Origin of the sequence: Knoellia sp. 3-2P3, from assembly GCF_029223115.1 — a bacterium.
In the GTDB taxonomy this organism is placed as follows: Bacteria; Actinomycetota; Actinomycetes; order Actinomycetales; family Dermatophilaceae; genus Pedococcus_A.
The window spans coordinates 56,505-169,132 of record NZ_JARGZE010000004.1; the positions used below are offsets into that span (position 1 = coordinate 56,505).

At 70.8% G+C, this 112,628-nt stretch carries 115 protein-coding genes, 3 tRNA genes and 1 pseudogene (2 of these 119 cut by a window edge); 90 read left to right on the forward strand and 29 right to left on the reverse strand.

From position 1 onward, the window contains the following. The 3 genes in view from P0Y31_RS12745 to P0Y31_RS12755 are tightly spaced (at most 14 nt apart) and all read left to right on the forward strand, a layout consistent with a single transcriptional unit that may run on beyond the window. Positions 1-2,981, forward strand: partial view of a carboxyl transferase domain-containing protein gene (locus tag P0Y31_RS12745; protein ID WP_275869961.1) — the 3' portion only. Its footprint begins 2,527 nt before the window's first position; 2,981 of the gene's 5,508 nt are visible here — the last part of the coding sequence; its start codon lies beyond the left edge, outside the window; its stop codon occupies positions 2,979-2,981. A 14-nt stretch (positions 2,982-2,995) separates the two neighbouring features. After that, on the forward strand, positions 2,996-3,283 hold the full coding sequence (locus P0Y31_RS12750; RefSeq protein ID WP_275869963.1) for a hypothetical protein: 288 nt from the start codon (positions 2,996-2,998) through the stop codon (positions 3,281-3,283). Between the two features lie 6 nt (positions 3,284-3,289). Then, the gene (locus P0Y31_RS12755; protein WP_275869966.1) at positions 3,290-4,234 is read left to right on the forward strand and encodes a LysR family transcriptional regulator; all 945 of its coding nucleotides are present in this window, start codon (positions 3,290-3,292) and stop codon (positions 4,232-4,234) included. On the opposite strand, the gene pcaD is transcribed toward P0Y31_RS12755, so the two are convergent. Genes pcaD through P0Y31_RS12780 form a run of 5 tightly spaced genes read right to left on the reverse strand, consistent with a single transcriptional unit; the run spans position 4,197 to position 8,554 of the window. After that, positions 4,197-4,985: a 3-oxoadipate enol-lactonase gene (gene pcaD, locus P0Y31_RS12760; RefSeq protein WP_275869968.1), complete on the reverse strand. Its 789-nt coding sequence runs from the start codon at positions 4,983-4,985 to the stop codon at positions 4,197-4,199. The two genes, P0Y31_RS12755 and pcaD, sit on opposite strands and share 38 nt — an antisense overlap. Continuing rightward, positions 4,982-6,214: an acetyl-CoA C-acetyltransferase gene (locus tag P0Y31_RS12765; protein WP_275869970.1), complete on the reverse strand. Its 1,233-nt coding sequence runs from the start codon at positions 6,212-6,214 to the stop codon at positions 4,982-4,984. Before P0Y31_RS12765 ends, pcaD begins: the two co-directional genes overlap by 4 nt. Further along, positions 6,211-6,501, reverse strand: a complete 291-nt coding sequence (catC, locus tag P0Y31_RS12770; RefSeq protein WP_275869973.1) for a muconolactone Delta-isomerase — start codon at positions 6,499-6,501, stop codon at positions 6,211-6,213. The genes P0Y31_RS12765 and catC overlap by 4 nt, the downstream gene beginning before the upstream one ends. 43 nt (positions 6,502-6,544) lie before the next feature. Continuing rightward, positions 6,545-7,402 (reverse strand): catechol 1,2-dioxygenase, encoded by an 858-nt coding sequence (gene catA / locus P0Y31_RS12775; protein WP_275869975.1) that lies wholly within the window; start codon positions 7,400-7,402, stop codon positions 6,545-6,547. A gap of 48 nt (positions 7,403-7,450) precedes the next feature. Then, a complete protein-coding gene (locus P0Y31_RS12780) occupies positions 7,451-8,554 on the reverse strand; it encodes an enolase C-terminal domain-like protein (RefSeq protein WP_275869978.1) in 1,104 nt (367 codons plus the stop codon). A 213-nt stretch (positions 8,555-8,767) separates the two neighbouring features. On the opposite strand from P0Y31_RS12780, the gene P0Y31_RS12785 reads away from it, so the two are divergent. The 9 genes from P0Y31_RS12785 (at position 8,768) to P0Y31_RS12825 (ending at position 18,261) form a co-directional block, all read left to right on the forward strand. After that, entirely contained in the window at positions 8,768-9,661 is an 894-nt protein-coding gene (locus P0Y31_RS12785) for a MoxR family ATPase (protein ID WP_275869981.1), read from the forward strand. A gap of 4 nt (positions 9,662-9,665) precedes the next feature. Further along, positions 9,666-10,775, forward strand: a complete 1,110-nt coding sequence (locus tag P0Y31_RS12790) for a VWA domain-containing protein (RefSeq protein ID WP_275869984.1) — start codon at positions 9,666-9,668, stop codon at positions 10,773-10,775. Continuing rightward, on the forward strand, positions 10,768-12,009 hold the full coding sequence (locus tag P0Y31_RS12795; RefSeq protein ID WP_275869986.1) for an XdhC/CoxI family protein: 1,242 nt from the start codon (positions 10,768-10,770) through the stop codon (positions 12,007-12,009). Before P0Y31_RS12790 ends, P0Y31_RS12795 begins: the two co-directional genes overlap by 8 nt. Before the next feature lie 3 nt (positions 12,010-12,012). Further along, a complete protein-coding gene (locus P0Y31_RS12800; protein ID WP_275869989.1) occupies positions 12,013-12,492 on the forward strand; it encodes a (2Fe-2S)-binding protein in 480 nt (159 codons plus the stop codon). Beyond that, positions 12,489-14,981 carry a xanthine dehydrogenase family protein molybdopterin-binding subunit gene (locus tag P0Y31_RS12805; RefSeq protein WP_275869992.1) on the forward strand — a complete coding sequence of 831 codons (2,493 nt, stop codon included), beginning with the start codon at positions 12,489-12,491 and terminating at the stop codon, positions 14,979-14,981. The genes P0Y31_RS12800 and P0Y31_RS12805 overlap by 4 nt, the downstream gene beginning before the upstream one ends. Further along, entirely contained in the window at positions 14,978-15,832 is an 855-nt protein-coding gene (locus P0Y31_RS12810; protein WP_275869994.1) for a xanthine dehydrogenase family protein subunit M, read from the forward strand. Before P0Y31_RS12805 ends, P0Y31_RS12810 begins: the two co-directional genes overlap by 4 nt. Before the next feature lie 4 nt (positions 15,833-15,836). Next, positions 15,837-16,529, forward strand: coding sequence for an SRPBCC family protein (locus P0Y31_RS12815; RefSeq protein ID WP_275869996.1), 693 nt, complete (start codon positions 15,837-15,839; stop codon positions 16,527-16,529). A 104-nt stretch (positions 16,530-16,633) separates the two neighbouring features. Continuing rightward, entirely contained in the window at positions 16,634-17,074 is a 441-nt protein-coding gene (gene aroQ / locus P0Y31_RS12820) for a type II 3-dehydroquinate dehydratase (protein WP_275870000.1), read from the forward strand. Next, positions 17,074-18,261: an acyl-CoA dehydrogenase family protein gene (locus tag P0Y31_RS12825; RefSeq protein ID WP_275870003.1), complete on the forward strand. Its 1,188-nt coding sequence runs from the start codon at positions 17,074-17,076 to the stop codon at positions 18,259-18,261. The genes aroQ and P0Y31_RS12825 overlap by 1 nt, the downstream gene beginning before the upstream one ends. On the opposite strand, the gene P0Y31_RS12830 is transcribed toward P0Y31_RS12825, so the two are convergent. After that, entirely contained in the window at positions 18,228-20,885 is a 2,658-nt protein-coding gene (locus P0Y31_RS12830; RefSeq protein WP_275870005.1) for an AMP-binding protein, read from the reverse strand. The two genes, P0Y31_RS12825 and P0Y31_RS12830, sit on opposite strands and share 34 nt — an antisense overlap. Positions 20,886-21,028: 143 nt before the next feature. Between P0Y31_RS12830 and P0Y31_RS12835 the strand changes: the two genes are divergently transcribed. The 6 genes from P0Y31_RS12835 to P0Y31_RS12860 all read left to right on the forward strand — a co-directional run bounded on the left by P0Y31_RS12835 (position 21,029) and on the right by P0Y31_RS12860 (position 23,541). Further along, a tRNA-Thr gene (locus P0Y31_RS12835) sits at positions 21,029-21,101 on the forward strand. 33 nt (positions 21,102-21,134) lie between these two features. After that, positions 21,135-21,208 (forward strand) — tRNA-Met (locus P0Y31_RS12840). 128 nt (positions 21,209-21,336) lie between these two features. Continuing rightward, the gene (gene rpmG, locus P0Y31_RS12845) at positions 21,337-21,507 is read left to right on the forward strand and encodes a 50S ribosomal protein L33 (protein ID WP_091763211.1); all 171 of its coding nucleotides are present in this window, start codon (positions 21,337-21,339) and stop codon (positions 21,505-21,507) included. 89 nt (positions 21,508-21,596) lie between these two features. Further along, positions 21,597-22,043: a MaoC family dehydratase N-terminal domain-containing protein gene (locus tag P0Y31_RS12850; protein ID WP_275870008.1), complete on the forward strand. Its 447-nt coding sequence runs from the start codon at positions 21,597-21,599 to the stop codon at positions 22,041-22,043. A gap of 2 nt (positions 22,044-22,045) precedes the next feature. Continuing rightward, on the forward strand, positions 22,046-22,468 hold the full coding sequence (locus P0Y31_RS12855) for a MaoC family dehydratase (protein WP_275870010.1): 423 nt from the start codon (positions 22,046-22,048) through the stop codon (positions 22,466-22,468). Continuing rightward, complete coding sequence (locus tag P0Y31_RS12860) at positions 22,468-23,541, forward strand: UDP-N-acetylmuramate dehydrogenase (RefSeq protein ID WP_275870013.1); 1,074 nt, start codon at positions 22,468-22,470, stop codon at positions 23,539-23,541. Before P0Y31_RS12855 ends, P0Y31_RS12860 begins: the two co-directional genes overlap by 1 nt. 38 nt (positions 23,542-23,579) lie before the next feature. Here the strand turns inward: P0Y31_RS12860 and P0Y31_RS12865 are convergent, their stop codons facing one another. The 4 genes from P0Y31_RS12865 to P0Y31_RS12880 all read right to left on the reverse strand — a co-directional run bounded on the left by P0Y31_RS12865 (position 23,580) and on the right by P0Y31_RS12880 (position 27,244). After that, complete coding sequence (locus tag P0Y31_RS12865) at positions 23,580-24,140, reverse strand: dihydrofolate reductase family protein (protein WP_275870015.1); 561 nt, start codon at positions 24,138-24,140, stop codon at positions 23,580-23,582. Positions 24,141-24,211: 71 nt separating this feature from the next. After that, positions 24,212-25,258, reverse strand: coding sequence for an adenosine deaminase (locus P0Y31_RS12870; RefSeq protein WP_275870018.1), 1,047 nt, complete (start codon positions 25,256-25,258; stop codon positions 24,212-24,214). Positions 25,259-25,352: 94 nt separating this feature from the next. After that, entirely contained in the window at positions 25,353-25,856 is a 504-nt protein-coding gene (locus tag P0Y31_RS12875) for a DUF5709 domain-containing protein (RefSeq protein WP_275870021.1), read from the reverse strand. A gap of 83 nt (positions 25,857-25,939) precedes the next feature. Then, positions 25,940-27,244 carry an aminotransferase class I/II-fold pyridoxal phosphate-dependent enzyme gene (locus tag P0Y31_RS12880; protein ID WP_275870023.1) on the reverse strand — a complete coding sequence of 435 codons (1,305 nt, stop codon included), beginning with the start codon at positions 27,242-27,244 and terminating at the stop codon, positions 25,940-25,942. Between the two features lie 215 nt (positions 27,245-27,459). Between P0Y31_RS12880 and P0Y31_RS12885 the strand changes: the two genes are divergently transcribed. From P0Y31_RS12885 to rplL, 7 genes are all read left to right on the forward strand, one after another. Continuing rightward, a tRNA-Trp gene (locus P0Y31_RS12885) sits at positions 27,460-27,532 on the forward strand. 42 nt (positions 27,533-27,574) lie between these two features. Then, positions 27,575-27,844, forward strand: coding sequence for a preprotein translocase subunit SecE (gene secE, locus P0Y31_RS12890; RefSeq protein ID WP_275870025.1), 270 nt, complete (start codon positions 27,575-27,577; stop codon positions 27,842-27,844). A gap of 74 nt (positions 27,845-27,918) precedes the next feature. Then, positions 27,919-28,734, forward strand: a complete 816-nt coding sequence (locus P0Y31_RS12895; RefSeq protein ID WP_275870027.1) for a transcription termination/antitermination protein NusG — start codon at positions 27,919-27,921, stop codon at positions 28,732-28,734. A gap of 65 nt (positions 28,735-28,799) precedes the next feature. Beyond that, positions 28,800-29,231 carry a 50S ribosomal protein L11 gene (gene rplK / locus P0Y31_RS12900; RefSeq protein WP_275870029.1) on the forward strand — a complete coding sequence of 144 codons (432 nt, stop codon included), beginning with the start codon at positions 28,800-28,802 and terminating at the stop codon, positions 29,229-29,231. A gap of 175 nt (positions 29,232-29,406) precedes the next feature. After that, the gene (rplA, locus tag P0Y31_RS12905) at positions 29,407-30,126 is read left to right on the forward strand and encodes a 50S ribosomal protein L1 (protein WP_275870031.1); all 720 of its coding nucleotides are present in this window, start codon (positions 29,407-29,409) and stop codon (positions 30,124-30,126) included. Between the two features lie 304 nt (positions 30,127-30,430). Continuing rightward, positions 30,431-31,054, forward strand: coding sequence for a 50S ribosomal protein L10 (rplJ, locus tag P0Y31_RS12910; RefSeq protein WP_275870033.1), 624 nt, complete (start codon positions 30,431-30,433; stop codon positions 31,052-31,054). An 87-nt stretch (positions 31,055-31,141) separates the two neighbouring features. After that, positions 31,142-31,531: a 50S ribosomal protein L7/L12 gene (rplL, locus tag P0Y31_RS12915; protein ID WP_275804946.1), complete on the forward strand. Its 390-nt coding sequence runs from the start codon at positions 31,142-31,144 to the stop codon at positions 31,529-31,531. A gap of 99 nt (positions 31,532-31,630) precedes the next feature. Here rplL and P0Y31_RS12920 read toward each other — a convergent pair whose 3' ends face one another. After that, the gene (locus tag P0Y31_RS12920) at positions 31,631-32,170 is read right to left on the reverse strand and encodes an N-acetyltransferase (RefSeq protein WP_275870035.1); all 540 of its coding nucleotides are present in this window, start codon (positions 32,168-32,170) and stop codon (positions 31,631-31,633) included. A 106-nt stretch (positions 32,171-32,276) separates the two neighbouring features. Between P0Y31_RS12920 and P0Y31_RS12925 the strand changes: the two genes are divergently transcribed. The 17 genes from P0Y31_RS12925 to tuf all read left to right on the forward strand — a co-directional run bounded on the left by P0Y31_RS12925 (position 32,277) and on the right by tuf (position 55,854). Continuing rightward, complete coding sequence (locus P0Y31_RS12925; RefSeq protein ID WP_275870037.1) at positions 32,277-33,278, forward strand: ABC transporter ATP-binding protein; 1,002 nt, start codon at positions 32,277-32,279, stop codon at positions 33,276-33,278. Then, the gene (locus P0Y31_RS12930; protein WP_275804940.1) at positions 33,275-34,045 is read left to right on the forward strand and encodes an ABC transporter permease; all 771 of its coding nucleotides are present in this window, start codon (positions 33,275-33,277) and stop codon (positions 34,043-34,045) included. The genes P0Y31_RS12925 and P0Y31_RS12930 overlap by 4 nt, the downstream gene beginning before the upstream one ends. A 31-nt stretch (positions 34,046-34,076) precedes the next feature. Beyond that, entirely contained in the window at positions 34,077-34,904 is an 828-nt protein-coding gene (locus P0Y31_RS12935) for an ABC transporter permease (protein ID WP_275870039.1), read from the forward strand. Positions 34,905-34,906: 2 nt separating this feature from the next. Continuing rightward, positions 34,907-36,253, forward strand: a complete 1,347-nt coding sequence (locus P0Y31_RS12940) for an MCE family protein (protein ID WP_275870041.1) — start codon at positions 34,907-34,909, stop codon at positions 36,251-36,253. After that, positions 36,250-37,269, forward strand: coding sequence for an MlaD family protein (locus P0Y31_RS12945; RefSeq protein WP_275870043.1), 1,020 nt, complete (start codon positions 36,250-36,252; stop codon positions 37,267-37,269). The genes P0Y31_RS12940 and P0Y31_RS12945 overlap by 4 nt, the downstream gene beginning before the upstream one ends. Beyond that, positions 37,266-38,240, forward strand: a complete 975-nt coding sequence (locus P0Y31_RS12950; RefSeq protein ID WP_275804933.1) for an MCE family protein — start codon at positions 37,266-37,268, stop codon at positions 38,238-38,240. The genes P0Y31_RS12945 and P0Y31_RS12950 overlap by 4 nt, the downstream gene beginning before the upstream one ends. 1 nt (position 38,241) lies before the next feature. Further along, entirely contained in the window at positions 38,242-39,354 is a 1,113-nt protein-coding gene (locus P0Y31_RS12955; protein ID WP_275870045.1) for an MCE family protein, read from the forward strand. Then, the gene (locus tag P0Y31_RS12960; RefSeq protein ID WP_275870047.1) at positions 39,354-40,604 is read left to right on the forward strand and encodes an MCE family protein; all 1,251 of its coding nucleotides are present in this window, start codon (positions 39,354-39,356) and stop codon (positions 40,602-40,604) included. Before P0Y31_RS12955 ends, P0Y31_RS12960 begins: the two co-directional genes overlap by 1 nt. Further along, the gene (locus tag P0Y31_RS12965) at positions 40,601-41,881 is read left to right on the forward strand and encodes an MlaD family protein (protein ID WP_275870049.1); all 1,281 of its coding nucleotides are present in this window, start codon (positions 40,601-40,603) and stop codon (positions 41,879-41,881) included. Before P0Y31_RS12960 ends, P0Y31_RS12965 begins: the two co-directional genes overlap by 4 nt. After that, the gene (locus P0Y31_RS12970; RefSeq protein ID WP_275870051.1) at positions 41,878-42,513 is read left to right on the forward strand and encodes a hypothetical protein; all 636 of its coding nucleotides are present in this window, start codon (positions 41,878-41,880) and stop codon (positions 42,511-42,513) included. Before P0Y31_RS12965 ends, P0Y31_RS12970 begins: the two co-directional genes overlap by 4 nt. After that, on the forward strand, positions 42,497-43,201 hold the full coding sequence (locus tag P0Y31_RS12975; protein WP_275870053.1) for a hypothetical protein: 705 nt from the start codon (positions 42,497-42,499) through the stop codon (positions 43,199-43,201). Before P0Y31_RS12970 ends, P0Y31_RS12975 begins: the two co-directional genes overlap by 17 nt. Positions 43,202-43,571: 370 nt before the next feature. Further along, positions 43,572-47,045: a DNA-directed RNA polymerase subunit beta gene (gene rpoB / locus P0Y31_RS12980; RefSeq protein WP_275870055.1), complete on the forward strand. Its 3,474-nt coding sequence runs from the start codon at positions 43,572-43,574 to the stop codon at positions 47,043-47,045. Positions 47,046-47,179: 134 nt separating this feature from the next. Then, positions 47,180-51,058, forward strand: coding sequence for a DNA-directed RNA polymerase subunit beta' (locus P0Y31_RS12985; RefSeq protein WP_275870057.1), 3,879 nt, complete (start codon positions 47,180-47,182; stop codon positions 51,056-51,058). A gap of 393 nt (positions 51,059-51,451) precedes the next feature. After that, entirely contained in the window at positions 51,452-51,826 is a 375-nt protein-coding gene (rpsL, locus tag P0Y31_RS12990; protein WP_056883290.1) for a 30S ribosomal protein S12, read from the forward strand. Beyond that, on the forward strand, positions 51,826-52,296 hold the full coding sequence (rpsG, locus tag P0Y31_RS12995) for a 30S ribosomal protein S7 (RefSeq protein ID WP_275804916.1): 471 nt from the start codon (positions 51,826-51,828) through the stop codon (positions 52,294-52,296). The genes rpsL and rpsG overlap by 1 nt, the downstream gene beginning before the upstream one ends. A 133-nt stretch (positions 52,297-52,429) precedes the next feature. Next, the gene (fusA, locus tag P0Y31_RS13000) at positions 52,430-54,547 is read left to right on the forward strand and encodes an elongation factor G (protein WP_275804915.1); all 2,118 of its coding nucleotides are present in this window, start codon (positions 52,430-52,432) and stop codon (positions 54,545-54,547) included. Positions 54,548-54,657: 110 nt separating this feature from the next. Next, positions 54,658-55,854 carry an elongation factor Tu gene (tuf, locus tag P0Y31_RS13005; protein WP_275804913.1) on the forward strand — a complete coding sequence of 399 codons (1,197 nt, stop codon included), beginning with the start codon at positions 54,658-54,660 and terminating at the stop codon, positions 55,852-55,854. Between the two features lie 81 nt (positions 55,855-55,935). Here tuf and P0Y31_RS13010 read toward each other — a convergent pair whose 3' ends face one another. After that, positions 55,936-57,135 (reverse strand): alpha-hydroxy-acid oxidizing protein, encoded by a 1,200-nt coding sequence (locus P0Y31_RS13010; RefSeq protein WP_345803638.1) that lies wholly within the window; start codon positions 57,133-57,135, stop codon positions 55,936-55,938. Between the two features lie 240 nt (positions 57,136-57,375). On the opposite strand from P0Y31_RS13010, the gene P0Y31_RS13015 reads away from it, so the two are divergent. The 25 genes and pseudogenes from P0Y31_RS13015 to map all read left to right on the forward strand — a co-directional run bounded on the left by P0Y31_RS13015 (position 57,376) and on the right by map (position 71,470). Continuing rightward, complete coding sequence (locus tag P0Y31_RS13015) at positions 57,376-58,482, forward strand: YihY/virulence factor BrkB family protein (RefSeq protein ID WP_275870062.1); 1,107 nt, start codon at positions 57,376-57,378, stop codon at positions 58,480-58,482. 396 nt (positions 58,483-58,878) lie between these two features. Next, positions 58,879-59,187 carry a 30S ribosomal protein S10 gene (rpsJ, locus tag P0Y31_RS13020; protein WP_009775966.1) on the forward strand — a complete coding sequence of 103 codons (309 nt, stop codon included), beginning with the start codon at positions 58,879-58,881 and terminating at the stop codon, positions 59,185-59,187. A 10-nt stretch (positions 59,188-59,197) separates the two neighbouring features. Next, a complete protein-coding gene (gene rplC, locus P0Y31_RS13025; RefSeq protein WP_275870065.1) occupies positions 59,198-59,854 on the forward strand; it encodes a 50S ribosomal protein L3 in 657 nt (218 codons plus the stop codon). Positions 59,855-59,859: 5 nt separating this feature from the next. Beyond that, the gene (gene rplD, locus P0Y31_RS13030) at positions 59,860-60,477 is read left to right on the forward strand and encodes a 50S ribosomal protein L4 (RefSeq protein WP_275804898.1); all 618 of its coding nucleotides are present in this window, start codon (positions 59,860-59,862) and stop codon (positions 60,475-60,477) included. After that, positions 60,474-60,770 carry a 50S ribosomal protein L23 gene (gene rplW, locus P0Y31_RS13035; RefSeq protein ID WP_275804896.1) on the forward strand — a complete coding sequence of 99 codons (297 nt, stop codon included), beginning with the start codon at positions 60,474-60,476 and terminating at the stop codon, positions 60,768-60,770. Before rplD ends, rplW begins: the two co-directional genes overlap by 4 nt. 32 nt (positions 60,771-60,802) lie before the next feature. Next, positions 60,803-61,639 carry a 50S ribosomal protein L2 gene (gene rplB / locus P0Y31_RS13040; protein WP_275804894.1) on the forward strand — a complete coding sequence of 279 codons (837 nt, stop codon included), beginning with the start codon at positions 60,803-60,805 and terminating at the stop codon, positions 61,637-61,639. An 18-nt stretch (positions 61,640-61,657) separates the two neighbouring features. Then, a complete protein-coding gene (gene rpsS, locus P0Y31_RS13045) occupies positions 61,658-61,939 on the forward strand; it encodes a 30S ribosomal protein S19 (protein ID WP_091756369.1) in 282 nt (93 codons plus the stop codon). 32 nt (positions 61,940-61,971) lie between these two features. Next, positions 61,972-62,343 carry a 50S ribosomal protein L22 gene (rplV, locus tag P0Y31_RS13050; RefSeq protein ID WP_275807287.1) on the forward strand — a complete coding sequence of 124 codons (372 nt, stop codon included), beginning with the start codon at positions 61,972-61,974 and terminating at the stop codon, positions 62,341-62,343. Next, on the forward strand, positions 62,343-63,164 hold the full coding sequence (gene rpsC, locus P0Y31_RS13055) for a 30S ribosomal protein S3 (RefSeq protein WP_275804891.1): 822 nt from the start codon (positions 62,343-62,345) through the stop codon (positions 63,162-63,164). Before rplV ends, rpsC begins: the two co-directional genes overlap by 1 nt. Before the next feature lies 1 nt (position 63,165). Continuing rightward, complete coding sequence (rplP, locus tag P0Y31_RS13060) at positions 63,166-63,585, forward strand: 50S ribosomal protein L16 (RefSeq protein ID WP_275804889.1); 420 nt, start codon at positions 63,166-63,168, stop codon at positions 63,583-63,585. Beyond that, positions 63,585-63,791 (forward strand): annotated as a pseudogene (rpmC, locus tag P0Y31_RS13065) (50S ribosomal protein L29); the annotation flags it as partial. The gene rplP and the pseudogene rpmC, both read left to right, overlap by 1 nt. A gap of 23 nt (positions 63,792-63,814) precedes the next feature. After that, positions 63,815-64,108, forward strand: coding sequence for a 30S ribosomal protein S17 (gene rpsQ, locus P0Y31_RS13070; protein WP_275804885.1), 294 nt, complete (start codon positions 63,815-63,817; stop codon positions 64,106-64,108). Positions 64,109-64,247: 139 nt separating this feature from the next. Further along, complete coding sequence (rplN, locus tag P0Y31_RS13075; protein ID WP_275804883.1) at positions 64,248-64,616, forward strand: 50S ribosomal protein L14; 369 nt, start codon at positions 64,248-64,250, stop codon at positions 64,614-64,616. 2 nt (positions 64,617-64,618) lie between these two features. Next, on the forward strand, positions 64,619-64,969 hold the full coding sequence (gene rplX, locus P0Y31_RS13080; protein WP_275804881.1) for a 50S ribosomal protein L24: 351 nt from the start codon (positions 64,619-64,621) through the stop codon (positions 64,967-64,969). Positions 64,970-64,977: 8 nt separating this feature from the next. Further along, complete coding sequence (gene rplE, locus P0Y31_RS13085; RefSeq protein WP_275804880.1) at positions 64,978-65,553, forward strand: 50S ribosomal protein L5; 576 nt, start codon at positions 64,978-64,980, stop codon at positions 65,551-65,553. Between the two features lies 1 nt (position 65,554). Next, positions 65,555-65,740: a type Z 30S ribosomal protein S14 gene (locus tag P0Y31_RS13090; RefSeq protein ID WP_091756353.1), complete on the forward strand. Its 186-nt coding sequence runs from the start codon at positions 65,555-65,557 to the stop codon at positions 65,738-65,740. Between the two features lie 81 nt (positions 65,741-65,821). Then, positions 65,822-66,220 (forward strand): 30S ribosomal protein S8, encoded by a 399-nt coding sequence (gene rpsH / locus P0Y31_RS13095; RefSeq protein WP_091756351.1) that lies wholly within the window; start codon positions 65,822-65,824, stop codon positions 66,218-66,220. 12 nt (positions 66,221-66,232) lie between these two features. Then, the gene (rplF, locus tag P0Y31_RS13100) at positions 66,233-66,769 is read left to right on the forward strand and encodes a 50S ribosomal protein L6 (RefSeq protein WP_275804877.1); all 537 of its coding nucleotides are present in this window, start codon (positions 66,233-66,235) and stop codon (positions 66,767-66,769) included. Positions 66,770-66,772: 3 nt separating this feature from the next. Further along, positions 66,773-67,147: a 50S ribosomal protein L18 gene (gene rplR, locus P0Y31_RS13105; protein WP_275804876.1), complete on the forward strand. Its 375-nt coding sequence runs from the start codon at positions 66,773-66,775 to the stop codon at positions 67,145-67,147. A gap of 40 nt (positions 67,148-67,187) precedes the next feature. Continuing rightward, positions 67,188-67,847 (forward strand): 30S ribosomal protein S5, encoded by a 660-nt coding sequence (rpsE, locus tag P0Y31_RS13110; protein WP_275804874.1) that lies wholly within the window; start codon positions 67,188-67,190, stop codon positions 67,845-67,847. Next, the gene (rpmD, locus tag P0Y31_RS13115; protein ID WP_141789341.1) at positions 67,847-68,029 is read left to right on the forward strand and encodes a 50S ribosomal protein L30; all 183 of its coding nucleotides are present in this window, start codon (positions 67,847-67,849) and stop codon (positions 68,027-68,029) included. The genes rpsE and rpmD overlap by 1 nt, the downstream gene beginning before the upstream one ends. A gap of 2 nt (positions 68,030-68,031) precedes the next feature. Then, the gene (gene rplO / locus P0Y31_RS13120) at positions 68,032-68,517 is read left to right on the forward strand and encodes a 50S ribosomal protein L15 (protein WP_275870068.1); all 486 of its coding nucleotides are present in this window, start codon (positions 68,032-68,034) and stop codon (positions 68,515-68,517) included. A 222-nt stretch (positions 68,518-68,739) separates the two neighbouring features. Further along, positions 68,740-70,053 (forward strand): preprotein translocase subunit SecY, encoded by a 1,314-nt coding sequence (gene secY / locus P0Y31_RS13125; protein WP_275870070.1) that lies wholly within the window; start codon positions 68,740-68,742, stop codon positions 70,051-70,053. Continuing rightward, positions 70,053-70,628 (forward strand): adenylate kinase, encoded by a 576-nt coding sequence (locus P0Y31_RS13130; RefSeq protein WP_275870072.1) that lies wholly within the window; start codon positions 70,053-70,055, stop codon positions 70,626-70,628. Before secY ends, P0Y31_RS13130 begins: the two co-directional genes overlap by 1 nt. After that, positions 70,628-71,470 (forward strand): type I methionyl aminopeptidase, encoded by an 843-nt coding sequence (map, locus tag P0Y31_RS13135; protein WP_275870074.1) that lies wholly within the window; start codon positions 70,628-70,630, stop codon positions 71,468-71,470. The genes P0Y31_RS13130 and map overlap by 1 nt, the downstream gene beginning before the upstream one ends. Positions 71,471-71,488: 18 nt before the next feature. Here the strand turns inward: map and P0Y31_RS13140 are convergent, their stop codons facing one another. Then, positions 71,489-72,880 carry an FAD-binding oxidoreductase gene (locus P0Y31_RS13140; RefSeq protein WP_275870076.1) on the reverse strand — a complete coding sequence of 464 codons (1,392 nt, stop codon included), beginning with the start codon at positions 72,878-72,880 and terminating at the stop codon, positions 71,489-71,491. A 211-nt stretch (positions 72,881-73,091) separates the two neighbouring features. On the opposite strand from P0Y31_RS13140, the gene infA reads away from it, so the two are divergent. The 8 genes from infA (at position 73,092) to truA (ending at position 78,077) form a co-directional block, all read left to right on the forward strand. Continuing rightward, positions 73,092-73,313, forward strand: a complete 222-nt coding sequence (infA, locus tag P0Y31_RS13145; protein ID WP_006946284.1) for a translation initiation factor IF-1 — start codon at positions 73,092-73,094, stop codon at positions 73,311-73,313. Between the two features lie 62 nt (positions 73,314-73,375). Then, positions 73,376-73,489 (forward strand): 50S ribosomal protein L36, encoded by a 114-nt coding sequence (gene rpmJ / locus P0Y31_RS13150; protein ID WP_010148647.1) that lies wholly within the window; start codon positions 73,376-73,378, stop codon positions 73,487-73,489. 226 nt (positions 73,490-73,715) lie between these two features. Continuing rightward, entirely contained in the window at positions 73,716-74,093 is a 378-nt protein-coding gene (rpsM, locus tag P0Y31_RS13155) for a 30S ribosomal protein S13 (protein WP_091756331.1), read from the forward strand. Further along, positions 74,093-74,500, forward strand: a complete 408-nt coding sequence (gene rpsK / locus P0Y31_RS13160; protein WP_091756329.1) for a 30S ribosomal protein S11 — start codon at positions 74,093-74,095, stop codon at positions 74,498-74,500. Before rpsM ends, rpsK begins: the two co-directional genes overlap by 1 nt. 26 nt (positions 74,501-74,526) lie before the next feature. Beyond that, positions 74,527-75,135 carry a 30S ribosomal protein S4 gene (rpsD, locus tag P0Y31_RS13165; RefSeq protein WP_275804837.1) on the forward strand — a complete coding sequence of 203 codons (609 nt, stop codon included), beginning with the start codon at positions 74,527-74,529 and terminating at the stop codon, positions 75,133-75,135. Positions 75,136-75,288: 153 nt separating this feature from the next. Beyond that, positions 75,289-76,323 (forward strand): DNA-directed RNA polymerase subunit alpha, encoded by a 1,035-nt coding sequence (locus P0Y31_RS13170; RefSeq protein ID WP_275804836.1) that lies wholly within the window; start codon positions 75,289-75,291, stop codon positions 76,321-76,323. A gap of 38 nt (positions 76,324-76,361) precedes the next feature. Beyond that, positions 76,362-77,051 (forward strand): 50S ribosomal protein L17, encoded by a 690-nt coding sequence (gene rplQ / locus P0Y31_RS13175; protein WP_275870078.1) that lies wholly within the window; start codon positions 76,362-76,364, stop codon positions 77,049-77,051. Positions 77,052-77,240: 189 nt separating this feature from the next. Beyond that, positions 77,241-78,077 (forward strand): tRNA pseudouridine(38-40) synthase TruA, encoded by an 837-nt coding sequence (truA, locus tag P0Y31_RS13180; protein ID WP_275870519.1) that lies wholly within the window; start codon positions 77,241-77,243, stop codon positions 78,075-78,077. A gap of 19 nt (positions 78,078-78,096) precedes the next feature. Here truA and P0Y31_RS13185 read toward each other — a convergent pair whose 3' ends face one another. Further along, complete coding sequence (locus P0Y31_RS13185; RefSeq protein WP_275870080.1) at positions 78,097-78,972, reverse strand: hypothetical protein; 876 nt, start codon at positions 78,970-78,972, stop codon at positions 78,097-78,099. A gap of 169 nt (positions 78,973-79,141) precedes the next feature. On the opposite strand from P0Y31_RS13185, the gene P0Y31_RS13190 reads away from it, so the two are divergent. After that, positions 79,142-80,824 carry an ATP-binding cassette domain-containing protein gene (locus P0Y31_RS13190; protein WP_275870082.1) on the forward strand — a complete coding sequence of 561 codons (1,683 nt, stop codon included), beginning with the start codon at positions 79,142-79,144 and terminating at the stop codon, positions 80,822-80,824. Between the two features lie 154 nt (positions 80,825-80,978). Next, complete coding sequence (gene pulA, locus P0Y31_RS13195; RefSeq protein ID WP_275870084.1) at positions 80,979-86,759, forward strand: pullulanase-type alpha-1,6-glucosidase; 5,781 nt, start codon at positions 80,979-80,981, stop codon at positions 86,757-86,759. A 106-nt stretch (positions 86,760-86,865) separates the two neighbouring features. Here pulA and P0Y31_RS13200 read toward each other — a convergent pair whose 3' ends face one another. The 4 genes from P0Y31_RS13200 to P0Y31_RS13215 form a co-directional block, all read right to left on the reverse strand. Then, a complete protein-coding gene (locus P0Y31_RS13200) occupies positions 86,866-87,528 on the reverse strand; it encodes an LmeA family phospholipid-binding protein (protein ID WP_275870086.1) in 663 nt (220 codons plus the stop codon). 5 nt (positions 87,529-87,533) lie between these two features. Beyond that, positions 87,534-88,022, reverse strand: coding sequence for a cupin domain-containing protein (locus tag P0Y31_RS13205; RefSeq protein ID WP_275870088.1), 489 nt, complete (start codon positions 88,020-88,022; stop codon positions 87,534-87,536). An 82-nt stretch (positions 88,023-88,104) separates the two neighbouring features. Continuing rightward, positions 88,105-89,397 carry an MFS transporter gene (locus P0Y31_RS13210; protein ID WP_275870090.1) on the reverse strand — a complete coding sequence of 431 codons (1,293 nt, stop codon included), beginning with the start codon at positions 89,395-89,397 and terminating at the stop codon, positions 88,105-88,107. Beyond that, entirely contained in the window at positions 89,394-89,966 is a 573-nt protein-coding gene (locus P0Y31_RS13215) for a helix-turn-helix domain-containing protein (RefSeq protein ID WP_275870521.1), read from the reverse strand. Before P0Y31_RS13215 ends, P0Y31_RS13210 begins: the two co-directional genes overlap by 4 nt. A 294-nt stretch (positions 89,967-90,260) precedes the next feature. Between P0Y31_RS13215 and rplM the strand changes: the two genes are divergently transcribed. From rplM to glmM, 3 genes are all read left to right on the forward strand, one after another. Then, the gene (gene rplM / locus P0Y31_RS13220) at positions 90,261-90,704 is read left to right on the forward strand and encodes a 50S ribosomal protein L13 (RefSeq protein WP_275870092.1); all 444 of its coding nucleotides are present in this window, start codon (positions 90,261-90,263) and stop codon (positions 90,702-90,704) included. A 9-nt stretch (positions 90,705-90,713) separates the two neighbouring features. Beyond that, positions 90,714-91,217, forward strand: a complete 504-nt coding sequence (rpsI, locus tag P0Y31_RS13225) for a 30S ribosomal protein S9 (protein WP_275870094.1) — start codon at positions 90,714-90,716, stop codon at positions 91,215-91,217. Between the two features lie 140 nt (positions 91,218-91,357). Next, entirely contained in the window at positions 91,358-92,707 is a 1,350-nt protein-coding gene (gene glmM, locus P0Y31_RS13230; RefSeq protein WP_275870096.1) for a phosphoglucosamine mutase, read from the forward strand. An 87-nt stretch (positions 92,708-92,794) separates the two neighbouring features. Here glmM and P0Y31_RS13235 read toward each other — a convergent pair whose 3' ends face one another. The 6 genes from P0Y31_RS13235 to glpX all read right to left on the reverse strand — a co-directional run bounded on the left by P0Y31_RS13235 (position 92,795) and on the right by glpX (position 99,270). Further along, a complete protein-coding gene (locus P0Y31_RS13235) occupies positions 92,795-93,562 on the reverse strand; it encodes a LuxR C-terminal-related transcriptional regulator (protein ID WP_275870098.1) in 768 nt (255 codons plus the stop codon). Positions 93,563-93,571: 9 nt separating this feature from the next. Continuing rightward, the gene (locus P0Y31_RS13240) at positions 93,572-94,939 is read right to left on the reverse strand and encodes a GH1 family beta-glucosidase (protein WP_275870100.1); all 1,368 of its coding nucleotides are present in this window, start codon (positions 94,937-94,939) and stop codon (positions 93,572-93,574) included. A gap of 41 nt (positions 94,940-94,980) precedes the next feature. Then, positions 94,981-95,481, reverse strand: coding sequence for a carbonic anhydrase (locus P0Y31_RS13245; protein ID WP_275870102.1), 501 nt, complete (start codon positions 95,479-95,481; stop codon positions 94,981-94,983). An 11-nt stretch (positions 95,482-95,492) separates the two neighbouring features. Next, positions 95,493-97,190: a fumarate hydratase gene (locus P0Y31_RS13250; RefSeq protein ID WP_275870103.1), complete on the reverse strand. Its 1,698-nt coding sequence runs from the start codon at positions 97,188-97,190 to the stop codon at positions 95,493-95,495. Between the two features lie 90 nt (positions 97,191-97,280). Beyond that, positions 97,281-98,195, reverse strand: coding sequence for a carbohydrate kinase (locus P0Y31_RS13255; RefSeq protein WP_275870104.1), 915 nt, complete (start codon positions 98,193-98,195; stop codon positions 97,281-97,283). Positions 98,196-98,223: 28 nt separating this feature from the next. Continuing rightward, the gene (gene glpX, locus P0Y31_RS13260; RefSeq protein WP_275870105.1) at positions 98,224-99,270 is read right to left on the reverse strand and encodes a class II fructose-bisphosphatase; all 1,047 of its coding nucleotides are present in this window, start codon (positions 99,268-99,270) and stop codon (positions 98,224-98,226) included. Positions 99,271-99,365: 95 nt separating this feature from the next. Between glpX and P0Y31_RS13265 the strand changes: the two genes are divergently transcribed. Further along, on the forward strand, positions 99,366-99,926 hold the full coding sequence (locus tag P0Y31_RS13265) for a DUF4245 domain-containing protein (protein WP_275870106.1): 561 nt from the start codon (positions 99,366-99,368) through the stop codon (positions 99,924-99,926). On the opposite strand, the gene P0Y31_RS13270 is transcribed toward P0Y31_RS13265, so the two are convergent. Genes P0Y31_RS13270 through P0Y31_RS13280 form a run of 3 tightly spaced genes read right to left on the reverse strand, consistent with a single transcriptional unit; the run spans position 99,927 to position 101,853 of the window. Beyond that, a complete protein-coding gene (locus P0Y31_RS13270; protein WP_275870107.1) occupies positions 99,927-100,166 on the reverse strand; it encodes an exodeoxyribonuclease VII small subunit in 240 nt (79 codons plus the stop codon). Between the two features lie 10 nt (positions 100,167-100,176). Further along, positions 100,177-101,415, reverse strand: coding sequence for an exodeoxyribonuclease VII large subunit (gene xseA, locus P0Y31_RS13275; protein WP_275870108.1), 1,239 nt, complete (start codon positions 101,413-101,415; stop codon positions 100,177-100,179). Positions 101,416-101,463: 48 nt separating this feature from the next. Further along, entirely contained in the window at positions 101,464-101,853 is a 390-nt protein-coding gene (locus tag P0Y31_RS13280) for a VOC family protein (protein ID WP_275870109.1), read from the reverse strand. Between the two features lie 150 nt (positions 101,854-102,003). On the opposite strand from P0Y31_RS13280, the gene P0Y31_RS13285 reads away from it, so the two are divergent. The 3 genes from P0Y31_RS13285 (at position 102,004) to P0Y31_RS13295 (ending at position 104,452) form a co-directional block, all read left to right on the forward strand. After that, positions 102,004-103,017 (forward strand): 4-hydroxy-3-methylbut-2-enyl diphosphate reductase, encoded by a 1,014-nt coding sequence (locus P0Y31_RS13285; protein ID WP_275870111.1) that lies wholly within the window; start codon positions 102,004-102,006, stop codon positions 103,015-103,017. Between the two features lie 77 nt (positions 103,018-103,094). Further along, positions 103,095-103,793, forward strand: coding sequence for a guanitoxin biosynthesis heme-dependent pre-guanitoxin N-hydroxylase GntA (gene gntA, locus P0Y31_RS13290; protein ID WP_275870113.1), 699 nt, complete (start codon positions 103,095-103,097; stop codon positions 103,791-103,793). Continuing rightward, complete coding sequence (locus tag P0Y31_RS13295; protein WP_275870114.1) at positions 103,790-104,452, forward strand: urea carboxylase-associated family protein; 663 nt, start codon at positions 103,790-103,792, stop codon at positions 104,450-104,452. Before gntA ends, P0Y31_RS13295 begins: the two co-directional genes overlap by 4 nt. A gap of 3 nt (positions 104,453-104,455) precedes the next feature. Here the strand turns inward: P0Y31_RS13295 and P0Y31_RS13300 are convergent, their stop codons facing one another. After that, a complete protein-coding gene (locus P0Y31_RS13300) occupies positions 104,456-104,992 on the reverse strand; it encodes a hypothetical protein (protein ID WP_275870115.1) in 537 nt (178 codons plus the stop codon). A gap of 75 nt (positions 104,993-105,067) precedes the next feature. Between P0Y31_RS13300 and P0Y31_RS13305 the strand changes: the two genes are divergently transcribed. Continuing rightward, positions 105,068-105,655, forward strand: coding sequence for a TetR/AcrR family transcriptional regulator (locus tag P0Y31_RS13305; protein WP_275870117.1), 588 nt, complete (start codon positions 105,068-105,070; stop codon positions 105,653-105,655). A gap of 44 nt (positions 105,656-105,699) precedes the next feature. Here P0Y31_RS13305 and P0Y31_RS13310 read toward each other — a convergent pair whose 3' ends face one another. Beyond that, complete coding sequence (locus P0Y31_RS13310) at positions 105,700-106,896, reverse strand: DNA recombination protein RmuC (protein WP_275870120.1); 1,197 nt, start codon at positions 106,894-106,896, stop codon at positions 105,700-105,702. 49 nt (positions 106,897-106,945) lie between these two features. Here P0Y31_RS13310 and P0Y31_RS13315 point away from each other — a divergent pair, with 49 nt between their 5' ends. From P0Y31_RS13315 to ychF, 5 genes are all read left to right on the forward strand, one after another. Continuing rightward, positions 106,946-107,968 carry an NUDIX hydrolase gene (locus P0Y31_RS13315; protein WP_275870122.1) on the forward strand — a complete coding sequence of 341 codons (1,023 nt, stop codon included), beginning with the start codon at positions 106,946-106,948 and terminating at the stop codon, positions 107,966-107,968. A 175-nt stretch (positions 107,969-108,143) separates the two neighbouring features. Next, complete coding sequence (locus P0Y31_RS13320; RefSeq protein WP_275870124.1) at positions 108,144-108,818, forward strand: peptidoglycan-binding protein; 675 nt, start codon at positions 108,144-108,146, stop codon at positions 108,816-108,818. A 6-nt stretch (positions 108,819-108,824) separates the two neighbouring features. Beyond that, positions 108,825-111,242 carry a hypothetical protein gene (locus tag P0Y31_RS13325; RefSeq protein WP_275870126.1) on the forward strand — a complete coding sequence of 806 codons (2,418 nt, stop codon included), beginning with the start codon at positions 108,825-108,827 and terminating at the stop codon, positions 111,240-111,242. An 82-nt stretch (positions 111,243-111,324) separates the two neighbouring features. Continuing rightward, a complete protein-coding gene (locus P0Y31_RS13330) occupies positions 111,325-112,203 on the forward strand; it encodes a thioesterase family protein (protein WP_275870128.1) in 879 nt (292 codons plus the stop codon). A 12-nt stretch (positions 112,204-112,215) separates the two neighbouring features. Continuing rightward, a protein-coding gene (gene ychF / locus P0Y31_RS13335; RefSeq protein ID WP_275870130.1) for a redox-regulated ATPase YchF crosses the window boundary here: on the forward strand, positions 112,216-112,628 show its beginning. It continues 673 nt past the right edge of the window; the window shows 413 of its 1,086 coding nt (coding positions 1-413); the start codon lies at positions 112,216-112,218; the stop codon falls past the right edge of the window.

Genomic DNA, 112,628 nt, shown 5'->3' on the forward strand with positions numbered 1-112,628 from the left:
CCGAGCCCCGACCGCAGGCGCCGCTCGACCACGCCGCCCGCGAGGTGCTCGACCGCCTCGTCGTCGCGACCCAGCTGCGCTTCCCCGTGGTCGGCGACCTCGCCCGCAGCGTGCGCTTCCGGTGGTTCGACCAGCCGCTGGTCGACGAGGAGCGCGCCAGTGTGCTCGCCGGGGTGCGCGACGAGGTGGCGGCCCTGGCTGCCGACCCGGACGTCCCGGACCGGGCTGCCCGCATCGACCGTCTGGCGGCCATCCCCGAGCAGATCGTGCGCTTCCTCGCCGAGCGGCTCGAGGGTGGTGTGCCGCAGCGGGAGCCGCTGCTCGAGGTGCTCATCAAGCGGCACTACCGCGAGCACGACCTTCACGGGTTGAGCGCGGCCAGCGAGGAGGAGGGGCGCCCCTTCGCGGTCGCCGACTACACCCTCGACGGCCGGGACACCCATGTGGTCACCACCGTCGGGCGCGTCGCCGAGCTGGCCGAGGGCACCTCGCTCGTGCGCGACGTCACCGGCGAGGTCGCTGCGCGCCCGATCGGCTACCAGGCCGTCGTCGATCTCTACCTGGCCTGGCCCGAGGAGCCGGAGTCCCCCGAGGAGGCCTCCGCGCAGCTCTCCGCCATGCTCGAGAAGCTCGACTTCACCGGGCAGCTGCGCCGGGTCGTGGTGGCGGTCTGCCCCGGGGGCGGTCGGGAGGTCGGCTACTTCACGTTCCGGCCCACGTCCGACGGGCTCGTCGAGGACACCCTCGTGCGCGGCGTCCACCCGATGGTGGGCCGCCGGCTCAACCTGTGGCGCCTGCGCGACTTCGAGGTCACCCGGCTCGAGGCTCCCGAGGACGTCCTGCTCTACCACTGCGTGGCCGCGGGCAACGACTCCGACCAGCGCCTGGTGGCGATGTCGCAGGTGCGCCAGCTCGCCGTCGTGCGTGACGAGGACGGCACGGTCACCGCGCTCCCGCACGCCGAGCGTGCCATCGCCAACTGCCTCGAGGCGGTCCGCCGCGCCCGCAGCGCGCGGGGCGCCTCGGGCCCGCGGCTCGACATGAACCACATCTGGGTGGAGATCTGGCCGGTCATCGACGCCGACATCGACCAGCTCACCGCCCTGCAGTCGAAGATCGCCCCGCTCACCCTCGGCGCCGGCATCGAGGAGGTGCTGGTCACCGCCCGCGTGGCGGGGGCCGACGGCGCGGTGCACCCGATCGCGGCCCGGTTCTCCTACCAGCCGGGCTCGGGCGTCGTCACCTCCATCGAGGAGCCGCCGACCGAGCGCCTGAAGCCACTCGACGAGTACGCGCAGAAGGTCGTCCGGGCCCGGCGCCGCGGCCTGGTCTACCCCTACGAGCTCGTCTCGCTGGTGGCCGGACAGGGCGGCACCGCAACGGAGTACGACCTCGACGACACCGGCGCGCTCGTCCCGGTGGAGCGGCCCTACGGCCTCAACAAGGCCGGCATCATCGCCGGCGTCGTCACCACCCCGACCCGTCTGCACCCCGAGGGCGTCACGCGCGTGCTGCTCTGCGGCGACCCGCTCAAGGCCCTCGGCGCCGTCTCCGAGGCCGAGTGCTCTCGGGTCATCGCGGCCATCGACCTCGCCGAGCAGATGGGGGTGCCGATCGAGTGGTTCGCCCTGTCCGCCGGCGCCCGCATCTCCATGGACTCGGGCACGGAGAACATGGACTGGGTGGCCCGGGCGCTCAAGCGGATCATCGAGTTCACCCAGGCCGGCGGTGAGATCAACATCGTCGTCGCCGGCATCAACGTCGGCGCCCAGCCCTACTGGAACGCCGAGGCGACGATGCTGATGCACACCAAGGGCATCCTCGTCATGACTCCCGACTCGGCGATGGTCCTCACCGGCAAGCAGTCCCTCGACTTCTCCGGTGGCGTCTCGGCCGAGGACAACTTCGGCATCGGTGGCTACGACCGCGTGATGGGTCCCAACGGCCAGGCGCAGTACTGGGCGCCCGACCTTGCCGGCGCCCGCGACGTCCTCATGGCGCACTACGACCACACCTACGCCCACCCCGGGGAGGGCGGTCCGAGGCGGGCGGAGACGACCGACCCGGTCGACCGCGACGTCACCGTCTTCCCGCACGAGATGCCCGACAGCGGCTTCACGACCGTCGGCGACATCTTCTCGTCGGCGACAAACCCCGACCGCAAGAAGGCCTTCGACATCCGCACCCTCATGCGCGCTGTCTCCGACCAGGACCACCCGACGCTGGAGCGCTGGGCGGGGATGGCGGACGCCGAGACCGCGGTCGTCCAGGACGCCCACATCGGCGGGTATGCCGTGTGCCTGCTCGGCATCGAGTCCAGGTCCGTGCCGCGCCGCGGCTTCCCTCCCACCGACGGACCGGACACCTACACCGCCGGGACGCTGTTCCCCCGCTCGTCCAAGAAGGCGGCGCGGGCGATCAACGCCGCAAGCGGCAACCGGCCGCTGGTCGTCCTGGCGAACCTGTCGGGCTTCGACGGCTCACCCGACTCGATGCGGAACCTCCAGCTCGAGTACGGCGCCGAGATCGGCCGGGCCATCGTGAACTTCGAGGGGCCGATCGTCTTCGTGGTGGTCTCGCGCTACCACGGTGGCGCGTTCGTGGTCTTCTCTAAGGCGCTGAACCCGAACATGACCGTGCTCGCGGTCGAGGGGTCCTTCGCGTCCGTGATCGGTGGCGCCCCCGCGGCGGCCGTGGTGTTCTCCCGCGACGTCGACGCCCGCACTGCCGCGGACCCCCGGGTCACCGCCCTCGAGGCCGAGCTGGCCGAGGCCACCGGTGCCCGGCGGGCGCAGGTGGTCACCGAGCTCGCCGAGGTGCGCACCGCGGTGCGGGCCGAGATGCTCGGCCGCGTGGCGGCGGAGTTCGACAGCGTGCACAGCATCCACCGTGCCGTCTCCGTGGGCTCGGTCGACGCGGTCATCAGCGCGGAGGAGCTGCGTCCGCGCATCATTGATGCCATCGAGTCACGCATGCCGTGAAGGAGGATGGAGTCATGACGCAGGAGCCCTTCGAACCGGGTCACGACGAGCGGGAGCACCACCGCGCGATCATGCAGGCCGTCATCAACGAGCTGGCCGGGCGGAGCAAGGGCCGGCCGGTGCCCGAGGTGGTGGCCGACCTCGAGCGCTCGCTGGCCGCTCGCGGGCTGCCGCAGCAGCCGCACAACTGGGTCATGGCCGTGGCCCAGGAGGCTGCTGCCGGCCACACCTACATCGAGAGTGCCGAGGCCGTCAGGGACGCCGAGGCACTGCTGCGCCGCCACGACGACGCCAGCCGCTAGAACCCCATGGAGCTGCGGCACATCAGGTACTTCATCGCCGTCGCCGAGGAGTGCCACTTCGGGCGTGCCGCCGAGCGGCTGCACATCGCGCAGCCGCCCCTGTCGCAGCAGATCAAGCAGCTCGAGGCCGAGCTCGGGGTGCAGCTGCTCCACCGCTCCACCCGGCGGGTGGAGCTGACGCAGGCGGGGGAGCGCTACCTCGAGCGGGCCCGGGCCATCGTCGCGGCGGTGGACGACGCGGGGCGGGAGGCCACGCGGGTCGCGGCCGGCGAGGTGGGGAGGGTCTCCCTGGGCTTCGTGGGCTCGACCACCTACGAGCTGATGCCGAGCCTGGCCCGGGTGCTCCGAAAGGACTTCCCCCTGGTCGAGCTCGACCTGCACGGCGAGATGCTCACGCCGGACCAGGTGGCCGCCCTGCACACCGGTGCCCTGGACCTCGCCTTCCTGCGACCGCCGGTGCGGGACCCGGACCTGCGCCTGAAGGTGCTGCGCCGCGAGCCTCTGGTGGCCGTGCTCCCCGAGTCCCACCCACTCGCCGGACTCGACGCCGTGCCCCTGGAGGGCCTGGGCGCCGAGCCCTTCATCACGTACCCGTCGCAGCACCGCTCGGTCACCTACGACGCGGTCTTCGACGCCTGCCTGGCGGCGGGCTTCGAGCCCGACGTCCGCCAGGAGGTGGCGGAGACGTCGACGCTGGTCTCGTTCGTGGCGGCAGGGCTCGGTGTCGCCCTGGTGCCCGCCTCGGTGCAGCACCTGCGGATCACCGGCGCGGTCTACCGGCCTCTCGAGGGGGAGCCGGCGACCATCGAGCTGGCCGTGGCGAAGCGGGCCCGTGACGACTCTCCCCACATCGCGCGCATCCTGGCGCGGGCCGAGCGGCTCCTCGGTGAGGGGACCGCTGCGGGTGACGGGCTCAGTGACGTGACAGGTGGTCCAGCAGCGCCCGCGTGACGGCCTCGGGCTGCTCCAGCGCGGCCACATGGGCTGCCTGTGGCAACACGAGCAGGGAGCCGTCCTTGACGCCGGAGGCGATGCGCTCGAGGTGCTCGGGGGGTGTGGCGGGGTCCTCGGCGCCGGCGACGGCCAGCGTGGGGGCGCTGATGTCGGCGAGGTCGGCTGTGAGGTCCATCGACGCGATCGCCTCGCAGCAGCCCGCGTAGCCCTCGGCCGGGACGGAGGACACCATGGCCCTGGCAGCGGCGACCTCGTCGGGGTGGGCGGCCGCGTAGCCCTCGGTGTACCAGCGGGCGACGACCGCGTCCGCCACGGCACCGGTCCCCTCCGCCCGCACCGTCGCGGCGCGGTCGAGCCAGCCCTGGGCCGGACCGAGCAGCGCGGAGGTGCACAGCACGGCGAGCCGGTTGACGCGCTCGGGGTGGCGGGCGGCCAGGCGCAGCGCGGTCATGCCGCCGAGCGAGAGGCCCACGAGGTGGGCCCGGCCCACACCGAGCCGGTCGAGCAGGGCGAGCAGGTCGTCGGCGAGGTCGTCGATCGAGTAGGGCCCCGGCGGGACCGGGGAACCTCCGTGGCCGCGGGTGTCGTAGCGGACCACGCGGAAGTGCTCGGCCAGCGCCGGCGCTTGGCCGTCCCACATGGCCAGCGTCGAGCCGAGCGAGTTCGACAGCACCACCACGGGGGCGTCCGCGCGCAGGCCAGGCGCAGCCTCGACCACGTGGTGGACCTCCACGGGGCTGCCGCTCACCGGGCCGCCTCGAAGACGGCTGCCAGGCCCTGGCCGCCACCGATGCACATGGTCTCCAGCCCGTAGCGGCTGCCGCGTCGCTGCATCTCGTGCGCCATCGTGGCGAGGATCCGGGCGCCGGTGGCGCCGACGGGGTGGCCAAGAGAGATGCCGGAACCGTTGACGTTCAAGCGCTTCCAGTCGTCCTCGCCGAGCTGCCACTCGCGCAGGACGGCGAGCACCTGCGCGGCGAAGGCCTCGTTGAGCTCGATGAGGTCCATGTCGGCGAGGGTGAGCCCCGCGCGCTCGAGGGCAGCGGCGCTCGCGGGCACCGGCCCGATGCCCATCACCTCTGGGCCGACACCGGCGACGGCCCACGAGCGCAGGGCCAGCAGCGGCCGCAGCCCACGGCGCTCCGCCTCCGCGCGGGTCGTCACCACGCAGAGCGCGGCGGCGTCGTTCTGGCCGCTGGAGTTGCCCGCGGTCACGGTGGCCTCGGGGTCGGTCCTGCTCATGACCGGCCGCAGCCCGGCCAGGACCTCCAGGGTGGTGTCGGGTCGCGGGTGCTCGTCGCGGTCGACGACCACCGGGTCCTTGCCCCGGCGGCCGGGCACCGTCACCGGCACGACCTCGTCCTTGAACAGCCCGCCCTCTACGGCGGCCGCGGTGTTCTGCTGCGAGCGAAGGGCGTACTCGTCCTGCTCCTGCCGGCTGATGCCGTACTCGCGGCGCAGGTTCTCGGCCGTCTCGATCATGCCGCCGGGCACCGGGTGCAGGGCGCCACCGGCGGTGACGCGGGCACGGGCGAGGCGGTCGGCGAGCTCCACGCCGTCGCCGCGCACGCCCTGGCGCAGCAGGGCGTAGTGCTCCACCTGGCTCATCGACTCGGTGCCGCCGGCCACGACGAGACGGGAGGCTCCGCTGCCCACCTGCATCGCGGCATACAGCACGGCCTGCAGGCCGGACCCGCACCGGCGGTCGACCTGCAGGCCGGGCACGCCCGTGCCGAGCCCGGCGTCCAGGGCGACGACACGGCCGATCGCCGGTGCCTCGCCGCTGGGGTTGCAGTTGCCGAGGATGACGTCGTCGATGTCGCCCTCGCCGAGGCCGGTGCGCTCGACCAGCGCCTTCAGCGCGATGGTGCCGAGCTCGGCGGCGCTGAAGCCCTCGAAGACCCCGTTGAACGCGCCGACAGGGGTGCGCAGCGGCTCGCAGATGACGACGTCGGTCGCCGTTGCCGCGCCGGTCATGCCGCCGCCGTCGCGATGTCGGAGGGGTGCTGGGCCAGTGGCGTCACGTCGATCTCCATGTGAGGGAACAGGGGCAGGTTCCAGAGGATCTCGTGGAGCCGCTCGTTGTCGCGCACGTCGAAGATGCTGAGGTTGGAGTACTGCCCCACGCACCGCCAGATGTGCACCCACTCGCCGGCTCGCTGGAGGTCCTGCGAGTAGGCCTTCTCGCGGGCCAACGTGTCGGCCCGCACCTCGGGGTCGAAGTCGGCAGGCAGGGTCACATCCATCCTCACGGCGAACAGCATGGGGTCAGTCTCCTACGGGGTCCGGCGGCCTTCGACCCGGGCCTCAGGCCGGGTCGAGGACGAAGTCGTAGGTGACCGCGTTGCCCGCGGCGTCGGTGCGCGGCCGGGGGTCGAGGATCAGCTCGGGCTTGACGGCGGAGGCGATGTCGTCGGCCACGTGCTCGTCGCCCTTGAAGTACAGCTGGGTCGTGATGAGCTGGTGGCCGGGCGCCGACACCTTGAGGTGCAGGTGCGCGGGCCGCCAGGCGTGCCACCCGGCTGCGGCGATGAGGCGGCCGCAGGAGCCGTCGGTGGGGATCTGGTAGGGCGCGGGCTGCACCGTCGTGATCGCGAAGCGGCCCTCCTCGTCGGCGACGACCGTGCCGCGCAGGTTCCACTCGGGCAGGCCGGGGGCGTACTGGCTGTAGAACCCGAGGTCGTCGGCGTGCCAGATCTCGATGTGGGCGCCGGGGAGCGGCGTGCCGGCGGTGCTCCGCACCTGCCCCTGGAACAGCAGCGGTGTGCCTGGCTCGTCGTCGCGCATCGGCAGGGTGGCCTCGGCGGGGAGCTGGGGGGAGTCGGGCACGTAGTAGGGACCCTCGATGCTGCCCTTGCTGCCCTGGCGGTGGTCGTTGGCGACCTCCTCGACGACGTGCTCGACCCACACGTCGAGGAACAGCGGCCACTCGCCGTCCTGCCCGACCGAGATGAGCCACGCTTTGAGGGCGTCGTACTCCTCGTAGGTCACCCGGTGGCGGCGGATGACGTCGTGGACGGCGGTGAGCACCTCGGTGGCGAGGGTGCTGACGCGCTCCTGGCTGGAGCCGGCGGCGGCGGCGCGCGCCTTCTCCTGGAAGCGTTCGGTGGCCCTGGCGCCGGACTCGGCGGCCTTGGCGTCCTGCTCGGTCAGGTGTGTGGTCATGGTGGGGCTCCTTGGTGGGTTCGGGCGTCGTTGCCCTGGTGTGGTCTGTCAGCGGTCCTGCCGGTAGTGGGCGAGCTTGTCCTCGTCGATGTCGAGGCCCAGGCCGTCGCCCGGTCGGACGGCGAGCGTGCCGTCGGTGATGCGCAGCGGGTCGGCGAGCAGGTCGTCGCTCATGTCGAGGAAGTTGGACAGCTCCCCTGCGCGCTGGGAGGTGTGCTGGTGGGCCGCGCCGAACGCGACCGTGCACGCGGTGCCGATCTGCCCGTCGATCTGGTTGCCCATCACGACCTCGACGCCGAGGCCCTCGCACAGGTGCAGCACCCGCTGCGACCCGGTGAAGCCGGTGCGGGCCGTCTTGATGCTGATGGCGGTGGCGGAGCCGTCGAGCAGCTCGCGGGTCACCTCGCCGGGTCGCGAGGCGCTCTCGTCGGCGACGAACGGGATGTCGGTCTGGCGGACCAGCCACCGGCGGCCGAGGACGTCGTCCGCGGGGCACAGCTCCTCGGCGAGGGTCAGGTCGAGGTCACGCATGGCCCGCAGCGCCCGGGCCGACTCCGAGGCCGTCCACCCTCGGTTGCCGTCGACGTAGAGCTCGACGGTGTCGCCGAACGCCTCCCGCAGGGCGCGGACCACGTCGACGTCGAGGGTGAAGGGATGACGCCCCACCTTCACCTTGAAGGTCGTGACGCCGTAGGTCTCGCGGATGCGTTGGGCCTCCTCGACCATGGCACCGGGGGCGTCGAAGCCGAGCATGTGGCTGACCCGCATGCGGTCGGTCCAGCCTCCGAGCAGGTCGGTGACCGAGGCTCCGAGGCTGCGGCCGATGACGTCCCACAGGGCCATGTCCATCGCGGCCTTGGCCGTGGGGTTGCCCACCGTGCGGTCGAGGCGCTCGTGGATCGCCGCGCGGTCGAGCGCCGAGCGGCCGACGACCTCCGGGGTGAACAGGCGCTCGATCACGGCGATGATCGACTGCTGGGTCTCGCCGTAGGTGAACGGACGGGGCGGCGCCTCCGCGGTGCCGACGATGCCCTCGTCGGTGTGGACGCGCACGAGGACGTGCTCGGCCGTGGTGATCTCGCCGCTGGCGAAGCGCAGGGTCTTGGCGTAGGGGATCGCGAAGGGGATCGCCTCGATGCGGGTGACCTTCACGATGCCTCCGTTGGCTCCTGACGCTCCTGGCGCTCCTGGCGCGGGGCTCTGACCCCCGCCCGTCCATCGTGGGCCCGCGGATTGGGATCGCGCCAATACCTGTTCTTGAGCCATTGAGACGCCGGGGGTATCGGCTGCGGGAGCGCCTGCCATCGGCACCCGACTTCGGTCAAGGACTTCACCCCGCCCGCGGTTGTCGGCAATGCTGGGCCCATGGAGCCCAGGGAAGCGTTCTCGTCAGCCGCCGAGCTGGCGAGGCAGCTGGGCGGGACGGGCTACCTCGTCGACGACGCGCTCGCCACGGTGACCTGGCTGTCGCTGCGGCTCGGACGTCCGCTGCTGCTCGAGGGCGAACCGGGCACCGGCAAGACGGCCCTGGCCGAGGCCATCGCCCAGGCCCTCGAGCTGCCCCTGATCCGGCTCCAGTGCTACGAGGGGATCGACGCCACCCAGGCCCTCTACGACTGGGACTTCCCGCGCCAGATCCTGCACCTGCGCGCGCTGCAGGCGGTGGCGCCCGAGAGCCATACGGACGTGGCTGCGGTCGAGGACGAGCTGTTCGCCGACCGGTTCCTGCTGTCGCGGCCGGTCCTGCGCGCGCTGCGCGAGGCACCCGCGGTGCTGCTCGTCGACGAGGTGGACCGCGCCGACGACGAGTTCGAGGCCTTCCTGCTCGAGGTGCTCTCCACCTGGCAGGTCACCATCCCCGAGCTGGGCACCATCACCGCGGCGACCGCGCCCGTGGTCGTCCTGACCTCGAACCGCACCCGCGAGCTCCACGACGCCCTGAAGCGCCGCTGCCTCTACCACTGGATCGACCACCCCAGCCTGCAGCGCGAGCTGGCCATCGTGCGCAGCCGCGCGCCGGAGGTGAGCGACCACCTGGCCGAGCAGGTGGTCGGCGTCGTCCAGCGGCTGCGCGCGGAGGAGGACCTGCTCAAGCCACCGGGCGTGGCCGAGACCCTCGACTGGGCCCGGGCGCTGCACGAGATGGGCACCACGGACCTCGACCTCGAGACGACGGCCCAGACGGTGGGGGTGGCCGTGAAGTACCACGAGGACGCCGAGCGGGTGCGGGTCGCCCTCGAGCGGATCATCGGGCGGTAGGGCGATGGCCGAGGTGCACGCGCCCGACGAGCTGCTGCTCGGCTTCGCCCGTGCGCTGCGCGCCGCCGGGGTGCCCGTGACGGCCGACCGGGAGCGCACCTACCTCGAGGCAGTCGCCGAGGTCGGCCTGCAGGACCGCGCGGCCACCTACTGGGCGGGCCGCGCCTGCCTCTGCGGCAGCCCGGACGACCTCGAGCGCTACGACCAGGTGTATGCCGCGTGGTTCGGCGGGCGCCCCGGCGCCACCGGGACGGCGCCGCCGCGGGCGCGCCGCACGGTCACCGTGGCCGGCCTCGGCGAGTCGACGCGGTCCGGGGGTGCGCCGTCGGAGGACGAGGACGTGGTCCGGGCGCTGGCCAGCGCCACGGAGGTGCTGCGGCACCGGGACGTCGCGACGCTCAGCCCCCGGCAGCGCGCCGAGCTGCACGCCCTCTTCGCCCGGCTGCACCCGCGCTCGCCACGGCGCCGCGCGCACCGGCACGAACCGTGGCGTCGGGGCACGGTGGACGCCCGCCGGACGCTGCGGACCCAGCTGCGCCGCATGGGCGAGCCCGGCTCGGTGCGCTGGCGGCGTCGTGGGCACCGCGCCCGGCGGGTGGTGCTGCTGATCGACGTGTCCGGCTCGATGAGCCCCTACGCCGACGCCCTGCTGCGGCTGGCCCACACCTACGCCGCGGCCGGGCTGGAGGTGGAGGTGTTCACCATGGGCACCCGGCTCACCCACGTCACCCGCAGCCTGCGCCACCGCGACCCCGAGCGGGCCATCGTGGCGGCGGGGGCGGTGGTCCCGGACTGGTCCGGCGGCACCCGGCTGGCCGACGGGCTGCGCGCCTTCCTCGACCGGTGGGGCCGCAGGGGCATGGCGCGCGGGGCGGTGGTGGTGGTGTTCAGCGACGGCTGGGAGCGCGGCGACCCGGGAGCCCTCGCCGAGCAGATGCGCAGGCTGCAGGCGCTGGCCCACCGCGTGGTGTGGGTGAACCCGCACCGGGGAAAGACCGGCTACCAGCCGCTCCAGCAGGGCATGGCGGCCGCCCTGCCCTACGTCGACGACTTCGTGGCGGGCCACTCGATGGCCACGTTCGAGGAGCTCCTGGAGGTGGTGGCTCGTGCGTGACGTGCTGACCGAGCTGATGCACTGGTGGCGCGCAGGGGAGCGCGTGGGTGTGGGCACGGTGGTCGCGACGTTCCGGTCCGCTCCCCGGCCCGCCGGCGCGGCCATGCTCGTGGGACCCGGCGGCGAGGCGGTCGGCTCCGTCTCGGGCGGCTGCGTAGAGGGGGCGGTCTACGAGTCCGCCCAGGAGGTCCTCCAGGGCCGGTCGCCGGCTGCGCTGCGCCGCTACGGCGTCAGCGACGACGACGCGTATGCCGTGGGGCTGACCTGCGGGGGGATCCTCGACGTCTTCGTCGAGGAGGTCAGCCAGGAGACCTTCCCCGAGCTCGGCGAGGTGGCCGACGACATCGAGGCCGGGCGCCCGGTCGCCGTCGCCACGGTCGTGGACCACCCGGACCCCGGGCACATCGGCCGCCGGCTGGTCGTGCACCCGGAAGGGTCCCCGGTCGAGCGGGCCGGCACCCTCGGGAGCAGCCGGGCCGACGACGCCGTGGCCGACGACGCCAGGGGGCTGCTGGCCTCGGGGCGCACCGAGACGCTGACCTACGGACCCGACGGGGAGCGGCGCGGCGAGGGGATGCGGGTCTTCGTCTCCTCCTTCGCCCCCGCACCGCGGATGCTGGTCTTCGGGGCCATCGACTTCGCTGCGGCGGTCGCCCACGTGGGCAAGTTCCTCGGCTACCAGGTCACGGTCTGCGACGCCCGTCCCGTGTTCGCCACCGCGAGCCGCTTCCCCTCCGCCGACGAGGTCGTCGTCACCTGGCCGCACCGCTACCTCGCCGACGAGGTCGAGGCCGGCCGCGTCGACGAGCGCACCGTCCTGTGCGTCCTGACCCACGACCCCAAGTTCGACGTGCCCCTCCTCGAGGTGGCCCTGCGACTCCCGGCGGTGGCCTACATCGGCGCCATGGGCTCGCGGCGCACCCACCACGACCGGCTGGAGCGGCTGAGGGTGGCAGGGCTCACCGAGGACGAGCTCGCACGGCTGTCGAGCCCCATCGGCCTCGACCTCGGCGCCCGCACACCGGAGGAGACGGCCATCAGCATCGCCGCAGAGATCATCGCCCTCCAATGGGGCGGCCGCGGTGACCGGCTGGCCACCCTCGACGGGCCGATCCACCACCACGAGCACCCCCTGCCCACCGAGCCGCCGGAGCCGGCGGCGGCGGGCTCCACCACGTCCGGCACCACCGTGTCCGGCACGACCTCGCCCAGCACCACCTCAAAAAAGGAGTGATCGATGACCCGCATCAACGTCCGCGTGGACGGCGTCAGCTATTCCGACGAGGTGGAGCCGCGCACGCTGCTGGTCCACTACCTGCGCGAGCAGCTCGGCAAGACGGGCACCGTCGTCGGCTGCGACACGAGCAACTGTGGCGCGTGCACCGTCCACCTCGACGGCCGCAGCGTGAAGTCCTGCAACGTCCTCGCCGTGCAGGCGGACGGGCACGAGGTGACCACGATCGAGGGTCTGGCCACGGACGGCCGGCTGCACCCGATGCAGCAGGCGTTCCACGAGTGCCACGCGCTCCAGTGCGGCTACTGCACGCCCGGGATGATCATGCAGGCCATCGACGTGCTGAACGAGAACCCGCACCCCTCCGAGCAGGAGATCCGCGAGGGGCTCGAGGGCAACCTGTGCCGCTGCACCGGCTACCACAACATCGTCAAGGCCGTGCAGCAGGTGGCCGGCGCCGGCAGCGAGGGAGGGGCGTCATGACCACGACCGAGGAGCACGTGGAGTCGCCCGTGCGTGAGATCGGCCGGGCCCGCAGGCGCAAGGAGGACCAGCGCCTCATCACCGGCCGCACGAAGTGGACCGACAACATCCAGCTCCCGGGGATGCAGCACCTGGCGATGGTGCGCAGCCCCTTCGCCCACGCGCGGATCACCGGCATCGACGCCTCCGCCGCGCGCTCTGCCCCCGGTGTGCTCGCGGTGCTGACCGGCGAGGACGTCAAGGACCTGCAGGGCAGCATGGCCTGCGCCTGGCCGATCACCGAGGACCAGAAGGCCCCGGCCCACCCCGCGATCGCGGTGGACCGGGTCGCGTTCGCCGGCGAGATCGTCGCCGTCGTCGTCGCCAGGTCGGCGGCGCTCGCGCGCGACGCGGCCGAGCTCGTCGACGTCGACTACGAGGAGCTGCCGGCGGTGCTCGACCTCAAGAGGGCCGTCAGGGACGAGACGCTCGCCCACCCGGACCTCGGCACCAACACGAGCGCCGTCTGGACCTACGACTCTGCTGAGGCGGGCACGGGTGGCCGCGTGGACGACGCCATCGCCGCGGCCCGCTCGGACGGCATCGTCATCGAGCGCGAGTACCGACAGCAGCGGCTCATCCCGGCGTTCATGGAGCCGCGCTCGGTCGTCTGCGACCCCACCGGGGAGCAGCTCACCATCTGGTCGGCCACCCAGGTCCCGCACTTCGTGCGGATCTTCACCGCCCTGGTGCTCGGCATCCCCGAGAGCAAGATCCGGGTCATCGCGCCCGACGTCGGGGGCGGCTTCGGGGGCAAGCTCCAGCACACCCCCGAGGAGGTCGTCACCGTCCTGGCCGCCCGGCACACCGGCAAGCCCTGCAAGTACACCGAGACGCGCAGCGAGTCGCTCGTGTCCGCCCACCACGGCCGCGACCAGTGGCAGAAGCTGACGCTGGCGGCGACCCGCGAGGGCAAGGTCACCGGCCTGAAGGTCGAGCTGCTCGCCGACATGGGTGCCTACCTCGGCCTGGTCACCTCCGGGATCCCCATCCTCGGGGCGTTCATGTTCAACGCGATCTACAAGTTCCCCGCCTACCACTTCACGTGCACCAACCTCTTCACCAACAAGACGTGGACCGACGCCTACCGCGGGGCCGGGCGGCCGGAGGCGACCTTCGCCATCGAGCGGCTCATGGACGAGCTGGCGGCCGAGGTCGGCGTCGACCCCCTCGAGATCCGCGAGATGAACTGGATCAGGCACGAGGAGTTCCCGTTCACGACGGTGGCCGGCATGACCTACGACTCCGGGAACTACGAGGCGGCGACCGCGCGCGCCAAGGAGCTGTTCGACTACGACGCCCTGCGGCGTGAGCAGCAGGAGCGCCGTGACCGCAACGACCCGGTCCAGCTCGGCATCGGCACCAGCACCTTCACCGAGATGTGCGGCCTCGCGCCCTCGCGGGTCCTCGGCGCTCTGCGCTACGCGGCCGGAGGCTGGGAGCACGCCTCCATCCGGATGCTGCCTACCGGCAAGGTCGAGGTCGTCACGGGCACCTCCCCGCACGGGCAGGGCCACGAGACGGTCTGGAGCCAGATCGTCGCCGACCGCCTCGGGGTCCCCTTCGACGACATCGAGGTGCTGCACGGCGACACCCAGGTCGCCAACCGGGGGCTCGACACCTACGGCTCCCGGTCGCTCGTCGTCGGGGGTCAAGCCCTGGTCCTGGCGGCCGACAAGGTCATCGAGAAGGCCAAGCCCGTGGCCGCGCACCTGCTCGAGGCGGCGGTCGAGGACATCGAGTTCGCGAACGGGACCTTCGCCGTGAGGGGCACCGACAAGGGAAAGACGATGGCCGAGGTCGTGTGGGAGGCCTTCACCTGCCACGACCTCCCGGAGGGCGTGGAGCCCACGATCGATGCCGACGCGACCTACGACCCCGTGGACTTCTCGTTCCCGCACGGCACCCACCTCTGCGCGGCGGAGGTGGACACCGAGACCGGCCAGGTGACGATGCGCCGCTACGTCAGCGTGGACGACGTGGGCAACATCATGAACCCCCTGATCGTCGAGGGGCAGGTGCACGGCGGCCTGGTCCAGGGCATCGCGCAGGCGCTGTGGGAGGAGGCGGTCTACGACGAGCAGGGCACCCTCGTGTCGGGCTCGTTCGTCGACTACACCCTTCCGACCTCGGCTGACACCATCAGCTTCGTCACCGACAACACCACCTCGCCGTCGAGCACGAACGACCTCGGCGCCAAGGGCGTGGGGGAGGCGGGCTGCATCGCCTCCACACCGGCCGTGGTCAACGCGATCGTCGACGCGCTGCGACCGATGGGGGTCAACGACGTCCGTATGCCGTGCACGCCGGAGCGCGTGTGGAAGGCGATCCAGGCGGCGGGCGCCTCGGCGGGCGGCACCGGCGTCGCCGGTGGGCCCCAGCCGCACTTCGACGAGGGCGCCCCCAACCAGGACCTGCCCCAGGCCGAGCAGAAGGGAGCGGGCCAGTGATCCCCGCCGCATTCGACTACACCGCACCCACCACGCTGCAGGAGGCGCTGCGCGCGATCGCCGAGGCAGGCGACGACGGCAAGGTCCTCGCCGGCGGCCAGAGCCTGCTGCCCATCCTGCGGATGCGACTCAACGCGCCGCAGACGGTCATCGACCTCGGCCGCATCGAGGAACTGCGCGGGATCACCGAGGAAGGCGGCCACCTGGTCATCGGCGCCATGACCACGTATGCCGATGTGCTCGCCAGTGACGCCGTCCGCGAGCACGCGTCGCTGCTCGCGAGGGCCATCAAGGAGGTCGCCGACCCGCAGATCCGCCACCGCGGCACCGTGGGCGGCGCGCTCGTCCACGCGGACCCGGCCGGCGACGTCGGCGCGCCGGCCCTCGCCCTCGACACCGAGTTCGTCATCGCCGGCCCCGACGGCGAGCGGATGGTGGCGGCCGACGGCTTCTTCCGCGACCTCTTCGAGACGGCGGTCGGCGAGGGTGAGGTGCTAGCGCGGATCAGGGTGCCCAAGCACACCGGCTGGGGTGCCCACTACGAGAAGTTCGTCCGCGTCGCCCACCAGTGGTCGATCGTGGCGGTGGGCGCGACGGTGCGGGTGGAGGGCGGCGCCATCGCGCAGGCCAAGGTCGGGCTCACCAACATGGGGTCCACCCCGCTGCGCGCCACCGCGGTGGAGCGGGCCCTGGTCGGGAAGCCGGCCACCGAGGACGCCGTCCGCGAGGCCTGCGCCGCGGCCGCCGAGGGCACCGACCCGCCCTCGGACCTCAACGGCAGCGCCGACTACCGGCGGCACCTCGCGACGGTGCTGACCCGCCGGGCGGTGCTCGCGGCGGCGGGGGCGTGACCCCGTGGAGCTGACCCACAGCTTCACGGTGCCCGGCTCGGTCGACGACGCGTGGCAGACCTTCATGGACCTCGAGGTGGTCGGCAGCTGCTTCCCCGGTGCAACGGTGACCGAGGTGACCGACGCGGGCTTCTCGGGCACCGTCAAGGTCAAGCTCGGCCCGATCGCCATGCTGTATGCCGGGTCCGGCTCCTTCGTCGAGCGTGACGACGTCGCACGCCGTGCCGTGATCGAGGCCAAGGGCAAGGACAAGCGGGGCAACGGCACGGCCGGTGCCACCGTCACCATCTCGCTCGTCCCCGACGGCGAGACCGCCACGCGGGCCGACGTGAGGACCGACCTGAGCGTCACCGGCAAGCCGGCACAGTTCGGCCGCGGCGTCATGCAGGACGTCTCCGACAAGCTCCTGCAGCAGTTCATCGACTGCATCGAGGGCCGGCTCGCCCCGGCGGTCGAGGCTGTGGCCGCGCCGGAGGAGCAGCCGCAGGCGGCCCAGCCGACGGCGCCGGTGCCGGTGTCGCCGGCACCGGGGCCGACGGGGGTGCCACGGACGGGCGGGCCCGTGACCGGCGAAGACGCCATCAGCCTCGGCGGCACCGTCGGCCCGGCGCTGCTGAGGGCCTACGGCCCCCAGCTGGCGGTGGGCGCGCTGGTCTTCCTCGTGGTCGTCTGGCTCATGCGGCGGCGACGGCGGTGACGCCCGCCGGTGCCGTGGGCGCCCGCAGGCGGTGCCCTACTGTGAGCCCAGCAGGCCAGGCGCAGGCGCGCCCACGGCATACCGGCTGACCTGGAGGTGCAGCAGTGGCGGAGCAGACCGTCGTCGTCCTCAACGGCCCGAACCTCAACCTGCTCGGGGAGCGGGAGCCGGAGGTCTACGGCCACGAGACGCTCGCCGACGTCGAGAAGCGCTGCCGGGCCGCGGCGGCGGACGCCGGGCTGTCCGTCGACTTCCGGCAGAGCAACCACGAGGGCGTCCTCGTCGACGCCCTCCACGAGGTGCGCACGAGTGCCGCGGGGATCGTCCTCAACGCCGGCGCGCTGACCCACACCTCGGTCGCGCTGCGCGACGCGGTCGCCGCCGTGGCCGTGCCCGTCATCGAGGTCCACATCTCCAACGTCCATGCGCGCGAGGCGTTCCGGCACCACTCCTACCTCTCCGCCGTCGTGGACGGCGTGATCGTGGGGTGTGGCACGCAGGGCTACGAGCTGGCCATCGCCCGCATCGCCGAGCTGGTGCGGTGATGGCCCGTCCGCCGCTGGACCCCATGGACCTCGCCGGCGTCGACGACCTGCTCTCCGACGACGAGCGGGCCGTCCGGGACTCGGTGCGCCGGCTGTGTGCCGAGCGCGTCGACCCCTACGTCGCCGGCTGGTTCGAGCGCGGCGAGGTCGACGACATCCGTGGCCTGGCAAGGGAGTTCGGCTCCCTCGGCCTGCTCGGGATGCACCTCACCGGCTACGGCTGCGCGGGCATGACGGCGACCGAGTACGGGCTGGCGTGCCTCGAGCTGGAGGCCTCCGACTCGGGTGTGCGCTCGCTCGTCTCCGTGCAGGGCTCACTCGCGATGTACGCCATCTGGCGCTGGGGCAGCGAGGAGCAGAAGCAGCAGTGGCTGCCCCGGATGGCCACCGGCGAGGCGATCGGCTGCTTCGGCCTCACCGAGCCCGACCACGGCTCCGACCCGGGCTCGATGCGCTCCCGCGCCCGCCGCGACGGCGACGACTGGGTGCTCGACGGCCGGAAGATGTGGATCACCAACGGCTCCGTCGCCGACGTCGCCGTGGTCTGGGCGCAGGCGGGGGAGGAGCACGGCGGCATCCGCGGTTTCGTGGTCCCCACCGACACCTCCGGCTTCTCCGCCCCGCTCATCAAGCACAAGCTGTCGCTGCGGGCGTCGGTCACCAGCGAGCTGGTGCTCGACGGGGTGCGGCTGCCCGCCGACGCCGTCCTGCCCGAGGTGCGCGGCCTCAAGGGTCCGCTGTCCTGCCTCAACGAGGCCCGCTACGGCATCGCCTGGGGCGCGCTCGGCGCCGCCCGGTCCTCGCTGGACACCGCGCGCCGCTACTCCATGGAGCGCGTGCAGTTCGGCCGCCCGATCGCCGCCTTCCAGCTGACCCAGCAGAAGCTGGCCGACATGGCGGTGGAGTACACCAAGGGCCTGCTGCTCGCCCTGCACCTGGGCAGGCGCAAGGACGCCGGCACCCTGCGGCCCGAACAGGTGAGCCTGGGCAAGCTCAACAACATCCGTGAGGCCCTCGAGATCTGCCGGACGGCCCGGACGATCCTGGGCGCCAACGGGATCTCGCTGGAGTACCCGGTGATCCGCCACATGAACAACCTCGAGTCGGTGCTCACCTACGAGGGCACCGTCGAGATGCACACCCTCGTCATCGGTCAGGCGCTGACGGGCGAGTCGGCCTTCCGCTGACGCAGCGGGGAGCCGCCCGGCCGCAGCCCGGCCGCCAGCGCCCGGACTGCTGACCACAGGGGCGCGGCGACCTGGCCGACCCGCAGGACGGCCTTCCAGTAGGCGACGCCGAATGTGACGCAGGCGGCCATGGCCAGCGGTGAGCTGTAGGCCATCAGGGGTGGGTAGATCATGAAGTGCGTCAGGTAGATGTAGAGCGAGGCGCTCGCGACCGTGCCGGCGGCCGCCCCCGCCCAGCGCGGCAGCCGGATCCCCTTCACCCAGAGCAGCAGCAGCCCGCCGACGATGATGGTCGCCTCGCGGCCCGGCATGGCGTCCCAGAAGCCGGGCACCGTCGCCACCAGCAGTGCGGAGACGGCGAGGCGCTGCCACGTCGACGAGGCCTTCTGCGCGGCCCAGCCGAGCGCGAAGAGCCAGACCAGCACGTATGCCGTGGCGCCGCGGTAGGGGCCGGCGTCCGGCACCACGACGGCGTAGCGGCTCAGCAGCCCGAGGCCGACCAGCCCCAGCGCGATCCCGAAGGGCCAGCGACGCTCGGCGCGGTCGAGGGCCGGGACGGCGAGCAGGCCCGCGAGCGCGACGAGGAAGTAGAGCAGCACCTCGATGAACCAGAAGTGCCACTGGTCAGACCACTGCGCGTGGTCGCCGAGCACCTGGTTGAGCATCAGGGGGTTGTGCCAGGAGTAGCCGTCGGCGACCAGGACGAGGCCGCCGATCCAGACCGCGCTCGGCACGAGCACCCGGGTGGCGCTGCGGAGGATGCCCCGCACCCGGGCGGACCGCTCCCGGGGGGTCAGCTGGAAGCGGGCGAAGTTCCAACCGGCGGCGAGCAGCAGGGTGTGCGCCCCGCCGGGCACGTCCGCGAGGTGGGTGTGGTTGGCCAGGATGAGCAGCACCGCGACCGCGCGCAGCACGATGCCGGTCTCGACCTCGCGCCATCCGCGCCAGGGCCGCCACCGGAGGCGGTCCGAGGCAGGCGGGTCCACCCGCGCCGCCGCGACCGCGGCGAGCTCGGCCACCGGCCGCAGGTGCCAGTCGCCGGGGAGCGACCCGAGGAGGTGCTCCAGGCGGAGGGAGACCTCGACGTAGGACAGCGAGTCGCCCCCGAGCTCGACGAACGAGCTCTCCGCGGTGGCGTCGGGTCGGCCGAGCAGCTCGGCGTAGAGGGTCACCAGCTGGCCGGGCAGGCTGTCCGCAGCGGCGGTGTCCGGCGCGACGGCGGGACCGGTGGCGGGCCGGGCGAGCGCGGCGATGGCGCGGTAGTCGGGCTTGCCGCTGGGCAGCAGCGGCAGCTCGTGCCCCGCGACCACCTGCACCGACCGGGCGGGCAGCCGACAGCTGCGCGCGAGCTCGGCGCCCAGGGCTGCCTCGTCGCAGCGAGCGACCGTGGCCACCACCACGGTGCCGCCCGCGTCGGCGCACCGTGCGGGCACGCCGCGCTGCTCGAGCAGCCGCTCGAGGTGATCGAGGTCGACCCGCAGGCCGACGATCTTGGCGAACCGGCTCGTGCGGCCGACGACCTCGTAGAGCCCGCCGGGGAGGCGCCTGGCCAGGTCGCCGGTGCGCAGCTCGTCGAGCTCGGGCCCGGCGGAGAGGTCCGCCGGCGTGCGGGCGTAGCCCATCATCACGTTGGGTCCGGTGTAGACCAGCTCTCCGACGTCACCGTCCGCCACGTCGTCGAGCGGCTCCACCCGGAAGGAGCCGCCCGGGATGGCCCGGCCGATCGACTCGGGCCGCTCCAGGGCGAGGTCCGGCGGGAGCACCGCCATCCGGGCGGTGGCCTCGGTCTGGCCGTACATGACGAAGAGGTCCCAGCCGCGCTCGCGGCCGAGCGCGGCATACTCCCTCACCTTCTGTGGCCCGAGGCGGCCGCCGGCCTGGAGCACGGCGCGCAGGCGCGGCAGCTCCATCGAGGAGAAGCCGACCCGCTCGAGCAGCTCGAAGGTGTGGGGCACCCCGGCGAGCGTGGTGGCGCCCTCGTCGCGGAACAGCCGCCAGAAGCAGGGGTCGACCACCGACAGGTCGGTCACGAGCAGGCTGGCCCCTCGGGCCAGGTGGCTGTTGAGCACCGACAGCCCGAAGGAGTAGTGCAGCGGGAGGGTCGTCGCGGCCCGGTCGTCGGCGCGGATTCCGAGGACCTCGGCGATCGACTCGGCGTTGGACTGCAGGTTGTCGTGCGAGAGGCGCACGAGCTTGGGCGAGCCGGTCGAGCCGGAGGTGCTCAGCAGCAGCGCCAGGTCGGGGTGCAGGTCATGGGCCGAGCCCGACCGCCGGTGCGCGAGCGACCACGAGCCGCCGGCGTCGGTGGCCACGACGTCGGGGTCGTAGGCGTCGAGCAGTGCCGGCAGCTGCTCCGGCCGGTCGCCGGCCAGCAGCACCACGTGCCCGGCGCAGATCCCGGCGAGGTAGGTCGTCACCGTGTCGACGGTGTTGCCGCCCGCCACGAGGATGAGGCGGCGCCCCTCGCCGAGCCGGTCGGCCATTTGGGCCACCCGGCGCGACAGCTCTGCGTAGGTGATCCGCGAGCCGTCCCCGGCGACCAGGGCCGGCCGGTCGCCGTGACGCGCGAGGCCCGCGGCGAAACCGGCGGGCAGCGTGGCGGGACGGGTGGGGGAGAGTGTCACGCGGGCGAGTGTAGGTGAGGTAAGCCTTACCAAACAAAATGCCGCACGGAAGCCCCTCGACGGCCCGATTTCAGTTGTGGCCCGCTACCCGTGTAGTCTTCCCGACGCACTCACGCGCTTGCCCTCGGGCGGGTTGCGAGAAGGCCCCCTTAGCTCAGTCGGCAGAGCGTTTCCATGGTAAGGAAAAGGTCGTCGGTTCGATTCCGACAGGGGGCTCTGGGATTGGCGCTGACCGGCGCCGCGCCCCGAGGCGGGGTAGCTCAGATGGTTAGAGCGCACGACTCATAATCGTGAGGTCGCGGGATCGATGCCCGCCCCCGCTACTGCCGTGATGTCAGGGCCGTGATTTCAACAAACGGCCTCTGGTCGCGTATTCTGTTGCGTCGCCGCGTCCTGGCGTGACCGGCCCGACAGACCCACCGTCAAGTGAAGTTCGAGAGCAGGTTGCCCCGTGGCTAGCAAGAGCGCAGACGTCCGCCCCAAGATCACTCTGGCGTGCACGGAGTGCAAGGAGCGCAACTACATCACCAAGAAGAACCGTCGGAACAACCCCGACCGCCTGGAGATGAAGAAGTTCTGCCCCCGCGACGGCCGTCACACGGTGCACCGCGAGACCCGCTGAGCGCACTCCCCAGCTTCGACAGCCGCCCCGGACCCCTGGTCCCGGGCGGCTTTGTCGTGTGCCCGGCCGGTCCCCATAGAGTGGGCGCCATGTCCGTCAACGCTGACTTCGCGGGGCGCACCTACCCGCCCAGTGGCCCGTATGCCGTGGACGCGGCGAGCATCGCGGCGTTCGCCGCCGCGATCGGGTCCGCCGACCCCGTGCACACCTCCGCCGACGCGGCCCGCGCCGCGGGCTACCGCGACGTCATCGCGCCGCCCACCTTCGCGGTGACCCTGGCCCAGCAGTGCGACCGGCAGCTGGTCGAGGACCCGGAGGCCGGCATCGACTTCTCCCGGGTCGTGCACGGCGAGCAGAGGTTCGTCCACCACCGGCCGATCACGGCCGGCGACGAGGTGGTCGGCACCCTCACGGTCGACAGCGTGCGGGCGGCGGGCGGCCACTCCATGGTCACGACCCGCACCGAGCTCGCGACCGGGGACGGCGAGGCGCTGTGCACGTCGACCTCGACCATCGTCGTCAGGGGAGGGGAGTGAGCATGGCCGTGCGCACGTTCAGCGAGACCACGGTGGGCGAGACCTTCGGCCCGGTGGCCATCCCGGTCACCCGTGAGGCCCTGGTGGCCTACGCCGCGGCCTCCGGCGACCAGAACCCGATCCACCAGGACGAGGCCTTCGCGAGGTCCGTGGGCCTGCCGGACGTGATCGCCCACGGCATGTGGACGATGGGCGCCTCGGGGGCGGTCGTCGAGCAGTGGGCCGGTGACGGCGGCCGGGTCGTCGAGTTCGGCACGCGCTTCACGAAGCCGGTGGTCGTTCCCGCCGACGGCGCCGAGGTCGAGGTCAACGCGGTGGTGAAGTCGCTCGACGAGCAGACCCGACGGGCGACGGTCGAGGTGACCACCACCTGCCGGGGCGAGAAGGTCCTCGGTCGCTGCATCGCCGTCGTGCAGCTCGACTGATGCGCGAGGAGCACGAGGTCCCGCTGTCGGGGCTGACCACGATGCGGGTGGGTGGGCCGGCCGCGCGGCTGGTGACGGTCGAGACCACCGACGAGCTCGTCGACGCCGTGCGCGAGGTCGACGACGCCGACGAGCCGCTGCTCGTGGTCGGCGGCGGCTCCAACCTCGTGGTCTCCGACGAGGGCTTCCCCGGCACCGTGGTGCGGATCGCCACCTCCGGGGTCACGGTGGAGTCCGCAGACCTGTGCGGCGGGGTGATGGTGCGCGTCGCCGCCGGCGAGGGCTGGGACCAGCTCGTGTCCCGCGCCGTCTCCGAGGGCTGGTCGGGGATCGAGGCGCTGTCCGGCATACCGGGCTGCACCGGTGCGACCCCGGTGCAGAACGTCGGCGCCTACGGGCAGGAGGTGGCCCAGACGATCGCCTCCGTGCGGGTCTGGGACCGGCACGAGCAGCGGGTCCGGACCTTCAGCAACCTCGACTGCGCCTTCACCTACCGGCACTCGATCTTCAAGTCGCACACCCGCTACGTCGTCCTCGACGTCCTCTTCCAGCTCATCCCCGGAGAGCTGTCCCAGCCGGTCGGGTACGCCGACCTCGCCCGCCAGCTCGGGGTCGAGACCGGTGACCGCGTCCCGCTGGCGGACGCCCGCGAGGCGGTGCTGGAGCAGCGACGGGCCCGCGGCATGGTGCTCGACCCGGCCGACCACGACACCTGGTCGTGCGGGTCGTTCTTCACCAACCCGATCCTGCGCGTGGAGGAGTTCGACGCCCTCGAGGCCCGGGCCGCCGAGCGGCTGGGCTCGCAGGGGCCGCCCCCGCCGCGCTTCGCCGACCCGGATGGCAACGTCAAGACCAGCGCCGCCTGGCTCATCGACAAGGCAGGGTTCGGCAAGGGCTACGGCCTGCCCGGGCCGGCCGCGCTGTCGACCAAGCACACGCTGGCGATCACCAACCGCGGTGGCGCCAAGGCGGACGACGTCGCCGCGCTCGCTCGGGAGATCCGCGACGGCGTGCGGGATGCCTTCGGGGTGACCCTGGTCAACGAGCCGGTCTTCGTGGGACACGCAATATGAGGCCCAGGGTGGGACACAGCTTCCAGCGGGGCAGTCCCTCAGGCGGGGGTCTTCGGGGCGTAGCGCAGGTGCAGCACCCCGGTCGGCAGCGTGTCGCAGGACAGCAGCCGCAGCGGCACCGTGCCCGTGCCCTCGAAGAGCCGCTGGCCCTCGGCGACGGCGATGGGGTGCACCAGCAGGGCGAGCTCGTCGAGTAGGCCCTGCGCCATCAGCCAGCGCACGGTGGTCGCCGAACCGGAGAGGGTGATGTCGCCGTCCACCTGCTCCTTGAGACCCCGCACCTGCTCGGCGACGCTGGCGTCGTCAGGCCCGGTGACGAGGGTCGTGTTCTGCCACGTGGGGTCGAAGGCCCGGTGGGAGACGACGTACTTCGGCAGGCTGTTGATGAAGGACGAGAACGGGACCTCCTCTCCCTGCTGGGGCCAGTACTCCGACCACTCGTCGTAGAGGCGTCGGCCGAGCAGGAAGGCGCCGGTGGTCTCCATCCCCTTCTCGATGACCTTGCCCATCGCGTCGTCGAAGTAGGGGAAGTGCCACTGGTCGGGCCGCTCGACGACGCCGTCGAGGGAGATGAAGAAGTTGGAGACGATCCGGCCCATGCTGCGCTCCTCGCCAGGTGTGGTTCGTGTGTCACCAACCTAGACCGGCGGCCCCGCGGGGAGTCACCGGTTCACGAGGGAGCGGTCGCGCCGGGGGAGTCGCCCAGCCAGGCGTCGACGTCGGCGAGGGCGGCCTTGGTGACGGCCTCGGGCGCCCGGCTGGCCTGGAGCGACCCCCGGGCGAGCGCGGCCAGCTCGGCGTCGTCGAAGCCGAGCGCCTCCCGCGCCGTCTCGTACTGCGCGGCGAGACGCGAGCCGAAGAGCAGGGGGTCGTCGGCGCCGAGGGCCACCGGCACCCCGGCCTCGACGATCGTGCGCAGCGGCACCTCCTCGGGTGAGGGGTAGACCCCGAGGGCGACGTTGCTGCCCGGACACACCTCGAGGGCGACGCCGCTCTCGGCGACCAGCTCGAGCACCCGCGGGTCCTCGACGCTGCGCACGCCGTGCCCGAGCCGGTCCGGCCACAGCGACTCGAGCGTGGCCTCGACGGCGGCCGGCCCGAGCAGCTCCCCGGCGTGCGGGACCAGCGCCAGCCCCGCCCGTCGGGCGATCCGGAAGGCGTGGGCGAACTCCTCGGTGACGCCGCGCCGCTCGTCGTTGCTCAGCCCGAAGCCCACGACCGCGCCCGGGCCCTCGCCGGCGTGCTGCGCGGCCAGCCGCGCCAGGACCCGCGCGTCGAGGGGGTGCCGGATCCGGCTGGCCGCCACCACGACGGCGACCTCGGCGCCGCCCCGGGCGGAGGCGGCTCGGGCCTCGTCGAGCACGATCTCCAGCGCCGGGGTGATGCCCCCGACGAAGGGGGCGTAGGAGGTCGGGTCGACCTGGATCTCCAGCCAGCGGGATCCCTCGGCGGTGTCGTCCTCGGCTGCCTCGCGCACGATGCGCCGCATGTCGGCCTCGTCGCGGACGCACGCGCGCGCGGCGTCGTAGAGCCGCTGGAAGCGGAACCACCCGCGCTCGTCGCGGGCGCTCAGGTGCGGTGGCCACAAGCCGAGCAGGGACTCGGGGAGTCGGATGCCGTGCTTGTCGGCGAGCTCGCGCAGGGTCTGCACCCGCATCGAGCCCGTGAAGTGCAGGTGCAGGTGCGCCTTGGGGAGCGCGGTCACCGGACGCGGCATGCCCGCAGTCTGTCACCCGGCACGCCGACGGGGCCCGAACCGTGCTCGAGAATCTGGTGAGTCGGCGCAGGCCCCGTCGGGGTGAGAGGGGTGGTTACTCCTCGATGATGTGCATGGCGGCCTCCTCGGCCGAGGCGGCCGCCCCGTTCACGCCGACGTCGCGACCGACCATCTCGTGGTCGACGTCCTCGTGCGACCCCTCGTCCGGGGCGACGAGGCGTCCGGCCCGCTGGTCGCCCACCTCGGCGTCGCCGATGAAGTCGTCCTCGGCCGCGATGGAGTCGGGGTCGTCACCGCCGACCCGGTCGTCCTCGTCGTCGAGCCCGCTCTCGTTGTCGGGCGCGCCGTAGGCGGAGTTGGGGTCGGGCTCCTCCTGCCGGATGCGCTGCTCCAGGCTCTCGCCCTGGTGCTGCTCCTCGGCGGTGGTGCCGAAGGCCTCGACGCCGCGGGGCCGCTCCGGCGGGGAGTAGCCGCGGTCGAGCTCGTCGGCCACGTCAGCCTGCTCGAGGGTGTCGGAGGGCTGGAGCTGCCCCTCGTCGTCCACGCTGTAGCTGGCGATGTCGTCTTCGATGCTCTCGCGTCCTGGCTGATCGCTCATGGGGCCAGTCTGTGACGGGTCACAGGAAGGCGCAAAGGGACCAAGGGCTCTGCCCCGGGCCTTCCGCGCAGCCGCTCAGCCGCTCAGCCGCGCTGCCCCTGCGCCTCGGCCGCCGCCAGCAGCACGCAGGTCGCCACGGCCTCCATCGCCGTGGTGACCTCCTCGAGCACGGGGAAGGTCGGGGCCAGGCGGATGTTGCGGTCGTCGGGGTCGTCGCCGTGGGGGAAGGACGCACCGGCCGGGGTCAGCGCGATGCCGGCCTCCTTCGCGAGCTCCACGACGCGCGAGGCGGTGCCGTCCAGCACGTCGAGGCTGACGAAGTAGCCGCCCTTGGGCCGGGTCCAGCTCGCAATGCCGAGGCCGCCGAGCCGCTCGCTGAGCACCCGCTCCACCTCGGCGAACTTCGGCGCGATGATCTCGCGGTGCCGGGCCATGTGGTCGCGCACGCCCTGGGCCGAGCCGAAGAACTGGGCGTGACGCAGGTGGTTGACCTTGTCCGGGCCGATGGAACGCTTCGCGAGGTGGCCGAGGTGCCAGGCGATGTTCTCCGGTGAGGCGGCCAGGAAGGCGACGCCTGCGCCGGCATACGTGATCTTGGAGGTCGACGCGAACACGACCGGGCGGTGCGGGTGGCCGGCGGCCGACGCCAGGCTGAGCACGTCGGCGCTCTTGGCCTCGTCGGCGGTCAGGTGGTGGAAGGCGTAGGCGTTGTCCCAGAAGATCTTGAAGTCGGGGGCCGCCGTCTCCATCGAGGCCAGGCGGGCGGCCACCTCCTGGGTGGTCACCGAACCGGCCGGGTTGGCGTAGGTCGGCACGATCCACATGCCCTTGATGCTGGGGTCGTCGGCCACCAGCCGCGCCACGGCCTCCGCGTCGGGCCCGTCGTGGCGCATCGGCACGGTGACCATGTCGATGCCGTGGTGCTCGAGCATCGCGAAGTGGCGGTCGTAGCCCGGCACGGGGCAGACGAAGGTGACCTTCTCCTCCTGCGACCACGGCCTCGGCGAGTCGACCGCACCGTGCAGGAGCAGGTCGACGAGGCAGTCGTGCATCAGCGTCAGGCTGGAGTTGCCCGCGGCCACGAGCTGCGCCGGGTCGACCCGCAGCAGCTCGCCGAAGATGTCGCGCAGCTCGGCCAGCCCCTGCAGGCCGCCGTAGTTGCGCACGTCGGTGCCGCTGGCGTCCACGTGGCCGTGCGGGAGGGCGAGCAGCTCCTCGGCGAGGTCGAGCTGGGCCGGTGCCGGCTTGCCGCGGGTGAGGTCGAGCTTCAGGCCCCGCTCCTGCAGCGCGGCATACGCCGTGCGCTGCTCCTGGGCGAAGGCCTCGAGCTGGTCGGGGGAGAGCTCGGCGACGGGCGTGCGGCTGGCGGGTGCGGTCTGCTCGGTCACGCAGGCCATGCTCGCAGAGACGCCGGTATGCCGTGCGGTGCTGTCCGCAGCGCGGTCACCGCTCGCCGTGTCGGGCGAGTTCGCATCCGGGGGCGCCCGTCACGTATGCTTCTGCATCGGTTGACTCCGACCATGCTTCCGCCGTGCCCGCGAAGGGCGTGGGGAGGGAAGTCGGAACAGCCTCCCGGAACCGGTCACCCCTTGGCGGGTTCCGTAGGGCAGTGGCTCAATTGGTAGAGCACCGGTCTCCAAAACCGGCGGTTGGGGGTTCGAGTCCCTCCTGCCCTGCGACAACGACGAGCAGTACCCAGGCCAGCGAGAAGAGGAATCGTGACGGACGTGAGCGCGGAGACCCGCGACTCTGGTCGCGCCAGTCGCAGGAGCGACAAGCGCGGCAACCCGGTCTCCCGGTTCTTCCGCTCCCTGAGCCTGTTCGTCAGCCAGATCCTGGACGAGCTGCGCAAGGTCGTCCGGCCGACGCGCTCGGAGCTGGTGAACTACACGATCGTCGTGATCGTGTTCGTGGTGTTCATGATGGCCCTGGTGTCCGCGCTGGACTTCGCCTTCACCAAGCTCGTCCTGTGGGTCTTCGGCGGCTAGCCCTCGAGGGCTCCGCCGCCGCCCTCACGGGGCAGCAACCCCGGCGACACATTTCAAGGAAGTAGGTCATCAGCGTGTCCGACCAGTGGACCACCGAGAGCGACGACGTCGCCACCGGCACTGAGCAGCCCGTCGAGGACGTCGCGACCCCCGACACCGAGACCGACGCGCCCGTGGGCACCGAGGCCGACGAGACCACCGAGGCGGCTGCCGCGGCCGACGAGGCCCCCGTGGACGTCGATGAGGCCCTCGTGGGCGTCGACGAGGCCCCCGTGGACCCGGTCAAGGAGTTCAAGGACAAGCTCGCCAGCCAGTTCGGCGACTGGTACGTCATCCACTCCTACGCGGGCTACGAGAACCGCGTGAAGGCCAACCTCGAGAACCGCATCGCCTCCCTCAACATGGAGGACTACATCTTCCAGGCCGAGGTGCCGATGGAAGAGGTCACCGAGATCAAGAACGGCCAGAAGAAGCTGGTCCGCCGCGTGCGGATGCCCGGCTACGTCCTCGTCCGCATGGACCTGACCGACGAGTCGTGGGGCGCGGTGCGCCACACCCCGGGCGTGACCGGCTTCGTCGGCAACGCTCACCAGCCGGTGCCGCTGAGCCTCGACGAGGTCTTCACCATGCTCGCCCCGGCCGACCTCGGCACCCCGGTCGCGGCCGGCGCGGCCGGCGGTGGGGCCGGTGCCCCGGGCAAGCCCCGCGAGGCTGCGGTCGTCGACTTCGAGGTCGGCGAGTCCGTCACCGTCATGGAGGGCCCGTTCGAGACCCTCCCGGCGACGATCTCCGAGATCAACCCCGACACCCAGAAGCTCAAGGTTCTGGTCTCCATCTTCGGCCGGGAGACCCCGGTCGAGCTCTCGTTCAACCAGGTCGCCAAGATCTGACGAACGAGGCACTGCAACCGGGTCATCGCCCGTAGGCGTGGGCCCACAACCAGCGAAGGACAGCAATGCCCCCCAAGAAGAAGGTCTCCGGCTTCATCAAGCTGCAGATCCAGGCCGGTGCGGCCACCCCGGCCCCGCCCGTCGGCCCGGCCCTCGGTCAGCACGGCGTCAACATCATGGAGTTCGTCAAGGCGTACAACGCTGCGACGGAGTCCCAGCGCGGCAACGTCATCCCGGTGGAGATCACGGTCTACGAGGACCGCTCCTTCACCTTCATCACCAAGACGCCGCCGGCCGCCGAGCTGATCAAGAAGGCCGCAGGCGTGCAGAAGGGCTCCGGCGAGCCGCACAAGACCAAGGTCGCGAAGCTCAGCAAGGACCAGGTCCGCGAGATCGCCGAGCAGAAGATGCCCGACCTGAACGCCAACGACATCGACGGCGCCATGAAGATCATCGCCGGCACCGCCCGCCAGATGGGCATCGAGACCGAGGTCTGAGCACCTCTCTCACGCAGCAACTTCTGCTAGCAGAGGTTGCTGCCGCGAGGACAGGGTGCAACCTGTTCCCAGGGCAGCAACCTCTGCTGAGCAGCGTCGGGGACCTCCCCGACACCGTGGCAGGACCAGCGCTGGTCCGTTCACCACAACTCCACCACCACTCACAGGAGCAGCAATGAAGCGCAGCAAGGCATACCGCGCCGCAGCCGAGAAGATCGACCCGGCCAAGGTCTACGCCCCCCTCGCGGCGGTGCGTCTGGCCAAGGAGACCTCCTCCACCAAGTACGACGCGACCGTCGAGGTCGCCATGCGCCTCGGCGTCGACCCGCGCAAGGCCGACCAGATGGTCCGCGGCACCGTCAACCTGCCGCACGGCACCGGCAAGACCGCCCGCGTCCTGGTGTTCGCCAACGGCGACAAGGCTGAGGCCGCCCGCGAGGCCGGCGCCGACTACGTCGGCTCCGACGACATGATCGAGAAGGTCTCCGGCGGCTGGCTCGACTTCGACGCCGTCGTCGCGACCCCCGACATGATGGGCAAGGTCGGCCGCCTCGGAAAGGTGCTCGGTCCCCGCGGCCTCATGCCGAACCCGAAGACCGGCACGGTCACCATGGACACCGCCAAGGCCGTCTCCGACATCAAGGGCGGCAAGATCGAGTTCCGCGTCGACAAGCACGCGAACCTCCACTTCATCATCGGCAAGACCTCCTTCGACGAGAGGTCGCTCGTGGAGAACTACGCGGCCGCCCTCGAGGAGGTCCTGCGTCTGAAGCCCTCGGCGTCCAAGGGCCGCTACATCGAGAAGGCCACGATGACCACCACGATGGGCCCCGGCATCCCGCTGGACTCCTCCCGCACCCGCAACCTGCTGGTCGAGGACGAGGCCACCGCCTGATCTCGGCCTGTCACCAGAGCCCGCCGCCCCGCCCGGGGTGGCGGGCTCTGGCGTCTTCCGGGGCGATTTGGTCCTGCGCGCCTCGGCCCGTACCCTTGACCCTGACCAGAGACCGCTCGGTTGTCGCGTGCCCACCAGGGTGCGAGACCGAAGGTCCCGCTCGAAGCGGGCAGCCAGCGCAGGCCACGTTCAACCGGATGCACCGGCTCCGCCGGATCGTATGCCGTGTGCCCCGTGCCCTGCGCCGGGGCTTTCTTCGTGTGGGCCCTCGCCGTGTGGTCGTTCATTACGGAAGGGAGGCCACATGGCAAAGGCTGACAAGGCTGCAGCCATCGCCGAGCTCACGGACAAGTTCCGGACCTCGGGCGCGGCCGTGCTGACCGAGTACCGCGGGCTTTCGGTGAAGCAGCTCACCGACCTGCGCAACTCGCTTCGCGGCAACGCGACCTTCGCCGTCGTGAAGAACACGCTGACCGAGCTCGCGGCGAAGGAGGCCGGAGTCACGGCCTTCGACGGCCAGCTCCAGGGCCCGTCCGCCATCGCCTTCGTCGAGGGCGACCCGGTCGAGGCTGCAAAGGGCCTGCGTGACTTCGCCAAGGCGAACCCCCTCCTCGTGATCAAGGGTGGCGTCCTCGACGGCAAGACCCTGACCGCCGAGGAGATCACGAAGCTCGCGGACCTCGAGTCCCGCGAGGTCCTCCTGGCCAAGCTGGCCGGTGCCCTGCAGGCGTCGCTCAGCCAGGCCGTCTACCTCTTCGCGGCTCCGCTGTCGCAGACGGCCCGTGTGGTCGACGCGCTGCGCGCCAAGGTCGAGGCAGAGGGTCCGGTTGCCGCCGCTCCCGCCGCCGAGGCTGCCGAGGAGACCACGGACGAGGCCCCCGCGGCCGAGGCCACCGCTGACGTCGCCGAGGGTGGCGACGAGAGCTGACGTCCGGGGGCGACCCCAGACCGACCGCTCGACCAACGAAAACCGCCACTCACGGCATACGAAGTAAGAACAGAAAGGACGCCCACCATGGCGAAGCTCTCCACCGACGAGCTCCTTGAGGCCTTCAAGGAGATGACCCTCATCGAGCTCTCCGAGTTCGTGAAGCAGTTCGAGGACACCTTCAACGTCACCGCTGCGGCTCCCGTTGCCGTCGCGGCTGCTGGCGCCCCCGCCGGTGGCGGCGAGGCCGCTGCCGCCGAGGAGCAGGACGAGTTCGATGTCATCCTGACCGCCGCCGGCGACAAGAAGATCCAGGTCATCAAGGAGGTCCGCGCGCTGACCTCCCTCGGCCTGAAGGAGGCCAAGGACCTCGTGGACGGCGCCCCCAAGCCCGTTCTCGAGAAGGTCGACAAGGCTGCCGCGGAGAAGGCCAAGGAGGCCCTCGAGGGCGCCGGGGCCACCGTCGAGCTCAAGTGATCTGAGCCCGCGACTGCGGGCGCCGAACACCACGAAGGGCGGGTCCGACCTCACGGTCGGGCCCGCCTTTCGCATGCCCGGGCGGCGCGGCCGCCGTGGTCAGAACCGGCTGAACGGCGCGGCATACGCAAAGGTCCCGGTGAGCCCCGGGTCGTGTGCCGTGAGCGTGCGGGCCTGGAACAGGTCGCCCCACGCGGGTTCGGGTGAGCGGACCCCGATGTCGGCGGCCGGACGGAAGCCGAAGCGCCGGTAGTAGCCCGGGTCGCCGAGCAGGGCCACGAGCGGCTCGTCGAGGGCGTCGGCGGCGGCGAGCACGGCGTGCACCAGCGCCGAGCCGACCCCCCGCCCCTGCTGGTGGGGGTCGACGCTGAGCGGGCCCAGGCCCAGGGCGGGGGCGCCCGCGACCGTGCCGCGAGTGCACACCACGTGCCCGACGACCGCGCCGTCCTCGTCCTCGGCCACGAGGGAGAGCTGCGGGATCCACCCCTCGTCGTCGCGGAGCCACGTCACGAGCGTGGCCTCGCCGGGCGCCCCGTCGGGCTCCACCGGGGGAGCGGAGTGCTCCGCGGTGGCGAAGGCCGCCGCCGTCACGGCGCGGATGGCCGGGATGTCCTGGGGTCTCTCACGCCGGATGATCACCGGCCCATCCTGCCGTGCGGCCGTAACCCCGGTGGGCGCTGGTCGTTGAGCAGCGCGAGACCGGGGCCCTCGCGGGCAACAAGGCACCATCACGACGAGGTGAGCAGTGGGCGTTGAGATCAGGGTCGAAGGCCTGACCAAGAGGTTCGGGTCACAGACCATCTGGAACGACGTGACCCTCACGCTCCCCGCCGGGGAGATCTCGGTGATGCTCGGCCCCTCGGGCACGGGCAAGTCGGTGTTCCTCAAGACGCTGGTCGGCCTGCTGAAGCCGGACGCCGGCTCGATCTGGATCGAGGGCCAGGACCTCACCCGCCTGCGCGAGCACGACCTCTACGAGGTGCGCAAGCTCTTCGGCGTGCTCTTCCAGGACGGGGCGCTCTTCGGCTCGATGAACCTCTACGACAACATCGCCTTCCCGCTGCGCGAGCACACTCGGAAGAACGAGACCGAGGTCCGGCGGATCGTCACCGAGAAGATCGAGCTGGTCGGCCTGCAGGGCGCCGAGGGCAAGCTGCCCGGCGAGATCTCCGGCGGCATGCGCAAGCGCGCCGGCCTGGCGCGTGCGCTCGTGCTCGACCCGGAGATCATCCTCTTCGACGAGCCGGACTCCGGCCTCGACCCGGTGCGCACGGCCTACCTGAACCAGCTCATCGTCGACCTCAACGCGCAGATCGAGGCGACCTTCCTCATCGTCACCCACGACATCAACACCGCCCGCACGGTGCCCGACAACATCGGCCTGCTCTACCACCGCCACCTGGCGATGTTCGGCCCGCGCGAGATGCTGCTCAGCTCGGAGGAGCCGGTGGTGCGGCAGTTCCTCAACGCCCAGCGGGTCGGACCGATCGGCATGTCCGAGGAGAAGGACGCCGACGAGCTCGCCGCGGAGTCGGGCCAGGAGCTCCCCCCGCTGCCGCCCATCGCCCTCCAGCTCGAGCCCAGCGACGGCTCGGTGCGGCGCACCGCCCGCCCCGCGGGGCAGTGGTGTCGCGAGAACGGTGTCACGCCGCCGCCCGGGTCCTTCCAGTCCGGCAACGCGGGCGTGCCCGGCGTGCACCCCTCGTCCGTGGAGTCCCACGCCGAGCGCGAGGGAGTGCTGTCGTGAGCAACCTCGCGGTGGGTGCCCTTCGCCAGAGTGGCTCGCTGTTCGCACTCGTGCTCGATGTCTTCCGGGCCCTGCCGAAGCGGCCGTTCCAGACCAAGGAGTTCATCCAGCAGTGCTGGTTCATCGCCTCGGTCACGATCGTGCCGACCGCGCTCGTCTCGATCCCGTTCGGCGCGGTCATCGCCCTCCAGCTCGGCACCCTCACCCGTCAGCTCGGCGCCCAGTCGTTCACGGGGGCGGCCAGCGTGCTGGCCGTCATCCGTGAGGCCTCACCGATCGTCACCGCCCTGCTCATCGCCGGCGCTGGTGGCTCGGCCATCTGCGCCGACCTCGGCTCGCGCAAGATCCGCGAGGAGATCGACGCGATGGAGGTGCTCGGCATCAGCCCGATCCAGCGCCTCGTCGTGCCACGCGTACTGGCCGCCATGCTCGTCTCGCTGCTCCTCAACGGGCTGGTGTCCGTCGTCGGCGTCGCAGGCGGCTACTTCTTCAACGTCATCATCCAGGGCGGTACACCGGGCGCCTACATCGCCTCGTTCACGGCCCTGGCCCAGCTCGCCGACCTGTGGACCAGCGAGATCAAGGCGGTGATCTTCGGCTTCATCGCCGCGGTCGTCGCCTCCTACAAGGGCCTGACGGCCGGCGGCGGCCCCAAGGGCGTCGGCGACGCGGTGAACCAGAGCGTGGTCATCACGTTCATGTTCCTGTTCGTCGTCAACTTCGTCGTCAGCGCCATCTACTTCCAAGTCGTCCCGCAGAAGATCTGAGGCGGGCGACGACGATGAACAGAGAACCGCGATGAGCAGAGCAACGGACCTCGCCCACCGCCCGGTGGAGGCCCTCGACAGCCTCGGCGAACAGATGCGCTTCTACGTGCGCTCGCTCGCCTGGAGCGGACGCACCCTCCGCCGCTACAAGAAGGAGGTCGTCCGGCTGCTGGCGGAGGTCTCCCTCGGCTCCGGGGCCCTGACCGTCATCGGCGGCACCGTCGGCGTCATCGCCTTCCTCGCCTTCTTCACCGGCAGCCAGGTCGGTTTGCAGGGCTACTCCTCGCTCAACCAGCTCGGCACCGGCGCCTTCACCGGCTTCATCTCCGCCTACCTCAACACCCGCGAGATCGCCCCGCTCGTGGCGGGCCTGGCCCTCGCGGCGACCGTCGGGTGCGGCTTCACCGCCCAGCTCGGGGCCATGCGGATCTCCGAGGAGGTCGACGCGCTCGAGGTCATGGGCATCCCGTCGCTGCCGTTCCTGGTGACCACCCGGATGATCGCCGGCTTCATCGCGGTGATCCCGCTCTACGTCCTGGGCCTGCTGTCCTCCTACGGCGCGACCCGGTTCATCGTCACCGAGTACTTCGGGCAGTCCAAGGGCACCTACGACCACTACTTCCACCTGTTCCTGCCGCCGATCGACGTCCTCTACTCCTTCCTCAAGGTCATGGTCTTCGCGGTCGTGATCATCTTGATCCACTGCTACTACGGCTACACCGCCTCGGGCGGGCCGGCCGGTGTGGGCGTGGCCGTGGGCAAGGCGGTGCGCACGTCGATCGTGGCCATCAACATCGTCGACTTCTTCTTCTCCCTGGCCGTCTGGGGTGCGTCGACCACGGTGAGGATCGCGGGTTAGCCATGACGCAGACCAATGCCACCAATGTCGGACCCGCCCGGGGCTTCATCTCCAGGCTGGGCGACCGTGCCTACGGCGTCGCCTTCCTCGTGGTCGTCGCCTCGCTCATCGGGCTGTCCGTCGCCTCGTTCCAGAAGGTCTTCACCGACGTGGTGATGGTGTCCCTGGAGACCGACCGGATCGGGTCGCAGCTGCAGGAGTCCAGCGACGTCAAGCTGCGCGGCCTGATCGTCGGGGAGGTGCGCCGCATCGAGACCACCGGAGACGGCGCCCGGCTGGCCCTGGCGCTGAAGCCGGAGATGGTGTCGCAGATCCCGGCGGACGTCTCGGCGCGGCTGCTGCCCAAGACCCTGTTCGGGGAGCGGTACGTCGACCTCGTGGCCCCGCCGGCCGGGACGCCGCGGCGCGCGATCCGTGCCGGGGACGTGATCGGGCAGGACCGCACGAGCGTGGCGATCGAGCTCGAGCGCGTGTTCGAGGACCTGCTGCCGCTGCTGCGCGCGGTCCAGCCGGAGAAGCTGGCCGCGACGCTGAACGCGCTGGCCACCACGCTCGACGGCCGGGGCACCCGGCTGGGGCAGAACCTGGTGCTGGTGGACCGCTACTTCAAGGAGCTCAACCCGCACATGCCGGCGCTGCAGGCCGACATCTCGGGGCTGGCAGACCTGGCGAGCACGTATGCCGTGGCGGCGCCCGAGCTGGTCCGCGCGGCCAGGGCGCTGGTGACGACGAACACGACGATCGTGCAGAAGCAGGACTCCCTCAAGGGCTTCTTCGCCGGGACGGCGGGGTTCGCGAACACCACGGCGCGGTTCCTGGAGCGCAACGGTGACCGGGTCATCCAGGCCGGTCGCGTCGGCCGCCCGAGCCTGGCCCTGTTCGCCAAGTACTCGCCTCAGTACCCCTGCATGGCGACGGCGCTGACCAACTGGGTCCCCCACATCGACGGGGCGTGGAAGAACGAGCAGTTCCACATCACGTTGGAGGTCACCCCCCAGCGGCCGGGCTACAAGCCGGGGGAGGAGCCCGCCTGGGGCGAGAAGCGTGGCCCCAACTGCTACGGCCTGCCCGACCGGCACGGCAGCCAGGCCAACCCCCGCCCCGGCATCACCTTCGACGACGGCACCGACGGGGCCTCGGGCAACGGCGCCGGCAGCGCCCTGCCGTCGGCGTTCACCACCGAGAAGGCCGTGGGCATCGCCGAGGCCGACTCCGGTCTCGCCGGCACCGAGGAGGAACAGAAGGTCGTGGCCGCCCTGCTGTCGCGCGACGGGTCCGGGCGTCCGTCTGCCATCGCGACCCTGCTCGCCGGCCCGATGCTCCGCGGAACGGTGGTGAGCCAGCGATGAAGACCTCGTCCAGCCTCGTCAAGCTCATCCTCTTCGCGCTGACCACGCTCCTGGCGACCGGCACCCTCGCGGCCACGATCTCCAACGTGCAGCTCGGCGACAAGGCGACCTACAAGGCCGTCTTCGAGGACGTCACCGGTGTGGCCGCCGGCCAGGAGGTCCGCATCGCGGGGGTCCGCGTCGGCGAGATCGAGAAGGTCTCGGTGCACCGCGACCGCACCAACGCCCTCGTCGAGTTCTCCGTGGCCAAGTCCAGCGTCCTGACGCAGGGCACCCACGCCACCATCAAGTACCGGAACCTCGTCGGCGAGCGCTACCTGGCCCTGACGCAGGGCGTGGGGGACTCTGCCGCCCTCAAGGACGGCGCGACGATCGGGCTCGACCGCACCCAGTCGGCCCTCGACCTGACCGTGCTGTTCAACGGCTTCAAGCCGCTGTTCGCCGCACTCTCGCCCAAGGACGTCAACGAGCTGTCCGGGCAGATCATCTCGGTGCTCCAGGGCGAGGGCGGCAACATCAACTCGCTGCTGGCCAAGACGGCCTCGCTCACCTCGACCCTGGCCGACCGCGACGCCGTCATCGGCCGGACCATCGGCAACCTCAACGCCGTCCTCGCCACTGTCGACGAGCACGACGCGGCGCTCAAGCAGCTCATCGACCAGCTCCAGCGCTTCGTCTCCGGCCTGGCGCAGGACCGCAAGACGATCGGGGCCTCGCTCGAGAACATCAACTCCCTGACCGCCGAGACGGCCGACCTGCTCAAGGTCACCCGGCCCGCCCTCAAGGCCGACATCGCGAACCTGCGCAGGCTCTCGACCACCCTCAACAAGCCGAAGAACACGGCGACCTTCGAGAAGTTCCTCTCGACGTCGCCCGAGAAGATCACGCAGATCACCCGCACGGCGACCTACGGCTCGTGGTTCAACTTCTACCTGTGCCGCTTCGACGGCACCGTGAAGCTGCCCACCGGCCCGGTCTCCCCGTCGTATGCCGTGACTGCAGCGAGGTGCTCATGAGCGTCCCCTTCCGTGAGCGCAACCCCGTCCCGATCGGGGCGGCCGGCCTGCTGGTGATCGCGGTGCTGCTGGCGCTGGCGTTCAACGTGCAGAGCCTGCCCCTGATCGGTGGCGGCGACACCTACCGCGCTGCCTTCAGCGAGGCCGGCGGCCTCATCGAGGGAGACGACGTGCGGATCGCCGGCGTCAAGGTCGGCAAGGTCGAGGCCGTCGACCTGGCCGGTGACCACGTCCGCGTCGACTTCCGCATCACCGAGGACGTGGCCTTCGGCCCCCAGACCGCCGCGTCGGTGCGCATGAAGACGCTGCTCGGGCAGAAGTACCTCTCGCTGGAGCCCGCCGGCGGGGGCCAGATGAGGGCGGGCTCCGAGATCCCGCTCGAGCGCACCGTCTCCTCCTACGACATCGTCAACGCCTTCACCGACCTGGCCCAGACCGCCGAGCGCATCGACACCGACCAGCTCGCGACCTCGCTCGACGTCATGGCCACCGAGTTCAAGGACAGCCCACCGCACGTGCGGGCGGCGCTCGACGGGCTCACCCGCCTCTCGCGCACCATCGCCTCCCGCGACGCCGAGCTGAAGCGACTGCTGTCGGCCGCCAACTCGGTGACCGGCACCGTCGCCGAGCGCAACAAGGCCCTGGAGACCCTCATCAAGGACGCCGACCTGCTCATGGAAGAGCTCAACGCCCGCCGCGACGCCATCCACACGCTGTTCACCAACACCTCGGCGATGGCCCAGCAGGTGACGGCGCTGGTGCGGGAGAACCGGGCGGAGCTCAAGCCGGCCCTCGACCAGCTGACGAAGGTGCTCGCGGTGCTGCAGAAGCACGAGAAGGACCTGAACGACACGATCGCCGCGATGGCGCCGTTCACCCGGCTGTTCTCCAACGTGCTGGGCACCGGCCGGTGGTTCGACACCTACATCGCCAACCTCACGGCGCCGGTCGGCGCCCCGGGGGTGAAGTGACATGCGCATCGGACTCATACCCAAGGTCGTCGCGGCCCTCGTGGTGGTCGCGGTCGTGGCCGGCGCCTACGCCTTCTGGCCGCGCAACGACCGGGTCCGTGTCACCGGGGAGTTCACCCGGGCGGTCGGGCTCTTCCCGGGCTCGGACGTGCGGGTCCTCGGCGTCGAGGTCGGCGAGGTGACCGAGGTCGTGCCGAAGGGCGACAAGGTCCTGGTCAGCTTCGAGTTCGACCGCACGTACTCCGTGCCGGCGGACGCCAAGGCGGCCGTGGTGGCGCCCTCGCTGGTGAGTGACCGCTACGTGCAGCTGTTCCCGGCCTACCAGGGCGGCCCGAAGATGGCCGACGGCGCCCACATCGGCACCGACCGCACGGCCGTCCCCGTCGAGCTCGACCGCATCTCGCAGAGCCTCGACGACCTGCTCGTCGCCCTCGGTCCGCAGGGGGCCAACAAGGACGGCTCGTTCTCGCGGCTGCTGGACACCGGGGCGAAGAACCTCGACGGGCAGGGGCAGCAGCTGCACGACATGAACCGCGACCTCTCGCAGGCCCTCGCGACCCTCAGCGGCGGCCGGAACGACCTCTTCGGCACGGTCAAGAACCTCCAGACCCTCACCTCGATGCTCGCCACCAACGACCAGCAGGTGCGCCGGCTCAACAAGGACCTCGCGACGGTGTCCACCCAGCTCGACGGGGAGCGCGACGACCTCTCCGCCGCGCTGAGGAACCTGGCGATCGCGCTCAACGAGGTCTCCACCTTCGTGAAGGACAACCGCACCGGCGTGAAGACCAACGTCGACCAGCTCGCGGCCGTCACCGGCACGGTCGCCAAGCAGCGCGACGCCCTCGCCGAGACCCTCACCAACGCGCCCGTCGCCATCAGCAACCTGCAGAACGCCTACAACCCCAAGACCGGCACGCTCGACACCAGGTCCAACATGGAGCAGTTCGACGACCCCGCCCTGCTGCTGTGCTCCCTGGTCACCGGGCCGACCGGCACCGGCAACACCGACCTGTGCCGCGACATCGACACCACGCTCGCCCCGGTGACCAGTTCGCTGCAGATGCGCGGCGCCGACCCGACGCTGGGCGGACTGCTGGGAGGGACGCACTGATGAGCACCACGCCCACCACCGCAGACCGGATGCCGGGTGCCCGGCTCCGCCGGGCGGCCGCCGCCCTCGTGGCGGCCGGGACCGCAGCGGCCCTCGGCGGCTGCCAGGGCGCCTACGACCTGCCGCTGCCCGGTGGCGCCGCCGCCCGCGGCGACGTCTACCGGATCACGGCCGAGTTCGCCGACGTGCTCGACCTCGTGCCGCAGTCCTCGGTGAAGGTCGACCAGGTGACGGTCGGCGCGGTCGAGGAGATCGAGCTCAACGGCTGGACCGCCAGGGTCACCCTGCGGCTGCCGAAGACCGTGAAGCTGCCCGACAACGCGACGGCCGAGATCAGGCAGACCTCGCTGCTGGGCGAGAAGTACATCGAGCTGGCGCCCCCGGCCTCGGCCAAGGCGGTCGGCGAGCTGGGCGAGGGGGACAACATCGTGCTCGACCGCACGAGCCGCAACCCCGAGGTCGAGGAGGTCCTCAGCGCCATGTCGCTGCTGCTCAACGGTGGCGGCGTCGCCCAGCTGAAGGTCATCGAGGCCGAGCTCAACAACGCGCTGCGCGGCAACGACCAGGAGATCAAGGACCTCATCGGGCAGCTCGACACCTTCGTCGGGGGCCTGGAGGAGCAGAAGAGCGAGATCGTGCGGGCCATCGACGGCATCGACAGGCTCTCGGCCCGCCTGGCGGCCCAGAAGCAGGACATCGCCCGGGCCATCGAGGCCATGCCGGGTGGGTTGAAGGTGCTCGCCGACCAGCGCAAGCAGCTCGTCGAGATGCTGACCGCCCTCGAGCGGCTCGGTGCGGTCGGGACCGACGTGATCCAGCAGTCCAAGGCCGACACCCGGGCCAACCTCGAGGCGCTCGCACCCATCCTGGCCGAGCTGAACAAGGCGGGCGACGACCTTCCGGCGTCGATGCAGCTGCTGCTGACCTACCCCTTCTCGGACGGCACCCTGGCCGCGATGAAGGGCGACTACACCAACCTGCGCGTCACAGCCGACCTCGACATGCGCAACCTCTCCGGCAACCTCGGCATCCCGACCGCGCCGCCGACCGGAGGCGAGCCCGGGCTGCCCGACGTGCCGCTGCCCGACGTGCCGGACCTGCCGCTGCCGGGGCAGACCCCCGACCCGACCTCGCCGGGCGGTGGAGGCGGCGTGTGCGTGCCGGGGGTCACCTGCCTGGGGTCGGCCGGGTCCGGCAGCTCGTCCTCGGACGGCTCGTGGCGCTCGCTGTACAACGGAGGTGAGGCATGATCCGCCGCTCGGTGAAGGTGCAGCTCATCGCCTTCCTGCTCATCACCCTGGTCACCGTCTCGGTGCTGTCCGCCCGCTACGTGGGTCTCTACGACCGCGTGGTCGGAGGCCAGTACCTCGTCTCCGCGGACTTCGCCGAGTCCGGCGGCATCTTCGTGGGCTCCGAGGTCTCCTACCGCGGCGTCCAGGTGGGCCGGGTCGAGCGCCTGCGGCTCGGCAAGGACGGCGTCATCGTCGACGCCCGGATCCGCCGCGGCGTCCAGATCCCCAGGGACACCGTCGCCGTGGTCGAGAACCGCTCGGCCGTCGGGGAGCAGTACCTCGACTTCCAGCCGCGCTCGCAGGGCGGGAAGAGCCTCGAGGACGGCGACACCATCGCGCGCAAGGACACCCGCACCCCGGTGCGCGTCGACAACCTCCTGCTGCACCTCGACGGGACGGTGCGGTCGGTCGACCGCGACGACCTCAGGATCGTGGTCGACGAGCTCGGCAAGGCCTTCGCCGACGGCGGCACCGACCTGCAGCGGATGCTCGACAGCGGCGACGCCCTGACCCGCGCCGCGACCGAGGCCCTGCCCGAGACGGTCAAGCTCATCGAGGACGGGCGCATCGTGCTCGACACCCAGCGCGACACCTCCGGGCAGATCAAGACCTTCGCCACGAACTTCGCGAACCTCTCCGAGACCCTCAAGGCCTCGGACGCCGACCTGCGGATGGTGCTCGACCGGGGGGCCGTGGCCTCACGCGAGCTCGACGGCCTCATCCGCGAGAACCAGTCGAGCCTCGCGGCCCTGCTGGCCAACCTCATCACCGTCGGCCAGGTCACGACCGCCCGGGTCGACGGCATCGAGCAGCTGCTCGTCACCTACCCGGACGTGATCGCCGGAGGCTACACGGTGGTACCGGGCGACGGCACCGCCCACTTCGGCCTGGTGCTCTCGCACGACCCCGCGGTCTGCAAGCAGGGCTACGAGGGAACCAAGCGCACCGACCCCGCCCGCACGACGGGCCTGCCCCCGGTCAACACCGGCGCCCGCTGCTCCCTCCCTCGGGGCTCGTCCAGCAACGTGCGCGGGGCGCAGAACGCCCCCGGCCCCTCCGGGGCGCGGTCATCGAACTCCTCGGTTCCACTGGCAATCGCCGGCCAGCCCGTATCCCCGGGCGCCTCGGCCTCGTTGGGCACGGCAGCACCCGATGTCTCGGTGCCCCTCCCACCGACGGGAGGTGGACAGGCCGAGCCGTCGTGGCTGTGGATGATGAAGGAGGCTGCTCGATGAGCACGATCACCACCCAGGCCGGGAGGGCGGTGAAGGCCACGGTTCCCGCGAGGCTCCTCAGGGGCAGGACGGGACCGGCGGCCGACGCAACGGACAGGGCCGACACAGCCGACACCACCACGCAGCAGGCAGCCGGGCCACGGTCCGCCCGCCTCACCCCGCGGGGGCTCTGGGGCCTCGCGGCGCTGGTCCTCGTCGCGGCCATCGCCGTGGGGGCCACGTTGGGACGCGAGGCCTGGACAGCGCACCAGACGCAGCAGGCCCGCGCCGAGGCGGTCGCCGCGGCGCGACAGCTGGCAGTCAACTTCGTGACCGTCGACCACCAGCACGTCGACCGCGACACCGCCCGAGTGCGCGCAGGGGCGACCGGCACGTTCCTCGAGAGCTACAGCAGCTCGATCGAGGAGCTGAAGAAGGTGCTGGTGCAGAACAAGACGGTCTCACGGGCCGAGCGCACCGAGGCCGCCCTGGTCTCCGGCGACCTCGACTCCGCCGTGGTGCTGGTCGGCGTGGTCGCGCCGACGCAGAACGCGTCGGTCCCCGACGGCGAGAAGAAGACCTACCGTATGCGCCTGCAGCTGCGGAAGGTGAGCGACGCGTGGAAGGTGGAGAACCTTGAGTTCGTCGGCTGACAAGGTGGCCAGGAACAGCACGCGCCAGCGTCCCCGTGTCGCCGGGCAGCGCTCGCGGACGCGTCCGCAGGGGCAGCGGGCCCACGGCATACCGCCGCTGCCGCCCGCCCGGCCGGAGCGCACCGAGCCTGTCACCCCGGCAGCCCCCACGCGGGAGCCGGCCCCCGAGGCGAAGCCCGAGCCGGCTGCGGCCCCGAAGGGTCAGGCGAGCTCACCGCGCAGGCTGCTGGCACCGCTGGTGGGGCTCGGCCTGGCGGCGGCCCTGCTCGCCGGGTCGGTTGGCCTCGCGCTGAGCGATCCCTCGGGCCAGGAGGCGCAGACGCGGGCGGCCACGAGCACGGCCCGCACGTCGATCGAGCAGATGCTCAGCTACAACTACAAGAGCATCGACGCGCAGGCGGCCCAGATCGAGGGCCTGCTGACCGGCTCCTTCAAGGAGGAGTTCGCGCAGGCCATGGACAAGGACATCAAGCCGCTGGCGGTCAAGAACAAGACCGTCGTGCAGGCCCGGGTGTCCGACGTCGGCGTCATGGAGCAGGCCGAGGGCCGCGTGAAGGTGCTCGCCTTCGTCAACCAGGCGACGGTCGGCGCCGACGCCGCGCAGCCCGCGGTCGACCAGAACCGGGTCATCGCGACCCTCACGCGGGTGGGCGAGCGGTGGCTGATCTCGGACGTCCAGGCGTTCTGAGCGGCCCCGGAGCCGTGCTCCGAACCCCGGCGCGGCACGCCGCGCCGGGGTTCGGCCTTGACGGGGGGCGCGGCTGCCGCCATCCTCATCTGCGTCGCGAGGACCGCGTCGCCGTCACCTGACCGGCAGCGCGAGTCCGGACTCCCGTCGACGGGGGGCTGTGCGCTTTCGCCGCCCCGCTGGACACGGTTGGACTATCCTGCCCTCCTGCGGGTATGCTGTCGCTTTGCGCTGCCCTGTCCTCGATCCCCCGCTGAGTCCGCCAACTCCGGTCGTGCCTTCCCGCACGTTCTGTTGCCGGCCTTCGCGTTGGACCGAGAGCTGGCGCCAGTGCAGACCTCAGTTCTAAAGGCCCGTGGAAGGACCATCCTTGGCTGCCTCGCGCAACGCGACTCAGACTGTGTCCACTGCACGGACGGCTTCCGGCCGTCTGTCCTTCGCGAAGATTCGCGAACCGCTCGAGGTCCCCGACCTCCTGGCGCTGCAAACGGAAAGCTTCGACTGGCTGCTCGGGAACGAGCGCTGGCAGGCCCGCGTGGCAGCCGCCAAGGCCGAGGGCCGCACCGACGTCCCCGACCGTTCCGGCCTCGAGGAGATCTTCGAGGAGATCTCGCCGATCGAGGACTTCAGCGGCTCCATGTCGCTGTCGTTCCGCGACCACCGCTTCGAGGACGTGAAGTACTCCATCGAGGAGTGCAAGGAGCGCGACCAGACCTACTCCGCCCCGCTGTTCGTCACCGCGGAGTTCATGAACACCACCACCGGTGAGATCAAGAGCCAGACGGTGTTCATGGGCGACTTCCCGCTCATGACCGAGCGCGGCACCTTCGTCATCAACGGCACCGAGCGCGTCGTGGTCTCCCAGCTGGTCCGCAGCCCGGGCGTCTACTTCGAGCGCACCCCCGACAAGACCTCCGACAAGGACGTCTACACCGCCAAGGTGATCCCCAGCCGGGGCGCCTGGCTCGAGTTCGAGATCGACAAGCGCGACATGGTGGGCGTGCGCGTCGACCGCAAGCGCAAGCAGTCCGTCACGGTGCTCCTCAAGGCGCTCGGCCTGACCGACGCGCAGATCCTCGAGGAGTTCGGCGACTACGAGTCGATGCGCCTGACCCTGGAGAAGGACCACACGGCCGGTCAGGACGACGCGCTGCTCGACATCTACCGCAAGCTGCGCCCGGGTGAGCCCCCGACCAAGGAGGCCGCCCAGACCCTGCTGGACAACCTCTACTTCAACGAGAAGCGCTACGACCTGGCCAAGGTCGGTCGCTACAAGATCAACCGCAAGCTGGGGCTGGCCGACGAGCTCGGCCACTCGACGCTCTCGGTCGACGACATCGTGGCGACGATCAAGTACCTCGTGGCCCTGCACAACGGCGAGACCACCCTCGAGGGCGCCGCCGGCGAGGTCTCGGTCGAGGTCGACGACATCGACCACTTCGGCAACCGCCGCCTGCGCAACGTCGGCGAGCTGATCCAGAACCAGGTCCGCACCGGCCTGTCCCGCATGGAGCGCGTCGTCCGCGAGCGCATGACCACGCAGGACGTCGAGGCCATCACGCCGCAGACCCTGATCAACATCCGCCCCGTGGTGGCGTCGATCAAGGAGTTCTTCGGCACCTCCCAGCTCTCGCAGTTCATGGACCAGAACAACCCGCTGGCCGGCCTGACGCACAAGCGTCGTCTCTCGGCCCTCGGCCCGGGTGGTCTCTCCCGTGACCGCGCCGGCATGGAGGTCCGTGACGTCCACCCGTCGCACTACGGCCGCATGTGCCCGATCGAGACCCCTGAGGGCCCGAACATCGGCCTCATCGGCTCGCTGGCCTCCTACGGCCGGATCAACGCGTTCGGCTTCATCGAGACCCCGTACCGCAAGGTCGAGTACGGCAAGGTCACCGACGAGGTGCACTACCTGTCCGCCGACGAGGAGGACCGCCACGTCATCGCGCAGGCCAACGCGGCACTGACCGCCGACAGCACCTTCGCGGAGGAGCGCGTCCTCGTCCGCACCAAGGGTGGCGAGGTCGACTACGTCCCGGGTGTCGACGTCGACTACATGGACGTGTCCCCGCGCCAGATGGTGTCGGCGGCCACCGCGCTGATCCCGTTCCTCGAGCACGACGACGCCAACCGTGCGCTCATGGGCTCGAACATGCAGCGCCAGGCCGTGCCGCTGGTGAAGTCCGAGGCCCCGCTCGTGGGCACCGGTATGGAGTACCGCGCGGCGCTGGACTCCGGTGACGTGGTCCGTGCCGAGCAGGCCGGTGTCGTCACCGAGGTCTCAGCCGACCTGGTGACGGTGGCCAACGACGAGGGCGGCACCCGCACCTACCGGATCGCGAAGTTCGCGCGCTCCAACCAGGGCACCTCCTACAACCAGCGCGTGCTGGTTGCCGAGGGTGACCGCCTCGAGGCCGGCGCGGTCATCGCCGACGGTCCCGCGACCGACGGCGGCGAGATGGCCCTGGGCCGCAACCTGCTCGTGGCGTTCATGCCGTGGGAGGGCCACAACTACGAGGACGCGATCATCCTCAGCCAGCGCCTGGTGCAGGACGACGTCCTCTCCTCGATCCACATCGAGGAGCACGAGGTCGACGCCCGTGACACCAAGCTGGGTCCGGAGGAGATCACCCGGGACATCCCGAACGTCTCCGAGGACGTCCTGGCCGACCTCGACGAGCGCGGCATCATCCGCATCGGCGCCGAGGTCCGCGACGGCGACCTCCTGGTCGGCAAGGTCACGCCCAAGGGCGAGACCGAGCTGACCCCGGAGGAGCGCCTGCTGCGCGCCATCTTCGGCGAGAAGGCCCGCGAGGTCCGTGACACCTCCCTGAAGGTGCCCCACGGCGAGACCGGCACCGTCATCGGCGTCAAGGTCTTCGACAAGGACGAGGGCGACGACCTGCCCCCGGGCGTGAACCAGCTGGTCCGCGTCTACGTGGCCAACAAGCGCAAGATCACCGACGGTGACAAGCTCGCCGGCCGCCACGGTAACAAGGGCGTCATCTCCAAGATCCTGCCGGTCGAGGACATGCCGTTCCTGGAGGACGGCACCCCGGTCGACGTGGTCCTGAACCCGCTCGGTGTGCCCGGTCGTATGAACGTCGGCCAGATCCTCGAGCTCCACCTCGGCTGGGCCGCCAGCCGCGGCTGGGAGATCGCGGACAACCCGGAGTGGGCCAAGCTCATCCCCGAGGACGCCCGCAAGGCCGAGGCCGGCACCCGTGTCGCCTCCCCGGTCTTCGACGGTGTGCGCGAGGACGAGATCGTCGGCCTGCTGGACTCGACGCTCAAGACCCGCGACGACGTGCGCCTGATCGACGGCACAGGGAAGGCGAACCTGTTCGACGGCCGCTCCGGCGAGCCGTTCCCGGAGCCGGTGTCGGTCGGTTACATGTACATCCTCAAGCTGCACCACCTCGTGGACGACAAGATCCACGCCCGCAGCACCGGCCCGTACTCGATGATCACCCAGCAGCCGCTCGGTGGTAAGGCGCAGTTCGGTGGCCAGCGCTTCGGTGAGATGGAGGTCTGGGCACTCGAGGCGTACGGCGCCGCCTACGCCCTCCAGGAGCTGCTGACGATCAAGTCCGACGACGTCACCGGCCGCGTGAAGGTCTACGAGGCCATCGTCAAGGGCGACAACATCCCCGAGCCGGGCATCCCGGAGTCGTTCAAGGTCCTCATCAAGGAGATGCAGTCGCTCTGCCTGAACGTCGAGGTCCTGTCCTCCGACGGCAGCCAGATCGAGCTGCGCGACTCCGACGACGACGTCTTCCGCGCCGCGGAGGAGCTCGGCATCGACCTGTCCCGGCGCGAGCCGAGCAGCGTCGAAGAGGTCTGACAGGAAGCCGGTATGCCGTGTGCTCACCCCGGTGAGAAGCGCGCCCCAGGCGCGCCCACGGCATACCGGCGCCCCGCCAAGGACCATCCCTGACAGACCACTTCAGATTTAAGAGACACGAGAGAAGGAACCACGTGCTCGACGTCAACTTCTTCGACGAGCTGCGCATCGGCCTGGCCACGGCGGAGGACATCCGCCAGTGGAGCCACGGTGAGGTGAAGAAGCCGGAGACGATCAACTACCGCACCCTCAAGCCGGAGAAGGAGGGCCTGTTCTGCGAGCGCATCTTCGGCCCCACCCGCGACTGGGAGTGCAACTGCGGCAAGTACAAGCGGGTCCGCTTCAAGGGCATCATCTGTGAGCGCTGTGGCGTCGAGGTCACCCGTGCCAAGGTGCGCCGCGAGCGGATGGGCCACATCGAGCTCGCCGCCCCCGTCACCCACATCTGGTACTTCAAGGGCGTCCCGTCACGCCTGGGGTACCTGCTCGACCTGGCCCCGAAGGACCTCGAGAAGGTCATCTACTTCGCTGCCTACATGATCACCTCGGTCGACGAGGAGCAGCGCCACAAGGACCTGCCCTCGCTCGAGGCCCAGATCGAGGTCGAGAAGAAGGAGTTCGAGAACCGCCGCGACGCCGACGTCGAGGCCCGCGCGAAGCGTCTCGAGTCCGACCTCGCCGAGCTCGAGGCCGAGGGTGCCAAGGCCGACGCCCGCCGCAAGGTGCGCGAGTCGGCCGAGCGCGAGATGAACCAGATCCGCAAGCGCGCCGACCAGCAGATCGAGCGCCTCGAGCAGGTCTGGGACCGCTTCAAGAACCTCAAGGTCCAGGACCTCGAGGGCGATGAGATCCTCTACCGCGAGATGCGCGACCGCTTCGGCCTCTACTTCGAGGGCGGCATGGGCGCGGCGGCGATCCAGAAGCGGCTCGAGACCTTCGACCTCGACGCCGAGTCCGAGTCGCTGCGCGAGATCATCGCCACCGGCAAGGGCCAGAAGAAGACCCGTGCGCTCAAGCGGCTCAAGGTCGTCACCGCCTTCCAGCAGACGTCCAACAAGCCGACCGGCATGGTCCTCGACGCCGTCCCGGTCATCCCGCCGGACCTGCGCCCGATGGTCCAGCTCGACGGTGGCCGCTTCGCCACCTCCGACCTGAACGACCTGTACCGCAGGGTCATCAACCGCAACAACCGCCTCAAGCGACTGCTCGACCTCGGCGCCCCCGAGATCATCGTCAACAACGAGAAGCGGATGCTGCAGGAGGCCGTCGACAGCCTCTTCGACAACGGCCGCCGCGGCCGCCCGGTCACGGGCCCCGGCAACCGTCCGCTGAAGTCGCTGTCCGACATGCTCAAGGGCAAGCAGGGCCGGTTCCGCCAGAACCTGCTCGGCAAGCGCGTCGACTACTCGGGCCGTTCGGTCATCGTCGTCGGCCCGCAGCTGAAGCTGCACCAGTGCGGCCTGCCCAAGCAGATGGCGCTCGAGCTGTTCAAGCCGTTCGTGATGAAGCGCCTGGTCGACCTCGACCACGCGCAGAACATCAAGTCGGCCAAGCGCATGGTCGAGCGGGCCCGCCCGGTCGTGTGGGACGTGCTCGAGGAGGTCATCACCGAGCACCCCGTCCTGCTGAACCGCGCACCCACCCTGCACCGCCTCGGCATCCAGGCCTTCGAGCCGCAGCTGGTCGAGGGCAAGGCCATCCAGATCCACCCGCTCGTCTGCTCCGCCTTCAACGCGGACTTCGACGGTGACCAGATGGCCGTGCACGTGCCGCTCTCCGCAGAGGCGCAGGCCGAGGCCCGCATCCTCATGCTCTCGAGCAACAACATCCTCAAGCCGGCGGACGGCCGCCCGGTGACCATGCCCACCCAGGACATGATCATCGGCCTGTTCCACCTCACCACCGAGGTGGAGGACGGCAAGGGTGCCGGCCGGGCGTTCTCCTCGGTGTCCGAGGCCCGCATGGCCTTCGACGCCGGCGAGCTCGAGCTGGGCAGCAAGATCAAGCTGCGCCTGACCGACGTGGTGCCGGCCCCCGGCACCGAGCTGCCCGAGGGCCTCGAGCCCGACGACCAGGGCCGCGTGCCGGCGCTGACCGTCGAGACCACCCTCGGCCGGGCGCTGTTCAACCAGACCCTGCCGGTGGACTACCCGTTCGTCGACGCGGTGGTGGACAAGAAGCGCCTGTCGGCGATCGTCAACGACCTCGCCGAGCGCTACAGCAAGGTGCAGGTCGCGGCGAGCCTCGACGCGCTCAAGGAGTACGGCTTCCACTGGGCGACCCGCTCGGGCACCACCGTGGCCATCTCCGACGTCGTCACCCCGCCGCGCAAGCCCGAGATCCTCGAGGGCTACGAGGCCAAGGCGACCAAGGTGCAGACGCAGTACGAGCGCGGTCTGATCACCGACGACGAGCGCCGTCAGGAGCTCATCGAGATCTGGACGCAGGCCACGAACGAGGTCGCCAAGGAGATGGAGGCCAACATCCCGCGGACCAACACCATCTACCGGATGGTGTCCTCGGGTGCTCGCGGTAACTGGATGCAGCTGCGGCAGATCGCCGGTATGCGTGGTCTGGTGTCGAACCCGAAGGGTGACATCATCCCGCGCCCGATCCGCGCGAACTTCCGCGAGGGCCTGTCCGTGCTCGAGTTCTTCATCTCGACGCACGGTTCGCGAAAGGGTCTGGCCGACACCGCTCTTCGTACCGCGGACTCGGGTTACCTGACCCGTCGCCTGGTCGACGTCTCGCAGGACGTCATCATCCGCGAGGACGACTGCGGCACCGACCGCGGCCTGAAGATGCCGATCGCCCAGCGCACCTCTGACGGCGCCCTGGTCGAGCACGACGACGTGGAGACCTCCGTCTACGCCCGTACCCTCGCCGAGGACGTGGAGAAGGACGGCCAGGTGCTCGCCGAGGCCGGCATCGACCTCGGTGACGTGGTCATCGACGCCCTCGTCGCCGCAGGCGTCGAGGAGGTCAAGGTCCGCTCGGTCCTCACCTGTGACAGCCGGGTCGGCACCTGTGCCGCCTGCTACGGCCGCTCGCTGGCCACCGGCAAGCTCGTCGACATCGGCGAGGCCGTCGGCATCATCGCGGCCCAGTCGATCGGTGAGCCCGGCACCCAGCTGACGATGCGCACCTTCCACACCGGTGGTGTGGCCGGTGACGACATCACGCAGGGTCTGCCGCGTGTCGTCGAGCTGTTCGAGGCGCGCACCCCCAAGGGTGTCGCCCCGATCGCCGAGGCGACCGGTCGGGTCACCATCGAGGACACCGACAAGGCCCGCAAGATCATGCTGACCCCGGACGACGGCTCCGAGGAGCACGCCTACCCGGTCAGCAAGCGGGCCCGCCTCCTGGTGGGCGACGGCGACCACGTGCAGGTCGGCACCCAGCTGACGGTCGGCTCCATCGACCCCAAGCAGGTGCTGCGCATCCTCGGCCCGCGCGCCGTGCAGATGCACCTGGTCGACGAGGTCCAGAACGTCTACCGCCAGCAGGGTGTGTCGATCCACGACAAGCACATCGAGGTCATCGTGCGGCAGATGCTGCGCCGGATCACGATCATCGAGTCCGGCGACGCCGACCTGCTCCCCGGCGAGCTCGCCGAGCGCGGCCGCTTCGAGGAGGAGAACCGCCGCGTGGTGGCCGAGTCCGGCAAGCCGGCCTCCGGTCGACCGGAGCTCATGGGCATCACCAAGGCGTCCCTGGCGACCGAGTCGTGGCTGTCGGCCGCGTCCTTCCAGGAGACGACCCGGGTGCTCACCGAGGCCGCGATGCACGCCAAGTCGGACCCGCTGCTGGGTCTGAAGGAGAACGTCATCCTCGGTAAGCTCATCCCGGCCGGCACGGGGCTCCCGCGCTACCGGAACATCAAGGTGGAGCCGACGGAGGAGGCGAAGGCCGCCGTCTACTCGATGCCGAGCTACGAGTACGAGTACCCGGTCTTCGGCCCGGGCAGCGGCGAGGCCATCCGCCTCGACGACGCGGAGCTGGGCCTGGACTGACGGCTGTCGCCTGACGCCTTAGCTCATTCGGGGTATTGCCGAGCGCCACAGCGCCCGGCAATACCCCGAATCGCGTCTTCGCCGCCGTGGCGGCTGGGCAGCGTCCAACCGATTTGGTAGGGCACAGGGCAACGGGTATCTTTGAACACTGTGTCTGAGGTGCGCCTCGGGCACGAAGCAGGCCGCAGGGCCGGGGGAGACCCGGGCGCGCAGCGGCCGCAACCTCTCGCCGGGCAATCCACGATCGAAGCAGCACGGGTCGTGCGTGGGGAGTGCAGGGGAGAGCACCGTCGAAGACACACCCGAGCGCGGGGGTCGGAGACGGCAACACCAAGGAGCGCCGGAGGGTCCGCCCGCCGGCACGAACAGACACAACGACGTACGGAGAACAGGTTGCCTACGATCAACCAGCTTGTGCGCAAGGGGCGCCAGGACAAGGTCACCAAGACCAAGACTCCTGCCCTCAAGGGCTCGCCCCAGCGCCGTGGCGTGTGCACGCGTGTGTACACCACCACCCCCAAGAAGCCGAACTCTGCCCTGCGCAAGGTCGCCCGTGTGCGCCTCACCAGCGGCATCGAGGTCACGGCCTACATCCCGGGTGTCGGCCACAACCTGCAGGAGCACTCCATCGTGCTCGTGCGTGGCGGCCGTGTGAAGGACCTCCCCGGCGTGCGCTACAAGATCGTGCGCGGCTCGCTCGACACCCAGGGTGTCAAGAACCGCAAGCAGGCCCGCTCCCGTTACGGCGCGAAGATGGAGAAGAAGTAATGCCTCGCAAGGGACCCGCGCCGAAGCGCCCCCTCGTCGTCGACCCGGTCTACCAGTCCCCGTTGGTGACCCAGCTGGTCAACAAGATCCTCCTCGACGGCAAGAAGTCGATCGCCGAGCACATCGTCTACGGCGCGCTCGAGGGCTGCCGCGAGAAGACCGGCACCGACCCCGTCGTCACCCTCAAGCGGGCGCTCGACAACATCAAGCCGACCCTGGAGGTCAAGTCCCGCCGCGTCGGCGGTGCGACCTACCAGGTGCCGATCGAGGTCAAGCCCGGCCGTGCGACCACCCTGGCCCTGCGCTGGATGGTGGGCTACTCGCGCCAGCGTCGTGAGAAGACCATGACCGAGCGGCTCATGAACGAGATCCTCGACGCCTCCAACGGCCTCGGCGCGTCCGTGAAGCGTCGCGAGGACACCCACAAGATGGCCGAGTCCAACAAGGCCTTCGCGCACTACCGCTGGTAGCAGCGACCGGCGGCGGCCCAGGCCCTCAGGCCCGGGCCGCCCGCCGGCACCAGCAGCTGAAAGGCCGTTCGCACGGCATACGCGCTGCGACAGAACGAACGCACTTCCGCAACGAGCGAGATGAGATAAACGAGTGGCACTCGACGTCCTGACGGACCTGACCAAGGTCCGCAACATCGGCATCATGGCGCACATCGACGCCGGCAAGACGACGACGACTGAGCGCATCCTCTTCTACACCGGTGTCAACCGGAAGATGGGCGAGACCCACGACGGCGCCTCCACCACCGACTGGATGGAGCAGGAGAAGGAGCGCGGCATCACGATCACGTCTGCCGCGGTCACCTCCTTCTGGGAGGGCACCCAGATCAACATCATCGACACGCCCGGCCACGTCGACTTCACCGTCGAGGTCGAGCGCTCGCTGCGTGTGCTCGACGGCGCCGTCGCGGTGTTCGACGGCAAGGAGGGCGTGGAGCCCCAGTCCGAGACCGTGTGGCGCCAGGCCGACAAGTACGACGTCCCCCGCATCGCGTTCGTCAACAAGATGGACAAGCTCGGCGCGGACTTCTACTTCACCGTGCAGACCATCAAGGACCGCCTCGGCGCCGAGCCGCTCGTGCTGCAGCTGCCGATCGGTGCCGAGAACGACTTCATCGGTGTCGTCGACCTGATCTACCGTCGAGCCCTCGTGTGGCCCGGCGACGCCAAGGGTGACGTCACCATGGGCGCCAAGTACGAGATCCAGGACATCCCGGCCGACATGCTCGAGAAGGTCGAGGAGTACCGCCACCACCTCGTCGAGCGTGTGGCCGAGTCCGACGACGCCCTCATGGAGAAGTACCTCGGCGGCGAGGAGCTGACCCCCGAGGAGCTCAAGGCCGGCATCCGCAAGCTGACGGTCAACTCCGAGCTCTACCCGGTGCTGTGCGGCTCCGCGTTCAAGAACCGCGGTGTGCAGCCGATGCTCGACGCGGTCGTCGACTACCTGCCGTCGCCGCTCGACGTCGAGGCCATGAAGGGTCACAAGCCCGGCCACGAGGACGTCGAGATGACCCGCGAGCCCAGCAAGGACGCGCCGTTCTCGGCGCTGGCCTTCAAGGTCGCCTCGCACCCGTTCTTCGGCACCCTCACCTTCATCCGGGTCTACTCCGGCCGCGTCGCCGCGGGCTCGCAGGTCGTCAACACGACCAAGGGCAAGAAGGAGCGCATCGGCAAGCTTTTCCAGATGCACGCCAACAAGGAGAACCCGGTCGAGGAGGCCCTCGCCGGCCACATCTACGCTGCGATCGGCCTCAAGGACACCACCACCGGTGACACCCTGAGCGACCCGAACGAGCAGATCGTGCTCGAGTCGATGACCTTCCCGGACCCGGTGATCCAGGTCGCCATCGAGCCCAAGACCAAGGGCGACCAGGAGAAGCTGTCGACGGCCATCCAGAAGCTCTCCGCCGAGGACCCCACCTTCCAGGTGCACCTCGACGAGGAGACCGGCCAGACGATCATCGCCGGCATGGGCGAGCTCCACCTCGACATCCTCGTCGACCGCATGAAGCGGGAGTTCAAGGTCGAGGCCAACGTCGGCAAGCCTCAGGTGGCGTACCGCGAGACGATCCGCAGGGCCGTCGAGAAGTACGACTACACCCACAAGAAGCAGACCGGTGGCTCCGGCCAGTTCGCGAAGGTGCAGGTCACCATCGAGCCCCTGGAGGCCCAGGAGTCCGGCGAGCTGTACGAGTTCAACAACGCGGTCACCGGTGGTCGCGTCCCGCGCGAGTACATCCCGTCGGTGGATGCCGGCATCCAGGACGCCATGCAGTACGGCGTGCTGGCCGGTTACCCGATGGTCGGCATCAAGGCCACCCTGGTCGACGGTGCCTACCACGACGTCGACTCCTCGGAGATGGCGTTCAAGATCGCCGGCTCGATGGCGCTGAAGGAGGCCGTCCGCAAGGCGGACCCCGTTCTGCTCGAGCCGATGATGGCCGTCGAGGTGCGTACGCCCGAGGACTACATGGGCGACGTCATCGGCGACATCAACTCCCGCCGTGGCCAGATCCAGGGCATGGAGGACATCTCGGGTGCCAAGGTCGTGCGCGGCCTGGTCCCGCTGTCCGAGATGTTCGGCTACGTCGGCGACCTGCGCTCCAAGACGCAGGGCCGGGCGAGCTTCTCGATGGAGTTCGACTCCTACGCCGAGGTCCCCAAGGCCGTCGCCGAGGAGATCATCAAGAAGACCCGGGGTGAGTGACCGGTAGGATGCCGGTCGCACACCGCGATTCAGTTACACCACCCACAAACGGCGCCACGTCCTGCCTGGTCGTACGGCGTAACACAAAACAGTCCTGAGGAGGACCACCAGTGGCGAAGGCAAAGTTCGAGCGGACTAAGCCGCACGTCAACATCGGCACCATCGGTCACATCGACCACGGTAAGACGACGCTGACGGCAGCGATCTCCAAGGTCCTGCACGACAAGTACCCGGACCTGAACCCGCAGTTCGCGTTCGAGGACATCGACAAGGCGCCCGAGGAGAAGCAGCGCGGTATCACCATCTCCATCGCGCACATCGAGTACCAGACGGAGAAGCGTCACTACGCTCACGTCGACTGCCCGGGCCACGCCGACTACGTGAAGAACATGATCACGGGTGCGGCGCAGATGGACGGCGCGATCCTCGTGGTCGCCGCCACCGACGGCCCGATGCCCCAGACGAAGGAGCACGTCCTCCTGGCCCGCCAGGTCGGCGTCCCCTACATCGTCGTGGCGCTCAACAAGGCCGACATGGTCGACGACGAGGAGATCCTCGAGCTCGTCGAGATGGAGGTCCGTGAGCTGCTCTCGGCCTACGAGTTCCCGGGCGACGACCTGCCGGTCGTCAAGGTCTCGGCGCTCAAGGCCCTCGAGGGCGACGCCGAGTGGGGCAAGTCCGTGCTCGACCTCATGGACGCGGTCGACGAGTCCATCCCGGAGCCGGAGCGCGAGATCGACAAGCCGTTCCTCATGCCCGTCGAGGACGTCTTCACGATCACCGGTCGTGGCACCGTCGTCACCGGCCGCATCGAGCGCGGTGTCCTCAAGGTCAACGAGGAGGTCGAGATCGTCGGCATCCACACCGGCCCGCCGGCCAAGACCACCGCGACCGGCATCGAGATGTTCCGCAAGCTCCTCGACGAGGGTCGTGCGGGCGAGAACGTCGGCCTGCTCCTGCGCGGCACCAAGCGCGAGGACGTCGAGCGCGGGCAGGTCATCTGCAAGCCGGGCTCGATCACCCCGCACACCGAGTTCGAGGCGAACGTCTACATCCTGTCCAAGGACGAGGGCGGCCGTCACACGCCGTTCTACGACAACTACCGTCCGCAGTTCTACTTCCGTACGACTGACGTGACCGGCGTTGTCCACCTGCCCGAGGGCACCGAGATGGTCATGCCCGGTGACAACACCGAGATGAAGGTCGAGCTCATCCAGCCGATCGCCATGGAGGAGGGCCTCAAGTTCGCGATCCGCGAGGGTGGCCGCACCGTCGGCGCCGGCCGCGTCACCAAGATCACCAAGTGACCTGACGCTCCTCGAGCACCACACTGAAGGCCCCGCAGCTTCGGCTGCGGGGCCTTCGGCGTCCCTGCGTGCCCGCGGCGCTCAGGGGCCGGTCGTGAGGAGGTCGGGCGCGATGTCCCGCACCGACGCCACCCCGCTCAGGCCCATCGTGAGCTCGAGCTCGGCGACGAGGTTGGCCAGCACCTCGCGGACTCCCTCCTGCCCGGCGACCGCCAGGCCGTAGACCCAGGGCCGCCCGATGCCGACCGCGTCGGCGCCGAGGGCCAGCGCCTTGAGCACGTCGGCCCCGGTGCGCACGCCGCTGTCGAGCACGACCACCGTGTCCGGGCCGACGGCCTCGCGGACCGCCGGCAGGGCGTCGAGGGAGGCGAGCGCACCGTCGACCTGGCGCCCGCCGTGGTTGGAGACGACGACCCCGCTGGCGCCGGCCTCCACCGCCCGGCGGGCGTCGTCGGGGTGCAGCACTCCCTTGACCAGCAAGGGCAGCCGCGTGCGGTGGCGCAGCGTCGCGAGGTCGTCCCAGCTCAGGCCCGGGTTCGAGTAGAGGTCGAGGAAGGCCTCGACCGCGGCACGGGGGACCGGCGAGCGCAGGTTGTCGCGGAACCGGCCCGGGTGTTGCCGGGTGATGGAGAGCAGCGAGCGCAAGGCCGCGGGCGTGGGTCGCACGGGTGCAGCCGGCCCGCGAGGTACGGCGAGCCGCTCGGCGACGATCTGGCGGAAGCGGGGGTCGGAGGTGTACTGCGCGATGCCGATGCCCCGGGTGAAGGGCAGGCTGCCCAGGCCGAGGTCCAGCGGTCGCCAGCCGAGCGTGGTGGTGTCCACGGTGACGACGAGCGCGTCGGACCCGATGGCCTCGGCCCGGGCGACCATGCTGTCGACGAGCTGCTCGTCGGTGCTCCAGTAGAGCTGGTACCAGCGCGGGCCCTGGCCCATGGCCGCCGCGACGTCCTCCATGGGGCTGCAGCCCTGGCTGGAGATGACGAAGGGGATGTCGAGCGAGGAGGCCGCAGCGGCGGCCAGCGTGTCGCTGTCCCTTCGGGCCACGGCGGCCGCACCGACCGGCGACAGGACCAGGGGAGTGGGCAGGGCCCGGCCGAACAGCTCGACGCCGAGGTCCCGCCGGACGGAGCCGGGCAGCATCCGGGGCACGATCGACCAGCGCGCGAAGGCGGCACGGTTGGCGGCCATGGTCAGCCCGGCTCCGGCACCGCCGCTGACGTAGGCCCAGGCCCGCTCCGACATCACCGAGCGGGCACGCCGCTCCAGCGCTGCCGTGTCCACGGGCACCCTGGGCCGGCGCCCCAGCACCCCCGCCCGGTAGACCTCGCCCTGCCGGGTCCGCCCCGGCCCCGGGCCAACCGCAGGCCTGCTCGTGCTCGTCATCGTCGCTCCCGCCGCGTGCCGCCGTGGTGCCGGTGTCCGGCCCCAGTATCGCCCGACGCGCAGCCTGCGGACGGGGTACCTAGAGTCGAGGAGGGCGACATCTCCCCACAAGGATCACTGCACCGAAAGGAGCCGGCGATGGCTCGCGAAGGCGCCAGCGTCGAGAAGGCGCGGACCGCACCGCACGAGGACGACGACCGCAAGCCCGGTTCGCCGTCCGACCTGGTCAAGCCGGCCTGGACCTACACCGCCAAGAAGGCCTGGATGGAGTTCGGCCGCGACCAGTGCACCGACCTCGCCGCGGCCCTGACCTACTACGCCGTGCTGGCGATCTTCCCGGCGATGCTGGCCCTGGTCTCGCTGCTCGGCGTCTTCGGCCAGGGGCAGTCGACGACCGAGGCCCTGCTCGACATCGTGCGCCAGCTGGGACAGGGGAGCGCCGCCGACGCCCTCCAGGGCCCGATCGAGCAGATGACCCGCACCCAGGCGGCGGGTTTCGCGTTCGTCTTCGGAATCGTCGGCGCCATCTGGTCCGCATCCGGCTACATCGGCGCCTTCGGCCGGGCGATGAACCGCATCTACCAGATCGACGAGGGCCGCCCGGTGTGGAAGCTGCGCCCGCTGCAGCTGCTGCTGACCCTGGCGGGCATCATCCTGGTCGCGCTGCTGCTCATCGGCCTCGTCGTGAGCGGGCCGCTCGCGCGGTCCATCGGCGACGTCATCGGTCTCGGCGACACGGCCGTCACTGTGTGGGGCATCGCGAAGTGGCCGGTGATGCTGGCCATCGTCATCGTCCTGGTCGCCGTGCTCTACTACGCCACCCCCAACGTCAGGCAGCCGAAGTTCCGCTGGATGAGCGTCGGCGCCGCCATCGCGATTCTCGTGTGGTTGCTGGCGTCGGTCGCCTTTGGCTTCTACGTCGCCAACTTCGGCTCCTACAACAAGACCTACGGCTCGCTCGCCGGCGTCATCGTCTTCCTGCTGTGGCTGTGGATCACGAACCTGGCGCTGCTCTTCGGGGCCGAGGTCGACGCCGAGCTCGAGCGCTCCCGCGAGCTGCAGGCGGGCATCGAGGCCGAGGAGACCATCCAGCTGCCGCCACGGGACACCCGGGCCTCGGACAAGAAGGCCGAGAAGCTCCAGGAGAAGGTCGAGGAGGGCCGGCGGCTGCGCGAAGAGGCCCAGCGCAACGGCGCCCACAACGGCGCCCACAACGGCGCTCACAACGGGGCACAGGAGCGCTGACGTCCGCCACCCGGCATACGATGTCGTCGCCGTGCCGCCCGCCCAGGGGCCGCGCGACGCGCCACGCGAGCGGGTATGCCGGGGGCTCCCGACCCGATTTGGTAGGTCGCCGATGCTCTGGCACACTGGTCCGGTTGCTTGTCGCGCGTTGCTGACCCATGTCAGCGCCGCCACCCCGGTGACACGACTCGAACCGGCGCTGCTGACGCAGCCCGGGGCGACACTCCAGGGAAGCGCAAGCCCCGGCTCCGCCGGATATCCGAGAAAGCCGCACGATATGCGTGAGAACGCCTGTCGTCGGGCCGCGAAGCGGGTGCGACACACCCGACCGCGGGGGTCGGAGATCCGTGAGCCGGCCACATGCAAGCTGTACGGCGAGAGAGAGACGTAACGGAGATGGCGGGACAGAAGATCCGCATCCGCTTGAAGTCGTATGACCACGAGGTCATCGACAACTCGGCGCGCAAGATTGTCGACACGGTGACCCGTGCTGGCGCGACGGTGGTCGGCCCCGTGCCGCTGCCCACGGAGAAGAACGTCTTCGTGGTCATCCGCTCGCCCCACAAGTACAAGGACAGCCGCGAGCACTTCGAGATGCGAACCCACAAGCGCCTGATTGACATCATCGACCCGACGCCGAAGGCCGTCGACTCGCTGATGCGACTCGACCTTCCGGCTGACGTCAACATCGAGATCAAGCTCTGAGGCTGACGACATGACCACGACTGCTACCAAGACGGTGAAGGGCGTGCTCGGCGAGAAGCTGGGCATGACCCAGGTCTGGGACGCCGACAACCGGCTCGTCCCCGTGACCGTGATCAAGGCCGGCCCCTGCGTCGTCACCCAGGTGCGCGACGCCGGCACCGACGGCTACGCCGCGGTCCAGATCGCCTACGGCGCGATCGACCCGCGCAAGGTCAACAAGCCGATGGGCGGCCACTTCGAGAAGGCCGGTGTGACCCCGCGCCGCCACCTCGTCGAGCTGCGCACCGCCGACGCGGGCGAGTACACCCTGGGCCAGGAGATCACCGCCGAGCTCTTCGAGGCCGGCCAGGAGATCGACGTCACCGGCACCACCAAGGGCAAGGGCTTCGCCGGTGTCATGAAGCGTCACGGCTTCAAGGGTGTCTCCGCCTCGCACGGCGCGCACCGCAACCACCGCAAGCCGGGCTCGATCGGTGGCTGCGCCACCCCGGGTCGCGTCTTCAAGGGCATGCGCATGGCCGGCCGCATGGGCGGCGTGCGCCAGACCACCCAGAACCTCACCATCCACGCCGTGGACGCGGAGAAGGGTCTGCTGCTCGTCAAGGGTGCCGTCCCCGGCCCCCGCGGCGGCCTGGTCCTGGTTCGCACGGCTGCCAAGGGAGCCTGAGCCTGATGCCTACTGCTGAGAAGAACCTGCCCGCCGAGATCTTCGACGTCCAGGTCAACGTCCCCCTGATCCACCAGGTCGTCGTGGCGCAGCTCGCTGCCGCGCGTCAGGGCACGCACTCCACCAAGACCCGCGGCGAGGTCCGCGGCGGTGGCCGCAAGCCCTACCGCCAGAAGGGCACCGGCCGCGCCCGCCAGGGCTCGACCCGTGCGCCCCAGTTCGCCGGTGGTGGCGTGGTCCACGGCCCGCAGCCGCGCGACTACGCCCAGCGCACCCCCAAGAAGATGAAGGCTGCCGCCCTGCGCGGAGCCCTCTCCGACCGGGCCCGCCACGGCCGCATCCACGTCGTCGACTCGCTGGTCACCGGTGACGCCCCGTCCGCCAAGGACGCGCTGGCGCTCCTGTCCGGCTTGACCGAGCGCAAGAACCTGCTCGTCGTGCTGACCCGCGACGACGAGGTCTCGTTCAAGTCGGTGCGCAACCTGGCCGACGTCCACGTCCTCGTGGCCGACCAGCTGAACACCTACGACGTGCTCTGCGCCGACGACGTCGTCTTCACCCAGGCCGCCCTCGACGCCTTCGTGGCGGGGCCGGCCAAGGCTGACAAGGAGGAGGCCAAGTGAGCGCTCACAAGGACCCCCGCGACATCCTGATCGCGCCGGTCGTCTCGGAGAAGTCGTACGGCCTCCTCGACGAGGGCAAGTACACCTTCATCGTGGACCCGCGGGCGAACAAGACCGAGATCAAGATCGCGGTCGAGCGTGTGTTCGGCGTCAAGGTCGACTCGGTCAACACCCTGAACCGTCCGGGCAAGACCCGCCGCACGCGGTTCGGCCTCGGCAAGCGCAAGGACACCAAGCGCGCGATCGTCACCCTCCGCGAGGGCTCGATCGACATCTTCGGTGCGGGCGCCTGACGAGAACGCTTGAGGAACTGAGGAACTAAGACATGGGTATCCGTAAGTACAAGCCGACGACGCCAGGCCGGCGCGGCTCGAGCGTCGCCGACTTCGTCGAGGTCACGCGCTCCACGCCGGAGAAGTCGCTGGTCCGTCCGCTGACCAAGAGCGGTGGGCGCAACAGCAACGGCCGCATCACCACTCGTCACATCGGTGGTGGCCACAAGCGTGCCTACCGCGTCATCGACTTCCGCCGCCACGACAAGGACGGCGTGCCGGCCAAGGTCGCTCACATCGAGTACGACCCCAACCGCACCGCCCGCATCGCGCTGCTGCACTACGCCGACGGCGAGAAGCGCTACATCCTCGCGCCGAACAAGCTGCGCCAGGGCGACATGATCGAGAACGGCGCGGGCGCCGACATCAAGCCGGGCAACAGCCTGCCGCTGCGCAACATCCCGACCGGTACGGTCATCCACGCCGTCGAGCTCAAGCCCGGTGGCGGCGCGAAGATCGCCCGTTCGGCAGGTGTGCGCGTCCAGCTCGTCGCCAAGGACGGCCCCTACGCCCAGCTGCGCATGCCGTCCGGCGAGATCCGCAACGTCGACCTGCGCTGCCGCGCCACGGTCGGCGAGGTGGGCAACGCCGAGCAGTCCAACATCAACTGGGGCAAGGCCGGCCGCATGCGCTGGAAGGGCAAGCGCCCGACCGTCCGTGGTGTCGCCATGAACCCGGTCGACCACCCGCACGGTGGTGGTGAGGGCAAGACCTCCGGTGGTCGCCACCCGGTCAGCCCCTGGGGCCAGCCTGAGGGCCGGACCCGCCGCCCCGGCAAGCCGAGCGACAAGCTGATCGTTCGCCGCCGTCGTACTGGCAAGAAGCGCTGAGTAGGAGCCTGAAGAAACATGCCTCGTAGCTTGAAGAAGGGCCCCTTCATCGACGACCACCTTCAGAAGAAGGTGGACGCTCAGAACGAAGCGGGCAGCAAGAACGTCATCAAGACCTGGTCGCGTCGTTCGGTGATCTCGCCGGACATGCTGGGTCACACCCTTGCCGTGCACGACGGCCGCAAGCACGTCCCGGTCTTCGTGACCGAGTCGATGGTCGGCCACAAGCTCGGCGAGTTCGCACCGACCCGCACGTTCAAGGGTCACGTGAAGGACGACAAGAAGGGGCGTCGCCGCTGATGGCCGCCTCCACCGAGAACAAGGACAACGTGATGGAAGCCAAGGCTGTCGCGCGCCACGTGCGCGTCACGCCGATGAAGGCCCGCCGCATCGTGGACCTGATCCGCGGCAAGCAGGCCGTCGAGGCCGTCGCGGTGCTGCAGTTCGCGCCGCAGGCCGCGTCCGACCCGGTCCGGAAGGTGCTGCAGAGCGCCATTGCCAACGCACGGGTCAAGGCCGACGCGGCCTCCGAGGCGTTCGACGAGCGCAACCTCGTCATCAGCGAGGCCTTCGTGGACGAGGGCCCGACGATGAAGCGGTTCCGTCCTCGCGCCCAGGGCCGGGCCGCCCGCATCAACAAGCGCACGAGCCACATCACCGTGGTCGTCGCCCCGAACCAGAAGTCCAAGGGAGGCAACCGCTAATGGGCCAGAAGGTCAACCCGCACGGCTTCCGTCTGGGCATCACCACCGAGCACAAGAGCCGCTGGTTCGCTGACTCCACCAAGGAGGGCCAGCGCTACCGCGACTACGTCAAGGAAGACGTGGCGATCCGCAAGCTCATGTCCGAGGGCATGGAGCGCGCCGGCATCTCCCGCGTGGAGATCGAGCGCACCCGCGACCGCGTCCGCGTCGACATCCACACCGCGCGTCCGGGCATCGTCATCGGCCGCCGCGGCGCCGAGGCCGACCGCATCCGCGGTGAGCTGGAGAAGCTCACGGGCAAGCAGGTGCAGCTGAACATCCTCGAGGTGAAGAACCCCGAGGTCGACGCCCAGCTGGTCGCCCAGGGCATCGCCGAGCAGCTCTCGGCTCGCGTGTCGTTCCGTCGCGCGATGCGCAAGGGCATGCAGTCCGCCACCCGCGCCGGCGCCAAGGGCATCCGTGTCCAGGTCTCCGGCCGCCTCGGCGGTGCTGAGATGTCGCGCACCGAGTTCTACCGCGAGGGTCGCGTGCCGCTGCACACCCTCCGTGCGAACATCGACTACGGCTTCTACGAGGCCCGCACCACCTTCGGCCGCATCGGCGTGAAGGTGTGGATCTACAAGGGCGACGTCACCGCCCGCGAGCTGGCGCAGCAGCAGGCCGCTGCCCCGCGCCCGTCGCGTGGCCCGCGTCGTGACGGCGCCGACCGTCCGGCACGCGCCCGTCGCGAGCGTCCCGCTGCCGAGGCCCCCGCGGCCGAGGCGCCGGTGACCGAGGCTGCCGAGGCTCAGGCCCCGGCGAGCACTGAGGGAGAGTCCTGACATGTTGATTCCTCGTCGAGTCAAGCACCGCAAGCAGCACCACCCGGGTCGCTCGGGCGCTGCGAAGGGTGGCACGAAGATCGCGTTCGGCGACTACGGCATCCAGGCCCTCGAGCCCGCCTACGTCACCAACCGTCAGATCGAGTCCGCTCGTATCGCGATGACCCGTTACATGAAGCGTGGCGGAAAGGTCTGGATCAACATCTACCCGGACCGCCCGCTCACCAAGAAGCCGGCTGAGACCCGCATGGGTTCCGGTAAGGGCTCGCCGGAGTGGTGGATCGCCAACGTCAAGCCGGGCCGCGTCATGTTCGAGATCTCCGGTGTTTCCGAGGAGATCGCTCGCGAGGCCCTGCGCCTGGCGATGCACAAGCTGCCGATGAAGTGCCGCTTCGTCCGGCGTGAGGGTGGTGACTTCTGATGGCAGTCGGTTCCAAGGACCTGACGTCGCAGAACCTGCGTGGTTTCGACGACGACCGTCTGGTCGACGAGCTCCGCAAGGCCAAGGAGGAGCTGTTCAACCTCCGTTTCCAGTCGGCCACCGGCCAGCTGGACAACCACGGCCGTCTGCGCGCCGTCCGCAAGGACATCGCGCGGATCTACACCGAGATGCGTGAGCGCGAGCTCAACATCGGCCGCGAGGAGCAGGCATGAGCGAGAACACGAAGGATGAGGCCGTGAAGGCAGCTGCGGACCGCAACTACCGCAAGACCCGCCAGGGCTACGTCGTCAGCGACAAGATGGACAAGACCGTCGTGGTCGAGGTCGAGGACCGCGTCAAGCACGCGCTCTACGGCAAGGTCATGCGGCGCAGCAGCAAGGTCAAGGCCCACGACGAGCAGAACGCAGCCGGCATCGGCGACCGCGTCCTGATCATGGAGACCCGCCCGCTCTCGGCCACCAAGCGCTGGCGCGTGGTGGAGATCCTCGAGAAGGCCAAGTAAGCGAGCACGACCAGGCCGCACGCGGCATACCGGATCGCACTGGTATGCCGCGCGCGACCGAAACAGACCACCCACAGTTCGGCCAGGCTCAGCCGGGGGAGCACCCGGTGAGAACCAGCTCGACGACAGGAGTTAGACAGTGATCCAGCAGGAGTCGCGACTGCGCGTCGCCGACAACACCGGTGCCAAGGAGATCCTTTGCATCCGTGTTCTCGGCGGCTCCGGTCGTCGTTACGCCGGCATCGGTGACGTCATCGTCGCCACCGTCAAGGACGCCATCCCGGGCGGCAACGTCAAGAAGGGCGACGTCGTCAAGGCCGTCATCGTGCGGACCGCCAAGGAGCGTCGCCGCCAGGACGGTTCCTACATCAAGTTCGACGAGAACGCCGCGGTCATCCTCAAGGGTGACGGCGACCCTCGTGGCACGCGCATCTTCGGCCCGGTCGGCCGCGAGCTGCGTGAGAAGAAGTTCATGAAGATCATCTCGCTGGCGCCGGAGGTGCTCTGAGCATGGCTGAGAAGATGAAGATCAAGAAGGGCGACCTCGTCCAGGTCCTCTCGGGCAAGGACAAGTCCAAGCAGGGCAAGGTCATCGCCGTGTACCCCGACACCCAGCGCGTGCTGGTCGAGGGCGTCAACCGCGTGACCCGGCACACCAAGGCCGGCCAGACCGCGCGTGGCTCGCGCACCGGTGGCCTCGTGGTCCAGGAGGCCCCGATCCACGTGAGCAACGTGGCCGTGGTCGACCCGGAGGACAAGAAGCCGACCCGGATCAAGACCCGCGTCGAGACCGTCGAGCGCGACGGCCGCCAGAAGGCCTCCCGCACCCGCGTCGGCGTGCGCTCGGGCAAGGACCTGTGAGAGAAGCTATGACCACTCAGACTGAGATTTCCGCAGCGGCGAAGCCGCGCCTGAAGCAGCGCTACGCGGACGAGATCAAGGGCCAGCTGCGTGAGCAGTTCGGCTACGAGAACGTCATGCAGGTGCCCGGCGTCGTCAAGGTCGTCGTCAACATGGGTGTCGGCGACGCCGCCCGTGACGCCAAGCTCATCGAGGGCGCGGTCCGCGACCTGACCGCCATCACCGGACAGAAGCCGGTCGTGACCAAGGCCCGCAAGTCCATCGCGCAGTTCAAGCTGCGCGAGGGCATGCCGATCGGCGCGCACACCACGCTGCGTGGCGACCGGATGTGGGAGTTCCTCGACCGCCTCGTCTCCATCGCGCTGCCGCGCATCCGCGACTTCCGCGGCCTGTCGCCGAAGCAGTTCGACGGTCGGGGCAACTACACCTTCGGTCTCAACGAGCAGTCGATGTTCCACGAGATCGACCAGGACCGGATCGACCGCGTGCGTGGCATGGACATCACCGTGGTGACCAGTGCCAGCAACGACGACGAGGGCCGCGCCCTGCTCAAGGCGCTCGGCTTCCCCTTCAAGGAGAACTGACATGGCCAAGACCGCACTGATCAACAAGGCCAACAAGACGCCGAAGTTCAAGGTCCGCGCCTACACGCGCTGCCAGCGCTGCGGCCGGCCGCACTCGGTGTACCGCAAGTTCGGCCTGTGCCGTGTCTGCCTTCGCGAGATGGCGCACCGCGGCGAGCTGCCCGGCATCACCAAGAGCTCCTGGTAAACCCCCACCGTTTGATCCATCTACATCGCAGGTCGCTGCGCATCAGCAGTGAAACCGCGGTGAGAGAGGGCGGAGAAGCCCATGACCATGACTGACCCGATTGCGGACATGCTGACCCGCGTCCGGAACGCCAACTCGGCGCACCACGACGCAGTCTCCATGCCGTTTTCCAAGCTGAAGTCCCACATCGCCGAGATCCTGCAGGCCGAGGGTTACATCGCCGGCTGGAAGGTCGAGGACGCCGAGGTCGGCAAGACGCTGACCATCGAGCTGAAGTACGGCCCGAACCGCGAGCGCTCCATCGCGGGCGTGCGCCGGGTGTCCAAGCCCGGTCTGCGTGTGTACGCCAAGTCCACGAACCTGCCCAAGGTCCTCGGCGGCCTCGGTGTGGCCATCATTTCCACGTCGTCTGGCCTCCTCACGGACCGTCAGGCGGCTTCCAAGGGTGTGGGCGGGGAAGTCCTCGCCTACGTCTGGTAAGGGGTATTCGACATGTCGCGTATTGGACGACTTCCTGTCGCCGTCCCGAGCGGTGTCGACATCGCCATCGACGGCCAGGCCGTCACGGTGAAGGGCCCCAAGGGCGAGCTCACGCACGTCGTGGCCGAGCCGATCACGGTCGAGAAGGCGGATGACACCCTCGAGGTCAAGCGCCCGAACGACGAGCGCCAGTCCCGTGCTCTGCACGGCCTGACCCGCTCGCTCATCAACAACATGGTCCTCGGTGTCACCGAGGGCTACGAGAAGAAGATGGAGATCCACGGCACGGGTTACCGCGTGGCCAACAAGGGCGGGAACCTCGAGTTCGCCCTCGGCTACTCGCACCCCATCACCGTGGAGGCCCCCGAGGGCATCTCCTTTGCTGTCGAGACCCCGACCCGTTTCTCGGTCCAGGGCATCGACAAGCAGCTGGTTGGCGAGGTTGCCGCAAACATCCGCAAGCTCCGCAAGCCCGACCCGTACAAGGGCAAGGGCGTGCGGTACGCGGGCGAGCACATCCGCCGCAAGGTCGGAAAGGCTGGTAAGTAAGCCATGGCAATGATCGTCAAGCGAGCCAAGGGCAAGTCCGCTGCGCGCGGACGTCGCCACCTGCGCGTCCGCAAGAAGGTGTCCGGCACCGCGCTGCGTCCGCGCCTGGTCGTGTCGCGCTCCTCGCGCCACGTCTTCGTGCAGATCGTCGACGACACGGTCGGCAAGACCGTGGCCTCGGCCTCCACCATGGAGGCGGACCTGCGCGCGTTCGAGGGTGACAAGACCGCCAAGGCGCGTCGCGTCGGTGAGCTCCTCGCGGAGCGCGCCAAGAGCGCCGGCGTCGAGGCCGTCGTCTTCGACCGTGGCGGCAACAAGTACCACGGCCGCATCGCCGCCATCGCCGACGGCGCCCGCGAGGGTGGGCTGTCGCTGTGAGCCAGAACCAGAACGCAATCGTCGAGATGAGGAACATCTGATGCCCGGACCCCAGCGTCGAGGCACTGGAGCCGCTGGCGACAACGCCCGTGGCGAGCGCGGTGACCGCCGCGACCGTCGCGACAGCCGTCGTGACGGCGGCCGCGACCAGGCCGAGAAGAACGCCTACGTCGAGCGCGTGGTGACCATCAACCGCGTTGCCAAGGTCGTCAAGGGTGGCCGCCGCTTCAGCTTCACCGCCCTCGTGGTGGTCGGCGACGGCGACGGCACCGTGGGTGTCGGCTACGGCAAGGCGAAGGAGGTGCCCGCGGCCATCGCCAAGGGTGTAGAGGAGGCCAAGAAGCAGTTCTTCAAGGTCCCGCGCATCCAGGGCACCATCCCGCACCCCGTGCAGGGTGAGGCCGCCGCCGGCGTGGTCATGCTGCGCCCGGCCGCTCCCGGTACCGGTGTCATCGCCGGTGGTCCGGTGCGCGCCGTGCTCGAGTGCGCCGGCATCCACGACGTGCTCAGCAAGTCGCTCGGCTCCAGCAACGCCATCAACATCGTCCACGCGACCGTCGAGGCCCTTCGTGGCCTCGAGCGTCCCGAGGCCGTCGCCGCTCGCCGCGGCCTGCCGCTGGACGAGGTCGCGCCGGCCGCGATGCTGCGCGCCCAGGCTGCCGGCCGCGAGGCTGCTGCCGCCGCGAAGGCTGGTGCGTGATGGCTCGTCTGAAGGTGACCCAGACCCGTTCCGAGATCGGTGGCAAGCAGAACCAGCGCGACACCCTGCGCAGCCTCGGTCTGAAGCGCATCGGCGACGTCGTCGTCAAGGAGGACCGCCCCGAGATCCGCGGGATGGTCCGCACGGTGACGCACCTCGTCACCGTCGAGGAGGTTGACTGACCATGGCTACCAAGAAGGCAGCCGACACCGCCGCGAAGGCGGAGGGTGCGGCCCTGAAGGTGCACCACCTGCGTCCCGCCCCGGGCGCCAAGACCGCGAAGACCCGTGTGGGTCGCGGTGAGGGCTCCAAGGGCAAGACCGCCGGTCGTGGCACCAAGGGCACCAAGGCCCGCTACCAGGTTCCGGAGCGCTTCGAGGGTGGCGCCATGCCGCTCCACATGCGCCTGCCCAAGCTGCGCGGGTTCAAGAACCCGTTCAAGGTGCAGTACCAGGTCGTGAACCTCGACCGCATCTCGGCCCTGTACCCCGAGGGTGGCGACGTGACCGCCGCCGACCTCGCGGCCAAGGGTGCCGTGCGTGCAGGCCAGCCGGTCAAGGTGCTCGGCACCGGCGAGATCACCGTCAAGGTGAACGTCACCGCTGACAAGTTCTCGGCCACGGCCAAGGACAAGATCGAGGCCGCCGGCGGCTCGGTCACCTCGGCCTGAGCGACCAGCAGCACCCCAGCAACACCTGACGCCCCGGGCGCCGGGCCTCGTGCCCGGCTCCCGGGGCTCTTCGCAGGAGCGGTAGAGTCCCCGGCGACGGGGGCGGGGTATCGTTCCGTGGGCTGCGCAGCCGAAGCGCGCGCAGCCCCGACCGCACCACAGAGATCGCCCAGCCACACCAGCCACACCCGCGGGGGAGCCCCGCACCACCCAGGAGGACCAGTGCTCACCGCCTTCACCCGAGCGTTCAAGACGCCGGACCTGCGCAAGAAGCTGCTGTTCACCCTCGCGATCCTCACGGTCTTCCGGCTCGGCAGCCTGGTGCCCGTCCCCGGCGTCAGCTACACCGCCGTCCAGCAGTGCATCAAGGAGGCGCCGACCACCACCGGCGTGCTGGGCCTGGCCAACCTCTTCAGCGGCGGCGCGCTCCTGCAGCTGTCGATCTTCGCGCTCGGGATCATGCCGTACATCACCGCGAGCATCATCGTGCAGCTGCTCACCGTGGTGATCCCGCGGTTCGAGGCCCTCAAGAAGGAGGGCCAGCAGGGCCAGGCGAAGATGACGCAGTACACCCGCTACCTGACCATCGGCCTGGCGGTCCTGCAGTCCTCGACGCTGATCACCTTCGCGCAGAACCCCCAGAGCCTGTTCGGCCCGACCTGCACGAGCATCCTGCCCGACGACTCCATCCCGACGCTGGTCATCATGGTGCTCACCATGACCGCCGGCACCGGCCTGGTGATGTGGCTGGGCGAGCTCGTCACCGACAAGGGCATCGGCAACGGCATGTCGCTGCTGATCTTCACCTCGATCGCCGCGACCTTCCCCGGCTCGCTGTGGGCCATCCAGCAGCGCGACGGACGCTGGGACATCTTCCTCGGCGTCATCCTGCTCGGCTTCCTCATCATCGCGCTCGTCGTGTTCGTCGAGCAGAGCCAGCGCCGCATCCCGGTGCAGTACGCCAAGCGGCAGGTGGGGCGCCAGATGTACGGCGGCACCTCCACCTACATCCCGCTCAAGGTCAACATGGCCGGCGTCATCCCGGTCATCTTCGCCAGCTCGCTGCTCGCCCTGCCCACCCTCATCGCGCAGTTCAACCGCTCCGCGACGGGCGACCAGCCCGGGTGGGTCACCTGGATCGACCAGAACCTGGTCACCGGTGACAAGCCGATCTACATGGTCATCTACATCGGTCTGATCCTGTTCTTCACGTTCTTCTACGTGTCGATCACGTTCAACCCCACCGAGGTCGCCGACAACATGAAGAAGTACGGCGGCTTCATCCCAGGCATCCGCGCCGGGCGACCCACGGCGGAGTACCTGGACTACGTGATCACCCGCATCACGGTCCCCGGGGCCATCTACCTGGCCCTCATCTCGCTGATCCCGCTGATTGCCCTGGTGCTCGTCGGCGCCAACCAGAACTTCCCGTTCGGTGGCACGTCAATCCTGATCATCGTCGGGGTTGGTCTGGAGACCGTGAAGCAGATCGAGTCCCAGCTGCAGCAGCGTCACTACGAAGGGTTCCTCCGCTGATGCGTCTGATCATCCTCGGTCCCCCCGGTGCCGGAAAGGGCACCCAGGCCACCCGTGTCGCCGCCGGCCACGGCATACCCGCCATCTCCACCGGCGACATCTTCCGGGCCAACATCAAGAACGAGACCGAGCTCGGCATGCAGGTCAAGCACATCCTGGCCTCGGGCGGCTACGTCACCGACGAGATCACCAACGCCATCGTGCGCGACCGCCTGCACCAGGACGACGCCTCGCAGGGGTTCCTGCTCGACGGCTACCCCCGCACGCTGGCCCAGGTCGACGCCCTCGACGCGATGCTGGCCGAGGACGGCCACGCGCTCGACGCCGTGCTCGAGCTGACCGTCGACGAGGACGCCGTGGTCCAGCGCCTGCTCAAGCGCGCCGAGATCGAGGGCCGCGCCGACGACACGGAGGAGGTCATCCGCGAGCGGCAGGTCATCTACCGCCGTGAGACCGCGCCCCTGGCGGACGTCTACGCCGGGCGCGGCCTGCTCGTGCAGGTCGACGGGATGGGTGAGGTCGACGAGGTCACCCGCCGCATCGACGACGCCCTCGAGGGAGCGCGGCGCCCCTGATGTTCGGCAGGTCCCGCATCGACACCAAGACGCCCGACCAGATCGCGCTCATGAGGCGCGCCGGTCTGGTGGTCGGACAGACCCTCCAGCTGCTGGCGCAGACCGTGCGGCCGGGAATGACCACCCTCCAGCTCGACGAGCTCGCCGAGGAGCACATCCTGGGCAGCGGTGCGACCCCGTCGTTCAAGGGCGTCCCCGGCTACCGGCACACCCTCTGCACGTCGGTCAACAACGAGGTGGTCCACGGCATCCCGGGCGCCCGGGTGCTCCACGAGGGCGACCTGCTCTCGATCGACTGCGGAGCCGTCGTCGACGGCTGGCACGGCGACGCCGCGATCTCGGTGATCGTCGGCGGCCGTGAGGCCGGTCGGCCCGAGGACCTCGCCCTCATCGACGCCACCGAGGACTCGATGTGGGCCGGCATCGCCGCGCTGGCCGTGGGCCAGCCGCTGTATGCCGTCGGCGCGGCTGTCGAGGACAGCATCACCGCCGCGGGGGAGCGCGACGCCCGCGAGTACGGGATCGTCGAGGACTACGTCGGGCACGGCATCGGCACCGAGATGCACCAGGAGCCGCAGGTCCCGAACTACCGGGTGCGGGACAAGGGCCCGACCGTGCGCTCCGGGGTCACCGTCGCCATCGAGCCGATGGTCACCCTGGGCACCGCCGACACCCACGTGCTGGGCGACGAGTGGACCGTGGTGACCACCGACGGCTCCCGTGCGGCGCACTGGGAGAACTCGGTCGCCGTCACCGACGATGGCCTGTGGGTCCTCACCGCCCTCGACGGCGGCAAGGGCCGGCTCGAAGCCGCCGGAGCGGCATACGCCCCCCTGTCCTGACGCTCTGGCCCGCCGCCCTCAGACGGGCACGGGAGCGATGTTGTGGTTGCGCCGGAACAGGTTGTCGGGGTCCCACGCCTGTTTGATGCCGGACAGACGCTCGAAGTTCGCCTCACCGAGCCCTGCCCTGACGCGGTCCGCGCCCTCGTCGCCGATGAAGTTGAGGTAGACGGCGCCGGTGGCCCACGGCCGCACGGCTGAGCGCAGCTCGCGGGTCCAGCCGATGACCCGCTCGTCGTCGGCCGGGTCGGCCCACAGGCCGAAGGGGTGCACGGTCCAGGGGTCCCTGCGCCAGGGGATGGGGTAGTCCGTGGTGGCCCGGCCGGCTGCGCCACCGCCCGCGAACAGCGCCGACTGTGCCGGTGCGGGGCTGATGAGCTGCTCCGAGACCCGGCAGAACGCCGCCACGGCCTCGTCGGGCAGGGCCGACAGGTGCTCGGCCGACCAGTAGTTGCGGTAGCCGGGCGGGTCGTCGATCGAGGACTGCAGGTCGGCGTACGGCATCTCGGCTACCAGCTCGGCTCCGGGACGCAGCGCCAGCAGGGGAGCGATGACGTCCCGTGCGCCCTCCTCGGGGCCGACGAAGACCACCACTGCCGCGCAGACCAGGTGGCCCGCCAGCTCCGCCGGGACGAACTCCTCCTCGGGGGCGGTCATCCACAGGGCGCCACCACCGATCTCGTCGGGGCCGCCCTCGAAGAGGTCGCGCACGGCGCGAAGCACCTGCTCGGCCTCCTCGGGCCGCCACATCAGCAGGGCCAGCGTCGACGTCGGGACCTCGTGCAGCCGGAAGGTCAGGGCCGTGGCCACACCGAAGTTGCCACCCCCGCCGTGCAGCGCCCAGAAGAGGTCGGGGTTCTCGGCGTCGCTGGCCACCACCTGCTCGCCGGCCGCAGTGACCAGCTCGGCCGAGAGCAGGTTGTCGCAGGCCAGGCCGAACTTGCGGTCCAGCCAGCCGGTGCCGCCGCCGAGGGTGAACCCGCCCACACCCGTGGTGGAGACCCGCCCACCGGTCGTCGCGAGGTCGAAGGGCTGGCAGGCACGGTCCAGTTGGCTCATGGTGGCGCCCCCGCCGACCCGGGCCGTCCGCCCCTCGGGGTCGACGTCGACCGCGCACATCCGCCGCAGGTCGACGACGAGGCCACCCTCGGCCAGCGCGGTTCCCGCCACGCCGTGACCGCCGCCGCGCACCGACAGGTCGAGGTCGTGCCCGCGGGCGAAGCCGATGGAGCGGGCCACGTCGTCGGGGGAGGCGCACTGGGCGATGACCGCCGGACGCCGGTCGATCATGGCGTTGAACAGCACCCGGGCCTGCTCGTAGCCCGGGTCGGTGGGCAGCAGCACGGCGCCGTCGAACCTCTCGCGAAGGCTGGCGACGTCGGCGGGGGCGGCAGGATCGGTGGCACCCATGGCAGACTCCTCACACGCGTGGTGGTCGCGCGCCTTCGGGCAGTCTTCTGCGTCGCCACGCCGAGGTCATCGTGCATCTGGCGCAGTCCGCCGGATTTCGTGTAGTGCGGCTGTCTCCCCTAGACTGGTGCGTCGGCATGCGTATGCGCGCGTGTCGTGCACATGAGCCCGTCCCATCCTGGGGTGGGCCGAGTCACGGATTGTGGAGGATATGGCGAAGAAGGACGGTGTCATCGAGATCGAGGGCACGATCGTCGAGGCTCTGCCGAACGCGATGTTCCGCGTGGAGCTCACCAACGGTCACAAGGTTCTCGCTCACATCTCGGGCAAGATGCGTCAGCACTACATCCGGATCCTCCCCGAGGACCGGGTGGTTGTTGAGCTCAGCCCCTATGACCTGACCCGCGGCCGCATCGTCTTCCGCTACCGCTGACGAGCAAGACCTGCCGCCCCGCCCGGGGCGGTGGTGCCAGATCGACATAGACAGCAGAGGCAATGAAGGTTCAGCCGAGCGTCAAGAAGATCTGCGACAAGTGCAAGGTGATCCGCCGCCACGGCCGGGTCATGGTGATCTGCGAGAACCTGCGCCACAAGCAGCGCCAGGGCTGAGCAGCCACCGGGCTCCCAGCCCCGCACGAGACGCATCTCTTCGAAGAAGCGCGACACAAGTGAATGACCGCAGTACCCGGCCCCTGTCGGCCCGACCGTCGAGTCGGCCCAGGACGTCACCCCCGGCTCGGAGGCCGGGGACCGGATCCCTCCACACCAGAGTGAGGGACGACATCCGGACTGGTACTGCTCCAGACCTCCGAGTGATCAAAGGAATCTGAACAAGATGGCACGTCTTGTTGGTGTCGACCTGCCGCGCGAGAAGCGCGTCGAGGTCGCTCTCACCTACATCTTCGGGGTGGGTCGCACCACCTCCAAGGAAGCCCTCGCGGCCACGGGCGTCGACCCGAACACCCGCGTGCGCGACCTCGGGGACGAGGAGCTCGTGAAGCTCCGCGACTACCTCGACGCGAACGTCAAGATGGAGGGTGACCTCCGTCGCGAGATCCAGGCCGACATCCGCCGCAAGGTCGAGATCGGCTCCTACGAGGGGCTGCGCCACCGCCGCGGTCTCCCGGTGCGCGGCCAGCGCACCAAGACCAACGCCCGCACCCGCAAGGGCCCCAAGCGCACGGTGGCCGGCAAGAAGAAGGTTGGTAAGTAATGCCCCCCAAGAGCCGTACTGCGGCTGGCGCCAAGAAGGTGCGCCGCAAGGAGAAGAAGAACGTCGCCCACGGGCACGCTCACATCAAGAGCACGTTCAACAACACCATCATCTCGATCACGGACCCCACCGGCGCCGTGATCTCGTGGGCCTCTGCCGGCCAGGTCGGCTTCAAGGGCTCGCGCAAGTCCACCCCGTTCGCCGCGCAGATGGCCGCCGAGGCTGCCGCCCGCCGCGCGATGGAGCACGGCATGCGCAAGGTCGACGTCTTCGTCAAGGGCCCGGGTTCGGGTCGTGAGACCGCCATCCGCTCCCTGACCGCCACCGGCCTCGAGGTCGGCGCGATCAGCGACGTCACGCCCTCGCCGCACAACGGTGTCCGTCCGCCCAAGCGCCGTCGCGTCTGACTAACGGGAAAGGTAGATAAGAACTCATGGCCCGTTACACCGGACCCATCACCAAGAAGTCGCGTCGCCTCAAGGTCGACCTCGTCGGCGGCGACAAGAACTTCGAGCTCCGTCCCTTCCCGCCCGGCCAGCACGGCCGTCGCCGGATGCAGGAGAAGGAGTACCTCACCCAGCTGCAGGAGAAGCAGAAGGCCCGCTTCACCTACGGCGTCATGGAGAAGCAGTTCCGCGGTTACTACGAGGAGGCCTCGCGCCGCTCGGGCAAGACCGGTGACAACCTGCTCCAGATCCTCGAGTCCCGCCTGGACAACGTGGTCTACCGCGCCGGTCTGGCCCGCACCCGTCGTGCGGCCCGCCAGCTCGTGACCCACGGCCACTTCGAGGTCAACGGCGTGCGCGTGGACGTCCCGTCCTACCGCGTCGAGCAGTACGACATCATCACCGTCCGCAAGCAGTCGGTCGAGACCTTCCCGTTCGAGCTGGCCCGCCAGACCTACGGTGAGCGTCCCGTCCCGGCCTGGATGCAGGTCGTCCCCGGCTCGCTGCAGATCCTCATCCACCAGCTGCCCGTCCGTGAGCAGATCGACACGATCCTCACCGAGCAGCTCATCGTCGAGCTCTACTCCAAGAGCTGACCCACCCCGCGCGTATGCCGCGTGCGCCCCGCGCGCACGCGGCATACGAGCGCCACTGGTCTGGTCTGCGGACAGAGGCAGCCAGGCAGCCGGTCGGACCGGCACTTTCACAAGGCGTCAAATAGCGGTCGCCTGTGGGAAGGAAGAATCACCGTGCTGATTGCACAGCGTCCCTCACTCAGCGAAGAGGTCGTTGCGGACAACCGCAGCCGCTTCGTCATCGAGCCCCTCGAGCCCGGCTTCGGCTACACGCTCGGCAACTCCCTGCGCCGCACCCTGCTCTCGAGCATCCCGGGTGCGTCGGTGACCAGCATCCGCGTCGACGGCGTGCTGCACGAGTTCTCCACGATCCCCGGGGTCAAGGAGGACGTCACCGAGATCATCCTCAACATCAAGGGCCTGGTCGTCTCCTCCGAGCACGACGAGCCGGTCGTGATGTACCTGCGCAAGCAGGGCCCCGGCGTCGTCACCGCCGCCGACATCGCCCCGCCCGCGGGTGTCGAGGTGCACAACCCCGACCTGCACATCGCCACGCTGAACGGCAAGGGCAAGGTCGAGATGGAGCTGACCGTCGAGCGCGGTCGCGGCTACGTCTCCGCCGCGCAGAACAAGTCCGGCGACCAGGAGATCGGCCGCATCCCGGTCGACTCCATCTACAGCCCGGTCCTGGCCGTGACCTACAAGGTCGAGGCGACCCGTGTCGAGCAGCGCACCGACTTCGACAAGCTGATCGTCGACGTCGAGACGAAGAACTCGATGGCCCCGCGCGACGCGATGGCCTCCGCCGGCAAGACCCTGGTCGAGCTGTTCGGCCTGGCCCGCGAGCTCAACGTCGAGGCCGAGGGCATCGACATGGGCCCGTCGCCGACCGACGCGGCCCTGGCCGCCGACCTGGCGCTGCCGATCGAGGACCTCGACCTGACCGTCCGCTCGTACAACTGCCTCAAGCGCGAGGGCATCCACACCGTGGGTGAGCTCGTCAGCCGCAGCGAGGCCGACCTGCTCGACATCCGCAACTTCGGTGCGAAGTCGATCGACGAGGTCAAGGCGAAGCTGGTCGGCATGGGCCTGGCGCTCAAGGACAGCCCGCCCGGGTTCGACCCGAGCGCGATCGCTGACTCCTACGGCGACGACTACGACGAGACGGCCGACGACGACCAGTCGTTCGCCGAGGACGAGCAGCTCTGACCGACCCTGTCGGTCCCCATCCAAGGAGAACCTGAACCATGCCCACCCCCACCAAGGGTCCCCGTCTCGGCGGCGGTCCGGCTCACGAGCGGCTGATCCTGGCCAACCTGGCCACCTCGCTGTTCGAGAACGACTCGATCACCACCACCGAGGCCAAGGCCAAGCGGCTGCGCCCGCTCGCCGAGCGTCTGGTCACCTTCGCCAAGCGCGGTGACCTGCACGCCCGTCGTCGGGTCATGACCGTCGTCCGTGACAAGGGTGTCGTGCACCGTCTCTTCACCGAGATCGCGCCCGACATGGCCGAGCGTCCCGGCGGCTACACGCGCATCACCAAGATCGGTGCGCGCAAGGGCGACAACGCCCCCATGGCCGTGATCGAGCTCGTCCGCGAGCCCCTCGCCAAGAAGGCCACCGTCAAGGAGGCCGAGGCCGCCACCAAGCGCGCCGCCAAGGACGCGAAGAAGGCGGAGAAGCCGGCCAAGGACGAGGAGGTCGTCGAGGTCGAGGTCGAGCAGACCGAGGCTGCGGCCGTCGAGATCCCCGAGGGCGCGGTTGCCGCGAACGAGGACGGCTCGTCCCCCGACGAGGCCTACACCGTCAAGGGCAACATGAACTCGATGAAGTACCACGAGCCTGACGGCCAGTGGTTCGAGCAGACGGTTGCCGAGGTCTGGTTCCAGTCCGCCGAGGCCGCTGAGGCCGCTGGCTTCACCAAGGCCGGCTCCTGACCACTTCGGTCTGACAGGCCAGCATGACGAAGGCCGCTCGTCCCCTCCGGGGGCGGGCGGCCTTCGCGCTTCTCAGGGGCCGGCCCGTGCAGGGCTGGGCGCAACCTGGGGCGAAGGTTGCAGCGGTCGGGGCCGTAGGGTGGCGGCGTGGAGCAGCCAGGTGTGAGGGGGGCGCAAGGCCCTGACGTGCTGCGGGTGCGGCTCGATGTCGCCTACGACGGCACCGACTTCTCCGGCTGGGCCGCCCAGCCCGCACGGCGCACGGTCGAGGGGGAGCTCACCGCTGCGGTCACCACGCTGCTGCGCGCGCCCGAGCCGGTACGGCTGACCGTCGCCGGCCGCACCGACGCGGGCGTGCACGCCCGCGGCCAGGTGGTCCACGCCGATGTCGACCGGGCCGCCTGGGCCGCGGTGCCCGGCCGGTCGGACCGCAGCCCGGAGGTCGCGGCAGTGACCCGGCTGAACGGCATCCTTCCGGCCGACATCGTGGTGCGCCGCGCACGGGAGGCCCCCGCGGGGTTCGACGCCCGCTTCTCGGCCGTCCGGCGCCGCTACCTCTACCGCCTGTGCGACCAGCCCGCCTCGCTCGACCCGCTGCGGCGCCGCGACACGGTCGTCACCAAGCACCGCCTCGACGTCGAGGCGATGGACACCGCAGCCCGCAGCATGCTCGGCTTCGCCGACTTCGCCGCCTTCTGCAAGAAGCGGGAAGGTGCCACGACCGTGCGCACCCTGCTGACCTACTCGTGGGCGCGGCTGCCGGACGGCACGGTCGCCGGCACGGTCGAGGCCGACGCCTTCTGTCACTCCATGGTGCGCGCGCTCGTGGGCGCCGTCGTCCCGGTGGGGGAGGGTCGCCGTCCGGTCGAGTGGCCGGCCCAGGTGCTGGCCGCCCGCCGGCGCGACCCCGGCGTCGCGGTCATGCCTGCCCACGGGCTCTCCCTCGAGGAGGTCGTCTACCCCCAGGACGACGAGCTGGCCGCACGGGCGGAGCAGGCCCGAGCGGTGCGCGTCCTGTCCGACTAGGCGAGTCGCGCGTGGTCGCTCACGGGGCGAGCGCGGCGTAGCCGACGGAGTCGTGGTTCGCGATGCCGGCCCAGCCGCCGAGGCCCGAGAGGGCTGCCTCGACCTGGGCGACCTGCTCCTCGAGCTCGCCGCGCGTCTGGCCGTGGAAGGTCTGCCTCTGCGCGACGGGGTCGTCTCCGAGGTCTTTGGTCTCCTGGCCCACCCGCGCGTAGCGACCGAGCTCGCTCGCCACGGTGACGGCCGGGGTGGCGAGCGCGATGGTGCCGTCCTGCCCGGCGGCGGTGTCGCGGTACGCCATCACCGAGACCCCCGCGACGCGGGACAGGACCGCGCGGTCGAGGGTCGAGCCTGACGCGGGCACCTCGTGGAACCAGAACGGCACGTCGGCCTCGACCGGGGCCGGGGCGGCCGCCGCGACGATCGTCTCCAGCGTGCCGAGGTAGCGTCTGACCACCCCCGGGCGGTCGTTCTGCCACGCGCTCGTCGTCCAGGGCTCGACGTCGACGTGCACCCCGGCGAAGAGACCGGTGCCCAGCGCCGGCCTCAGCCAGTACTCCACCACCCACCTCGGGGAGTCGACCCAGCCGGGGTCGCCGCCGAGGGCGTCGACCCGGATGCCGGCGGCCGTGGCACGCTGCGCGATCTCGCGGACCTGGGGCAGCAGCGGCGAGCTCGGCAGGCGTGGCGGCACCGCGACGAAGAGCTGCCCGACCCCGGTGTCCTGCGCCAGCTGCACGGTCTGGGCGGGAGTCGAGACGTCCCACACCCACATCGCGCGGTTCGACGGCGCGCTCGACCCCTCGGGCGTGCCCTGCGCCTCGGGTGCGGGCAGGGCCTGCGCGGTGGAGGGCGGCAGGCCGGCGGTCAGGAGGGCGGCAGCGGCCAGCAACGGCACGAGCGCGAGCCTAGCCAGCGGCCGCGCCGGTGGCGCGTCGTGGCGGGGGAGCGGTGGGGGCAGGCCGGGTCCCGGTTCTCCGACGAGCCGCGGAGCCGCGGACGCCGGCCACGCGGCATACCGAAAACCCGGTGAACGGCCGCGCTCGCGTGCGCCACACTTGAGCCTCGTGGGCCACGTCGACATCAACGCAGTCAGCTTCACCCTGCCCGACGGCAGGCCGCTGCTGAACGAGGTCAGCCTCCGTGTCGGCGAGGGCGCCAAGGTCGCCCTGATCGGCCCCAACGGCACCGGCAAGACCACGCTGGGCCGCATCGTGGCCGGGGACGTCGCCGCCCACGAGGGGGCCGTCACGCGCTCGGGCGGTCTCGGAGTGATGCGCCAGTTCGTCGGCAAGGTGCGCGACGACTCGACCGTGCGCGACCTGCTGGTCTCGGTGGCGCCGGAGCCGGTGCGCCGTGCGGCCGAGGCGGTCGACCGCACCGAGCTGCTGATGATGGAGCGCGACAGCGAGCAGGACCAGCTCGACTACGCGCAGGCGCTGGTCGACTGGGCCGACGCCGGCGGCTACGACTACGAGACGTTGTGGGACGTGTGCACCGTGGCCGCGCTCGGTATGCCGTTCGAGAAGGCCCAGTGGCGCAAGGTCACCACCCTCTCGGGCGGGGAGCAGAAGCGACTGGTGCTCGAGGCGCTGCTGCGCGGCCCGGAGGAGGTGCTGCTGCTCGACGAGCCGGACAACTACCTCGACGTGCCGGCCAAGCGCTGGCTCGAGGAGCGGCTGGTCGAGTCGCCGAAGACGGTGCTGTTCATCAGCCACGACCGCGAGCTGCTCGACCGGGTGGCCACCCGCATCGCGACCCTGGAGCCCGGGGCTGCCGGGTCGACGCTGTGGGTGCACCCGGGCCGGTTCTCGACCTATCACCAGGCGCGGGCCGACCGGTTCGAGAAGCTCGACGAGATGCGCCGCCGCTGGGACGAGGAGCACGCCAAGCTCAAGGCCCTCGTGGTCATGTACAAGCAGAAGGCGGCCTACAACTCCGACATGGCCGCTCGGCTGCAGGCCGCGCGGACCCGGCTGCGCCGCTTCGAGGAGGCTGGGCCGCCCGAGGCGCTGCCGCTCAAGCAGAACGTGCGCATGCGTCTCACCGGCGGTCGCACCGCCAAGCGCGCCGTGATCGCCGAAGGCCTCGAGCTGACCGGCCTGATGCGGCCGTTCGACCTCGAGGTCTGGTACGGCGAACGGGTCGCGGTGCTGGGCAGCAACGGGTCGGGGAAGTCGCACTTCCTCCGGCTCGTCGCCGCGGGCGGCACCGACCCCGAGCCGGAGCACCAGCCGGTCGGCGACGTGAAGCCGGCACCGGTCGCGCACACGGGCCGGCTGCGGCTGGGCTCGCGGGTGCGGCCGGGCTGGTTCGCGCAGACGCATGAGCACCCGGCGCTGATGGGCCGCACGCTCCTGGAGGTCCTGCACCGCGGCGACGAGCACCGGGCGGGCAAGCCCCGCGACGAGGCGGCCCGGGCCCTCGACCGCTACGGCCTGGCCAAGTCGGCCGAGCAGACGTTCGACTCGCTCTCCGGTGGACAGCAGGCGCGCTTCCAGATCCTGCTGCTGGAGCTGAGCGGGGCGACCTGCCTGCTGCTGGACGAGCCCACCGACAACCTCGACCTGCACTCCGCGGAGGCGTTGGAGGACGGCCTGGCCGCCTTCGAGGGCACGGTGCTCGCCGTGACCCACGACCGGTGGTTCGCCCGCGGCTTCGACCGCTTCCTCGTCTTCGGCGCGGACGGGCGGGTCTACGAGTCCGACGAGCCGGTCTGGGACGAGGGGCGCGTCGAGCGGGCGCGCTGAGGAGCCGATGGTCAAGAGACTGCAAAATCTTGCAGAAATTGCGGGCGGAAGATGCCTGACGGGGGTTCCACGGGCCTAGGGTGACCCGGCAGCCTGTGCGGGCTGCCGTCCTCGCAGCCCCAGTCTGCGCCCGTACACAGCAAGGGAGCTGTCCGTGGCCCTCCGCCGCCCCGCCCTCGTCGCGCTCGCCGCAGGCCTGGCCGTCATCGCCTCGGGGCTCACGGTCCCGCTCACGGCCGGCCCGGCCCAGGCGGCCGAGCGCACCGCCACCATCGTCGGCTCCCTGCAGGACGAGCTCGGCTGCCCCGGCGACTGGCAGCCCGGCTGCGAGGCGACCCAGCTCGTCCGCGACGCCGGCTCCACGGCATACCGGAAGGTCTTCGACGTCCCCGCCGGCACGTACGAGCTCAAGGTGGCCATCAACGGCTCCTGGGACGAGAACTACGGCAAGGACGGGGCGAAGGGCGGCGCCAACCTCCCCCTCGTCCTCGAGGGGCCGGCGAAGCTCGAGCTCTCCTACGACGACGAGACCCACCGGATCGGCATCGCCCCGGTCGAGCTGTCGGGGGCGGCGACCAAGGCTGACGAGGCGCTCGCGGGTGACTCGCTGCGGGCCCCGCTGACCAAGGAGCGGTTCTACTTCCTCATGGCCGACCGGTTCGCCAACGGCGACACCGGCAACGACAACGGCGGCCTCGTCGGTGGTCGGCTCGAGACCGGCTTCGACCCGACCGACAAGGGCTTCTACCACGGCGGCGACCTCAAGGGAGTGACGCAGAAGCTCGACTACATCAAGGGCCTCGGCACCACGGCGATCTGGCTGACGCCGTCGTTCAAGAACCGGCCCGTGCAGGGGGAGGGGGCGAACGCCAGCGCCGGCTACCACGGCTACTGGATCACCGACTTCACCCAGATCGACCCCCACCTCGGCAGCAACGAGGACATGAAGGCCCTCATCGACGCGGCGCACGCCAAGGGCATGAAGGTCTTCTTCGACATCATCACCAACCACACCGCCGACGTCATCGCCTACGAGGGCGGCAAGTACTCCTACGTCTCCAAGGAGGCTCGCGCCTACCAGGACGCCAGCGGCAAGGCCTTCGACGACCGCGACTACGCCGGCACCGACACCTTCCCGCCGCTCGAGGCCGAGACGTTCGCGCCCTACAAGCCGGTGTTCCCCAACACGGCCGACCGCACCGCCAAGACCCCCTCCTGGCTCAACGACCCGACGATGTACCACAACCGCGGTGACTCGACCTTCGCCGGCGAGTCCAGCGAGTACGGCGACTTCGTCGGCCTCGACGACCTGTTCACCGAGCGGCCCGAGGTCGTCGAGGGGATGGGCGACATCTACAAGGCGTGGGTCGACCTCGGCATCGACGGCTTCCGCATCGACACGGTCAAGCACGTCGACATGGACTTCTGGAAGAAGTTCAGCCCCGACGTCATGGGTCACGCCAAGGCCGTCGGCAACGACGACTTCTTCATGTTCGGCGAGGTGTACGACTCGCGCGCCGAGTTCATGAGCCAGTACACGACGACGGGGAAGCTGCCCGCCACGCTGGACTTCGGCTTCCAGTCCAGCGCCGTCGACTTCGCCAAGGGCTCGGCCACCACCAAGCTGCGCGACTTCTTCGCCACCGACGACTGGTACACCGACGCCGACTCCAACGTCTACGAGACCCCGACCTTCCTCGGCAACCACGACATGGGCCGGGTCGCCATGATGCTCGGCAAGTCGGCGAGCGGCGACGAGCTGATGAAGCGCACCCAGCTCGCCAACAGCCTCATGTTCCTCACCCGCGGGCAGCCGGTCGTCTACTACGGCGACGAGCAGGGCTTCATGGGCACCGGCGGCGACAAGGACGCCCGCCAGGACATGTTCGCGACGAAGACGGAGCAGTATGCCGCGGAGCCGGTGCTCGGCGGGTCGTCCGGTTCGCGTGACCGGTACGACACGAACAGCCCTCTGTACCAGCAGATCTCGGAGCTGGCCAAGGTGCGTGCAGCCCACCCCGCGCTGACCGACGGTGCGCAGGTGCACCGCTACGCCAGCGACGACGCCGGCATCTACGCCTTCTCCCGCATCGACCGTGCGACCGGCACCGAGTACCTCGTCGTCGCCAACAACGCGACGACCGAGAAGTCCGCGACGTTCGCGACCTTCAGCGCCCAGCGGCCCTTCGAGCCGGTCCACGGCGCGAGCGAGGACGTGAAGTCCGGCAAGGACGGCCGCGTCACGGTGAGCGTGCCCAGCCTGTCGGTGCAGGTGTTCAAGGCCACCGCCCGGTTCGCCAAGCGCGACGGGGCACCGACGGCACACCTCACCTCGCCCCAGCCGGGTGAGGTCGTGGGCGGTCGCGCGGAGATCGGCGCCGCCATCACCGAGAACACGTTCGCGCAGACCACGTTCCTCCACCGCCCCGTCGGCACCTCGGAGTGGAAGACGGTCGGCACCGACGACAGCGCGCCCTACCGCGTCTTCCACGACGTGTCGGGCTTCGCCAAGGGCACGCTGCTCGAGTACCGCGCCCTGGTGAAGGACAGCAGCGGCAACGTCTCGGCCACCTCCTCCTACGGCATCGTCGGCGACCCGGCCACGGGTGGCAGCGGCGGTGACGGCGGTGGCGTCGGCCCGGTGGTCCAGCCGGCGGCCGTCAGCGTGCCCGGCGACCACAACTCCGAGATGGGGTGTGCGGGCGACTGGCAGCCGGACTGTGCCGCGGCGCAGCTGACGCTGGACGCCAAGGACCAGATCTGGAAGGGCACCCACACGCTCCCGGCCGGGCCGTACGCGTACAAGGCTGCCGTCAACAAGAGCTGGGACGAGAACTACGGCGTCGGTGCGCAGCCGGGCAGCGGCAACATCGAGTACACCGCGCCCGCGGGACCGGTCACGTTCTACTACGACCACGCGACGCACTGGGTGACCTCCGACGCCCAGGGCCCGATCATCACGGCGCCCGGCTCCTTCCAGAGCGAGCTCGGCTGCCCCGGTGACTGGAGCCCGGACTGCATGCGCCCCTGGATGCAGGACCCGGACGGCGACGGCACCTACACCTGGTCCAGCGACCAGGTCCCTGCCGGCTCCTACGAGTTCAAGATCGCGCACGGTCTGAGCTGGAACGAGAACTACGGCGACGGCGGCGCAGCCGGCGGCTCGAACGTCTCGCTGTCGGTGCCCTCCGACGGCGTGGTCGTCACGCTGTCCTACGAGCTCGCCACCCACCAGATCAGCACCAAGGTGTCGAAGCCGGGTGCGGCCCCGGACCTGAAGAAGGCCAAGGCCTTCTGGGTCGAGCCGGGCCTGCTGGCGTGGCCGGCGAACGGCGCGCCCGCCGGGGCCAACCCCGCGCTGCTCGACTGGCGCCTGCACTGGTCGGCCGACGGCGCTCTCGCCGTGGACGCCGAGGCGGTGACCGGCGGCTCCGTGGCCGACCTCTCCTACGACCCGGCCGGGCTGCCCGCCGAGGTCACCACTTCGCGCCCCGAGCTGAAGGGCTACCTCGCCCTTCGCCTGTCGGACAGGGTCGCTCGCCAGGCCGATGACATCCTGCGTGGGCAGGTCGCCGTCGCGATGCACGACAACAACGGCGCGCTGCTCGACGCCACCGGCGTGCAGACCGCCTACGTCCTCGACAGCCTGTATGCCGGCAAGGCCAGCACGCGGGTCTACGGCGCCACCTTCGGTGGCGGCGCGCCGGCATACCGGCTCTGGGCCCCCACGGCTCAGCAGGTGTCGCTGCTGACCTGGCCGGCGGGTGCGGCGGCGGACGCGCCGGTCGCGGAGGCCACCCGCACGCGGATGGAGCGTGCCGGTGACGGCTCGTGGACGGCCCAGGCGGGCGAACGGAACGCGCGGTACCTCTACGAGGTCACGGTGTTCGGGCCGAGCACCGGGAAGGTCGAGACCAACCTCGTCACCGACCCGTACTCCGTTGCGCTGACGCTGAACTCGACGCGCTCGGTGGCAGTGGACCTGCGCGACCGGGCCTTCCAGCCCGCGCTGTGGCGCACGACGCCGTCGCCGAAGCTGGCGCAGGACGTGGACTCCACGATCTACGAGCTGCACGTCCGCGACTTCTCTGTCGGTGACAAGACCGTGAGTGCCGAGAACCGCGGGTCCTACCTGGCGTTCGCAGAGGACGGCGACGGCACCAAGCACCTCAAGGCGCTCGCCGACGCCGGCCTGAACACCGTGCACCTGCTCCCGACCTTCGACATCGCCTCGATCGAGGAGGACCCGGCCCAGCAGGCGACGCCCGAGTGCGACCTGGAGTCGTACGCGCCCGACAGCGACCGGCAGCAGGCCTGTGTCAACGCGGTGCGCGGCAAGGACGCGTTCAACTGGGGCTACGACCCGTGGCACTTCAACGCACCCGAGGGCTCCTACGCGTCGACAGCCGCCAAGGCCGACGGTGGCGCGCGGGTGGCCGAGTTCCGCACCATGGTCGGCGGGCTGCACCGCGACGGCCTGCGAGTCGTTCTCGACCAGGTGTTCAACCACACCGCAGCCTCCGGCCAGGACGCGAAGTCGGTGCTGGACAAGGTCGTCCCCGGTTACTACCACCGTCTGAACGCGACCGGCGCCGTGGAGACCTCGACCTGCTGCCAGAACATCGCGACCGAGCACCAGATGGCGCAGAAGCTGATGGTCGACTCGGTCGTGCTGTGGGCCCGGGACTACAAGGTCGACGGCTTCCGGTTCGACCTGATGGGCCACCACTCGCGCGAGAACATGCTCGCCGTGCGCGCCGCCCTCGATGCGCTGACGCCGGCGAAGGACGGCGTCGACGGGAAGGCGGTCTACCTCTACGGCGAGGGCTGGAACTTCGGCGAGGTGGCGAACAACTCCCGCTTCACCCAGGCGACCCAGGGCCAGCTGGGTGGCACGGGCATCGGCTCCTTCTCCGACCGGCTGCGCGACGCCGTGCGCGGGGGCGGGCCGTTCGACGAGAACCCCCGTAAGCAGGGCTTCGGCAGTGGCGAGGCGACCGACCCCAACGGCGACGCCTCCGCCAACCCCTCGCCGGCGGCCTCACTGAAGCACGACACCGACCTCGTGCAGCTCGGCCTGGCCGGCAACCTGCGCTCGTTCGCCTTCCGCAGCAACGAGTTCGGCGAGGTCCGGCGCGGCGACCAGCTGAAGTACGGCGACGCGCCCGCGGGGTACGCCGACCAGCCCGACGAGGTCGTCACCTATGTCGACGCCCACGACAACGAGACGCTGTTCGACAGCCTGGCGTTCAAGCTGCCGCAGGGCACGACGATGGCCGACCGGGTGCGGATGAACTCCCTGTCGCTGGCGACCACGGCGCTGTCGCAGACGCCGTCGTTCTGGCACGCGGGCGCCGACCTGCTGCGCTCGAAGTCGCTGGACCGCAACAGCTACGACAGCGGCGACTGGTTCAACACCCTCGACTGGACCGGCAAGGACAACGGCTTCGGCCACGGCCTGCCGCCGGCCGGCGACAACCAGGGCAAGTGGTCGTTCATGACGCCTTTGCTCGCCGACCCCGCGCTGAAGCCGGCCGCCTCCGACGTCAAGGCGGCCACCGCGCAGGCCCAGGACCTGCTGCGGCTGAGGTTCTCCACCCCGCTGTTCCGGCTCGGCACTGCGGAGTCGATCAACGCCAAGGTGTCGTTCCCGGCCAGCGGTACGGCGGACGCGCACGAGGGCGTCATCGCGATGCGCATCGACGACACCCTGGGCGCCGACGTCGACCCCGCCCTGAAGGGCCTCGTGGTGGTGTTCAACGCCTCGCCGGACGCCGTGACCCAGAACGTCCCGGGCCTGGCCGGTGCAGCCCTGGCGCTGTCGCCGGTGCAGGCGCAGGGCTCCGACGCGGTGGTGAAGACGGCGACCTGGGACGCCTCGACCGGGTCGGCCAGCGTCCCCGCGCGCACCGTGGCGGTGTTCGTCCAGCGCTGAGCTCGACCCGCTGGACCCCGCCGAGATGGGGCTCCGTCACGCGACACGCCGCAGCGCGTGGTGACGGGGCCCCATCTCGGCGTCGGGGGAGCGGTGCAGGCGGGCGTCAGCCTGTGAGTACGACGTCGGTGCCGTCGAGGGTGGCCCGGAAGCCGGCCTGTGTCACCGTGACGTGGGTGAGCCGCATCCCGGCGGGCAGGCCCTGGACGGTGTGGTGGATCGTGACGAGCCGGCGCGCGACTGCCGACAGCGCGGTGTCGAGCAGGTCGGGGCCGCCGAGGTCGACCGTCTCCGGCTCGATGACGAGCCGGCCACCGACGGCGCGCACGGTGCCGGTCGCTTGGACCTGCACATCGCGGCCCAGCAGCGTCGCGTTCCGTCGGATGCCCGCCCTCCCTCCGCCGGCGGCATACAGCTGCACCCCCGAACCGATCTGCCGAGCGGCGGCGTCGAACGGCAGGGTGGCCTCGATGCGCAGTGTCCCGGCGCGCAGGCCCCCGGAGGTCATGCGCACGTCGCGGCCGGTGGCGCGCACGTCGCGGAAGGCGCCGTCGGGAGTGATGGCGACCGAGCTGTCGAGCGCGACGGCCTGCAGCCACGTCTCGCCTCGGCGCAGGTCACCGGGCGGCGAGGGCAGCGGCGTGGCCGAGACGCCGGGCGGGGGTGGCGGGGCGGCGGTGCCGGGGTCACCGGCGACGAGGACGAGGGCGGCGAGACCGAGCACGACCGCGACGACGCCCGAGACGACTCCGAGGAGGAAGGCGCGCACCGGCGTCACACCATGTACTGGTCGTGTCGGCGGTAGAGCTCGGTCCACTCCTCGGGGCTGAGGGTGCGCTCGCCGCGGGCCACCTCGGCCACCGCCTCGAAGTAGGACTCGCGCGGCGCGCCGGGCGCGAAGTGCAGGAGCATGGAGACCGGCTCGCCCGACTCGTTGCGGAACCCGTGGATGCCGCCGGGCGGCACGTGCGCGAAGTCGCCCACCTCGAGGTCGCGCCAGCCCGTGCCGTCGTGGAGGTGGAGCGTCCCGCGCAGGATGTAGAACGACTCGGCCATCGTCCTGTGGAAGTGCGGGTCCGGGCCGCTGCGAGCCGCGGACATCTCGTAGCGGTACAGGCCGAAGAGCCCGCCGGTCGTCGCGCCGGTGGCGAGGTAGTGCACCTCCGTGCTGCGGCTCTGCAGGTCGGGCGCCTCCCACGCCGGCCGCAGCCAGGCGCTGGCCTCGCCGGCGTCCCCGGAGTAGATCGGCGGTGGGTAGCTCATGGGTGACAGTGTGCCCCCGGTGGCGGCGACGGGGAGGACGTCCGTCGCCGCCACCGGGGGCGGTCGGTGGAGCCGGTCGGGACTAGGTCACGACCGCCTCGGGCTCGGCGGCGGCCAGGCTCGCCCGCTCGTGCCGGATGGCGGGGAGGTAGAGCGCCGCGCCGATGATGCTGAACGCACCGCACACGACGATGGCGAGGGCCGTCGACGTGTGCTCGGCCAGCGGCCCGAGGACCAGCAGCCCGAGGCTGTAGGCCCCGCCGGCGACCATGGAGTTCATCGACAGCACCGTGGTGCGGTTCGTCGGCGCGGCCTCCCGGTGCAGCAGCGTGTTGTGCACCGGCCCCGCGAAGCCGTGGAGGGTGTAGGTGATGAGGAACGCCGTGATGAGTCCGGCAGGCCCACCCACCAGGCCCATGACGACGATGAAGACCCCCTGCAGGACCCTGGCGGCGAGGGCGGTCCAGCCCACGCCGAGCCGCCGGCTCACCAGCCCGGCCGCCGCGGAGCCTGCCGCGAAGAGGCCCCAGGCTGCCGAGGAGACGGGCCCCATGAGGGCGCCGGCGCGGTCCTCGCCGCCGACGAGCTCGGAGAGGCGGATCGGGTTGAACGTCTCGAAGGCGATCATCCCGATGGCCCAGAAGACCTCGACCAGCACGAGGGCGAGCAGGACTCGCGAGGTGCCCAGCAGCCGTATGCCGCTGGCAATGGTGCGCGGGGCCTGCCTCGCCGAGCTGATGGCGCGGCGGAAGCCGGTGGCGTCGACGTGGGTGCGGGGCTCGCGCATGAACAGCGCGATGGCCAGCAGGTGCACCACGCCGAGCCCCAGCGCGACGTAGACCGGCAGCTCGATGGCCGTGATCGACGTGATGGGGTGCCACACGATGAGCCCGCCGGAGATCAGGGCGCCGACGGCGATGGCGAGCCCGATCACCATCCCGGCCGCGGAGAGCGCCCGCTCCACGGGCAGGGTGGGGTCGTCGGCGTGGGCGGTGTCGACGTACCAGGCTTCCAGTGGACCGGAGTCCAGGGCGCGGAAGACGCCCTGCAGGGCCCAGGCGAGGACGAACACCCAGAAGCTGTCGGCCGCGAGGAACAACCCCACCGACACCAGGCTGACCACGGCGGAGGCCAGCATCACCGGCCGGCGCCCCAGCGCGTCGGCGAAGCCGCCGGTCGGGAGCTCGAGGGCCAGGACCACGAACCCCTGCGCGGACAGGATGACGCCCACCTGGGCGATGCTCATGCCGCGCTGCAGTGCCACCAGCGTCAGCACGCCGATGACGAGGCCGACGGGGAACCAGCGCGTCGCGTTGAGCAGGAGGAAGACCCGGCGTGCGGCGGGTGCCGACAGGGGAGCGTGGCTCGGGCTCATGACTGCTCCTTCGGCTGGGGCGCGCTGTCGAGGTCGAGGGGGTAGAGGACGCTGTAGACGGCCAGCCGCCGGGCCCTCGGGTTGCCCTGCCCCACGCGGCGGTAGCGGGCGATGAGCTCGTCGACCTCTGCCTTGAGCTCCTCGACCTGCTCCGGGGTGGCGATGACGTAGCTGTCGCTCATGCCGGCCGCGTCGCGCCACTCCGCCGGCCACGCCGCCTCGACGTCGAGCCAGCGCTCGAACTGCTCGGCGAAGTGCCGCGTGTAGTCACGGACCAGCCAGTTGAGGGCGGTCTCGGCGTTCTCGTCACCGGCGAAGTCGCTGGGCTCGAACTGGTGGCTGTCGGTCGAGGCCCGCCAGAGCCGCCGCTTGCCCTCTCCCTCGCCGGTGTCGGTGACCAGGCCGACCGACTCCAGCTTGCGCAGGTGGTAGGAGGTCGCCCCGGAGTTGGTGCCCAGGGCCGCGGCCAGGGCGGTGGCGGTTGCCGGTCCACCGCGGCGCAGGGTGCTCAGCAGCCGGGACCGGAGCGGGTGGGCCAGCACCTTGAGTGCGGTGGTGTCCAGGCGCATCCCGGTGTAGCCGCCGGGGCCGTCGAGGGGAGGTGTCGTGCTCACGTGTGCACAATACCTATGCACATTCTGTTTGCACAATAGTTGTGCAAACGGAGTGTGTTCGTGAGAAACCGCAGGTCAGAGGCCGTTTCAAGGCCCGGGGTAGGTGATTTGGGTCTGGGGTCGGCCACCCGTAAACTTGATCACTGTTGTGTCGCGCGCCCTCCAGGGCGGCACCGCCCCCTCGGGAGCACGCGGCATACACATCGTTGTGAACCAGTGAACGAACCACCGAAACGTAAGGTCAGACACTTGCGCACCTACACCCCGAAGCCGGGCGAGGTCACTCGCACCTGGCACGTGATCGACGCGACGGACGTCGTGCTGGGCCGCCTCGCGAGCCAGACCGCCATCCTGCTGCGCGGCAAGCACAAGCCCACCTTCGCCCCGCACGTTGACGGTGGCGACTTCGTCATCATCATCAACGCCGACAAGGTGGCCCTCACCGGCGCCAAGCTCGAGCAGAAGAAGGCGTACCGCCACTCGGGCTTCCCGGGCGGCCTGAAGGCGCAGTCCTACCAGGAGCTGCTCGCCAGGAACCCCGCCAAGGCAGTCGAGAAGGCCGTCCGCGGCATGCTCCCGAAGACCACCCTGGGCCGTCAGCAGCTGACCAAGCTCAAGGTCTACTCCGGTGCCGAGCACCCGCACTCTGCCCAGAAGCCCGTCCCGTTCGAGATCTCCCAGGTCTCCCAGTAAGGATCCCCAGTGACTGACTCCGTGAACACTGACGCCCTCGAGGGCGACGAGGTCGAGCTGACCGAGTACACCTCCGAGTCCGAGACCTCCGTCTCGGGCGAGCCGGCCCGCCGCCCGAGCGCCTCGGCGCCCGGTGCCGCCACCGGTCGCCGCAAGCAGGCCATCGCCCGCGTGCGCATCGTCCCCGGCACCGGCGAGTGGAAGATCAACGGGCGCTCGCTCGAGGACTACTTCCCGAACAAGGTCCACCAGCAGCTGGTCAACGAGCCCCTCAAGGTGCTCGAGCTCGACGGCGCCTACGACGTGCTCGTGCGCGTGCACGGCGGTGGCCCCTCCGGCCAGGCCGGTGCCGTCCGCCTCGGCGTGGCGCGCTCGCTGAACGGCGTGGACGAGGAGCTGAACCGTCCGACGCTGAAGAAGGCCGGCTTCCTGACCCGTGACGCCCGCGTCCCGGAGCGCAAGAAGGCTGGTCTCAAGAAGGCCCGCAAGGCCCCGCAGTACTCCAAGCGCTGATCCCGGAGGATCTGCGCGCTGCCCATGGCGGCACCCGGGTTCTCGGGTGCCGCCATCGGTGTTGTTCGGGGTAGGTTCGGCCCCGTCGCCCCACCAGACGGCCGGCCTGCCCTCGCGTGAACTCGAAAGGCACATCTGACATGGCACGACTCTTCGGGACCGACGGCGTCCGCGGCCTCGCGAACGTCGACATCACCCCCGAGCTCGCCCTCAGCCTCTCGGTTGCGGCAGCCCACGTCCTCGGCGACGCCTCGCTCGCCCAGGGCCGCCGCCCCAAGGCCGTCGTGGGGCGGGACCCGCGTGCGTCCGGTGAGTTCCTGTCCGCCGCCGTGGTGGCGGGCCTGGCCTCCGCCGGTGTCGACGTCTACGACGCCGGCGTGCTGCCGACGCCGGCCGTCGCCTACCTGACCGCCGACACCCACGCCGACTTCGGCGTCATGCTGTCGGCCTCCCACAACGCGATGCCCGACAACGGCATCAAGTTCTTCGCCGAGGGCGGGCACAAGCTGCCCGACGAGGTGGAGGACGAGATCGCTGCGCGCCTCGACCAGGAGTGGGTGCGGCCGACCGGGGCCCACGTGGGTCGCATCCACCAGATGCGCGACGGCCACACCCGCTACATCAGCCACCTGCTGACCGTGCTGCCCAACCGCCTCGACGGCCTCACCGTCGTCATCGACGGCGCCCATGGCGCCGCGAGCCAGGTCTCGCCGGAGGTGTTCCGCCTCGCCGGTGCCACGGTCTACGAGATCGGCACCGAACCTGACGGCCTGAACATCAACGACGGTTACGGCTCGACCCACCTCGAGCACCTCAAGGAGGCCGTCCTCGCCCGGGGCGCCGACCTCGGCATCGCCCACGACGGCGACGCCGACCGGTGCCTCGCGGTCGACGCCAGCGGCACCGAGGTCGACGGCGACCAGATCATGGCGATCCTCGCGCTGGACCTGAAGGACCGCGGCTGCCTCGCCAAGGACACCCTCGCCACCACCGTGATGAGCAACCTGGGCCTCCTGCAGGCCATGGAGCGCGAAGGTGTCGCCGTCGTGCAGACCGCGGTGGGCGACCGCTACGTGCTCGAGGAGATGCGCCGCTCCTCGCTCTCCCTGGGCGGCGAGCAGTCCGGGCACGTGATCTTCCTCGACCACGGCACCACCGGTGACGGTGTCCTCACCGGCCTGATGCTGGCGGCTCGGGTCGCTCAGACCGGGCGCACGCTGGCCGACCTGGCCAGCGTGATGACCCGGCTGCCGCAGGTGCTGGTCAACGTCAAGGGCGTCGACAAGTCCCGCGTCGAGTGCGACGAGGAGCTGCAGATGGCGGTCAAGGCCGAGGAGGCCGCGCTGGCCGGCACCGGTCGGGTGCTGCTGCGCAAGTCCGGCACCGAGCCGGTGGTGCGCGTGATGGTCGAGGCCGCGGACACCGAGCGCGCGGAGGCCGTCGCGGAGCGCCTCGTGGAGGTCGTGCGCAACCGCCTCTCGCTCGAGTAGGACGGACCATCGTACGCACTGCTGCGTATGGCGGGCCGTGCCGGGACCGGCGAGCCTTGTCTACGGAGGCAGGGGAACAGGGTCTGGTCAGCGGTCGGGGGACCTGATCAGGCCTCGTCGCTGGGCGCTGAGGACGGCTGAGAGGCGGTCCACGGCGCCCAGCTTGCGGTAGAGGTGCTCCTGGTGCTTGTGGACCGTGCGAGGTGAGATCGCCAGCCGGGTCGCGATGCCGTCCACGGTGTGGCCGCGTGCGATGAGGTCGAGCACGATGCGCTCGCGCGGGGTGAGCGGCACCGCGGTCGGGTCGGGGGCTGCCGTGCCCGCGGCACGGGCCGCCCGGAGCAGCTGGACGTGCGCGTCCAGCCCGGCGATGAGCGACTGGACCGACGCCGCCCGCTCCACGTCCTCGTCGAGGTAGGCGTCCTCGCTGACGAGGGCGTAGGTGTCCCGTGCGCCGTGAGGGTTCGGGGCCAGCGGGATCGTCATCTGGTGCTCGGTGAAACCGAGCTGCTCCATCAGGGCGGCGACCAGGTCGGTGAGCTCCCAGCCCCGGGCAACGACGCCGGTCATGGTGGCCGGGCGTGAGGTCTGGGTGCTGGCGTTGTAGGCGTAGAGGGGGTGCTGCAGGGCCGTGGACTCGACGGCATGCTCCCACGTGTCGGTGCGCTCCCACGGGGCCGGCGGGTAGAGCGCCACCTCGTCCGGGTGCACCACCGGCTTGGTGACGGTGCGCACGGTCAGGTAGGCGCGACCCCACGTGCGCAGGCCCTCGGCCAGCAGCAGCTCAGCGGTGTGCGGCTCGGGCTCGCCGAGGACGTCCGCAGCAAGCGCGAGCCAGTGCTGCACGTCGTCCATGGCTCTCCCTCATCGGTGGGTGGTGGAGATCACCTCAGAGTAGGCCCGACCGGAGTCCTTGATGGTGCGTTTCTGCGACGCGTAGTCGACGTGCACGAGGCCGAACCGCTTGCTGTAGCCGAACGCCCACTCGAAGTTGTCCATCAGTGACCAGGCGAAGTAGCCGCGGACGTCGGCGCCCGCGGCGACCGCCTCGGCCACGGCGTCGAGGTGCGCGTGCAGGTATGCCGTGCGGTCGCCGTCGTGGACGGCGCCGTCGTCGGACACCACGTCGGGCCACGCGGAGCCGTTCTCGGTGATGAGGACGGGGATGTTCCGGTGCTGCTCGGCGATTCTCACGAGCAGGTTCCGCAGGCCCGTGGGGTCGACCTCCCAGCCCATGTCGGTGACCGGGGGCTGGGCCGGCAGGACCTCAACGGTGTCGCAGCCGGGCAGCGGCGAGGGGACCGGATCGTCCAGCCGGGCCCGCACGCGGGTGGTCGTGTAGTAGTTGACCCCGAGGTTGTCGAGCGGGGCGCTGATGACCTCGAGGTCGCCTTCGTGGATGTGGCCGTGGTAGGTGACGAACGCGGTGTCGTCGAGGAAGTCGGCCGGGTAGCGGCCCTCCAGCACCGGTTCGAGGAACATCGCGTTGTGGGCGTTGTCGGCCCGGCGTGCGGCGGCCAGGTTCTCCGGGCTGGCGTCCGGCGTGCGGATGTCGGTGAGGTTCAGCGTGATCGAGACCTCGGCGCCCTTGCAGCCCTCCCGGATCACCCGGACGGCGACTCCGTGGGCGAGCAGCAGGTGGTGGGCGGCGACGAGCGACTCGGCGACGTCATGGTGGCCGGGGGCGTGCTCCCCGATGCTGTAGCTCAGCACGGAGGAGCACCAGGGCTCGTTGAGCGTCGTCCAGTTCTTGACGCGGTCGCCGAGGTGCGCCACCACGGTGCCGGCGTAGTCGGCGAACCAGGCGGCGCTGTCGCGGTTGAGCCAGCCGCCCCGGTCGTCGAGCGCCTGGGGCAGGTCCCAGTGGTAGAGCGTGGCGAACGGACGGATGCCCCGTTCGAGCAGGCGGTCGACCAGGCGGGAGTAGAAGTCGAGTCCGGCCCGGTTGACCGCGCCGGTGCCCATGGGAAGCACGCGCGGCCAGGCGATGGAGAAGCGGTAGGCCTGCAGCCCGAGGTCGGCCATGAGGGGGACGTCCTCGTCGACCCGGTGGTAGTGGTCGCAGGCCACGTCGCCGGTGTCGCCGTTCAGCACCCGTCCCGGCGTGTGGGAGAAGGTGTCCCAGATGGAGGGCAGGCGGCCGTCCTCGGCCACGGCGCCCTCGATCTGGTAGCTGGCGGTGGCGGCGCCCCACAGGAAGCCGTCGGGGAACCTGCGGTCGTTCTGGCCCATGGGCGCCAGCCTAGGACCGGGCGACCGGATGTCGCGGGTGGTCAGCCGACAGGCTCGAGCAGGCCGGTGTCGACGTCGTAGAGGAACCCGCCGACGGCGACCGAGTCGGGCACCAGCGGGTGGGAGCGCACCTTCGCCAGGTCCTGCCGGAGCGCCTCGCGCTGGTCGTCCACCACGCCGAAGGGCTGCCACGACGCGTCCTGTCCCGCAGACTCGCCCACCGCGGCGTGCAGCTGGTCCTCGGTGTGGGTCGCCATGGCACACCGGGTGTGGGGGACCACCAGGATGCGCCTGACGCCGAGCAGGTGCGCCCCGAGCACGAGCGCCTCCAGCGCCTGCGGGGTGACGCGGCCGCCGGGGTTGCGGAAGATCTTCGCGTCACCCGGCTTGAGCCCCACCATGCCGAGCGGGTCGATCCGCGAGTCCATGCAGGTGACGATGGCGACGCCGGCATGGGCGATGCCGTCGAAGCCGCTCAGCGCGAACGTCCTGGCGAACTTGCGGTTGGCCTCGAGCAGATCGTCGAAAGCTGTCGTGTCCATGTCGTCCTCCCTCAGAGCAGGCCCGGGCGCCTGCTGATGCTCATCGCCATGGGCTTGGCGGTCTCGGCGAAGAAGTCGTTGCCCTTGTCGTCGACGACGATGAAGGCGGGGAAGTCCTCCACCTCGATCTTCCAGACGGCTTCCATGCCGAGTTCGGGGTACTCGATGACCTCGACGGACTTGATGCAGTCCTGGGCGAGCCGGGCGGCCGGGCCGCCGATCGAGCCGAGGTAGAACCCGCCGTGCGCCCGGCACGCGTCGGTGACCTGCCTCGAGCGGTTGCCCTTGGCCAGCATGACCATCGAGCCTCCGGCGGCCTGGAACTGGTCGACGTAGCTGTCCATGCGGCCGGCGGTGGTCGGGCCGAAGGAGCCGCTGGCGTAGCCCTCGGGGGTCTTGGCCGGCCCGGCGTAGTAGACCGCGTGGTCCTTGAGGTACTGCGGCATCTCCTCGCCGGCGTCGAGGCGCTCCTTGATCTTGGCGTGCGCGATGTCGCGCGCGACCACGAGGGGGCCGGTCAGCGACAGCCGCGTCTTGACGGGGTACTTCGAGAGCTCGGCCCGGATCTGGTCCATCGGCCGGTTCAGGTCGATGCGCACCACGTCGTCGGAGACGGCCTCGCTGTCGAGGGCCTCGAGGTGCGCCTCGGTGGTCTCGGGCAGGAACCGTGCGGGGTCGCGCTCGAGCTGCTCGAGGAAGACGCCGTCGGGGGTGATCTTGCCCAGCACCTGGCGGTCGGCGGAGCAGGAGACGGCGATGGCCACCGGGAGCGAGGCGCCGTGCCGCGGGAGCCGCACGACGCGGACGTCGTGGCAGAAGTACTTGCCGCCGAACTGTGCCCCGATGCCGAAGTTGCGGGTCAGCTCGAGCACCCGCTCCTCGAGCTCGGTGTCACGGAACCCGCGGCCGGTCTCGGCGGAGCCGGTGGTGGGCAGCTCGTCGAGGTACTTCGCCGAGGCGTACTTGGCTGTCTTGAGGGCGAACTCGGCGCTGGTGCCGCCGATGACGATGGCGAGGTGGTAGGGCGGGCAGGCGGCGGTGCCGAGGGAGCGCAGCTTCTCGTCGAGGAAGGCGATCATCCGCTCGGGGTTCAGGACCGCCTTGGTCTCCTGGTAGAGGAACGACTTGTTGGCGCTGCCGCCTCCCTTGGCCATGAAGAGGAACTTGTAGGTGTTCTCGTGGCCGGGGGCGGTGTCGGCGTAGAGCTCGATCTGGGCCGGGAGGTTGGAGCCGGTGTTCTTCTCCTCCCAGGTCGTCACCGGGGCCATCTGGGAGTAGCGCAGGTTGAGCTTGGTGTAGGCGTCGTACACGCCCTGCGCGACGGCCGCCTCGTCGGTGCCCGCGGTCAGCACGTGCTGGCCGCGCTTGCCCATGACGATGGCGGTGCCGGTGTCCTGGCACATCGGCAGCACGCCGCCGGCGGCGATGTTGGCGTTCTTCAGCAGGTCGAGGGCGACGAACTTGTCGTTGTTCGAGGCCTCGGGGTCGTCGATGATCCGGCGCAGCTGCGCGAGGTGGGCCGGGCGCAGGTAGTGCGCGATGTCGTGCATGGCCTCGGCCGTCAGGGTGCGCAGCGCCTCCGGCGAGACCTCGAGGAACGTGCGGCCGCCGGGACCCTCCACCGTGCGCACACCCTCGGTCGTGAGGAGGCGGTAGTCGGTCTGGTCGGGACCGATCGGCAGCAGGTCTTCATAGGCGAACTCGGCCATGGGCAGGACTCCTCGGGGGCGCGACACACTCGGGGTCACTCTACGGCCGGCGTGGAGCGGGCCTGCGCCCGGCTCCACGCGGCATACCGCTCAGAGCTCGTCGAGGCTCGGCGCGTAGGCGCCGGCTCGCGCGACGGTGGCCGCCGCGCAGGCCAGGGCACGGTCGACCGCGGGGCGCACCTCGGCCAGCGTCGCCTGGGCCAGGCGCTTGCGGCCCTCGGCGCCGGTCAGGCCCGCCGAGGCGAGACCCGAGAGCAGCCCTGCCATGAACGAGTCGCCGGCGCCCACGGTGTCGACCACCGTCTCGGCGCGCGTCGGGGCGGAGGCGACCTCACCGGTGGTGCTCAGGCCGAAGACGACCCCGTGCGGGCCACGCGTGACGACGACGAGGGTCGGTCCGAGGGTGCCCCAGCGGCGGAGCACCTCCGAGACGGGCGAGCCCGGGTAGAGCAGGAGCAGGTCGTCCTCGCTCGCCTTGACGACGTCGGCGAGGGCGATGAGCTCCTCGACGCGCTCGCGGACCAGGTCGAGGTCACCCATGATGTCGGGCCGGATGTTGGGGTCGTAGGACACCGTGGCGTGCTCGCGGGCTGCCCCCAGGGCGGCCAGCACGGACCGGGCGCCCGGCTCGAGGATCGCGGCGATGGAGCCCGTGTGGACGTGGCCCACCTTGGCCGGGATGTCGACGTGGGGCAGGTCCCAGTGCAGGTCGAAGGTGTACTCCGCGGCGCCAGCGGCGTCGAGCCGGGCCTCGGCCACGGAGGTGGGGTGCTTCCCGGTAGTGGTGCGCAGCAGCGAGACACCGTGCCGCGTCAGGTGGTTCGCGATGCGGGTGCCGCGCTCGTCGCCTCCGAGCCGCGTCGCGAAGTCGACGTGGTGGTCGAGCCGGGCCAGGCCGACGGCGACGTTGGCGGGGCTGCCGCCCGGGTGCTCGACCACGTCTCCGTCAGCGTCGCTGACCCGGTCGATCAGGGCCTCGCCGATGACGAGGACGCGCTCACTCATCGCAGAACCCGCTCACAGCAGCGCTCGCTCACGACTGCCGGGCCGTGGCGCCGCGCTCGAAGTCGATCGCGCTGTAGGCCCGCAGCTTCTCGAGCTGGTGGTGGCTCTCGATGACGCGGATCGTGCCCGACTTCGAGCGCATCACCAGCGAGTGGGTGGTGATGCTGCCGGCGCGGTAGCGGACGCCCTTGAGGAGCTCGCCGTCGGTGATGCCGGTGGCGACGAAGAAGCAGTTCTCGCTGGTGACGAGGTCGTCGGTGGCCAGCACGGCGTCGAGGTCGTGGCCGGCGTCGACGGCCCGCTGCCGCTCGTCGTCGTCCTGGGGCCACAGGCGGCCCTGGATCACGCCGCCGAGGCACTTGATGGCGCAGGCGGCGATGATGCCCTCCGGGGTGCCGCCGATGCCGAGGAGCAGGTCGATGCCGGTGTCGTCGCGGGCGGCCATGATCGCGCCCGCCACGTCGCCGTCGGAGATGAACCGCAGCCGGGCGCCGGCGTCGCGGACCTCCTTGGCGATGCCCTCGTGGCGGGGCCGGTCGAGCATGACGACCGTGACGTCCTCGGGGCTCTCGCGCTTGGCCTTGGCGATGCGCCGGATGTTCTCCTTCACGGGCAGGCGGATGTCGACGACGTCGGCCGCCTCGGGTCCGGTCACCAGCTTGTCCATGTAGAAGACCGCACTGGGGTCGTACATCGAGCCGCGCTCGGAGACGGCGAGCACCGAGACGGCGTTGGACTGTCCCTTCGCCGTGAGCGTGGTGCCGTCGATCGGGTCGACCGCGACGTCGCACTCCGGGCCGTTGCCGTCGCCGACCTCCTCGCCGTTGTAGAGCATCGGGGCGTCGTCCTTCTCGCCCTCGCCGATCACGACGGTGCCCTTCATCGACACCGTCGAGATGAGCGCCCGCATGGCCTCCACGGCCGCGCCGTCGGCGCCGTTCTTGTCGCCGCGGCCCACCCACCGGCCACCGGCCATGGCCGCAGCCTCGGTGACGCGGACCAGCTCCAGGGCGAGGTTGCGGTCCGGGGCCTCGCCACCCACGCGGAGGGCACTGGGCAGGGTGTCTTCGGGCATGCGGCATTTCCTTCACGCGTCAGCGGGTGATGCGGTCGACTCTATCGGGGTGGGGCGGTTCGCGCGGCGTGGTGCCCGTCAGGGACCATAGGAAGGTGAGCACGTCGTCGCCCCGCAGTTCCTACGCCGCCGGCACCGTCGCCAACATGGCCCGTTCCCTGTTGGTCGTGGCGGCACTGGTGGCGGCGCTCATCGCGATCGTGCCCCGGGTCAACACCGTCTCGCAGCCACCGGTCAACGTGGCGGCCGCCGCCGTCGAGGTGGCCCGCGAGAGCGGCTGGGCGATCTCGCAGCCGCAGGGCCTTCCGGAGGGGTGGAAGGCCACCAGCGTCCGGTACGTCCGCAGCACCGACGGTCTGCAGACCTGGCACGCGGGCTACCAGTCGCCGACCGGCAACTACGTGGCCCTCGAGCAGACCCAAAACGCCACGCAGGGGTGGATCGAGGCGCAGACCAACCGTGCCAAGCGCACCGGCGAGGTGCAGGCGGCCGGCCAGACGTGGACGACCTTCGAGCGCAGCCCCAAGGTGCAGCGCAGCCTGCTCTCCACCGAGGAGACGCCCGACGGCCTGACCACCTTGATCACCGGGACCGGCACCTTCGACGAGCTCAAGGCCTTCGCCGAGACGCTCCAGCCGGTGCAGCCCGCCGAGTAGCTACTCCCCGCCGTCCGAGCCGCCGAGCGTCGCCTCGGCCTCGTCGAGCCAGGTGCTGCAGTGCGCCGCGAGGGCCTCACCCCGTCGCCACAGGCGCATGCTCTCCTCCAGTCCTGCCTGCCCGCCCTCGAGCTGGGCCACGATGGCGACGAGCTCGTCGCGGGCGGCCTCGTAGGGCAGCTCGGCGATGTCGGGGAACTCCTCCGCCGGGGTGGGGGGTGCCTGGGTGTCCTTGGGCATGGCGACCACCCTAGGGCAGCCCCACGACGCGGGCCCCGAAGTCCCCACGGGCCACCCGGATGCGCAGCAGCTCGTCGACGTCGAGGTCGGCCTGGTCCATGACGATCCGTCCGTCCGCGTGCTGCACCACGGCATACCCGCGCTCCAGCGTCGACAGGGGCGAGAGGGTGCGCACCTGGGCGCGCAGGTGCTCGACCTGGTCAGCGGCGCGGTGCACCGCCGCGGTCACCCGGTGGCGGGCCCGGTGCCGCAGGGCATCGAGCTCCTCGCGCCGGGCCCTGATGATCGCCGTGGGGTCGGCCATGACCGGCCGCGAGCGGACCGCGGTCAGGTGCCGGCGTTCGCCGTCGATGCGCCCGGCGAGGGCCCGCCGGGCCCGCAGGCGCGACTGCTGGATGCCGCGGCGCTCGTCGGCGGCGTCGGGCACCACCAACTTGGCGGCGTCGGTGGGGGTGGAGGCCCGCCAGTCGGCGACGTGGTCGAGCAGCGGGGTGTCGACGTCATGGCCGATGGCGCTGACCACGGGGGTGCGTGCCGCGGCGACGGCGCGCAGCAGGGTCTCGTTGCTGAACGGCAGCAGGTCCTCGACGGAGCCGCCGCCCCGGGCGATGACGATGACCTCGACGGCCGGGTCGGCGTCGAGTTCCTGGAGGGCCGCGGTGACCTCGGTGACCGCGGTCGGGCCCTGCACCGCGACCTCGCGGATGGCGAAGCGCACCGTCGGCCAGCGCCGGCGGGCGTTCTCGACCACGTCCTTCTCGGCGGCGCTCGCGCGGCCGCAGACCAGCCCGACGGTGCGGGGCAGGAACGGCAGGGGCTTCTTGCGCTCGGCGGCGAACAGGCCCTCGGAGGCGAGTGTGCGCTTGAGGTGCTCGATGCGGGCGAGCAGCTCGCCGACGCCCACCGGCCGGATCTGGCGCGCGTCGAGCATGAGTGAGCCGCGCTGGGTCCAGAAGACGGGCTTGGCCTGCAGGACGACCCGGGCCCCCTGGGTGAGCGGGGCGGCCATCGCGTCGAGCGCGTTGACCTGGATCGCGACCGACAGCGACATGTCGACGTCGGGGTCGCGCAGGGTCAGGTAGGCGGTGCGGGCCCCGGGACGGCGGTTGAGCTGCACGACCTGGCCCTCGACCCAGAGCACCGACATCTTCTCGACGTACTCGGCGATCCTCATGCTCAGCAGCCGCACCGGCCACGGCTGGTCGGCCGTGGTGTCGGCGGCCCGCTCGGGCAGGTCTGGCGGCGTCACGGACGCCACTCTAGGAGCCGGGGCCGACGACAGGTCCGCGCACCACGCTCAGGACGGTCGCTCGGTGTACAGGCAGAACGGGTGCCCCGCCGGGTCGAGCAGCACCCGGACGTGGTCCTGGGGCTGGTGGTCCGGCAGCTCCGCTCCGAGGGCGAGCGCATCCTGCACGGCGCCGGGGAGGTCGTCCACCGGCACCTCGAGGTGGGCCTGCATCTGCTGGGCGCCGGGCTCGGCGGGCCAGGCAGGGCGTTGGTGGAGCGGCTCCTCCTTGACGGCAAGGGTGAGCGGCGAGCCGGCGGCCTGCAGCGTGCACCACGGCGCAGTGTCCTCGACCAGCTCCCAGCCGAGCAGGTCTCGGTAGAACCGGGCCAGCGCTGGAGCGTCCTGAGCGTCCAGCGTGATGCCCAGCGGGCTTTGTGGTGTGCGTCCTCGGGTCATGGCACCTGCCTACCCGCCGACGGCCTGGCTCGCGACTGCGAGATCCCACCTCTCGCACCATGTGTGGCCGCATGGTGCGAGAGGTGGGACCTCGCGTCACCACCCAGCCGTGAATTCGGGTGTTCCGGACCGGCCACCTACCATGGGCACATGACCTCTGCCTCCAAACGTGTCCTGCTGGCTGCCCCGCGCGGGTACTGCGCCGGCGTCGACCGGGCCGTGGTGACGGTCGAGAAGGCGCTGGAGCTCTACGGCCCGCCGGTCTACGTGCGCAAGGAGATCGTGCACAACAAGCACGTCGTGACCACGCTGCAGAAGCGGGGCGCGATCTTCGTCGAGGAGACCGACGAGGTGCCCGAGGGCGCCACGGTGATCTTCTCGGCCCACGGCGTCGCCCCCGTGGTGCACGAGGAGGCCAAGGCTCTCAGTCTCAAGACGATCGACGCGACCTGCCCGCTGGTGACCAAGGTCCACCGCGAGGCCGTCCGCTTCGCCAACGACGACTACGACATCCTCCTCATCGGCCACGAGGGCCACGAGGAGGTCGTCGGCACCTCGGGCGAGGCACCCGACCACATCACCCTGGTCGACGGCCCCGACGACGTGGAGAACGTCACCGTGCGCGACCCCGAGAAGGTCGTCTGGCTGTCGCAGACGACGCTCTCGGTCGACGAGACGATGGAGACCGTCCGGCGCCTCAAGGAGCGGTTCCCCAAGCTGCAGAACCCGCCGAGCGACGACATCTGCTACGCCACCCAGAACCGCCAGCTCGCCGTGAAGCAGATGGCGCCCGAGACCGACCTCATGATCGTGGTCGGTTCGAGGAACTCCTCCAACTCGGTGCGCCTCGTCGAGGTCGCCCTCGAGCACGGCGCCCGGGCCGGCCACCTGGTCGACTACGCCGACGAGATCGACGAGGCGTGGCTCGAGGGGGTCCAGACGGTCGGCGTGACCTCGGGAGCCTCGGTGCCGGAAGTGCTCGTCCGCGACGTGCTCGAGTTCCTCGCCCAGCGGGGCTACGAGGACGTCAACCCGGTCGTTGCTGCCGAGGAGAGCCTGCTCTTCGCGCTGCCCAACGAGATCCGCCGCGACCTCAAGGCGCGGGGGCTGTCGGACAAGATGCGCCACGACGCCTCCTTCAGCGAGGCGGGCAGCCTCCACTAGACGCGCGGTCTCGACGGGGCCTACCTAGGATGAAAGTGCAGGTCAGGGCCTGCCACCCGTCGAAGGAAAGGCCGCCGATGTCGCATGCCGTCGCGGGCTCCGTCGAGGAGCTCGAGGAGCTGTTGTCCGAGCGCGTGCTGGGACCCGACTACCCCTGCCTGGGGGCCAAGTCGGTCTTCCGCCGCGACCGGGCCACCGTCGTGCTGCACGGCGACATGGAGAGCCCGGAGACGGCTCGCGCTCTGTTCGAGCAGCTGCGCGACTACTCCCGCACCGTCGACACCGAGGAGGGTTTCGCCTCCTTCGTCGCCGGGTTCCGCGGGCCGCAGGTGCGCGACGAGAAGCACTTCGAGGACATGCTCTGGGCTCTGCTCCAGCGCCTGCACGACGTCGACGAGGAGCCGTGGGCGCCCGAGGTGTCGGCCGACCCCAACGACCCGCACTTCGGGTTCAGCGTGGCGGGCACGCCGTTCTTCATCGTCGGCCTGCACCCCGAGGCGTCCCGGGAGGCGCGGCGGTTCCCGCTGCCGGTGCTGGTGTTCAACCTGCACGAGCAGTTCGAGGCACTGCGCGAGAGCGGCGCGTTCGAGCGGATGCGCGACACGATCCGGCGCCGCGACGAGGAGCTGCAGGGCAGCGTCAACCCCATGGTCGGCGACTACGGCACGGCCTCCGAGGCCCGCCAGTACTCCGGCCGCGAGCTCGAGGAGGGTTGGGAGCCCCCGTTCGAGCCCGACCCCGACGCCATCGCCGACACCGAGGGAGCAACCGCATGAGCCAGCCCGAGTCCGAAGCGCCCGCCCCGGCAGCCCAGGACGCGCCGGCACCGGAGGAGGGGTTCACGCGGCTGGCGCCCCAGACCGGCACCGGCTTCCTGCTGCGCGCCGGGCAGGTGCTCACCGTGGTCGACCCCAGCGGTGTGCAGGTGAGCGACTTCTTCTCGTTCAGCGCCGAGGACCACGGCGAGTGGCTCTCCAGCGGCCGCACCATCGACTACGGCAACAAGGTCTACTTCACCACCGGCGACGTGCTCTACAGCAACCGGAGCCGGCCGATGGCGACCATCGTCGAGGACACCTGCGGCCGGCACGACTTCCTGCTCACGCCCTGCAGCCAGCAGACCTTCGACCTGCTCTACCCCGAGTTCGAGGGGGCCTACCATCCGAGCTGCTTCGAGAACCTGTGCCTCGGCCTCGAGCAGTTCGGCGTCGAGCCCGACCAGGTCAGCACGACGCTCAACATCTTCATGAACGTGTGGACCGACGAGACGGGCGAGCTGCACATCGACCCGCCGACCTCGAAGCCGGGCGACCGGTTCGCGGTGCGCGCCGAGATGGACCTGCACGTCGGCCTGACGGCGTGCTCGGCCGAGAAGTCCAACGGGGGCGTCTGCAAGCCGATCGACTACGCGATCACCTCCCCTTCGGAGGCGTAGCCGCTAGGCGGGTGCCTTCCTCGGCCAGAGCGAGTAGCTCAGCGAGATCGCCGCGTCGGCCACCAGGACCACCGACCACAGGCGCATCGTGTCGATGAGGGCGCTCGTGCGCTCGCTGTCGCCGACCACGAGGACGGCCAGGCCCATGAGGCCGACCCCGACCGCCCAGGCGGTGAGGTGCCGCAGCCAGCCGGACCGCTCGTATGCCGCGTGTGCGGCGCCGTGCCGCGGCTTGGGGGTCGGTGCGGGGCCCCCGGCGAAGCGGTGGGCGAAGCGGGTGTCGGCCCAGCGGACCATGCTGTGCCCGAAGCCGACCGAGACGCCGATGTAGATGGCGGCGAGGGAGTGGGCCATCGTGGCTGTGCCGCCGGAGCGCAGGTCGAGGGCTGTGGCGGTGAGCAGCACCAGGTCGACCAGGGGGGCGGTCACCAGCAGCGCGGCGCCAAGCCGCCGGCGGCGCAGCAGGTAGCGCGCGGCGAGGCCGGCGAGCAGCACGACCCAGAACATCACCTCGCACAACACGATGAGCCCGACGAGCACGTCCCCTCCTGAGCAACACTTATTTGATACGACTGTGTTGGAAACAACTTAGCACAGTCGTGATACAACGGGTCCGTGCCCCGAGTCGTGGACCACGCCCAGCGCCGTCAGGAGATCGCCGATGCCCTGTGGCGGGTCCTTCGCAGGGACGGCTTCGCCGGGGCGTCGGTGCGGACGGTGGCGGCCGAGGCAGGCTGGTCGACCGGCTCGATCCGGCACTACTTCTCGAGCCAGAACGAGCTGATCGCCTTCGCCATGCAGACGCTCACCGAGCAGGTGCAGGAGCGGATCGCGGCGGTGGCGGCAGAGGTGCGCGACGTCGCGGGCGTGGCCGACCTCCTCGAGGAGGTGCTGCCCATGGACGCCCAGCGCCGCGCCGAGGCGGAGGTGTGGCTGGCGCTCTCCGCGGCTGCGCGCACGGACGACGAGCTGCGGGGCATCACGGAGGAGTCGCACCGCGGACTGCGCCAGCTCTGCCGCTCCAGCGTGCGGCTCGTCGTCGGCGAGGACGGGGGCGGCCGCGACCTGGTGCTCGAGACCGACCGCCTGCACGCCCTCGTCGACGGTCTGGCCCTGCACGGCACGATGCATCCTCGCCTGATGCCTCGGACCCGCATCCGGGCTGCGCTCCTGGCTCACCTCGCGGAGCTCGGCGCCGGCTGAGCGCGGGCCCAGGGGCTGGTGGCTCGTCGGCGCCCCAGCCCCCCTCAGGAGATGCGGCGGTCTGCTCCGGGGTCGGATCGCTGGTCCGTGGCGACGAAGTCGAGCTGCGGGCGCTCGTCGTCGGCGGTGGCGGCGTCGATCAGCTCCATCGCGGTCAGCACCCGGGGGCCCACCTCGACGGGTGACGGCTGGGGCAGCTCGGCCTCGACCACCTCGAGGTCGCGCATCTTCCGCGCGGAGACGAGCACCCGCGCCTCCAGGGCGCCGACCATCTGGTTGTACGCCTCCACCGAGCGCTGCAGGGCGGTGCCCATCTTCGCGGTGTGCGAGCCGAGGGTGCCGAGCCGGTCGTAGAGCTCGCGCCCCACCTTCATGAGCTCGCGGGCGTTCGCGGTCAAGGCGTCCTGCTGCCAGGTGAAAGCCACGGTGCGCAGCAGGGCGAGGAGCGCACCGGGCCCGACCAGCACGACCCGCCGGGCCATGGCCTCCTCGTGCAGGCTGGGGTCGGCCGAGAGGGCGGCGGAGAGCATGGCCTCGCTCGGGACGAAGCAGACCACCATCTCGGGCGCGGTCTCGAAGGCCGACCAGTAGTCCTTGTCGGCGAGCGAGCGGACGTGGCCCTTGAGGTGGGTGGCGTGCTGGCGCAGCAGCTCGCCCCGCTGCTCAGAGGGGAGATCGTCGGCCTGGGCCTGGAGGAAGGCTGTCATGGGGGCCTTGGAGTCGACGACGAGGTGCTTGTTGCCGGGGAGCTGGACGACGACGTCGGGGCGCACCTGCTTGCCGTGCCGGCTGACGCGGCACACCTGCTCGTCGAAGTCGCACCGGGCCAGCAGGCCGGCGTGCTCGAGGACCCGCCGCAGCTGCACCTCACCCCAGGCGCCACGGACGGTGGAGGCGTTGAGGGAGCCCGCGAGGCTCTGCGTCTGCCGGTCGAGCGAGGCGGTGGAGGCGTGCACCTGGGCGATCGTGCGCTCGAGGGCCGCGAACTGGTGGGTGCGGTCGCGCTCCAGGGTGCCGACCTGGGTCTCGACCCGGGCCAGGGTGTCGCGCAGCGGGGCCAGGGCCGCGGCCGTCTGGGCGTCGTCGGCGAGGGCGGCCTCGAGGTCGAGCACCCGCTCGCGCAGCAGATCGCGTTCGGCGGTGGTGGCCGCGGCCCGCACCGCCCCCAGCTGGCGGACGACGAAGGCGGAGACGGTGGCGCCGACAACGAGGCCGGCGATGAGCGCGAGCACGGTTTCCATGCCGCAGACCCTGCCAGCGACCGGTGACAGCCCGCCGTAGGCTGGCGGCATGTCCCGGTCCGAGCAGCCCACCCTGCGCGACGGCGACCTCGTCCTGCGGGGCTGGCAGCCCGGCGACGCGGAGGCCACCCGGCACCTGCACGACGAGGTCATCGCCCGGTGGTTCGGGTTCTCCGAGGCGGTGCCAACAGCGCAGGAGCACGCCGCGTGGGTCGACCGCACGGCGCGGGAGTGGGCCGACGGGGCCGTGAAGGCGACCTTCCTGTGCGAGTGGAACGGCGAGCCCGTCGGGTCGGTCGACGTGCGCCGGGCCGAGCACGGCGTCGGCGTGCTGTCATGGGCGATCTACGCGCCCTACCGTGAGAAGGGCCTGGCGACACGGGCGGTGCGCCTGCTCGTCCGGTTCGCCTTCGACGGCTTGGGGCTCGAGCGGGTCGAGGCGCACGTGAACCCGCTCAACCGCGCCTCGCTGCGCGTCGCGCACCGGGCCGGCCTGCGTCGGGAGGGGCTGATGCGGGGCAACACCCTGCTGGGCGAGGAGCGGCACGACACCGTCGTCCTCGGCCGGCTGCGCAGCGACCCCGAGCCGGACACGCGCGAGGGCTTCATCGGCATCCTCAACTCGACCCTGCCCACCAAGCGCGCGATCGCCCAGGGGGTGCTGCGCAACCCGGAGGGTCGGGTGCTCCTCTGCGAGCTGACCTACAAGGGCGAGTGGGACCTGCCGGGCGGCGTCGTCGACCCGACGGAGTCGCCGTCGGAGTGCCTGGTCCGGGAGGTGCGGGAAGAGCTCGGCCTGGAGGTGCGCCCGCAGGGGCTGCTGGCCGTGAACTGGCTTCCGCCGTGGCGTGGTTGGACCGACGCGACCGTCTTCGTCTTCGACCTCGGCACCGCCGACCACGACCTCCCACTGCGGGCAGCACTGCAGCCCAGGGAGATTCGTGCGCTGCACTGGGTCGATGAGGAGGAGCTGGAGGAGCGGGTCGCGCCCTACAACCAGCGGCTGCTGGCGTTCCTCGCCACGCACGCCGGCCCCACGGCATACCTCGAGGACGGCCTGCCGGCGCTGTGAGCGCGTAACCCGGCCCACCCGCTCTCGTTGACGGGGTGGCGAACCGTTCGAGTGGTGGGTTTCCGGGGGCGCACCTAGGCTCCGGAAACGTCGACGCGAGCTGGGGAGCACCGCGATAGCAGGGCGTCGCACACCAGTGTGCGCGGACAACCCGCGCCGGGAGGAGCAGGGGACCATGAGCGAGTCAGAGATGAAGCCGCTGTCCGACGAGGAGCTGGCTGCCGAGGGCGGCACCGCGCTGCCCGACAAGGAGGTCATCAGCCTCCTCGACCTCAACGCCGACCTCGACCTGGGGCTCGACGCCGCGGCGCCCATCGACCTCGCGGTCGCGGCGAACGCCAACGTCGCCGCACCGATCGACGCGGCGGTCGGCGCCAACGTGCTGTCCAGCGGCTCGACGGCCCAGGCGCTCGCCGACCAGGGCGTCGTCATCGACCAGGGCCTCACGGGCGAGGCCGTCGCCGAAGGCAACCAGGACAGCACCATCGACCAGACCGCGGGTGAGGCGCCAGCAGGCGACGGCAGCACTGGTGGCACCACCGAGGGCACCACCGACTCGGGCACCGGCGTCGACGCCACCGACCCGACCGACACCGGGTCCGTGCTCGACGGCGACCTGCTCGACGTGGACGTCGACCTCGCCGCCGACCTCGACGTCGCCGCGCCGATCGGTGGTGCGGTGGCGGCCAACGCCAACGTCGCTGCGCCGATCGACGCTGCCGTGGCCGCCAACGTGGCGTCGGTCGACTCCGACGCCGTGGCCGTGGCCCAGCAGGACGCGATCATCACGCAGGACATCGACGCCGACGCCGAGGCCACGATCAACCAGACCTCGGGCATCAACCAGTAGCGCGGCGTGAGTGCCCTCCACGAGGCGAGTGGCACCGCGGCAGCCGGGGGCGCGCAGGCGCCCCCGGCCGCCGACGTGCCGGTGCGGGCCACCGGGCTCGAGCTGATCGGCGGGGTCGCCGGGTCGGGCTACAAGGAGCCGCCGTCCCTGGTCCGTCGCTCCGACGGCCAGACCATCGCGCTGACACCACTGCTGTATGCCGTGCTGGCCACCGTCGACGGGCGGCGCAGCCACGGCGAGATCGCCGACGTGGTGGGGCCCGCCGTCGGGCGACAGGTCACCGCCGAGAACGTCGAGGCCCTGTGTGACCGCCTGCGCACGCTCGGTGCCCTGCAGCTCGCCGACGGGTCCGACCCGGAGCTGAAACGCTCGAACCCGTTGCTGGCTCTGCGGTTCCGCTACGTCGTCTCCGATCCCGACGTCACCAACCGGGTGACCGCCCCCTTCGCTCGGCTGTTCGCCCCCGTGGTCGTCACGCTGGTCTGCCTCGCCTTCCTCGCCGTCTGCGGCTGGGTGCTGTTCGAGAAGGGGTTGGCGTCGGCGACGCACCAGGCGTTCGACCAGCCCGGGCTGCTGTTGGTCGTCTTCGCGCTGACGGTCGTCTCGGCCGGCTTCCACGAGTTCGGGCACGCGGCCGCGGCCCGCTACGGCGGCGCCACCCCCGGCGCGATGGGGACGGGGCTCTACCTGGTGTGGCCGGCGTTCTACACCGACGTCACCGACAGCTACCGCCTCGGCCGGGCGGGTCGCGTGCGCACCGACCTCGGCGGCCTGTACTTCAACGCCATCGTCGCGATCGTCATGTTCGCGGTGTGGTGGGCGACCCGCTGGGACGCGGTGCTGCTCATCATCGCCACCCAGGTGCTGCAGATGCTGCGCCAGCTGGCTCCGCTGGTGCGGTTCGACGGCTACCACGTGCTCGCCGACCTCACCGGCGTGCCCGACCTCTTCCACCGCATCGGGCCGACCCTGCGCAGCCTGGTGCCCGGCGGCCGGCGTGTGCCGGAGGCGGCGGCGCTCAAGCCGTGGGCCCGCGCCGTCGTCACGGCCTGGGTGCTCGTCGTGGTGCCCGTGCTGCTGGCCGTGCTCGTCCTCATGGTGCTGGCCCTGCCGCGCCTGCTCGGCACCGCGGCCCACAGCCTGCAGGAGCAGGCGGCCCTGCTGGCAGAGCGCTTCGGCGAGGGCGACGTGCTGGGCGTGGGCGTGCGCGTGCTGTCGCTGCTGGCCATCGCCCTGCCCACGTTGGGCACCCTCGTGATCATCGGGCGGGCGGCGCAGCAGGTGGCCACCCGTGCCTGGCGGGGCACCGAGGGCCGCCCCGTGCGGCGTGGCCTGGCCGGGCTCGTGGCGGCGGGCCTGGTCGCGGGGCTCGCCTGGGCCTGGTGGCCCGACCCCGATGCCTACCGACCGATCCGTCCCTACGAGCGGGGCGTCGTGCAGGACGTGCTGCCGGTCTCGCTGCGCAGCGCCACCCCGACCGGTCTGGTCGAGGGAGGCAGCGGCACGGCCCGCACCCTCTGGCCGGGGGATGCCGTCCTGCCCACAGCCGACAAGCCTGAGCTGGCCGTGGTGCTGGTGCCGAGGGACGCAGCGACGCAGACCGGTGCCGGGGGCGCACCCGGCGCCGACGCAAGCGCACCGGCCGCCCCGACGTGGGTGTTCCCGTTCAGCCGCCCGGCGCCTCCCGGCGAGGGAGACAACCAGGCACTCGCGGTCAACACGACGGCCGGGGGCACGACCTACGACGTGGCCTTCGCGCTCGTGTGGGCCGACGAAGACACGGTCCTCAACACCAACGAGGCCTACGCGCTCGCGAGCTGCGACGGGTGCCGCACCGTGGCGGTCGCGTTCCAGGTGGTGCTCGTCGTCGGGTCGGCCGACGTCGTCGTGCCGCAGAACCTCTCCGCGGCGGTCAACTACGCCTGCGTCGAGTGCGTCACCTTCGCGCTCGCCCAGCAGCTGGTCGTCACCGTGCCGGAAGCCCTGGACGCGCAGGCCCTGGCCGAGCTCGAGGCGCTGTGGCGGGAGATCGCCGCGTTCGGGGCCAGCCTGGCGGATGTGCCGCTCTCGGAGATCCAGGCCCGGTTGGAGGACTTCGAGCGACAGATCCTTGCCGTCGTGGGCGTCGACCCGTCCGCCACGTCGGGCTCGACACCCTCGACGTCCTCGGCTCCTGGCGGCACGCCGACGGGGGAGGCGGGAGTCACGAGCCCCGCTGATGGCAGCACCGGCTCGGTCAGCCCGGACCCGACGGACGGAGCCACCGCGCCCGGCTCGACGGCCACCGGGACCGCCTCGCCCACGGGCTCGGCGGCCGAGCCGGAGGGCACCGACACCGCCTCGCCCTCACCGACGGAGACTGCCACCAGCTCCCCGACGGAGGGCGCGACGTCCACGGCGGCGCCGGAGACGACCGCGCCCTGACCCCCGCGGGGATGCCGGCGGGCGCCCGTGCAGACTGGGCCGGGGCCCGTCCGGCCCGATGTCCGCGCAGCCAGGAGGCGTGATGCCAGCTCAGAGCGAGTTCGACCGCGAGATCGCGCTGGAGGCCGCCCAGAACGAGCCCGGCTCGGGCCGGGTCGGCACCTATCGCGGCACCTTGGGAGAAGGCTGGCGCATCGGCGGCGGCATCAACGGCGGGCTGCTCCTCGCGCTCGCCGGCCACGCGCTCCGGCGCGAGCTGGGCGAGACGTCCATCGACGGCATACCGGGGCACGCCGACCCGATGGCGATCAGTGCCTTCTTCCTCACGCCGGGGGTGCCGGGTCCGGTCACCGTGCGCACCGAGGCGGTGCGGCGGGGCCGTGCCGTCTCGACCGGGCAGGCGTCGCTGGTTCAGGACGACGGCAGCGGTGGGGAGGTTGAGCGGGTACGCGTGCTTGCGACCTATGGCGACCTCGCGTCCGTGGACGGCGACGTCAGCACGACCGCGACGCCGCCGGAGCTGCCCGAGCCGGATGCCTGCGTGTCGGCCGAGCAGGCGCCGCCGCAGTTCCTCAAGCACGCCTCGCTGCTCCAGCGGCTCGACCTGCGGCTCGACCCGGCCACGACCGGCTGGGCGGTGGGCAAGCCCTCGGGCAACGGTGTCATCCGGGGCTGGTTCCGGATGGCCGACGGGCGCGAGCCCGACCCGCTGCTGCTCCTGCTGGCCGTCGACGCCCTGCCCCCGGTGGCCTTCGAGCTCGGCCTGCCCGGCTGGACGCCGACCCTGGAGCTCACCGCCCACGTGCGGTGCCGTCCTGCCCCTGGCTGGCTGCGGGTCAACCTGACCAGCCGCACGCTGTCGGGCGGGTACCTCGAGGAGGACGCCGAGGTGTGGGACAGCGAGGGCCGGTTGGTCGCCCTGTCGCGGCAGCTGGCTCGGGCGACGTCGCCGCGCCGGTAGAATCCTCTCCTTGTGGCTCTCACTATCGGAATCGTCGGTCTCCCGAACGTCGGAAAGTCGACGCTCTTCAACGCGCTGACCAAGAACAACGTGCTCGCCGCGAACTACCCGTTCGCGACCATCGAGCCCAACGTCGGCGTCGTCCCACTGCCCGACCCGCGGCTCGCGAAGCTCGCCGAGATCTTCGGCTCCGAGCGCGTGCTGCCGGCCACCGTGTCCTTCGTCGACATCGCCGGCATCGTGCGCGGCGCGTCCGAGGGGGAGGGCCTGGGCAACAAGTTCCTCGCCAACATCCGTGAGGCCGATGCCATCTGCCAGGTCGTGCGCGCGTTCCACGACGACGACGTGCACCACGTCGAGGGCAAGGTCTCGCCCAAGGACGACATCGAGACCATCCACACCGAGCTGATCCTCGCCGACCTCCA

Coding starts and splice junctions, on each gene's coding strand:
- rplQ (WP_275870078.1), top strand. CDS start 76,362: ATGCCCACCCCCACCAAGGGTCCCCGTCTCGGCGGCGGTCCGGCTCAC.
- rpsH (WP_091756351.1), top strand. CDS start 65,822: ATGACCATGACTGACCCGATTGCGGACATGCTGACCCGCGTCCGGAAC.
- P0Y31_RS12785 (WP_275869981.1), top strand. CDS start 8,768: ATGGAGCCCAGGGAAGCGTTCTCGTCAGCCGCCGAGCTGGCGAGGCAG.
- rplC (WP_275870065.1), top strand. CDS start 59,198: ATGACCACGACTGCTACCAAGACGGTGAAGGGCGTGCTCGGCGAGAAG.
- glpX (WP_275870105.1), bottom strand. CDS start 99,270: ATGCCCGAAGACACCCTGCCCAGTGCCCTCCGCGTGGGTGGCGAGGCC.
- P0Y31_RS12790 (WP_275869984.1), top strand. CDS start 9,666: ATGGCCGAGGTGCACGCGCCCGACGAGCTGCTGCTCGGCTTCGCCCGT.
- P0Y31_RS12805 (WP_275869992.1), top strand. CDS start 12,489: ATGACCACGACCGAGGAGCACGTGGAGTCGCCCGTGCGTGAGATCGGC.
- rplD (WP_275804898.1), top strand. CDS start 59,860: ATGCCTACTGCTGAGAAGAACCTGCCCGCCGAGATCTTCGACGTCCAG.
- P0Y31_RS13295 (WP_275870114.1), top strand. CDS start 103,790: ATGAGCCAGCCCGAGTCCGAAGCGCCCGCCCCGGCAGCCCAGGACGCG.
- P0Y31_RS12750 (WP_275869963.1), top strand. CDS start 2,996: ATGACGCAGGAGCCCTTCGAACCGGGTCACGACGAGCGGGAGCACCAC.
- rpsD (WP_275804837.1), top strand. CDS start 74,527: ATGGCCCGTTACACCGGACCCATCACCAAGAAGTCGCGTCGCCTCAAG.
- rpsG (WP_275804916.1), top strand. CDS start 51,826: ATGCCTCGCAAGGGACCCGCGCCGAAGCGCCCCCTCGTCGTCGACCCG.
- P0Y31_RS12865 (WP_275870015.1), bottom strand. CDS start 24,140: ATGGGCCGGATCGTCTCCAACTTCTTCATCTCCCTCGACGGCGTCGTC.
- rpsQ (WP_275804885.1), top strand. CDS start 63,815: ATGAGCGAGAACACGAAGGATGAGGCCGTGAAGGCAGCTGCGGACCGC.
- P0Y31_RS12800 (WP_275869989.1), top strand. CDS start 12,013: ATGACCCGCATCAACGTCCGCGTGGACGGCGTCAGCTATTCCGACGAG.
- P0Y31_RS13285 (WP_275870111.1), top strand. CDS start 102,004: ATGACCTCTGCCTCCAAACGTGTCCTGCTGGCTGCCCCGCGCGGGTAC.
- P0Y31_RS13250 (WP_275870103.1), bottom strand. CDS start 97,190: ATGGCCGAGTTCGCCTATGAAGACCTGCTGCCGATCGGTCCCGACCAG.
- rplF (WP_275804877.1), top strand. CDS start 66,233: ATGTCGCGTATTGGACGACTTCCTGTCGCCGTCCCGAGCGGTGTCGAC.
- P0Y31_RS12825 (WP_275870003.1), top strand. CDS start 17,074: ATGGCCCGTCCGCCGCTGGACCCCATGGACCTCGCCGGCGTCGACGAC.
- catA (WP_275869975.1), bottom strand. CDS start 7,402: ATGACCACACACCTGACCGAGCAGGACGCCAAGGCCGCCGAGTCCGGC.
- P0Y31_RS13015 (WP_275870062.1), top strand. CDS start 57,376: ATGGCTCGCGAAGGCGCCAGCGTCGAGAAGGCGCGGACCGCACCGCAC.
- P0Y31_RS12860 (WP_275870013.1), top strand. CDS start 22,468: ATGCGCGAGGAGCACGAGGTCCCGCTGTCGGGGCTGACCACGATGCGG.
- gntA (WP_275870113.1), top strand. CDS start 103,095: ATGTCGCATGCCGTCGCGGGCTCCGTCGAGGAGCTCGAGGAGCTGTTG.
- P0Y31_RS12875 (WP_275870021.1), bottom strand. CDS start 25,856: ATGAGCGATCAGCCAGGACGCGAGAGCATCGAAGACGACATCGCCAGC.
- rpmD (WP_141789341.1), top strand. CDS start 67,847: ATGGCTCGTCTGAAGGTGACCCAGACCCGTTCCGAGATCGGTGGCAAG.
- rplL (WP_275804946.1), top strand. CDS start 31,142: ATGGCGAAGCTCTCCACCGACGAGCTCCTTGAGGCCTTCAAGGAGATG.
- rpsM (WP_091756331.1), top strand. CDS start 73,716: ATGGCACGTCTTGTTGGTGTCGACCTGCCGCGCGAGAAGCGCGTCGAG.
- catC (WP_275869973.1), bottom strand. CDS start 6,501: ATGCTGTTCGCCGTGAGGATGGATGTGACCCTGCCTGCCGACTTCGAC.
- rpsK (WP_091756329.1), top strand. CDS start 74,093: ATGCCCCCCAAGAGCCGTACTGCGGCTGGCGCCAAGAAGGTGCGCCGC.
- P0Y31_RS13090 (WP_091756353.1), top strand. CDS start 65,555: ATGGCCAAGACCGCACTGATCAACAAGGCCAACAAGACGCCGAAGTTC.
- P0Y31_RS12850 (WP_275870008.1), top strand. CDS start 21,597: ATGTCCGTCAACGCTGACTTCGCGGGGCGCACCTACCCGCCCAGTGGC.
- rplE (WP_275804880.1), top strand. CDS start 64,978: ATGACCACTCAGACTGAGATTTCCGCAGCGGCGAAGCCGCGCCTGAAG.
- P0Y31_RS13330 (WP_275870128.1), top strand. CDS start 111,325: ATGCCAGCTCAGAGCGAGTTCGACCGCGAGATCGCGCTGGAGGCCGCC.
- P0Y31_RS12950 (WP_275804933.1), top strand. CDS start 37,266: ATGAGCGTCCCCTTCCGTGAGCGCAACCCCGTCCCGATCGGGGCGGCC.
- rplR (WP_275804876.1), top strand. CDS start 66,773: ATGGCAATGATCGTCAAGCGAGCCAAGGGCAAGTCCGCTGCGCGCGGA.
- rplX (WP_275804881.1), top strand. CDS start 64,619: ATGGCTGAGAAGATGAAGATCAAGAAGGGCGACCTCGTCCAGGTCCTC.
- rpsE (WP_275804874.1), top strand. CDS start 67,188: ATGCCCGGACCCCAGCGTCGAGGCACTGGAGCCGCTGGCGACAACGCC.
- P0Y31_RS12855 (WP_275870010.1), top strand. CDS start 22,046: ATGGCCGTGCGCACGTTCAGCGAGACCACGGTGGGCGAGACCTTCGGC.
- P0Y31_RS13320 (WP_275870124.1), top strand. CDS start 108,144: ATGAGCGAGTCAGAGATGAAGCCGCTGTCCGACGAGGAGCTGGCTGCC.
- P0Y31_RS12970 (WP_275870051.1), top strand. CDS start 41,878: ATGAGCACGATCACCACCCAGGCCGGGAGGGCGGTGAAGGCCACGGTT.
- rpsS (WP_091756369.1), top strand. CDS start 61,658: ATGCCTCGTAGCTTGAAGAAGGGCCCCTTCATCGACGACCACCTTCAG.
- P0Y31_RS13315 (WP_275870122.1), top strand. CDS start 106,946: ATGTCCCGGTCCGAGCAGCCCACCCTGCGCGACGGCGACCTCGTCCTG.
- P0Y31_RS13240 (WP_275870100.1), bottom strand. CDS start 94,939: ATGGGCCAGAACGACCGCAGGTTCCCCGACGGCTTCCTGTGGGGCGCC.
- P0Y31_RS12945 (WP_275870043.1), top strand. CDS start 36,250: ATGAAGACCTCGTCCAGCCTCGTCAAGCTCATCCTCTTCGCGCTGACC.
- P0Y31_RS13130 (WP_275870072.1), top strand. CDS start 70,053: ATGCGTCTGATCATCCTCGGTCCCCCCGGTGCCGGAAAGGGCACCCAG.
- rplB (WP_275804894.1), top strand. CDS start 60,803: ATGGGTATCCGTAAGTACAAGCCGACGACGCCAGGCCGGCGCGGCTCG.
- map (WP_275870074.1), top strand. CDS start 70,628: ATGTTCGGCAGGTCCCGCATCGACACCAAGACGCCCGACCAGATCGCG.
- rplO (WP_275870068.1), top strand. CDS start 68,032: ATGGCTACCAAGAAGGCAGCCGACACCGCCGCGAAGGCGGAGGGTGCG.
- P0Y31_RS13280 (WP_275870109.1), bottom strand. CDS start 101,853: ATGACCCGAGGACGCACACCACAAAGCCCGCTGGGCATCACGCTGGAC.
- P0Y31_RS12940 (WP_275870041.1), top strand. CDS start 34,907: ATGACGCAGACCAATGCCACCAATGTCGGACCCGCCCGGGGCTTCATC.
- P0Y31_RS13210 (WP_275870090.1), bottom strand. CDS start 89,397: ATGAGCCCGAGCCACGCTCCCCTGTCGGCACCCGCCGCACGCCGGGTC.
- P0Y31_RS13215 (WP_275870521.1), bottom strand. CDS start 89,966: ATGCGCCTGGACACCACCGCACTCAAGGTGCTGGCCCACCCGCTCCGG.
- P0Y31_RS12755 (WP_275869966.1), top strand. CDS start 3,290: ATGGAGCTGCGGCACATCAGGTACTTCATCGCCGTCGCCGAGGAGTGC.
- rplP (WP_275804889.1), top strand. CDS start 63,166: ATGTTGATTCCTCGTCGAGTCAAGCACCGCAAGCAGCACCACCCGGGT.
- P0Y31_RS13310 (WP_275870120.1), bottom strand. CDS start 106,896: ATGGAAACCGTGCTCGCGCTCATCGCCGGCCTCGTTGTCGGCGCCACC.
- rplJ (WP_275870033.1), top strand. CDS start 30,431: ATGGCAAAGGCTGACAAGGCTGCAGCCATCGCCGAGCTCACGGACAAG.
- P0Y31_RS13255 (WP_275870104.1), bottom strand. CDS start 98,195: ATGAGTGAGCGCGTCCTCGTCATCGGCGAGGCCCTGATCGACCGGGTC.
- infA (WP_006946284.1), top strand. CDS start 73,092: ATGGCGAAGAAGGACGGTGTCATCGAGATCGAGGGCACGATCGTCGAG.
- rpsJ (WP_009775966.1), top strand. CDS start 58,879: ATGGCGGGACAGAAGATCCGCATCCGCTTGAAGTCGTATGACCACGAG.
- rplV (WP_275807287.1), top strand. CDS start 61,972: ATGGAAGCCAAGGCTGTCGCGCGCCACGTGCGCGTCACGCCGATGAAG.
- P0Y31_RS13245 (WP_275870102.1), bottom strand. CDS start 95,481: ATGGACACGACAGCTTTCGACGATCTGCTCGAGGCCAACCGCAAGTTC.
- P0Y31_RS13140 (WP_275870076.1), bottom strand. CDS start 72,880: ATGGGTGCCACCGATCCTGCCGCCCCCGCCGACGTCGCCAGCCTTCGC.
- P0Y31_RS12870 (WP_275870018.1), bottom strand. CDS start 25,258: ATGCCGCGTCCGGTGACCGCGCTCCCCAAGGCGCACCTGCACCTGCAC.
- P0Y31_RS13235 (WP_275870098.1), bottom strand. CDS start 93,562: ATGGACGACGTGCAGCACTGGCTCGCGCTTGCTGCGGACGTCCTCGGC.
- glmM (WP_275870096.1), top strand. CDS start 91,358: ATGGCACGACTCTTCGGGACCGACGGCGTCCGCGGCCTCGCGAACGTC.
- P0Y31_RS12935 (WP_275870039.1), top strand. CDS start 34,077: ATGAGCAGAGCAACGGACCTCGCCCACCGCCCGGTGGAGGCCCTCGAC.
- rpsC (WP_275804891.1), top strand. CDS start 62,343: ATGGGCCAGAAGGTCAACCCGCACGGCTTCCGTCTGGGCATCACCACC.
- P0Y31_RS12965 (WP_275870049.1), top strand. CDS start 40,601: ATGATCCGCCGCTCGGTGAAGGTGCAGCTCATCGCCTTCCTGCTCATC.
- rpmJ (WP_010148647.1), top strand. CDS start 73,376: ATGAAGGTTCAGCCGAGCGTCAAGAAGATCTGCGACAAGTGCAAGGTG.
- P0Y31_RS12765 (WP_275869970.1), bottom strand. CDS start 6,214: ATGACCGGCGCGGCAACGGCGACCGACGTCGTCATCTGCGAGCCGCTG.
- P0Y31_RS12955 (WP_275870045.1), top strand. CDS start 38,242: ATGCGCATCGGACTCATACCCAAGGTCGTCGCGGCCCTCGTGGTGGTC.
- rplK (WP_275870029.1), top strand. CDS start 28,800: ATGCCCCCCAAGAAGAAGGTCTCCGGCTTCATCAAGCTGCAGATCCAG.
- P0Y31_RS13205 (WP_275870088.1), bottom strand. CDS start 88,022: ATGAGCTACCCACCGCCGATCTACTCCGGGGACGCCGGCGAGGCCAGC.
- P0Y31_RS13270 (WP_275870107.1), bottom strand. CDS start 100,166: ATGCCCAAGGACACCCAGGCACCCCCCACCCCGGCGGAGGAGTTCCCC.
- rplA (WP_275870031.1), top strand. CDS start 29,407: ATGAAGCGCAGCAAGGCATACCGCGCCGCAGCCGAGAAGATCGACCCG.
- P0Y31_RS12960 (WP_275870047.1), top strand. CDS start 39,354: ATGAGCACCACGCCCACCACCGCAGACCGGATGCCGGGTGCCCGGCTC.